Raw genomic sequence first — 111,710 nt, 5'->3', positions numbered from 1 at the left:
AACTCACCGAGTCCGCGGTCATGGGCTCCACCGGGCGGCCCCTGAAGGCGTTGCAGGACCTCAGCGACATGGGCGTACGCATCGCCATCGACGACTTCGGCACCGGCTACTCCAACCTCGCCTACCTCTCCCGGCTGCCCGTCTCGGTGCTGAAGCTGGACGGCGCGTTCGTGCGCGGCTTCGAGGACGGCGCGAGCACGCCGTCGGAACCGGCCGACGCCGTGATCGTCGAGGCGATGGTGCAGCTCGCGCACCGGCTCGGTCTCACCGTCACCGCCGAGTGCGTGGAGACGCTCGACCAGGCGGACCGGCTGCGCCGCATCGGGTGCGACACGGGGCAGGGGTATCTGTACTCGCGGCCGGTGGCGGCGGAGCGGATCTCGGAGCTGCTCGCGGAGCGGCAGCGGGAACGGCAGCGGGAACGCCGGTAGGAACGGCGGCAGGAAGGCGGCAGGAACGGCGACGGCGCGGCTCCGCCGGAGCGGCGCCGCGCCGTCGCGCGAGGTCAGGCCCTGGGCAGCCCGTACGCGTCCGCGATCAGCTCGTAGGAGCGCAGCCGGACCTCGCCGCTGTGGGCGTTGGCCGTGAGCATCAGCTCGTCGGCGCCGGTGCGCTTCTGGAGGTCGTCGAGGCCGGTGCGGACCTCGTCGGCGGTGCCGTGGATGACGTTGGAGTTCCAGGAGCGGATGAAGTCCTGCTCCATCTCGTTGAACGGGTACGCCTCCGCCTCCTCCGGCGTCGGGACGAGCCCGGGGCGGCCGGTGCGCAGGCGGACCATGTTGAGCGCGGCGGCGAGGACCTGGCGGCGGGCCTCGGTGCCGTCGTCGTCGGTGGCGAGCGCGGAGACGCCGATGAGGGCGTACGGCTTGTCCAGGACGGCGGAGGGCTGGAAGGACTCGCGGTACAGGTCGAGCGCCGGGACGGTGTTCTGCGCCGAGAAGTGGTGCGCGAAGGCGAACGGCAGGCCGAGCACACCGGCGAGGCGGGCGCTGAAGCCGGAGGAGCCGAGCAGCCACAGCGGCGGCCGGTGCGGGTCCTGGACGCCGCCGGGCGACGTGGCCTGGACGGGGCCCGGGACCGCGTGGATGCGGGAGTACGGGTGGCCGTCGGGGAAGTCGTCGTCGAGGAACCGGGTCAGCTCGGCGAGCTGCTGCGGGAAGTCGTCGGCGCCCTCGTTGAGCCGGTCGGTGCGGCGCAGGGCGGCGGCGGTGGCCCCGTCGGTGCCGGGGGCGCGGCCGAGGCCGAGGTCGACGCGGCCGGGGGCCATCGCCTCCAGCGTGCCGAACTGCTCCGCGATGACCAGCGGGGCGTGGTTGGGCAGCATGACGCCGCCCGAGCCGAGCCGGATGCGGTCGGTGTGGGCGGCGAGGTGGGCCAGGATCACGGCCGGGGACGACGAGGCCACTCCGGGCATGGAGTGGTGCTCGGCGACCCAGTACCGGTGGTAGCCGCGGCTCTCGGCGAGCCGCGCGATGTCGACACCGGTGCGCAGGGCCTGCGTGGCGGTGCGGCCCGCGCCCACGGTGACCAGGTCCAGGACGGAGAGGGGGGTCGGGGCGGTGCCGTGGGCTGTGCCCCGGATCTCGTCGTGGTTGGCCGGCACGGGGTCCTCCTGGAGACGTGTTTCTGCCTGACCCCCGCCTAACGGAGGCGGGCTCCACTTGTATTCCCGGCCTCCTCCGGACCTGCGTTTCCGGCCCCCTCAGGGCCAGCTACACCTGCACCACCGGCTCCTTCGTGAACAGCGTCCCCAGCTGCGGCGCGTGCACCCGTCGGTCCACCAGGCGCAGCGCCTCCCAGACGGTGACCTGGTTGGCGGTGAGGACCGGCTTGCCCAGCTCGCGCTCCAGGTCACGGACGTACGCCGCCGTGTGCAGGGCCGTGTCCGGCAGGAGTACCGCCTCCGCGTCGGGGTGGTCGCCCGCGCGGGCCATCGCCAGGGTCTCCTCCCAGCCCCACGTGCCGACCTCCGCGGCCGTGATGATGCCGCTGCCGCGCACCGAGACCACGTCGGCCCCGGCCGCCTTGAGGAACGCGGCGAAGTGCTCGGCCACGTCCGCCGGGTACGTCGCCGCGACGGCGACCCGGCGCACGCCCAGCTCGCCCAGGGCGTGCGCGAAGGCGAAGGAGGTGCTGGACGCGGGCAGCCCCGCGGTCACGGCCAGCGTTCTGACCTGCTCCTGCGCGCCGTCCCAGCCGAGGACGAAGCTGCCGGAGGTGCACGCCCAGACCACCGCCTCCGCGCCCGCGAGCCTGAGTTCCTCGATGCCCGCCGCGAGCCGGTCCGGCGCGCCCATCTCCAGAAGCGCGTCGACCCGGTGCGCGTCCTCGCCGATGTCGGTGTGGACGACGGGCAGCCGGATGTCACTGTCGATCAGCATCTCGATGCGCGGGTAGTCGTCCTCGGCCGAGTGTCCTGGGTAGAGAAGTCCGAGCGCTGTCATGTCCTATGCCCACCCTTCCTGGCCCTCCGGGAGTTCCGGAGCGCCGTGTCCGGGCCGGAGGCCGCCCTCCGGCAGGTCCGGCAGGGGCCACTGGCGTCGCGCCGCCGGGTCGAGCAGCGCCTGGTACGGCCCCACCGCTCGCGTACCCAGCCGGCGCAGGGCTGCCCACATCGTGACCTGGTTGGCCGAGATCACCGGGATCCGCAGCTCCGCCTCCAGTTGCGGGATGACGTCGTACGTGGGCAGGTTCGTGCAGCTGATGAAGAGCACGTCCGCCGTGGTGCCCGCCGCGTCGCGCGCCATCCGCGCCACGTCCCGGTAGGGCACCTTCCAGATGTGCCGGGTCAGGCCGAGGAACGCCGTCCCGGTGACGGCCGCGCCCGCCTGTGCCAGGTACTCCGCGAGGGACTCGGTGACGGACCGGGTGTAGGGGGTGACGAGGGCGACGCGGCGGGCGCCGAGTTCGGCCAGTGCTTCGAGGAGCGCGCCCGACGTGGTGACGCACGGCCGTTCGCCGGAGCGGCGCATGGCCTCGCACATCGCGCGTTCGCCCGCGATGCCGCCGACGAAACTGCCCGACGTGCAGGCGTAGGCGAGGACTTCGGGCTCCACCGCGCCGAGCGCCCTGACCGCCTCGTCGAGCGTCTCGTGCTCACTGACGATCCTGGCGAGGTCGAGACTCACCTCCACCGGGACGAACGGGGTGCGGGTGAGATGGAGGGAGATCTCGTCGGGCACCCAGCGCCACAGCTCACGATCGAGGGCGAAGTCGAACGGTGCGACGACGCCGAGACCGCGCTGCGGCTGCGGTCCTCCCAGGAAAGAGACGTCCATAGAGCATGCCCCAAGTTCAGCTGACGGAATGTGCCGTGGTGCTGAGATGCGGAGGTGCCAGATGCCGATGCGGTGTGCCTGAGCCGGCGGTCCGTCGCCGGGACGTCGGGACAGCGGGGAACTGCGGGGAGAGGAGGAACGCGCCGACGCAGGTCCTCCGTTGACGAAGGTAGGTTCAGGTGCCAGCGTGGTCAATCCGCGCATGTCAAGGAAACATGCCAGGAATCCCCAAGCCGTCTGCCAAGGAAAGCGGAGCTGCGTTGCGGAACGATGTCACCGCCGTTTCGGGTCCCGCTGGGCCGGACGACCGCCGGCCCACCGTCCTCGTCCTGGACGCCGCCCCCGGTGAACCCCCGCCCCGGCTCGGCTCGTTGACGGGCCGGGCCCGAGTGGCGCACGCCTCCGACGCGGCCGGGCTCCGCGCCCTGCTCCCCGCGGCCGATGTCCTCCTCGTGTGGGACTTCCAGTCCGACGCGGTGCGCGAGGCGTGGCCGGGCCCGGGGCCGAGGCCGCGCTGGGTGCACACCGCGAGCGCGGGCGTGGACCGGCTGATGTTCCCCGGACTCGCCCGGTCCGACACCGTGCTGACCAACGCGCGCGGCATCTTCGACGTGCCGATCGCCGAGTACGTCGCCGCGCTCGTCCTCGCGATGGGCAAGGATCTGCCCCGCACGCTCGCCCTGCAGGCGGCGGGCGAGTGGCGGCACCGGGAGACGCGGCGGATCGCCGGTACGCGCGCGTGCGTCGTCGGCTCGGGCCCCATCGGGCACGCGATCACCGGGCACCTCAAGGCGCTCGGCATCATCACCGCGCTGGTCGGGCGCCGTGCGCGCGCCGGGGTGCACGGCCCGGCCGACCTCGACCGGCTGCTCGCCCGCGCCGACTGGGTGGTGTCCGCGGCGCCGCTGACCGAGGAGACGCGGGGGATGTTCGACGCCCGCCGGTTCGGGGTGATGCAGCCCGCCGCGCGGTTCATCAACGTAGGCCGTGGGCCGCTGGTCGTGGAGTCCGACCTGGTCGACGCGCTGCACAAGCGGTGGATCGCGGGCGCGGCCCTGGACGTCTTCGAGCACGAGCCGCTGGAGGCGGACAGTCCCCTGTGGTCGGCGCCAGGACTGATCGTCTCGCCGCACATGAGCGGGGACACGGTGGGCTGGCGGGACGAACTGGGGCGGCAGTTCGTCGAGTTGTACGGGCGCTGGGAGTCCGGCCGGCCGCTCGTGAATGTAGTCGACAAGAAACGTGGGTATGTCCCCGGGAACTGAATGACCTGGAGGGGCGGATGACGACCGAGCTCACCCGACTGACGGCGCAGGAACTGCTCGACGGTTATCGCAAGGGGGAGTTCAGCCCCGTCGACGCCACCCGGGCGGTGCTCGCCCGCGTCGAGGAGACGCAGCCCGCGCTCAACGCGTTCGTGCGCGTCGACGCGGAGGGCGCCCTCGCCGAGGCCGAGGCCAGCACGCGGCGCTGGCGGCGCGGCGAGCCGCAGGGCCTGGTCGACGGCGTGCCGGTGACGGTCAAGGACATCCTGTTGCAGCGCGGGGTGCCCAACCTGCGGGGTTCGCGGACCGTGCGCGCCGAGGGCAGGTGGGACGAGGACGCGCCCGCCGTCGCGCGGCTGCGCGAACACGGCGCCGTCTTCGTCGGCCGCACGACGACCCCCGAGTTCGGCTGGAAGGGCGTCACCGACTCCCCGCTCTCCGGCATCACCCGCAACCCGTACGACACCTCGCGCACCGCGGGCGGTTCGAGCGGCGGCGGCGCGGCGGCCGTCGCGGCCGGCGCGGGCCCGCTCTCGCTCGGCACGGACGGCGGCGGCTCGGTCCGTATCCCGGCCGCGTTCTGCGGGATCTTCGCGCTGAAGCCGACGTACGGGCGGGTCCCCGTCTATCCGGCCTCGGCGTTCGGCACGCTCGCGCACGTCGGCCCGATGACGCGGAGCGCGGCCGACGCGGCGCTGATGCTGGACGTGATCTCGGGCCCCGACGTACGGGACTGGTCGGCGTCGGCGCCCGCCCCCGGGAGCTTCCGGGACACGCTGGGCGGCGGGGTGCGCGGCCTGCGGGTGGCGTACTCGCCGACGCTCGGCGGACAGGTGGCGGTGCGGCCCGGGGTCGCCGCGCGCGTACGGGAGGCGGTTTCGCGGCTCGCCGGGCTCGGGGCGTACGTGGAGGAGGTCGACCCGGACTTCACCGATCCCGTCGCCGCGTTCCACGTGCTGTGGTTCAGCGGGGCGGCCCGCAATGTCCAGCATCTGCCGCCCGCGCAGCGGGAGTTGCTGGATCCGGGGCTCCGCGAGATCTGCGCGCTCGGCGCCCGCTACAGCGCGCTCGACTACCTGGCCGCCGTCGACACGCGGATGGCGCTCGGGCGGCGGATGGGCCAGTTCCACTCCACGTACGACGTGCTGCTCACGCCGACGCTGCCGCTGACCGCGTTCGAGGCGGGGGTGGAGGTGCCGCGCGGCAGTGGCCTGCGGCGCTGGACCGGCTGGACTCCGTTCACGTATCCGTTCAACCTGACGCAGCAGCCGGCCGCGACCGTCCCGGTGGGGCTTGATCAGGGGTTGCCGGTGGGGTTGCAGGTGGTGGCGGCTCGGCACCGGGACGATGTGGTGCTGCGGGTCGCTCACGCGCTGTACGAGGCCGGGGTCGCGCGGCCCGATCCGGTCCAGGTCACGGGGCTCCGCCCCGGACCCCGCTCCTCAAACGCCGGAGGGGCTTGATCGGGCCGACCTGGCAAACCCCAGGGTCTCCCCCACCGCGCCGGACCGCCAGAGGTCCTGGCACGCCTCCGCCATCTCCTCCAACCCGTCCACCACCTGCCCCCACACGATCCCCGGGACCCACCCCACGTCCCCGTTCAACAGCAGGTTGTTGCGCTCGTAGAACAGCGCCAGGTCGACGACGGGGGCGCCCGCGGACAGCGAGGCGCCCTCCCCGTACCCGTACGACTGGGACCCCAACTGCGTCCCGTTGAAGGAGAAATAGCACAGGTCGCCAGGGATGGGCGTGACCGTCGGATTCTCCAGGGGTGGCTCCTGTGCCGCGAACGCCGGGAAGAGGGCATAGATCTCGTTCCGGGCGTATTTGGCGTGGTAGACGTCGGAGACGAGGGGCAGGGCGTCCCACACCGCCGCGCAGGTGAGGGGCGCACGGTCGGTGAGGAGTCGCGCCGTGCAGGTGACGCCCCGCGTGGCCAGAGTGACGTCGATGAACCGGTCGGGCGCGCCGCTTGAGTCAGCCATGCGCCCCATGCTCCGCCTCATTCACCCCGCCGGGTCAAGACCGCACCCCCTGTATGCACGCACCACACACCAGTTGAATGCGGCGTGAATTGATCGGCATATTCCGAGTCGGGTCGGGTAGCCGCGCGCCCATGGCTCCACCAACTCACATACGTAGGAACGAGCCTGCCGAGAGACGAACTCTTCGCAGGCGGTCACTGCTCGCGGGGGCGGGTGCGCTCGGCGCACTGGGCGCTCTGGGAGCGGCGGGATGCAGCCAGGTACCGAAGGGCGACACACTCGCGCGGCTGCAGGGGCAGGGGACGGTACGTCTGGGCATCGCGGGGGAGGTGCCGTACGGGTACATCAACGACGACGGGGAGTTCACCGGCGAGGCGGTGGAACTGGCCAAGGTCATTTTCAAACGGCTCGGTGTCGGCCACGTACAGCCGGTGGCCACCGATTTCGCCTCGCTCATACCCGGCCTGAACACGCAGCAGTTCGATGTCGTGTCCGCCGGGATGTACATCAACAAGGAACGCTGCCAGCAGGTCATCTTCGCCGATCCCGAGTACCAGATGCTGGACTCGTTCATCGTGCGCAAGGGCAACCCGAAGAACCTGCACAACTACGCCGACGTGGTGAAGTCCAAGGCCAAGTTCGGCACCGGCACCGGGTACGCGGAGATCGGGTACGCCGTGGACGCCGGGTACAAGGAGTCCGACATCGTGATCCTCCAGGACCAGGTGGCGGGGCTCAACGCCGTGGAGGCGGGCCGGATCGACGTGTTCGCGGGCACCGCGCTCACCACCCGCGAGGTCACCAAGAAGAGCAGCAAGGCGGAGCACACCGAGCCGTTCGCGCCCACGGTCGACGGCAAGAAGCACATCGACGGCGGCGGCTTCACCTTCCGCCCCACCGACACCAAGCTGCGGGACGCCTTCAACGTCGAGATCCACAAGATGAAGAAGAGCGGCGAACTGTTCCGCATCCTCCAGCCGTTCGGCTTCACCAAGGCGGAGATGACGACACTGACCGCCGAGGAGCTGTGCCGATGACCGCCGGACTGTGGGAACACTGGGTACTGCCGGGCATCTGGATCACGATCCAGCTGACCCTCTACAGCGCCGCGCTCGCGACCGTCGTCGCGTTCGGCGTCGGCATGGCCCGTACGCACCGGCTGTGGATCGTCCGGTTCGTCGCCGGTCTCTACACCGAGATATTCCGGGGCACCTCCGCCCTGGTCCTGATGTTCTGGATCTTCTTCGTCCTGCCGCAGCTCGCGGGCTGGTCCCTCGTCCCGATGTGGGCCGCCGTCCTCGCGCTCGGCCTGTCCTACGGCGCGTACGGTGCCGAGATCGTCCGCGGCGCCCTCAACGCGGTGGCGCCCGCACAGCGCGAGGCGGGGGTCGCGCTGAGCTTCACGCCGTGGCAGCGGATGCGGCTGATCATGCTGCCGCAGGCCGTGCCCGAGATGATCCCGCCGTTCTCCAACCTGCTGATCGAGCTGCTCAAGGGCACCGCCCTGGTGTCGCTGCTCGGCATCGGTGACGTGTCCTTCGCCGCCTATCTCGTGCGGCTCGCGACGACCGAGAGCACCGAGATCTACTCGCTCACGCTCGTCATCTACTTCGTCCTCGCCTTCCTCCTCACCCGCGGGATGCGGGCCCTGGAGCGCAAGACCAAGGCGGGCATCGGACAGCGGCCCGAGCGCGGCGTGGGTCTCATGCGCAAGCTCAGCCTTCGCCAGCAGAACGAGACCGCTCAGCTCCCCGTGGGCGGCGCAGGAGGTGGCGTGTGATGACCACTGCCGCAGCGAACTGGGACTGGTCCGCCGTCAGCGACTTCATGCCGCACTTCTGGGACGGCCTCCTCGTCACCCTCCAGATCCTCCTCTACGGCTCGCTGATCTCCTTCAGCGTCGGCCTGATCTGGGCGCTCGCCTTCCGCGCGCCCACCCGCTTCATCCGCTGGCCCGTCGGCGCGATCACGGAGTTCATCCGCAACACACCGCTCCTGGTCCAGCTGTTCTTCCTGTACTTCGTGCTGCCGGAGGCGGGGATCCAGTTCTCCGCGTTCACCACCGGTGTCGTCGCGATCGGCCTGCACTACTCGACGTACACCGCGCAGGTCTACCGCGCGGGCATCGAGGCCGTGCCGGTCGGCCAGTGGGAGGCCGCCCGCGCGCTGAGCCTGCCGTACGGGAAGACGTGGACGGCGGTCATCCTGCCGCAGGCGATCCGCCGCGTCGTGCCCGCGCTCGGCAACTACGTCGTCGCGATGCTGAAGGACACGCCGCTGCTCGCGGGCATCGGCGTCCTGGAGCTGCTCCAGCGCTCGCGCCTGGAGGCGGCCAAGACGTTCCAGTACACGGAGGCCCTGACGGTCGTCGGTGTCGCCTTCATCGTCATCTCCTACCTCGCTTCCCTCCTCCTCCGATCCCTGGAGCGCCGCCTTGTCCACTGACTCCCCCGACGCGAAGCTCTCCAAAGCGCAGCCCAACCCCAAGGTGGACGGCGCCGAACTGATCCGCTTCGAGAAGGTCGTGAAGCGGTTCGGCGACAACACCGTCCTCGACGAGCTGGACTTCTCCGTCGACTCCGGCAAGCACGTCACGCTGATCGGCCCGTCGGGCTCCGGCAAGACGACGATCCTGCGGCTGCTCATGACGCTGCTCAAGCCGGACGAGGGCACGATCAAGGTGGGTGGCGAGTACCTCACCCACGAGGAGAAGAACGGCAAGCTCGTACCCGCCGGCGAGAAGCACATCCGCGAGGTCCGCAAGAACATCGGGATGGTCTTCCAGCAGTTCAACCTCTTCCCGAACATGAAGGTCCTCCGCAACATCATGGAGGCGCCCGTCACCGTCCTCGGCCTCTCCAAGGACGAGGCCGAGCAGCGGGCCCGCGAGCTGCTCGACATGGTCGGCCTCGGCGACCGCGCCGACGCGTACCCGACGCAGCTCTCCGGAGGCCAGCAGCAGCGGGTCGCCATCGCGCGGGCGCTCGCCATGCGGCCGCAGGTGCTGCTCCTCGACGAGGTGACCTCGGCGCTCGACCCGGAGCTGGTCGCGGGCGTGCTCGACGTCCTGCGCGACATCGCGCACACCACCGACATCACGATGCTCTGCGTCACGCACGAGATGAACTTCGCCCGGGACATCTCGGATCAGGTCCTGATGTTCGACTCGGGGCACGTCCTGGAGTCGGGGACCCCGGACAAGATCTTCAACGAGCCGGAGCACCAGCGGACCAGGGAGTTCCTCAGCGCCGTGCTGTAACCGGGGCGTATTCGTTCCGCTTACCCGTGCGGTGCATGACTCTGACATATGCCAGGGTGGCGCGTTCCAGATGAGAGGCACGGAACGCGCCACCAATTCCGGCAACCTCCGCCCCTTACGGGTGCGTTGGCGGCTATCGTGGGAGGGAACCAGCTGTCCGGAACCGGTCCTTGCAGGGGGATGCCGTGGCGCTGAAGCACGAACAAGACGCGTCGGGGCACCGGCCACGGCAGCCACACCGGTCGGTGCAGCACGCGCTGCGCGTCCTGGAGGCCGTCGCCCACCACGCCACCGGCATCACCGACGCCGAGCTGACCCGCACCACCGGCCTCTCCACCGACCAGCTGACCGGACTGCTGCGCATGCTCCGCCGCGAGGGGTACGTCGAGCAGACCGCCGACGGCGCCTACGTCACCGGCGAGGCCCTGAGCCGCATCGGCTCCGCCGACGGGAACGCGGCGGCGCTCACCGCCAAGCTCCAGCGCACCCTCGACGAGCTGCGGGACTCCGTCGGCGCGGCGGTCTACATCAGCCGCTACATCGACGGTGAGGTCCACATCACCCAGTACGCGGCCGGGCCCGAGGCGCCCGCGGTCAACGAGTGGGTCGACTTCCGGGTCTCCGCCCACGCCAGCGCCGTCGGCAAGAGCCTCCTCGGCCAGCTGGACCTGAACGGGCGGCGCGACCACCTCTCCCGCCACAAAATGGCCCGCCTCACCTCGCGCACCATCACCAGCGAGAAGATCCTGCTCTCCAAACTGGCCACCCAGCCGGCGACGGTCCCGGTCCTCGACATCCAGGAGTACGCGGTCGGCACGGTCTGCGCCGCCGTCCCCATCACCGCCGGCTCAGCGGTCGGCTGCCTGGCCCTCTCCCTCCCCCTGGACCGAGCGCACCGCCTGCACGACGCGGCAAGCCGCTTGAACAAGAGCGCGGCACCAGTGCTTCTGTCTTTGACCATCTGACGGCTCCTGCCACGCACCCACCCGACCGGCTCCGCCCTCCCCAGGACCCACGCGACGCCGGGCACGCGAAAGGCCCCCCGCTCTCACGGAGGGCCTCTCACCGTCTGTGCGCCGCCAGGGACTCGAACCCCGGACCCGCTGATGCTGCATCCCCCGGGGGACAACCCCCGAACCCCCGGCCGACAGCCGGGCTACAGCCATGGCCACGCCGGGTACGCGAAAGGCCCCCCGTTCTCACGAGGGGCCTCTCACCGTCTGTGCGCCGCCAGGGACTCGAACCCCGGACCCGCTGATTAAGAGTCAGCTGCTCTAACCAACTGAGCTAGCGGCGCCTGCTGACAGGAAAATAGTACCTGGTCCGGAGGGGTGCCTGTGACCAGTGCGGGTGGGCGGGGGTCAGGGCGGCGTGAGGAGGGGCGCGCGGCCGTGGGTGCGGAAGGTCTCGGCCAGGGTGGCGTACGCGGCGGGGGTGAGGCGGCGGTAGGCCGGCCCGGCCGATGGGCGCCACCAGAGGTCGCCGCCGCTCCAGAAGCCCTCGCGGCGCAGTTCGGCGCGGCGGATCTTGTTGGTCGCCGTCACGGGCATGTGTTCGACCAGCCGTAGGAAGCGTGGGGCCATCTTCGTGCCCAGGTCGGGCTGCGCCGCCAGGAACGCCTCGAACGAGCGCGGGGCGAACCGCTCACGCAGTGCGAGGGTCGCCATCACCTGGTCGCCGGAGACCGGGTCCGGAACCCCGTACACGGCGACGGCCGCCGCGCGCGGCCACCGGGCGAGGATGTTCTCGATCATCGCGGGGGCGAGGTTCTCACCGTCCACGCGGATCTTGTCCTCCCCGCGCCCGGCGAAGTACAGGAATCCGGCCGCGTCCCGGTAGAAGAGGTCACCGGTCCAGTACCAGCCGTCACAGCGCACCCGCTCCGCGTACGCCGCGTCGTTGCGCCAGTACCCCTCGAACGGTGAGCGCCCCCGGTTCACCAGCTCGCCGATGGCCTCGGCCCCGTTCACGAGGCCGCCCCCCGCGTCGAAGACGGCCGGCGGGCACTCGGCCCCGGTCGCCGGGTCGAGCACCACGAGGTCGTCGCCGGGGACGCCGCGTCCGATCGCGCCAGGCGGGGTGTCGGCGGTGCGCTGGACGGCGGCGCCGCCTTCGGAGGACCCGTAGCCCTCGACTAGGCGGACCCCGAACCGTTCCTCGAAGCGGGCCGCGTCGACCGCCCCCGCCTCCGTGCCGAAGCCGGCCCGTAACGGATGGTCGCGGTCGTCCGGCCGCTCCTCGGTGGCCAGGATGTACTGCACGGCCCGGCCGACGTAGGTGAAGTAGGTCGCACGGAAGCGGCGTACGTCGTCCAGGAAGGCGGACGCGGAGAAGCGGCGGCGCAGCGCCACCCCGGCCCCGGCGGCCATGGCGGGGGCCCAGTCGGCGATGACCGCGTTGCCGTGGAAGAGGGGCATGCAGAGGTAGTGGACGTCGTCCGGGCGTACGCCGAAGGTGTCGGCCAGGGACCGCCCGGCCGCGGCGAGCCGCCCCTGCGTGCAGATCGCGGCCTTGGGCGCGCCCGTCGACCCGGAGGTGAAGGAAAGCAGCATGCGGGTGCCGGGCCCGACCCCGGCCGCGATCTCCGGCTTCGCCCCTTCGTACGGGGCGAGCAGCTCGGCGTAGGCGGCGTCGTCCGTGAGCAGGACGCGGACGCCGGGCAGGGCCAGGCCGTCGAGCAACGGCAGCTGGGCCCGCTCGGTGACGAGGACGCGGCACTCGGTGTGGGTGATGTCGCGGGCCAGTTCGGCGCCGCGCCGGGTGGGGTTGATCCCGGCGACGGTCGCCCCGGCGAGGGCGGCCGCGCTCAGCCAGTGCACGAACTCGGGCGTGTTGTCGAGCAGCACCCCGACGTGCGGGGCGGCGCCGCGCGGCAGCAGCTCGGCGAGGAGCGCGGCCCGCGCCGCCGCTCCGGAGGCGAGCTGGTGGTGGGTGAGGGTCCGGTCCTCGTAGGCGAGCCCGGGCCTGTGGTCGCCCCAGCGTTCCTGGACGAACTCCGCGAAGGTGTGCGTCATGGATCCCATGGCGGGGCACCATAATTGACGTCCCGTCAGAAGGGGAGGGCGACGACGTGCGGTCACCGCTCTCCCGCGCGCCGCCCGCCCGCGAGGGACGGGCGGCGCGCGGGGCCCTACAGAAGCCGGGCCAGGCCAAGGCTCAGGCTCAGGCTCAGAACGTGACGTCCGAGCACGCGTAGAACGCGTTGGCCGTGTCCGCGATCGTCCACACCGCGAGGATCACGTGGTGGCCGGACTTGCCGGTGGGCAGCGCGCCGGAGTGCGAGAGCGTGGCCGGCGGCTGTCCGCTGTAGGGCACCGTGAGGAACGGTGTGGTGTTCAGCGCGGCGCGGGTCAGCGGCTTGCTCTCGTCCCAGCCGTTCTTGGTGACGTAGTAGCGGAAGTCCGTGGTGGAGTGCCGCGCGGTGAACTGCCAGCGGAACGTGTAGTTCTGTCCGCCGGTCACCTTGGTGGTCGGCCAGGCCTGCCCGTTGGGCTGCTTGGCCGCGTTGAGCTGCCCGAACTCGCCGTGGTTGCCGGAGCATATCTGGCCGTCGGCGGGCCCCGAGGCCGGGAAGCCCTTGGGCCCCTCGACGCTCTGCGGCTCCCACTGGATGTTGCCGCAGTTGGCGACGGTGCCGTTGGCGCAGAGCTTCTGCCGGCTGATGGGCAGGTCGGTGTAGCCGTGGCCGCTGGCCCCGCCGGCCGAGAGCGCGAACGCGCCCGCGGTGGTGAGGCCGAGCATCGCCGCGTAGAGCTTCTTGTTTCGCATACTGCCGCTCCTGGGGGTGTGGGGAGGGAGTGCCGGAAGCTGCGCGCACAGCGGTGTTCAGTGTCGGAGTTTCAGGTCTAGACCAACCCCCAATGTATGGGCGGCTGTTGGCCGTGTCCATACAAAAGTTGGCTCTCCCTTTGCTTTGCCCTTTACTCCCCGCGCCCGGTGTAGAACGCCACCGTCAGATCCTTCACGAGCGCCTTGCGCTCGTAGTCGTCCAGGTCCACCAGGCCCCGCGTGGTCAGCCGCGCCACCGTGTCCTCCACCGAGTCGACGACGGAGGTGAGCACGGTGTCCCGGTGCTGGGCGTCGAGCGCCGCGATCCGGCGGCGCCGCATCACGGCGGCCAGCTCGGGCGCGTACTCGATCCGGGTCGGCTGCGCCGAGAAGACCTCGATGCCGGCCGCCCCGGCGTCGGCGGCGAGACGCCGGGTGAGCAGTTCGCCGACGGCCTCGGTGTTGCGCAGGGTCGGCGTCGTTCCCTGCGCGTCGCTCGCGGGCGCGTCCGCCGGGAACTGCGAAAGGACCCCCGCCACGGCAGCCTCGACGCACTCGCGTAGATACTCCTCGTGGTCCTCGATGCCGAGCACCGCCCGCGCGGAGTCCCTGACCCGCCACACGACGAGGACGACGACGCGCAGCGCGACCCCGTTCGCGTCGACCGCGGGCATACCCTCGCTGCGCCAGTGCCGCAGCCGCAGGTCGGCCCGGCGCCGCAGCAGCAGCGGGTTCACCCACAACAGCCCTGACCTGCGCACACTCCCCCGGTAGCGGCCGAAGAGGGTGAGCACGAGGGCGCGGCCCGTCCGGCCCCGGGCGAGCCCGCCGAGGCCGAGGAGCGCGAGCGCGCCGGAGCCCGCGAGCGCCGCCCACTGGTACGGGCCGAGGCCCGCCCCCTCGTACCCGGGCAGCCCGGCGACGTTCGTCATGATCCGCGGCAGCATCCCGGCCCAGCCCAGGGACGCCACCGCGCCCGCCGCCCCCGTGAGCCCGCCGAGGACTCCGACGGCGCCGGGGAGCGCGCGGCCCGGCCGCTCCGCGAGCTCCGGGTCGGCGGAGGGCACGGAGCGCGCGGGCGTGCGCGCCTCCGGGTGCGGGTCGGGGGCCGTCTGCGGGAGCGGGGGCGGGGGTGAGGCGGGACGGGCGCGGGTGCCCGTGCCCACGACGGCCGCGCGCACCGGGACCGCGACGGGCTGCGGGTCGTCCCGGAACAGCAGGTGTACGGGGATCTCCATCGTCGATTCGTTGCGGATGACCCGGGCGCCGCGCCCCAGGACCGCGCCGACCCCCAGGTCGGGTCCGGCGCTCTTCTCGGGCACCGGCTCGTCCGTCATGGTGGGGGCCTGCGGCCCCACGGTCCGCTCCGGGCGGTCCGCCGTCGTGCTCATGCTCGTCCTCGTCTCCACGTTGGGTGTGCTGTCGTCCCCGCCGCCTGCCGTCCGCTGTCCGCACGGAGCCGTCACGAGAAGAGCCGCCGCCACGTCTCGGGGCCCGGATATCCGTCGGCGTCCTTGCCGGTCCAGCCCTGGGCCCGCTGGAACGCCTCGACGTTGCGGCGGTCCGCCTCGCTCCAGCGCGGCCCGGGGCCCTCCTCGTAGTGGGCGCCGAAACCTTTCTTCACGAGTTGCTTGCCGAGCTGTGTCACCGAGGCGTTGCTCGCCCCGGGCCGGAACTTCGCCGCCCCCGGGAACGTCGGCACGCCCTTCGTCCCCGGCGAGCCCGAGGCGGGGATGTCCTTGCCCTTGCCGTTGATCAGGTACGCCCACGTCACCGGGCCCGGCAGGCCGTCCGCGTCCTTGCCGGTCCAGCCCTGCGCCCGCTGGAACGCCTGCGTCGCCCTGCGGTCCGCGTCCGTCCAGCGCGTCCCCGGCCCCTCCTTGTAGAACCGCTCACCGCCGCGCTCCACGAGGAGCTGCCCGAGCCGGGTGACGTACGCGTTGTTCGCGCCCGGCCCGAAGGACGCGACGCCCGGGAACCTCGCGCCCGTCGCCGCCTGCGTGCCCGAGCCCACGGGCCCGTCCTCCTGCAGCCCCTTGTAGCGGTAGGGGACGTACCGGCTGGAATTGCTCCAGTACGCGTACGGGGTGGACTGCGCGCGGGTGCCGGGACGGGTCTGCTCGTAGGCGACGTAGCGGGTCCGCGAGTAGTCCGTCCAACCGCCGAAGATCGTGACGTGCGAGCCCTTCTCCGGGTTCGCCGGGTTGTGGAACAGCAGGATGTCGCCGGGCTGCAGCTCCGCCTTGGTGATGCGGGTACCGAAGGAGGCGAGGCTGCCGGTCCACTCGTTGCGGGGCAGGTCCCAGGCCATGGAGACATAGCCGGAGCAGTCCTGGCGGTAGCCGTCCCTCCAGTACTTGTTCATGTCGTACGGGACCTTCGCCGCGACCCACTCCTTCGCGCGGTCGATGATCGCGGCCCGGGAGGTGGCGCGCGGGGCGCTCTGCTGGGCGAGGTGCACGGTCTGCGCGGAGGTGCCCGGGGCGCCCGGGGCCCCGGCCGCCCCGACGACCGCGGGGGTTCCGTTGAGGGGGCTGGTGCCGCCCTGCGGGGTGGTCGCGCCGCTCGCCGGGTCCGGGTCGCCCGGTCTCGCCTCGTGGTGCTCGACGGCGACCGCCGCGGTGGGGAGCGCGCCGATGACGGTGCCGGCCGCCGCCGCGACGGCCAGGGCGTGCCGGGGGCCGACCTTGGTGCGCGGCGGGGAGGTGAGGGTGGAGCGCCACTGGGCACAGCCCGCGCAGTCGCATCCGCTCGGCGGGTCGGTCTCCACGAAGACCGGCGCCTCCATGTGATCCATGCGATTCCCCTCACATTCCGGTGCCGGCTGCTGAACTTCTGAGCCACGTTTTCGCACGCGGAAAGCGTCTCAACTGTCTACGCATAACGCATGTTGACGGTCCGAAAGGTGGAAATCGGTATAAATCGGGCTGCACCCCGGCGCGTCGAGTGGTCAGGAGCACCCCGGAAGGTCGGGTAAAGTTATGCAGGTCAGCAGGCGCCGCTAGCTCAGTTGGTTAGAGCAGCTGACTCTTAATCAGCGGGTCCGGGGTTCGAGTCCCTGGCGGCGCACAGACGGTGAGAGGCCCTCCGTGAGAACGGGGGGCCTTTCGCGTACTCGGCGCGGCCGTGGCTACAGCCCCGCCGTCGGCCGAGCCCCCCGAAACTCGCCTGCGCCGGGGACCGGCGTGCGTTTCTGGTCGTGCGCTGTGGCGTTGCCGTGAGGTGGGGCTCGGGGGCGGGGCTGCCGCTACCGTTGCCCCATGGCGCGTGACCTTCAGGAGCGGATCAAGAGGCTGATCGTCGAGCGGCGGCTGCCGCCGGGGGCCTCGTTGCCCACCGAGCCCGAGCTGATGGAGCTGCTCGGGGTGAGCCGGAATTCGGTGCGGGAGGCGTTGAAGGCGCTGCAGGCGATGGGCATCGTGGAGATCCGGCACGGCTTCGGGACCTATGTGGGGCCGATGTCGATGGCGCCGATGATCGAGGGCCTCGCCTTCCGTACCGTCGCGGGGCACTACCGGGGCGAGGACAGCCTGCTCCAGCTCCTGGAGCTGCGGGAGGCCGTGGAGACCGGGCTCGTGGCGCGGCTCGCGGGCCGGGTCCCCGAGACGGACCTGGCCGAACTCGACACGTTGGTGGTCCGGATGGAGAAGGAGGCCGGGTCCCCGGAGGGCGCGGTCAGCGCCGCCACCGACCGGGCCTTCCACGCCACGCTCTACCGGGGCCTGGGCAACCCGTTGCTCGTCGAGGTGATGGAGGCGTTCTGGGAGGCGTTCCACCGGGTGCGCACGGATCTGGTGGACGTGCCGCAGGATCCGGAGGTGACCTGCCGTCAGCACCGGGAGATCCTGGACGCCGTGCGCTCCGGCGAGGTGATCAGGGCGGAGCGGGCCATACGGGACCACTTCTCCAACATCCGTCTCCGGCTGGCCGCGACTCCACGCCAAGACCGCTGACGCACCGTTTCTTCAGGCGGGACGCCCTTGCGATCAAGTTGCGGGCGCAGCACCCTGAATGAGAGTCGATGACGTAATTGAGCGGCAATAAGGCGCAATAGGTTCCAATATGACCCGGCAACGCCGCACTCGGGCTTCCGGGTCAGGGGAGTTGCAGTCGGCCCATGAGCCGCAGTCGGGGGTGAGGGCCCCGTCCGGTGGGCGACGCCGAGGGGGGCGTCATGCAACCGGAGGGCCGGGCCTCCCAGTCTCGGTGGGAGTGGGGACGGTGGCCTGCCACTGATACGTCCGGGACGGGTCGCGGGAGACCCACCCGGACGCGACCGACGACCACGCGATGACGCGTGTGCTGGGGGATGACTCATGACGTCGACGCCGACGGGCGCCCGGCCGGAATTCGACCCGTCCGAGACGACCCGGCTGCGGATACCGCCGCACCGCACCACCGGCCTCAGACGCCTCAAGAAGTCGCTCCCCCGCTACGACTACGAGCACTACAGCAGGCTCGCCGGCCCCCTCACCCAGCCGGACCCGGACAGGCCGTACAAGGTCCGGTACCGCTCGCTGCTCTCGCAGGAACCGCACCGGTTACGCGCGGCCCTGATGCTCGGGGCCGCCCCGCTCCTCTCCCTCGTCCTGCTGTTCTGGCTGCTCAAGCCCGAGCACTGGACCGAGCGCGACCACGTGGACCACGCCTTCCTGCCCGCGCTCGACCTGGTGATGCTGGTCTCGATCGGCCTCATCGAGCTGTTCCGCTGCATGAACGTGCTGTCGAACGCGCACGCCACGCTCGTCGCCCGCGACCCGATCCCGGTGGTGCCCGAGACCGGGACGCGGGTCGCCTTCCTGACCTCGTTCGTGCCCGGCAAGGAGCCGATCGAGATGGTGACGAGGACTTTGGAGGCGGCGGTCGAACTGCGCCACCGGGGCCCGCTGGACGTCTGGCTGCTCGACGAGGGCGACGACGCGGAGGTGAAGGAGGTCTGCGCGCGCCTGCGCGTGCGCCACTTCACCCGCAAGGGCGTCGAGAAGTGGAACCGGCCGAAGGGCCCGCACCGCGCGAAGACCAAGCACGGCAACTACAACGCCTGGCTGGACGCGCACGGTGACGCGTACGACTTCTTCGCCTCGGTCGACACCGACCATGTGCCGATGCCCAACTACCTGGAGCGGATGCTCGGCTTCTTCCGCGATCCGGACGTCGGCTTCGTCATCGGCCCGCAGGTGTACGGCAACTACGACAACTTCGTCACCAAGGCCGCCGAGTCCCAGCAGTTCCTCTTCCACGCGCTGATCCAGCGCGCCGGGAACCGCTACGGCGCGCCCATGTTCGTCGGCACGTCCAACGCGGTGCGCGTCAAGGCACTGAAACAGATCGGCGGCCTGTACGACTCGATCACCGAGGACATGGCGACCGGGTTCGAGATCCACCGCCACAAGAACCCGGCCACGGGAAGGAAGTGGCGGTCCGTGTACACGCCGGACGTGCTCGCCGTCGGCGAGGGGCCGAGCGCCTGGACGGACTTCTTCACGCAGCAGATGCGCTGGTCGCGCGGTACCTACGAGACGATCCTCAAGCAGTACTGGAAGGGCTTCTTCACACTCCCCCCGAGCAAGCTCTTCAACTACACGATGATGATCATCTTCTATCCGATGGCCGCCCTGAACTGGCTGCTCGCAGCGCTCAGTTGTGCCCTGTTCCTCGGGCTCGGCGCCTCGGGCGTGAACATCGACCCGGCCGTCTGGCTGATGCTGTACGGCAACGCGTCGGCGCTCCAGATCGGCCTCTACATCTGGAACCGCCGGCACAACGTCTCCCCGCACGAACCGGAGGGCTCCGGCGGCGTCGCCGGCATGGTGATGTCCGCGCTCTCCGCGCCGCTCTACGCGAAGGCGCTGATCGACGCCGCGCTGCGCCGCAGGAGCAAGTTCGTGGTCACGCCGAAGGGCGACTCGGCCAGCCCCGACCGCTGGTTCGGCACCTTCCGCTACCACTGGTACTTCATCCTGGTCTTCGCCGGGTCGATCGCCGCCGGCTTCGTCTACGGGCACGCCCACCCGGCGATGATCACCTGGGCGAGCTTCGCCCTGCTGATCACCGCGCTGCCCATGGCCGTCTGGCGGTACATGGTCCGCCAGGAGAGGAAGCGGCCGGGGCCACCGGCGGACCGGCCGCCCGAGCAGGCCGGCCCGCCGCAGATCTTCCTGGGGGGCCGTGACCAGTGAAAGACGGTGCGAGCCGCCGCCGTGCCCGGCGCATCGCCTTCGGCACCGTGGTGGTCCTGGCGCTCGCCGGGATGAACGGGCCCTGGCTGTACCGCTTCGGTTCGGCCGAGTACCACTCCTACAAGATCAACAGACCCGAGTACAAGGCCGCGAACGGCAAGTGGGAAATCGTCGACTTCCCCGCGAACATGCGGCTCAACACGATCCACGCGGCGGTCCTGCACACCGGCAAGATCTTGCTGGTGGCCGGGTCGGGGAACAACCAGAAGAACTTCGACGCCAAGAAGTTCGACACCCGGCTCTACGACCCGGTGAAGAAGACGATCAGGAAGGTCCCCACGCCGACCGATCTGTTCTGCACCGGCCACACGCAGCTGGCGAACGGGAACCTGCTGATCGCCGGCGGCACGAAGAAGTACGAGAAGCTCAAGGGCGACGTCACCAAGGCCGGCGGCCTGATGATCGTCCACAACGAGGACCCGGACGAGCCCAAGACCATCAGGGCGGGCACGAAGTTCACCGGCAAGGAGAACGGCAAGACGTTCGTCTCCGACGTCAACATCACCGTCGAGCGCGCCAAGAAGGTCTTCGACCCGGACACCGGCCGGTTCCTGCGCAACGACCCGGGGATCGCCCGCGTCTACGTCGAGGCGCAGAAGTCCGGCGCGGCGTACGAGACCGGCACCCAGGACAACTACCGGGTGCGGGGCCTGACCGGCTCCGACGCCCGCAACGTGTACGGGATCGCGCAGAAACTCGCCCTCGACAAGAAGGACTTCCAGGGGATCAGGAACGCCTACGAGTTCGACCCGGTCGCCGAGAAGTACATCAAGGTCGACCCGATGAACGAGGCGCGCTGGTACCCCACCCTGACCACGCTCACCGACGGCAAGGTCCTCTCGGTCTCGGGCCTCGACGAGATCGGGCAGCTCGTGCCCGGCAAGAACGAGGTGTACGACCCGAGGACGAGGAAGTGGACCTACCTCAGGCACGTCCGCCAGTTCCCGACCTACCCGGCGCTGTTCCAGCTGGCGAACGGCAAGATCTTCTACTCGGGCGCCAACGCGGGCTACGGCCCTGACGACGTGGGCCGCACACCCGGCGTCTGGGACCTGCGAACGAACAGGTTCCGGAAGATCCCCGGCCTCTCCGACCCCGGCATGATGGAGACCGCCAACACCGTCGAACTGCCGCCCGCGCAGCGCCAGACGTACATGGTCATCGGCGGCGGCGGGGTCGGCGAGTCCCGGCTGGCCAGCAAGAGGACCCGGATCGTCGACCTGACGCGGGCGAGCCCGCGCTTCGTCGACGGCCCCCGCCTGGAGAAGGGCACGCGCTACCCGCAGGCCTCGGTCCTGCCCGACGACTCGGTCCTGGTCTCCGGCGGCTCCGGGGACTACCGCGGGCGCGGCGACTCGAACATCCGCCAGGCACGCCTGTACGACACGCGGCGCAAGACGTTCCAGCGCGTCGCCGACCCGCTGGTGGGCCGCAACTACCACTCCGGTTCGCTGCTCCTGCCCGACGGGCGCGTGCTGTTCTTCGGCTCGGACTCGCTCTACGCGGACGAGGCGAACACCAAGCCGGGCGTCTTCGAGCAGCGCCTGGAGATCTACACGCCGCCGTATCTGTACCGGGACGCGCGGCCGGCCCTGGCGGGCGGGGAGAGGACGATCGCGCGAGGGGGTTCGGCGACGTACCGGACGCGGCACTCCTCGTCGATCAGGACGGCGCGGCTGATCAGGCCGAGCGCGTCGACGCACGTCACGGACGTCGACCAGACGTCGATCGCGCTGGGCCTGAAAAAGAGCGCCGGCTCGGTCACCGTGACCGTGCCGAAGAACCGGTCCCTGGTCGAGTCAGGCTGGTACATGCTCTTCGTCACGGACGACGAGGGCACGCCCAGCAAGGCGCGGTGGGTGCACGTGCCGTAGCCGAGCGGGGCATCGCAGCACTCAGGGGCGCGGGGGTCGATTCCCGCGCCCCTGACACGCGTACTGCCTCATACATTGCCGCGTGTACTGCCGCGTCTACTGCCGTGTGTACTGCCGCAGGCACTGCCGCGCGTACCGCCGCAGGCACTGCCGTGCCTCCCGCCGCAGGCACTGCCGCGCCTCCCGCCGTTACTTGGCGGCCTCGGCGAGCTTCGTCGCATACGCGCCCCACCATGCGCCCGCCTTCGGGCCGCCCTTGCACTCGCCGTCCGACTCGCCGGGCCTCTTGACCCACAGATACGCCTTGACCAGCGGGTCACCGGTCTCGGTGGTCGGGGTCTCGCCGAGCGCGCGGCCGGGCGGGTTGCACCAGCGCTCGTCGGCGGCGCCGCCCGTGTACGGCCCGTTCCCGTTGCGGCTCGTGTCGACGACGAACGGTTTGCCGCCGACCTTCGCCGACAGCTCCTTGCCGTACCGCACGGAGTCGTCGGTGGAGTAGAAGTTCGACACGTTCACCGCGAAGCCGTCGGCCCGGTCGACGCCGGAGCGCTGGAGCGCCTGGTAGATCGCGTCGGGCCGGCCCCAGCCCGCGTTGCCCGCGTCCAGGTACACGGTCGTGTCCGGCAGCGACTTCAGTGTGCCGATCGCGCCTTTGAGCAGGTCGTAGCGCTCCTCGTGGAACTGCTGCGGCGTGCAGTTGTCCACCATGTGCTGGACGGCGTCGGGCTCCAGGACGACGGTCGCGGGCCGGTCGCCGATACCGGCGGCGACCTCGTCGATCCAGGCCCGGTACGCGTTCCCGTCGGCGGCGCCGCCGCCCGAGTACTGGCCGCAGTCCCGGTGCGGGATGTTGTAGAGGACGAGCAGGGCGTCCCGGTCGGCCTTCCGCGCGGCCTCGGTGAAGCCGCGCGCCTGGCTCCGCGCGTTCTCCGGCAGGAGCCACTCGCCGCTGGGCTGCTCGGCGATGGCGCGGACGGCGTCGGCCTCGTCGCTCCTCCCGTCCTTCTCCAGGTCGGCGAGGGCCCGCGCGGCCTTGCTGTCGGGGTTGACCCAGAACGGGTCGGTGCTCTTGGGCCGCTGCGTCACCGGCTGCCGGGCGGAGTTGTCACCGTCCTCGCTGTTCCCGCCGCCCGAGGAGCACGCGGACAGGAGCAGCACCGCCCCCGCGCAAACAGCCCCGACCCTCAGTTTCCGGCACATCCACTCCCCCTTGGGTGCACGCACACTGTTCTGGGTTCCAAGCGTGGCATACCCCCCTCGTCCGCCATCCGGTCGAACGGGGCGGATTGGCGATCGCACAGGCGCATTGCTTCCCTCTCGACACTCTGTCCGGCGCCGCCCTGCTCACTCGCTGTACAACAAAGCGAGTTGGCATATGCCAAAAGCGCGTGCCGGGAGCAGGCGGCTCACGCGGAGGGAAAGCGCGCTCAGCGGAGACCCGCGTACGCACTCCGGACGGCGTCCGTGCGAGGTCGAGGCGGTGCGGGCGGGGACTAGGGCCCCGTCCGACGAGGTCCGGACCGGAGGCGCCGGAGCGCGGGCAGGGCGGCGGGCGACGTGTGGGGCAGGACGGGCCCATGCGCCCGGCAACCCCCTGCCACCTGCGGCGACCACGGAGAGCGACCGGAGTCGCACGTGGCGTCAAACGCCCTCTAGGCTGAACGGCGCATCCGTTCTAAAGTCGGTTCCAGTGGCCCCAGACCTCGGCCTGTACGACTTTCGTGGACCGGACGGATCTTTCCGTACCTCCCGCGCCGACGCCGGGTTACTCCCGCAATCCGCTGCGCGCGCGGTCGAGGACCAGCCCGGTCGGCGGCTCCGGGGGGAGCGGGCCGCCGATCGGGCTCGGTGCCGCATATGTCAGGACGGCTTTCCGGTCGGCTCGTCGACCCCGGTCAGATACGCGGAGACGACCACGTTCGCGGTGTACGTCCGCGACGTTTTGTCGAACGTGCCGCCGCAGGTGATGAGCCGCAGCTCCGCGCGCCCCTCCCGGTGCGGCCCGTACACCTTGTGCGCGTCGAACGTCCTGCGGGAGAAGACCTGCACGTCGTCGACGGTGAACCGGACGACGGAGCCGTCGTCGCGCACCACCCGCACCGTGTCGCCCGGCCGGGCCTGGCTCAGCCGGTAGAAGACGGCGGGCCGCTTCTCGGTGTCGACGTGCCCGACGAAGACGGCCGCGCCGCGCTCGCCCGGCCGCGCCCCGCCGCCGTACCAGCCGACGACGCCCGCCTGATCGTAGGGCGGCGGGTCGACGGCGCCGCCGCCGTCCAGGCCGCGGGTGACGACGGGCGCCTGGATGTGCAGCGACCCGACGTCGACGCGCTGCGGCTTCGCCGCCTTGACGGGAGCGTGCGCGGCGGGCAACTGGACCTGGAAGGGCCGGCCGACGGCGGCCGCGTCCCCGGTGGTCGGCGAGGACAGGTTGAGGTCGGTGATGCCGCGGCCCCACAGCCACAGGCCGAGCAGGACCACCGCCCAGGCCACGCCCGTGACAAGCCGCCCCACGCCGTGCGAACGGTCGCTCATGGGGTGCTCCTAGCGCGGGGACTGCGGGGGGTGCGGCGCCCTGCGCCGACGGACCGTGCGGAAGGCGACGGCGACCGCCGCGATCGCGGTGAGGACGAGCCCGATGACGGCGTGCCGGGTGCCCGGCCCTTCCGAGACGGCCGCGCGCGGGCTGTCGCCCCGGGCGGCGAGCCGCGCGGCGGCGCCTCCTCCCCCGGCGTGCACCAGCGCGGTCGGCGTCGGCGCGGGGGCGGGCGCGCCGCCCTCGGCGACGACCCGGAGGACGCCTTCGACCTGGACGTCCTCGGCGTGCTCGGCGTCCGCGCTGCCGCAGGTCACCTGGATGCGGTAGGTGCCCGGGGCGACGGTCGACCGCACGCGGGCCTCGGCGAAGAGCGTGGGCCCCGCGGAGGTGAGCCCGCTCTCGTCGGGAGCGGGGGCGAGCACGCCCGGCGCGACGAAGGCGTCGGAACGGGCCCGGCCGGTGCTGCCGTCACAGCCGGTGACCCGCAGCTCGACGTCGGAGCCCGCCCGGGCGGCGGCGGGGGCGACGGAGACGGAGCCCCGGGGGGCATCGGGGTCACCGGGGTCGGCGGCCCGCGCGGCGGCGGCCGGCGCGCACCCCAGGACGACGGCCGCGACAGCGGCACTCACAGCGAACGGTCCTGCACGCATCGTGAACCTCCTGACACTGAGAAGGTTCACGCGTCCGGCCGCTTTCCGCATCCTGAGAGCCGCCGGGCGAATCCTGGGGTACCCGGGGGAACCATGCATACGATGGCCGTCCCGTAGATCGCGTTCGACACCGGCAGGAGCCCGCCCTGATGACTGAGCCCAAGCCCATCGAGTCGTGGCTGACCGACATGGACGGCGTCCTCATGCACGAGGGTGTGCCGATCCCGGGCGCGGACGCGTTCATCAAGAAGCTGCGCGACTCCGGCAAGCCGTTCCTCGTCCTCACCAACAACTCCATCTACACGGCGCGCGACCTGCACGCCCGCCTCAACCGCATCGGCCTCGAAGTGCCGATAGCGAACATCTGGACGTCGGCGCTCGCCACCGCCCGCTTCGTCGACAGCCAGCGCCCGAACGGCACCGCGTACGTGATCGGCGAGGCGGGTCTGACCACCGCCCTGCACGAGGCGGGCTACATCCTCAGCGACTCCGACCCCGACTTCGTGATCCTGGGCGAGACGCGCACGTACTCCTTCGAGGCGCTCACCAAGGCGATCCGGCTGATCAACGGCGGCGCCCGGTTCATCGCCACCAACCCGGACAACACCGGCCCGTCCACCGAGGGCGTCCTGCCCGCCACCGGTTCCGTGGCCGCGCTGATCACCAAGGCGACCGGCAAGGAGCCCTACTTCGTCGGCAAGCCGAACCCGCTGATGATGCGCACCGGGCTCAACGCGATCGGGGCGCACTCCGAGTCCAGCGCGATGATCGGCGACCGGATGGACACCGACGTCCTCGCCGGACTCGAGGCGGGGATGACGACGTTCCTCGTCCTGACCGGGCTCACCACCGAGGCGGAGCTGGAGCGGTTCCCGTTCCGGCCGACCGAGGTCGTCGACTCGATCGCGGACCTCGTCGACCGGGTCTAGCCGGAGGGCCGGTCAGCTGCCGGTCGCCGACTTCCAGTCCTCCACGTACGCGCGGAGGTTGGCGTCGATGTCGTTCCAGTCCGGCTCGAAGATCTCGACCCCGTCCATGACGGCGGCCAGCGCGAGGGCGTTCTCGTCGGTCGCCTTGACGTCCTGCCGGGCCGCGAAGCCGCCGCCGATGGAGCTGACCTCCCGCTGCTGCTTCGTGGCCAGCATGAAGTCGAGGAGCTTCTTGCCGTTGGCGGTGTGCGGGGCGTTCTTCACGAGGCCCGCCGCGTAGGGCAGGGCGAAGGAGGTCGGCTTGGAGCCCTCGGCCTTCGGGAACCAGATGCCGAGGTTCGGCATGTCCTTGGACTGGGCGTAGTTCATCTGCACGTCCCCGTTCGCGACGAGCAGCTCGCCCTTGTCGACCTTGGGGGCGAGCTTGCCGGTGGAGGCGGCCGGGCCGACGTTGTTGGCCTGGAGCTTCTTCAGATACTCCATGGCCTGCTCCTTGCCGCCGAAGTCGTGCAGGGCCTTGACGACGACGGCGGTGCCGTCACCGGCGACGCCGGGCGTGGAGTACTGGAGCTTGTTCCTGTACGAGCCGTCGAGCAGCTCCTCCCACGTGGTGGGCGCCTTCTTCAGCTCCTTCTTGTTGTAGACGAAGCCGAAGTAGTTGTTCACCACGGAGGTCCAGGTACCGGCGGCGGCCTTGTCCGCGCCGTCCACGTGCTCCGCGCCCTCGGGCGCGTACTTCAGGAGCAGGCCCTTGCTGTCTGCCTGCTGGATGAACGGCGGAAGGGTGACGAGCACGTCGGCCTGGGTGTGGGACTTCTCGCGGACGGCGCGCTGCACCATCTCGCCCGAGCCGCCCTCCACGTACTTGACCTTGATGCCGGTCTGCGCGGTGAAGTCCTCGAAGACCTGGTCGTACCAGCCGTCCCCGTTCTCGCCCTTGAGGCCGTCGGCGCTGTAGACGGTGACGACCTTGGCGTCCGAGGCGGCGGAGTCGCCGCCGCAGCCGGTGAGGACGGCGGCGAGGGCGAGGCTGCCGGTGAGGGCGGTGAGCGTGGTGAGCGTGGTGCGGGTGCGGGTGCGGGTGCGCGGGTGCGTGGGCATGGCGAGGGGAACTCCTGGCGGTGGCGGGTGACGGGCGTCGGGCGGGGCGGGCGTGGGTTCGGCGCTGTGCGGGTTCAGCGGTACGCGGCCTTGGTGCGCAGCCGCGCCACGGCGAGCAGCACGAGCAGTGACGCGGCCATGAGGACCACGGCGATCGCGGAGCCGGTGAAGAGCGCGCCCCGGTCGGTGGTCGCGTAGATCTGCACGGGGAGCGGCATCCAGTCCGGCGGGTAGAGCATCATCGTGGCGCTCAACTCGCCCATGGACAGGGCGAAACAGAGCCCGGCGGCCGCGTTGAGCGACGGCAGGAGCAGCGGCAGCCGCACCTTCCACAGGACGTACGCGGGCCGGGCGCCGAGCGACGCGGCGGCCTGTTCGTAGGCGGGGTCTAGGCGGGTGACGGCGGCGGAGACCGACTGGTAGGCGAAGGCGGTGACGAGGATCGTGTGCGCGATGATCACGATCCAGCGGGTGCCGTTGAGCAGCACGGGCGGTGTGCTGAACGCGACGAGCACGGCGAGCCCGACGACCACGGACGGTACGGCGACGGGCAGCATGAACAGGGCGTCCATGGCCCGCCGCCCCCGGGTGCGCAGGCCGGCCGCCGCGAGTGCGGCCCAGCCGCCGACGACCAGGGCGAGGACGCTCGCGGTGACGGCGGTGACGAGGCTGGTGGTGAGCGCGGTGAGCGAGTCGCCGCTGGTGGCCGCCTGGTAGTGGCGGCCGGTGAGGCCCGAGGGCAGGGCGCCGGACCAGTGGGTGGCGAGGGACGCGGCGACGACGACGAGGAGCGGCAGGGCGAAGAGCGGCAGGAAGAGGACGAGGAACCCCGTCCACGCCGCCCACCTGCTCTTTTTGCTATGCAACAGCATGCTTGTCCACCCCCTGGGTGCTGCCCCGGCCCGTCCCGGCGCGGCGGCTGACCGTCCGGTAGAGGCCGTAGAGGCCGACGGAGAGCAGGACGTTGACGACGGCGACGACGCAGGCGCCCGGGTAGTCGGACTCCAGGATCGCCTTGCTGTAGACGAGTGTCGGGAGAGTCGTGACGCCCTTGGCGCCGGTGAAGAGGACGATCCCGAACTCGTTGAGGCACATGACGAGGACGAGGCTGCCGCCGGCGGCGAGCGCGGGCAGCGCCTCCGGCAGGATGACCTGCCGCACGACGCGGGCGGGGCGCGCGCCCAGCGACGACGCGACTTCCAGCTGCGCGGTGTCGACCCCGGAGAACGCGGCGAGCAGCGGCCGCATCACGAACGGCGTGAAGTACGTGATCTCGGCGAGCAGGACGCCCCAGGGCGTGGTGAGGAACTGGAAGGGCCCGGTGGCCGCGCCCGTCGCCCCGGTCCACAGGCCGTTGGCCAGGCCGGTCCGCCCGTACACGAAGAGCAGCGCCAGCGTGATGAGGAAGGACGGGAAGGAGAGGAACACGTCGATGAACTTGGCGACGGCCTTGCCGCCCGGGAACGGCACGAACGCGATGACCAGGGCGAGCGCGAACCCGATGACCAGGCAGCCGACGGTCGATCCGACGGCGAGCCACACGGTGGTGCCGAGCGCCTCGCGGAACGCGGCGGAGGCGAACACGTCGGCGTACGGCGCGAAGGACGTGCCGCCGGTGTCGGGCTGGAAGGACTGCTTGACGACGAGGCACAGCGGATAGAGGAAGACGAGGGCGAGGGCGACGACGGGCGGGAGCGCCCACACCCAACCCGGCGTCCGTCTACGGGGTTTGGCGGCGGCCTTCGTCGCGGCGGCGAGGGTGGCGCTAGCCATGCGAGCCCTCCCCCGGAGCGGCGGCGACCCCGGCGCTCAGCAGGACCGCGTCCTCGGGGGCGAAGTGCACGGTGACCCGTTCGCCGAGCGCGGGCGGCTCGCGCAGTTCGCGCAGGTCCGCCTTGACGCGGTGGCCGTCGACGTCGACGTGGAGCCGGTGCGTCGCGCCGCGCCACTGCACCTCCGTGACCTCTCCGGTGAGGGAGTTGGGCCCGTCGCCGAGCCCGACGAGGTGCGGGCGGACGCAGAGGGTGGCGGTGACCCCGGAGGCGAGGTCCTGCGGGGCGACCTTCAGCTCGGCCCGGCCGAAGGAGAGCGAGCCGGGCTCGGCGCCGACGGTGACGGGCAGCAGGTTGGCGTTGCCGACGAACGACGCGGTGAACTCGGTGCGCGGCCTGCGGTACAGGTCCTGCGGGGTGCCCACGTCCCGCAGCCGGGCCCGGTCCATGACGGCGATCCGGTCGGCCAGGGTCAGCGCCTCGATCTGGTCGTGCGTGACGTAGAGGATGGAGACGTCCGGCAGCTCGCGGTGCAGCCGCGCCAGTTCGGCGAGCATCCCGGAGCGGAGCTGCGCGTCGAGCGCGGACAGCGGCTCGTCGAGGAGGAGCACGTCCGGGCGGACGGCGAGCGCGCGGGCGATGGCGACGCGCTGCTGCTGCCCGCCGGAGAGTTCGCGCGGGTAGCGCTTGGCGTAGGCGGCCATGCCCGTCAGGTCGAGCGCCTCGGCGACGCGGTCGGGCAGTTCGCGCCGCGGGACCTTGCGGGCGCGCATCCCGAACGCCACGTTGTCCTCGACCCGCATGTGCGGGAACAGGGCGTACTGCTGCACGACCATGCCGATGCCGCGCCGGTAAGGGGGCAGGTCGGTGACGTCGCGCCCGCCGATGGACACCCGCCCCGCGGTGGGCCGCACGAATCCGGCGACCGCGCGCAGCGCCGTCGTCTTGCCGGACCCGGAAGGGCCGAGGAGGGCCATCACCTCGCCCGGCTCGACGGTCAGGGTGAGGGAGTCGAGGGCGGTGGTCCCGCCGTACCTGACGGAGACCCCGTCGAAACGTATGCCGCTGCTCTGCTGTCTCACGGCGGCCACGCTCCTCGGGGCGGGTGTCCCGGAGGGGTCCGGCCACCTACGGGACGGTGAACTGCCACCCAAGCTTGGCCTAGACCCGTTACGTTTCCGTTATGCGTCCGTCTCGGCCGACGAGGCGCCACACCGGGCGTCGTCTCACCGGGCGGTGCCTCACCAGGCGGTACCTCACCGGGCGGCGCCGCCCAACCGCGTCGTGAACGAGAACCGGTCCCCCCGGTACAGCGTCCGCACACGCTCGGTGGCACGGCCCCCGGTGTCGTACGAGACGCGGTGGATCAGCAGCATCGGCAGCGCGGGCGGCGTCCCGATGAGCAGCGCCTCGCGCGGGGTCGCGAGCACCGTCTCGATCCGTTCGTCGGCCGAGCCGAAGTCGATGCCGAGGCGTTCATGGACGTACGAGTAGAACGACGAGTCGGGGTCGAAGTCGGTGTCGAGCCGCGGCACCCGGGCGACGGCCACGTACGTGGACTCCAAGCCGACGCGCTCGTCGTCGGCGAGCAGGACGCGCTCCATGTGCCACACGGGCTCCCCGCGCTCCAGGCCGATCTCGGCGGCGAGCGCGGGCGGGCACGGGAAGCGGTCGAGGCCGATGAGGTGCCGGCCGGGGCGGCGGCCCTGCCTGCGGACGCCCTCCGTGTACGAGGCCAGGGACAGCGGCTGCTCCAGCTTGGGCCCGGCGACGACCGTGCCCCGGCCCTGCCGCCGCAGCCGTCCTTCGAGCAGCAGCTCGCGCAGCGCCTGCCGGACGGTCTCGCGGGACACCTCGTACCGGACGGCGAGGTCACGTTCGGTCGGGAGCGGGTCGCCGCTTCCCAACTCGGCGATGAGGGCGACGAGTTGGGCCTTCACCGCGTAGTACTTGGGGATGCGGCCGTGTTCGGGGATGCCGTCGCGCACGGGGGCGCCGGGGGCCTGGTCGTTCGGATAGTCCACGCGGGGATGGTCGCAGACCCTGGTGAACGGGGTGTGCTCAGCGCCGGGCCGCCCCGCGCCGCCGGGCACCGAGCATCAGCGCCGCCCCGCCGACGAGGCAGGCCGCGGCGGCGCAGAGGAGCCGCAGGAGCGAGCCGCCGGGGCCGGTCGCGGCGAGCTGCTCGGGGAGCGGCCGGCCGTCGTCGCGGGCGGTGCCGTCGCCGCCGGGCAGGTGGCCGGGGCCGGTGGGGTCCGGGTCGTGGGCGCCGAAGGCGGAGCCGTCGCCCGGCAGGATGTCGAACGGGTAGTCGCGGGACTCCCCCACCCAGTCGCCGTCGTCGGCGGTGCGGCGCCGCACCAGCGCGGCGCTCGCCACGACGTGGTCGGGCCGCGTGTCGGCGGTGAACGCGAGCCGGACCCGTACGGTGACCGTCCTGCCGGGGCCGACGGTGAAACCCGCGCGCCCCTTGTCGAAGACGCCCACGTTCTCCTGGTGCGCGGTCCGCTCGAACGACACGGGACGAGCGCGTTCCCGGCCGTGGGAGACGGCGAGCCGGATCTGCTCGGGGCGCAGCGCCCGTTCCCCGTCGACGAGGACGAGCACCGGGTGGACGTCGCGGCACGTGGCGCCGGTCGCGTTGGTCAGCTCCAGCGACCAGGTCTGCTGCGCGCCCCCGGCGTAGTAGCTGTCGGGCCCGTCGTGAACGGCGGTGCGCAGAGGGAAGGCGTGGCTGCCGGGGGCGCTGTCGCAGGCCGCCTCGCGGGGTGCTGCGGCGGCCGGGACGGGGGCGGCGAGAGCGGCGACCATCAGGAACAGCGGCAGCGGGGCGAGCCCGCGGGCGGCGACAACCATGGCCGGGAATCTGCCACGCACGCGCGAGCCGCCCCCGCGCGCCACACCTCGTACGGCTCAATGGCGGCGCGAGGTCCCTCCGATCAGATGATGTTCACCGGCAGATGATGTTCACCGGCCTGAAGGCCGAGTGCGCTCGGGCTTGGTGGGCGACGCCTCGTTCCCGCGTCCGAACAGCGGGGCGAGGATGAGCTGCGCGGCGCCCTCGACGACGAGGGTGGCCCCGCCGGGCGCCGCCCGCACCGGTATCGCGGGCCCGCACCCCTCGCGCCGGGCCCGGGCGCCGAGGACCTCGGCGACGCCGTGCACGAACTCGTCCCGGGCGGCGGCGACGGCCCGGCCGCCGAGCAGCACGGCGTCGATGTCGAGCAGGCTGACCAGGTTCCCGGCGCCTTCGCCGAGCACGCGCGCCGCCTCCCGGACCCCCGCCGGGGTGCCGTCGGCGAGCGCGGCGAGGCACAGCGCCTCGATGCAGCCCCGGTTGCCGCAGCCGCACGGCGGACCGTCCAGCTGGATGACCTGGTGGCCGAACTCGCCCGCGCCCGTACGCGCCCCGCGGTACAGCGCGCCGTCGAGGACGAGCCCGGCGCCGAGCCCCGTCCCGAGGTGGAGGTAGGCGAAGGACGACGTGAGGGAGCCGAACGTGGGCTCGGCGGCGAGGGCGAGGCCGAGGGCGGCGGCGTTGGTGTCCTTGTCGACGACGACCGGAAGCCCGAGCCGCTCGGCGAGCGCGTCCCGCAACGGGAATCCGTCCCACTGCGGAAATCCGGTGACCCGGTGCAGCACCCCGCCCGCATGGTCGAGCGGCCCCGGCACGGCGACGCCGACACCGAGCGCGGCCCCGCCGCTCCCCCGGGCGGGGCCCGCGTCGAGCAGGGCGTCCACCTCGCAGGCGGTAGCCGCGAGGACGGCGTCGGCGCCCGCGCCCAGGTCGAGCGGCGAGCGGCGGCTGGCGACGACGGTCCCGGCCAGGTCGGTGAGGACGGCCCGCAGTTCGTCGCGGTCCAGGTGCAGGCCGACCGCGTGCCCGGCACCGGCGACCATGCGCAGGACGGTGCGCGGTTTGCCGCCGGTGGAGGCGCGCCGCCCCGCCTCGACGGCGAGCCCGTCCGCGCGAAGGCGAGCCGTGATCTTGCTGACGGCCTGCGGGGTGAGCCCGGTGCGTTCGGCGAGCTCCAGGCGGCTGATCCCGTGCTCGCCCGCCGTGCGCAGGAGGTCGAGGACGAGGGCCGCGTTGTGCCCGCGCAGTGCGGCCAGGTTGGCGCCCGCGGTGGGCCTTGCGTCGCTGTTCACCTCCCCATTGTCCCTCGCGGCGATCCTTTGGCAACAGCGTTGCTTAAGTGGCACCATGGAGCACATGACTGGTACCAGCTCAGGCAACAGCTCCGCGGGCGGCCGCGCCCCGCTCAAGGTGGGCCTCGTCGGCTACGGCCTCGCGGGCTCCGTCTTCCACGCCCCGCTGATCGCCGCGACCGAGGGCCTGACCCTCGACACGGTCGTCACCTCGAACCCGGAGCGGCAGGCCCAGGCCCGCGCCGAGCACGGCGAAGGACTGCGCTTCGCGGCCTCCCCCGACGAGCTGTGGGAGCGGGCCGACGACCTCGACCTGATCGTCATCGCCTCCCCCAACAAGACGCACGTGGCGCTCGCGACGGCCGCCCTCAAGGCGGGCCTGCCCGTCGTCGTCGACAAGCCGGTGGCGGGCACGGCGGCCGAGGCCCGCGACCTCGCGGCGCTCGCCGAGGAGCGCGGCCTGCTCCTCTCCGTCTTCCAGAACCGCCGCTGGGACAACGACTTCCGCACCCTCGACGCGCTGCTGAAGGACGGCGAACTCGGCGACGTCCACCGTTTCGAGTCCCGCTTCGAGCGCTGGCGCCCGCAGCCCAAGGGCGGCTGGCGCGAGTCCGGCGACCCGCAGGAGATCGGCGGACTGCTCTACGACCTCGGCAGCCACGTCGTCGACCAGGCCCTCGTCCTCTTCGGCCCGGCCGTCTCCGTCTACGCGGAGTCCGACGTGCGCCGCGCGGGCGCCGAGGCCGATGACGACACCTTCATCGCGATCACCCACGCGAACGGCGTCCGCTCCCACCTCTACGTCTCCGCGACCACCGCCCAGCTCGGCCCGCGCTTCCGCGTCCTCGGCTCGCGGGCCGGCTACGTCAAGTACGGCCTCGACCCGCAGGAAGCCGCCCTGCGCGACGGCAAGCGCCCCGTCGCCGGGCAGCCCTGGGGCGTGGAGGACGAGTCGATGTGGGGCCGCGTCGGCGCCGGTGAGTCCCCGCTGACCGGCGGCGGACGCCCGCAGCCCACCCTCGACGGCGACTACCCCGCGTTCTACGCCGCCGTGGCCGCCGCCCTCCACGACGGCGCCCCGAACCCGGTCCCCGCCACCCAGGCCGCCGACGCGCTCGACGTCCTGGAAGCGGCCCGCCGCTCCGCCCGCGACGGTGTGACGGTGACGCTGTGAGCGCCGCCGCCGGACAGCCGGCCTCCGCCCCGGACATCGAGACGCTGGAGGAGCAGGAGCGCCGCCTGGTCCTCGGCTCCTTCACCCATGACGACGCCTGGACCCTCGGCACCCTCCTGGTCGAACTGGCCCGCGAGCGCCAGGCACCCGTCGCCATCGACATCACCCGCGGCGGCCAGCAGCTCTTCCACGCGGCGCTGCCCGGCTCCACGCCGGACAACGACGCCTGGATCGCCCGCAAGCGCCGCGTGGTCGAGCGCTATCACGCCGCGTCCTACCTGGTCGGCAGCCGCTTCCGCGCCAAGGGCACGACGTTCGAGGACTCCTCCCGCCTGGACCCCGACACGTACGCGGCCCACGGCGGAGCGTTCCCCATCCGGGTGCGGGACGCGGGCGTGATCGGCGTGGTCGTGGTCTCCGGCCTGCCTCAGGTGGAGGACCACGCACTGGTGGTGGAGGCGCTGGAGCGCTTCAGCGCGAGCTGACGGGCTGCTGGAGGTGTCGCACGAAGTGCGCACCTCCAGGGGCGCGGGGAACTGCGCGACCAGCTACGACGGCGCGCAAGCCGCTACTCGACACCACCCCTACGGCGCTGGAGCGCACGCCCGCACCCCAGCGCCGCCAACCCCCTAGGCCGGCTTCAACACCTGCCGCTGCCGCCCGAGCCCCTCGATCTCCAGCTCCACCACATCCCCGCCCCGGAGATACGGCTTGGGCTCGGGCTGCCCCATGGCCACCCCCGCGGGCGTCCCCGTATTGACGACGTCCCCGGGGTACAGCGTCATGAACTGGCTGACATACCGCACGACTTCCGCCACGGAGAAGATCTGCTCCGCGGTGGTCCCGTCCTGCTTCAGCTCCCCGTTGACCCACAGCTTGAGCGGAAGCGCCTGCGGGTCGGGTACCTCGTCGGCGGTGACGAGCCAGGGCCCGAGCGGGTTGAACGTCTCGCAGTTCTTGCCCTTGTCCCAGGTGCCGCCGCGCTCGATCTGGAACTCCCGCTCCGACACGTCGTGGGCGACCGCGTATCCGGCGACGCAGGCGAGCGCGGCCTCGGGGGATTCGACGTAGCGGGCCGTACGTCCGATGACCACGGCCAGTTCGACCTCCCAGTCCGTCTTGGTCGAGCCGCGCGGCACGAGCACCGTGTCGTTCGGCCCGACGACGGTGTCCGCCGCCTTGAAGAAGACGACGGGCTCGGCGGGCGGCTCCGCGCCGGTCTCGGCGGCGTGGTCGTGATAGTTCAGGCCGATGCACACGACCTTGCCGATCCGGCCGACGGGCGGGCCGATACGCAGCCCCGCGGCGTCGAGGACGGGCAGGTCGCCTGAGGTGGCGGCGGAGCGGACCCGGTCGAGCGCGGCGTCGTCGGCGAGCAGCTCCCCGTCGATGTCCCGCACCAGTGCGGACAGGTCGCGCAGGGTGCCGTCGCCGTCGAGGAGCGCGGGGCGCTCGGCTCCGGCCGGTCCGACTCGCAGCAGCTTCATGCGGTAACTCCCTCGATCTAGGAGGAGCCTCCATGGCGCGGTGCGGCCAGCAGCCATCGGAGGACTGGTCGATCCTCCAAGAGCGGGGTCCAGTCCGCAATACCCCGTTCACGGACTGGACCGCGCGGGCCCGTCGACGGGCGCTCAGACAGCGGGCGCTCAGACAGCGGGCGCTCGGACGGCGGGCGGTCAAACGGCGGGCATCGTCGCCCCGGCCGCCCCGTACGGCATGTCCCGGTACAGGACGGCCCGCTCGACCGCGCTCCACGTCGTGGACGTGACGACGTACAGCGCGGCGGCGAGTGGTACGAACGCCACCGAGAACAGCGTCATGAACGACATCAGCGGCATGTACTTGGTCATGGCCGCCATGCCCGGCACCTGCGGTTGGTCGGAAGCGGGAGCGGCCGCCGCGGAGGCCGCCATCTGCCGCTTGGTCCGCCGGAAGTTGAACGTCGCCACCGCCGCGACGAGCGCGAACAGCGCCACGTACACGAGCCCCTGCGCCCCGAAGATCCCGCCGTGGGCGAGTGCGTCCTTGAAGTTGCCGCTCAGCGGGGCCGCGCCGAGCGTGTGCCCGAGCAGGCTGTTCGGCTCGCCGCCGATCTTGCCGCTGGAGAACAGGTGGTACAGGAGGAAGAACGCCGGCATCTGGAACAGCATCGGCAGGCAGCCGGAGAGCGGGGAGACCTTCTCCGCCTTGTGCAGTTCGAGGATCGCCTTCTGCAGCGCCTCGGGGTTCTTCTTGTGCTTCTTGCGCAGCTCGGCGATGCGCGGCTGCAGCTTGAGCCGCTCGCGCTGGCCCCGGGCGCCGGCCCGCGACAGGGGGTGGACGAGGAGGCGTACGAACGCGGTGAACAGGATGATCGCCGCGGCCGTCGCGGAGGCGTTGAACAGCGGCTGGAGCAGGGTGGCGAAGTGCTCGACCAAGCTCGCGAAAAGGGACATGAACGACGACATGGGTGAGGAGCCCTCCGGGGGTCTCGTCGTGCCTGAACGGAAAGGGAGTTCCGGCGTGACGGACTACGGACCCGGCGCGAAGAAAAGCGAAGTGAAGCGAGTGAAGCGAAGTAAGCGAGGGAGAGGGCGGGGCGCGGGGGTCAGCAGGCCGTCAGGGCGAGACGGCCCGGTGCCCGGGGCCTGGTGCGACCCGAGGCGTCGGGGTCGCGTTGTGGCAGGAAGGCCGTGCGGTGCGCACGGTCGCGCATCGCCGTACGGACCCGGTGCGGCGGGACGACCGGCGCGCTGCGGGCGGCGAGCAGGGCGCACGCGGCGAGCGCGGAGCCCGCGGCGGCGGTCGCGGCGAGCGCGACGGCCCCGGCGAGGGTGCCGGTGTCGACGAGGACGGCCTGCACGAGGGTCTGGACGAGGAGGAAGAGCAGGAGCAGGGCGGGCCGCACGGCAGTGGTCCAGGCACGGGTCGGGGTGCTGGTCCGGGTGCCGGTGCTATTGCGGGCCCGGGTGCTGGTCCGGGTGCTGATCCGGGTGCTAATCCGGGTGCTGGTCCGGTTCATCTGGCGCTCTCCTCCTCTCCTGACGTGTCCTGCCAGTTATACAGGGTGGGCAGGCGGGGCAGGCGGGTCAGACAGTCTCGGTCACGACCGGCTGGAGCAGGCGCCGGGGTGCGAGCAGCGCCCGGCTGACCGGATCGGCGGGGTCCGGGTCGAGCCCCGCGCCGGGCAGCATCTCGACCTCCTCCAGGGGCACGGCGCCCCCGCAGGCCGCACACTCCCCTACGACGCCGAGCGGGGTCCCGCAGGTTGCGTGCCGGAACTCCCGCAGCGGCGCCGCCCCCGGAATGCCCCGACCCCAGGCGCCGAGGGAGCGCAGCACCGGCCACAGTTCGCGCCCGCGCTCGGTGACGACGTACTCGTCGCGCGGCGGGGCGTCCTGGTAGCGCCGCTTGTCGAGGACTCCGGCGGCGGTGAGTGCCTGGAGCCGGGAGGCGAGGACGGCGCGCGGGATGCCGAGGTGGACGAGGAAGTCGTTGTAGCGCCGCACGCCGTAGAGGGCGTCGCGCACGACGAGCAGCGTCCAGCGCTCCCCGACGATCTCCAGCGCGCGGGCGATGGCGCACTCCTGGGTCGCGTAGTCCTTGCCGAGAGCCATGGCCCCACTGTAACCACGTTCCGACCTATGGGTTCAGTGACCGAACCTACTGTGCTACGTTCCCGGTATACGCAAGTTCATTCACTGAACCGACTGCCATCGAGTCGGGACGACGGAACCGGGGCCCCTCATGTCGCAGCCGCCACCACAGCCCGTTCTGACGCAGAGCCCAGCGACGCTTCCGCCGCAGGCTCTCCCGGCCGCCACCCTCGCCGTCACGAGCGCCGCGACCACCGTCGCCCTCATGACGTACACCGCCCCGATGGTCACGCTCGGCGACACGGCCACGTCCCTGCACACGTCCCTCTCCGCCCAGGCCTGGCTGCTCAACGGCACCCCGCTCGGCCTCGCCGCCCTCCTCCTGGTCGCGGGCAGCCTCGCGGACGACTACGGGCGCCGCCGCGCCTTCCTCCTCGGCACCTTCGCCCTCGGCCTCACCACGGTCCTGGCCGCCCTCGCGCCGAACACGCTGCTGTTCACGCTGGCGCGGGTCGCCCAGGGCGCCTCGTCGGCCGCCATCCTGGCGGCGAGCCTCGGCCTGCTGGTCCACGCGTTCCCCACCCCGGCGGGCCGCGTCCGGGCGACCGGGGTATGGGGCGCGTTCGTCAGTGGCGGCATCGCGCTCGGCCCGGTCGTCGCGGGCGGTGTCGCCGGGTTCGCCGACTGGCGCTGGGCCTACGCGGTCCTCGGCGCGGCCGCCCTGGTCGTGGCGGCCCTCGCCCCGAAGGCGCTGACCGAGTCCCGTTCCCCGCGCGGCGGACGCCCCGACCTGCCCGGCGCTCTCGCCCTCGGGCTCGCGCTCGTCGCCCTCCTTGCCGCGCTGACCCTGGGCCGGGACGGCTGGCTGCGTGCCCCCGTCGGCGTTCTGCTCCTGGCCGCCGTCGCGCTCCTCGCCGTCTTCGTGGCCGTCGAGCGCCGCGGCAGGACCCCGATGATCGACCTGTCGCTGCTGCGCCGCCCCCTGTTCCTGGCGTCGACGACGGGCGCGTTCTTCACCGGCCTGTCGGTCATCGCGCTCTTCAGCTACGTGCCCACGCTCGTCCAGCACACGATGGGCGTGACCCCGATGGGTACGGCGGGCCTGTTCGTGGTCTGGTCCGGCCTGTCGTTCCTGGTCGCCCTCCATGCCCGCCGCCTGGCCGGACGCGTCTCCCCGCGCCACCAACTCGCCGTCGGCTTCGTCCTGCACGCGCTCGCCGCCGCCACGATGCTCGGCGCGGCCGGCTCGGGCCACTGGACGCGGCTGCTCCCCGGCCTCGTCGTCTCCGGCGTCGGCAGCGGGCTCCTCAACGCCGCGCTGCCCCTCCTCTCCGTCGAGTCGGTCCCGGCCGGCCGGGCGGCGATGGGCGCGGGCGCGAACAACACGGCCCGCTACATCGGCTCCGCCGCCGGCGTGGCCCTGATGATCGCGGTGTCCACGTCGGCGGGCACCACACGCCACGCCCTGGACCAGGGCATGAACACGGCGCTGACGGTCTCGGCGGTGCTGGCCCTCGCGGCGGCCGGCCTGCTGCTCACTCTGCGGGAACGGCGCCCCGCTCGTCCCGGTGACCCCGCTCGTCCCGGTGACCCCGCTCGTCCCGGTGACCCCACTCGTCGCTGATGGGGTCCCGCGCCAGCACGTCCTCGTCCGCCCGCCCGTCCCGGTCCGCAGGACACACGTACGTGACCACGAGCGTGACGGCGAGGTTGGCGGCGAGCGCGACGATCCCGGCGTTCACCCCGAACACCGGATCGTGCTCGCTGAACACGAGCCCGCAGACGATGCCGACCCCCACCGCGAGCCCGCTGAGCGCGCCCACTAGGCTCAACCGCCGCCACAACAGCCCCACGAGCAGCATCGGCACCAGCTGCGCCATTCCCTCGTAGGAGATGAGGGAGAGCCGTACGAGCGTGTTCGGCGCCGCGTAGGTGAGCACGAGCGCGACACCGCCCGCGACCACGACGACCACCTGCGACCACGTCTTCTGCGCCTGCGATGATCCCCGCCACCGCGGCACGAGCGAGAAGACACTGCTCCCCCACATGGTGCCGATGACCAGCATGAAGACAGCCATGGGAACGATCGACGACAGCGCGGCCGCGACCCCGATGATCCCCACCGCCCACGCCGGCAACGAGTCGACGACGAGCTTCAGCAGCGCCAGGTTCGACTCGGCCCCGGTCAGCCCCGGCACGACGAACAGCGCGGCCATGCCGAGCAGCATCGGTACGAACAGGAGGACGTTGTAGGCGGGCAGCCACATCGCGTTGCGCCGCAGCGCGTCCGCGCTCCGCGCGCCCAGATACCCGGCGACGGTGGTCGGGAAGATGACGACGGTGAGGGCGTTCAGGAAGGTGGTCGTAGCGAACCACCCTCCCCCGTACGGGCTCCCGCCACTGCCCGGCAGCGTCAGCCACGCGCTCTTCTCGTCGACGAGCCGCCCGAGGAAGTCCCCGTAGCCGTCGAAGTAGTGCAACGGCACGTAGATCGCGAGAAACGCGAGCGTGACGATGACGAGCGCGTCCTTCAGGACCGACACCCACGCACTGCCGCGCAACCCGCTCACCACGACGAAGACGGTGGTGACGGCGAAGCCGATGAAGTACGCCCAGTTCAGGCTGATGGCCCCGTAGGAGATCGTCGAGACGACGACGCCCATCCCCGTGATCTGCAACTGGATGTACGGCAGCAGGAACACGGTCACAAGCACCGCGACCCCCGCCCCCAGCCACGGCCGCCCGAACCGGTGCGCCACCATGTCCGTGATGCTGACCAGCCCGTGCCGCCGCGCGTACGCCCAGAGCATCGGCCCGACCACGTAGCCGACCGCGTAACCGCACGACATATACGCGACGACGTAGAGGACCGGGGCGCCGAAGTTGTATCCCCACCCGGCCGCGCCCAGATAACTGAAGCTGGTGTACCCCTCCCCCGCCATCAGCACCCAGATGAACACCGCCCCGAGCGACCGCCCGCCCACCGACCACTCGGCGAGCCCGCCCCCGCCTCGCCCCTTTCCGCGGACGGCGAGCAGCCCGAGAGCGAGCGTCACGACCATGAAGGCGCCGAAGAGACTGCTGGCCACTGCCGCGTCACTCATGGCCCCGTCCCCCCTCGTGATCTCCGCTGTGATCTCTGTTGTGATTTCTGCTGTGATCTCTGCTGTGATCTCCGCGCCAGGTCAGCCATACGGCGACGGGTGTGAGCAGCGTCGCGGCCAGCAGCCACACGAAGAGGAACGGCAACCCGAGCAGCACGGGTTCGACCCGGTTCACGAACGGCAGCGCGCCGATATAGAGGACGAAGGGCACGAGGAGCCAGAGAAGATGCAGCCGTCGGGCGGCTGGGGGCGGTCGCTTGATCACGGACGACGAGCCTATCGGGGCCCCGGGCCTATCGGGGCGTCACGCGGCTGAGCTTCCCCCACACCACGAGCCGGTACCTGGAGGTGAACTCGGGGGTGCAGGTGGTGAGGGTGATGTAGTACCCGGGCTCGTCGTACCCGGCGGACGGCACGACGCGACTGCGCGGCACGGGGTTGATGACGCCGCCGTCCGCCGCCGACGTCCGGGCGAGGGTCTTGTCGACGACGTACGTGTACGTGGCCTCGCGCGTCCGCACGGTGAGGGCGTCACCGCGCCGCAGCCGGTTGACGTACCGGAACGGCTCCCCGTGCGTGTTGCGATGCCCCGCCACGGCGAAGTTCCCGGCGCGGCCCGGCTGGGCGGTGCCGGGATAGTGCCCTACGTAGCCGTGGTTGAGGACGTTGGCCTTGCTGATCCCCTCGGCGACGGGGACGCGGAGGCCGAGGCGCGGAACGGCGAGGACGGCGTAGGCGCGGTCCGGGCGGGCCGAGGTGGGACCGTGCGGGTCGGTGTTCCCGGAGCCGCGCGAGGACGACCCGGACGGATGCCCGTACGCGTCGTCGCCGTCGACGGCCGGGCCCCCGTCAGCGCCGGACGCCTCACCATCGGACCCGGCCCCGACCCCGGAACCGGAACCGGAACCGGGCCCGGGAAGGCCGCTCGCCCCGCCGCCCCCCTTCTCCCACTCCCGCTCCCACTCCCTCTCCAGCGCGTGAACCGTCCGCTGGGCCCCCGCCCGCGCCTGCCGATTGGTCCACCACAGCTGATGCACGACGAGCAGGAGCAGCACGACACCGAGGGTGACGGCGGCCTCGGCGCCGGTCCAGAGGGCGCGACGCAGGGGTGAGGGGCGCGCGGGCACCCCGTGCGCCACGACATGGGGCCGTTTGTGTAGCACGCGCGCAAGATAGGTCGCGGAGCCGAAAGTGACCAGGCCCATGACAGGAGAACGGCCGGCGCCGAGACTCACTCCGAGGCCGACGTCCCCTGATGGGGGCGGTCCCACGCGAGCCATCCGGCAGTACGGTGTCATTCATGCGCCCCGACACGCCTGCCACGCCCGCCGAGAACGAGAACGCCGACCACGTAGCGGAAGCCGAGCGCCTGGAACGCACGGCGGCCATGTACCCCGAGGACGCGGAAGCGCTGCTCCTCCAGGCAGCCGCCCACTACGAACTGGCCGACGCCCGCGAGCGCGCCACGGCCCACTACGACGCCCTGCTGGCCGCGAAGGACGTGCACGACCCGGCCCTGATCCGCGCCCTCAAGGCCGCGAACCTCTGGGAGTACGGTCACGAGGCCGAGGCCCAGGCGATCATCGCGGGTCTGCGCGCGACGGCCCCGCGCGACCCGGCGCCCTGGGTGATCATCGCCGAGTCCCTCGAAGCGCACGACGAGCTGGAACCGGCGCACGAGACGTTCACGGAGGCCCTGGAACTCCTCGTCCCTGCCTCGGAGCGCGACGCGGCCGGCTCCGCCGACCTCGCCTACGCCAAGCACCCCCTCGTCCTCGGCCGCCACCGCGTCCGCCGCCTCCTCGGTGCCGACCACGACGCGTGGGACGCCCTCGCCGACCGCGTCAACCGCACGTCCGTCTCCCTGGACGAGCTGCACGACCCGAAGCGCCTCTGGGCCCTGGGCTCCAACAACCCGGCCGAACTCCGCGCCGAGATCGACCGCCTCCACGCCGAACTCGGCTCGTACCGGGAGGCCCTGTCCCGCCCGTTCCCGGTGGCGGTCCTGCACTGGCCGTCGGACGAATACGCGGAACTCCTGTCGGCGTACCCGACCTTGTCCTCCGAATACCCTTCCTACGAGGCCCACTTGTCCTCAATAGAGGCGTCGCTGCGCGAGCTGTCGGCCTCCGGCACGGGAAACTTGGGCATCGTCACGGGCACGGTCCCGTCCTACGAGGCCTTCGCGGCGTCGGAGGCGTCATCACCGAGCGAGGCGTCGCTGCTCCCGCAGTACGCTACGACGCTGGCGGCGCGGGGTCGGGCGGCGGCTTGGCCGCCTCGGGCGGGGGCGGGGTGTTGGTGCGGCAGCGGCACCGCGTACGAGCAGTGCCACGGCCGCGAGGCCTGACTCCGGCCTCATGAGGATTTCCTCATGTACGGTGACTGTATGAGCGAGGAGACGATCTACCGCCACCTTCGCGAGTTCCGCGACACCTTCCGCGAGGGTTTTGGCAGCGAGTCGGAGGCGGTGCGCTGGCCCGAGATCAGCCAGGGCCAAATTCTGATGATGATGAGCCCGAAGGCACGTCATCAGCGTGTGGCGCACCGCCTGCGCACCCAGCTTGAGCCCCAGCTCGACCCCGGTCTCGCCCTCTACGTCGAAACCGACCTGGAGGATCCGGGGCTGGGCGTGCTGCGAGTACCCGACCTGGCCGTGGTCGACGCTGACTTCGAGCCGACCGCCTCCGACGCCATGCCCCCGCAGGACTGCAGCCTGATTATCGAGATCGTCTCGCGCTCCAACCCGGCGAACGACTACGAGGGCAAGCTCCGTGACTACCCCGCGATGGGTATCCCCCACTACCTGATCGTGGACCCCCGCGACGGCACGGCCGTCCATTATTGGGCTCCCACCACGCGCACTGGCACCCCTGCCTACGACAACCAGCAGCACTACACGTTCGGCGAGACGATCACGGTGCAGGACTGGAAGATCGACACCGCAGGTTTGCCACGCTACGACGAAGACGGCACGCAGTGACGAACACCGCCACTCTTGTCCGCACTTGGCGCCGCGAGCGAGGTCTGTCCCAGGCTCAGCTAGCTGAGTTGATTGGCACGGGCCAGGCTGCCATCTCGCGCATCGAGAGCGGCCGAGATACCCCGACGCTGCCGCTCCTCGTGAGGATCGCGACGGCGTTGCAATGCAAGGTCACTGTGTCCTTCGAAAGCATCGGAAGCTGACGCGACCTGCTGAGGGTAACGGGACATTTAGCCATACCCGACAGAACCAGGAGGATTCTGCGCTACCGCGTCAAATCCTCCCCCATGCCAGGGTCGCGACCGTGGACACCACGGCCAGAACGAGAATGCGCCACTCAGCGGAGACAGACCATGAGCCCTTCACCGGATCACAACTGGGAGCCCCCGGAAGGCTCGTGGGCCTCTTCCGCTGCCCGTCGCAGGAACATGCAGGCGATCCGAAGCCGGGACACGAAGCCAGAGCTCAAGGTCCGACGGCTTCTTCATGCCATGGGGCTCCGATACAGGGTAGCTGCCCGACCGCTCCCCGATATGCGTCGCACCGCAGACCTGGTGTTCCGTCCGATAAAGGTCGCAGTCTTCATCGATGGGTGTTACTGGCATGGTTGTCCGGAGCATTACCAGGCGCCACGTAAGAATTCTGGATACTGGTCAGACAAGGTGACGGGGAACGTAACGCGAGACCGCGATACGGATCAGCGCCTGCGCGACGCCGGCTGGCTCGTGCTCCGGTATTGGGAACACGAGCCGGCTGAGGAGTGCGCGAGATCGGTGTCAGATGCCGTCGCCACACAGCGGCGCATCCTCGCCGAAAAGAAGCTGCGGGGCAACTGCTGACGGGTCGTCCTCCGACTCGAAGTCCGGACTTGGATCCTTAAGCAGTGGCCCCGTACGTTCAAGCGCCACGCGGATACTACGGCCGACCGCTTCGGCGACGCGCGGCGGGAAAGCGTTACCGACTTGCCGGTATCTAGCAGTTTTTCCGCCGGTGAACTCCCAGCTGTCCTTACCCGGGAAGCCCTGGATGAGCGCAGCCTGCTCCACGGTCAGCATCGGCCACTTTGCCCTTCCAGACCCCTTCGGGTCCCCCAAGTCCCGCTTAGCGTCGACCATCTTATCGGGGTCGTTGGCGACCCCCATGGCGTTCACACCGAGCCTCTCCCAAGCGTCCTTCGCGCGCGTAGGGCCAAGATCGGCGCCCCCGTGCTTCTTAGACCCTCCTACAAGCGTGGGAGCCACGGTTCCCTTACCAGCCTGCGCAGGAAGGCGCTGTCATCGGCCGCTGATGTAGTGCTGCGAAACGCCGGGCATCATCGATCCGCACACGAGATTGGCCGGCGAGGAAGTGCGGTGGCTACCACGGCGGCGGGCGTCCGACCTCGTGCTGCCCGGGAACGACTTCTGGGGCTTCGACGACCGGCTCGTCGTGTTCCTGCACTTCAGCGGCGACAGCGAGCTGTCTCCGCAGGGGGACGAGGAGCGTACGACCGATCCGGCTCTGGTCGGCATGTGCTCCTCCGCGTTCAAGGCAGTCTGGCAGCGCGCGGTCCCGCACGGCGACTACGAGCTGTCCTGACAGGAACGGGTGGAGTCATCGGTGCCGCCGTCATCGCCCGTGTCCAGTGTGCAGCAGGCGAAGGTGGCCCTTGGCCTCCGCCTGCGGGAGATCCGTAAGGATCACGGGATCACTGCGTGTGCGCTGGCGGCGGCGGCCGGTTGGCACGAATCGAAGGCGTCGCGGATCGAGAACGGCAGGACGCCGCCGTCCGACGAGGACATTCGGACGTACACGCGCCTCTGCCGAGCGGAGGGCCAGACGCGGGATCTGATCGCCACCGCCCGTGGAATAGACGGCATGTATGTCGAGTGGCGGCGGATCGAGCACGCGGGACTCGGCCGCGTACGGGAACCGGTGCGACCGCTGTTCGAACGCACCCGTCGTTTCCGCATCTATCAGTCGTGGGTGGTCCCCGGGTTGCCGCAAACCCCGGACTACACGCGGGAGATGTTGAGGACCGTGGTGGCGCTGCGAGGCGCCCCGGACGACGTCGAGGATGCTGTCGCTTCGAGGGTGGCACGGCAACACGTGCTACGCACGGGCAGCGGCGGTTCGCCGTGCTGATCGAGGAATGGGTGCTGCGCAGCGTCATCGGTGATGCGCACGTCATGGCCGGCCAACTCGGCCACCTGCTCGTGGTCGCGGCCCTGCCGTCGGTCAGCCTCGGAGTGATCCCGATGGGTTCTGCCCGTGGGGTCGCATGGCCCACGGAATCGTTCTCGATGTATGACGACATTCAGGTGTCGGTCGAGTTGGTCTCGGCGAATCTGACGGTGACGCAGCCACGCGAGATCACCGAGTACGAACGTGCCTTCGTCGAGCTGTCGAAGTTGGCCGTGCACGGGATGCGGCCCGCAAGTTGGTCACTGCCGCGATCGACGCCCTCGGGTGAAGGCGTGCAAGTGCGTAGAAGTTCGTTGAGGGCCTCAGTGCGCTGGGCCGAAGCTCTACGAGACGGCGCTAACGGACCGGCTCGAACCCCTCCTGGCACGGCGCCCGAACTCTCCCGGAAGGAGACGCCGTGAGCCCCCCACCCCAGGCCCCGACCGTCCCGGCAGCCCGCTTCCCCCGCGGAACGACAAGGAGCGATGAGTGAAGCCCGTGAACGTCATCGTCAGCATGTCCGGCAAGCATGGCGGAGCGCCCGACGACAAACCCTGGACTCCGCCGCCGCAGCCGCCCAGTCCCGACGGAAGCCGACCGAAGTAGCGGGGACATGAACGACGACTACCAGGACATCAGTCGCAAGGAGCTTGAAGTCATGGGGGGCCTTTCGGGCCCCCTGGCTTCGGCCGGCCTTCGATGCCGTCGACAGAGAAGCGTTCGCTCCCTCGGTTCTGGGGGTACGACACCGATGCCGAGGGGCTGCACCTCGTCATCGACCGGGACGCCGACGAGGAAGGCTGGCGGCGTGCTGTCTGGGGTACTCATCGGTCGCTCATCATGCAGATCGATGACTCCGTGCTGCCGGAGCACGGGCCCGCGAAGGGGGTCTTCACGTCCTCCATCTCGGCCCTCGACATCGTCTTCGAGAAGCTGAACCGGCTCGACGTCGAATCCGGACAGCGCATGCCCCACATCGGCACCGCATCGGGGTATGACTCGGCTCTGCTGTGCGAGGCCGTCGGCAGTAACAACGTCACGACCATCGAGTACGACCGCGCCATGGCGGCACGCGGTGCCGCCAATCCGGAGGCGGCCGGTTACACGCCCACCGCCAGCCGGGGAGACGGTCTGGGAGGTTGGGTGCACAACGCGCCGTACGACCGGATCATCGCGACGGCGGCTGTGCGAGGGATCCCCGAGGCGTGGCGGGACCAAGCCGCCGAGCGGGCGATCATCCTGGCCCCGCACAACACGCTTTTCCGCACCGGTGGTCTCTTGCAGCTCACCGTGCGAGGGGGTGCAGTAACGGGACGGTTCGTCGGTGGTGCCTGTTACATGTGGGTGCGTAGCCATCGGCCGCACAACCAGCTCAGTCCGCCGGACGACGGTCGTAAGGTCGCCTCGGTCATCGCCCCGTACGAGGTCTTCGCGGACGGGTGGGACCAGCGGTTCGTCCTCGGGCTTCACCTGCCCGACGTCGCGTTCTCCCACCGGGGGCGTGACGAGGAGCGGCAAGTACAGCTCAGGGACGAGGCCGGGACGTCGGTCGCCATTGTCAACTACAGCCAGTGGTGGCGCCCTGGCGCGGTGACGCTCAACGGCGCCAGGGACCTGTGAGCCGAACTGGTCGGCGTGTACGGCTCCTGGCGTCACTCCGGGCAGCCACACTACACGCGGTTCGGCCTGACCTTCGATGACCACGGCGATCACCTGTGGCTCGACGAACCCTCCAAAGTGCGCCGCTCCCATCGGAAGTAGTGCAGCTACGCGGGTGCCCCCGTGCGGGCTCGATGCCGGTCGCGGGGTCGGTGGGGCTTCGGCTCCGGCGCCTGCGCCGGTGGGGCGGTTGCAGGAGTTCAAGTCGGGTGCGGACCGGTGGGTTTCTTTTCTCTTGGATTACGTGGCTGGGGCCGGTAGGGGGTGCTGTGTCCTGCTGCCGTTTCAGTTTCCAGCAGTCGCCGGTAGGGGCTGGGGAAGGTGGGTGGGAGGGGCGCGAGTCAGTGATTGTGGTCAAGCCCCTTCGGGCCGCAGCGCCGCTTTCCGTGGTGGGCGAGTGCGGGTCGTGCGAGGTTCGCCAACTCGACTCCGATCGCTAGGACCGTACGTACAACGGGGCTGCGGGAGCGCGTGTCGGTGCGGGTCTTGCGGGCTTGGATGAGGTTCGCGTGCGGTTCCGCGTCGCCACCCCTGCCCCTTAATGCGTCGCCGCCCCTGCCCCCTGGCGCAGCGGAGAATTTGCGGTTGTGAGCGATTCGTGGAGGCGGGGTGTGCGCGGGAGGTGGATTGTCCAGCCCCCCGGAGCGGCCTTCGCCTCGGGCCCTAGCCTTGGTCCGTCCGTCAGTGGCCAGGTGAGTGTGAGTGCAGGGAGACAGGCGCCATGTCGACGAGCGGGGACGGCCTGCACATCGATCCGCACGACGCGCAGCGCATCGCGCGCAGCCTCGCCGAATTCGAGCACCGCATCGGATCTTTGCGCTCGCGTCTGGAGAAGTACGGCCGCAACACGCTGGGCACCGAGGGGCTGGACGACGCCTGTGACGATTTCCAGGATCGGTGGGACGACGGGCTCAAGCGGTTGAAGAAGGCCGCGAGCGCCATCAGCGGGAACTTCGACAAGGCGATGAGCGAGTACGTCAGTACGGACGTCGACGTACGCCACCACGTGAACAGCGTGAAGACCGACAAGCTGGCATAGCCGGCGCGGCGGGCGTAGTCGGAACAACAGGCAGACGAAGAGATCACGGGAGTACGGCTGTGTCCTGGCGCGGCATCTTCATCGCGGATGATTCCTCCTGGCCCGGTCTGGGCTTCAATCCGGCGCGTGGCGAGGTCGCCGCCATCGACCATCTCGCCACTGACCTGAAGGCCGTGGGGCGGGGCCTTGACGAACTGCACGGGCTCGTCACGGGCGTCGGCAAGGACCACGGGTTCTGGCGGGGCGAGGGTGCCGACGCCTTCCGCAAGAAGCTCGGGAAGCTGCCCCACTATCTGCAACAGGGCAACGACTCGATGAGCGCGGCGGGCCGTGCGCTGCTGCACTGGCACGACACGCTGGACTCCCTGCAGCGTCAGGCCGACCCGCTGGAGTCGGACGCGGTGACGGCCCGCCGCGACTGGGAGCGCCTCGCGGGTGCGGCGGACACGGCCATGGCGCACGCCACGACTCCGTCAGGTGACCCGCAGACCGACAAGCAGCACTCCGAGCGGGCCAAGACGGCATCGCAGGAGGCGCACGCGGCGAAGGAGAAGCTTGACGGCCTGGTCCGGCAGGGCGAGGAGCTGCACAAGAAGTGGCGGGAGGCGGCCGCCCGCGCCGAGCACGCCATCCGTGAGGCCACGGATCTCGCGCCCGAGTCCATCGGTCTGTGGGAGCGCGTCACCGATGGCCTCAAAGGTGCGCTGCACGACTTCACCGACTGGCTTGTGGAGCACGCGGACACGTTGTCCACGATCTCCAGCGGTCTCGCGCTCGCCGCGGTGGCCGTCCAGGCGATTCCCGTGGTCGGCCAGGCGGCCGGTGCGGTGCTTGGCACGGGCGCGGTTCTCTGCTCGGCCGGGGCGTTGGTCGGGCACGTGGTGGGGATGCGGCGCGGGAACGGGTCGGGGTGGCTGGATCTGGCGGGGGATGCGTTGGGGGTGGTGCCGGGCTGGGGGCTCGTGAAGGGCGGGGCGCAGGCCGGTAAGGCCGTAGTGGTCGGTGGAAGGCTGGCCGCGGTGGGACGGTTCGCTGACGGTGCCGAAGTCGCGAGGGGAGCCAAGGGCTTCCTGAAAGAGGGGGCCGTAGCAGCCGGCACCAAGCTGCGCGCGGGTCTTGCGCAGCAGGGGATCGACAAGGCGGCTGTTCCGCTCGCCAAGCGATTCGGTGTCGAACTCACCGGCAAGAAACTGCACTCTTTCCAGGTCGGATCGCAGACCTTGCTCAGGGCCAACTCGTTCGTTCATAAACTGGCAGGCGGAGAATGATCCCACCCGGCCCGGACCGTATCGCAAGTCAATCAGGCAACTAGGTGCGTTCGATGAGAAATGAACCCAACACCCTTCTCACTACCTTGCAAACGGCGTGCCCGGGGCAGGACGTGCGCGGCTACTACGTCACGGAAAGCGGGGCCGCAGCATTCCCCAAGGAGCTGGGGCTGGCGTTCAACGAACGCCCCTGGGTTTTCTACGACCGAGTGAATCCCCTCTACTACATCTGGCGCAACTTCGTCGTGTTCGATTGGGTGACTTCGGGTACGCCCCGCTGGAAGACGAGCGCCGAACTGCCGCACCGCGCGGAGCAGCGCGCCCGCTACCTCGCCCAGCCAAAAGAGGAGCGCAGGCACTTCGGGGACTGGAACAGTCTGGCCGGACGCATGCTGACCGGGCTTCAGGCACGCGCGCGGTGCCTGTTCGAAACACGCGTCGTTGTCACGGACCAGGAGTTGCTGGTGGTCGCCGTCTCCGACAACCGAAAGCACGCGCACGTCACCTTCCACACTTCCCTGGCCGATGTCGCATGGACACGTCGTCCGCATCACCAGAAAGACAGGATCCAGTTCGGCTTCAGCGACGGCTCCTGGCATATCGCGAAGGTGGACCGGACCGATCACCGGTCTCCGGAGTTCCTGGAAGTCTTCCCGGACACCCTGCCGCACACCGCGGAGCTTCCCGATGTCTTCGCAGGACCACCAGGATCGCAAGGAGCCCCATCGTGATCGAGGACATCGGCGTGGATGCCGAGGCCGATGCCGGCAGGGGCGTCGACGAGGGCGGTGAGGGTGAGGGGCGGGTCGTCGACAGTTCGTTGTATGTGGGCTGGCAGGTGCCGGACTTCTTCCACCACCTTCCCGTACGGGCTGCGGATCACGATGAACTCGCCGATGAGATCGCCGACTTGGTTAGTGAGCTTTTCCCGGGTCGCAGCCGGGAAGAGCAGTTCGACATCGCCCTGGTGTTCCTCGCGCAGACCGTGGAGCTGATCGACGCCGGTGCGCAGTACGCCGGTATGTGTTTCGTCGACTTCGACGGCCGGACGTCGATGGCGACGCTCACCGCCCAGCGCGTGGAGCGCGAGCCGGGTGACGTGCGCGGGGTCGCCGAGGCCCTCGCGGGCAGGCTGGCGCGTCATGCGCCGGAGGACGACGTGGAGGTCGCCGAGCCGGCCTGCGGGCCGGTCGTCCTGCGCAGCGGAGTGGCCCCCTTGATGGTGCCGCCCGAGGTGTCACCGGACTCCGTGGTGCATACCGTGCCTCGCCGGTTCGCCCAGGCGCACATTCCGCTCCCCGACAACCTGAGCGTTCAGATGCTCGAGCTCAGCACCCTCAGCGTCGAGGACTGGGACGCGTACGCGCAGATGTTCGCTCAGATTCTCGACACGGTCGAGTGGGCGACCGACGACGAGCTGCGCGCCGCGCGCGAACAGAGCGCGACCGAGATGGAGTTGGACGACGAGACGCGCCGCACCCTGGCGGCCGCCTCCTCGCGCCTGTGGGACCTCATCAGCGCCCAGGAGTCGGGGATCGGGATGAGTCCGGACCTCGATCACATGCGCATGGGCGTCTGCCCGGCCTGCCGGGCCGCCGGCCGTCCGGAGCCGTGTGAGCCCGAACACCGCTGGGCCCTCGCACCGGTCGGCACGGCGGAGGCCGATCAGCTCGTGGCGCGGGTACGCGGCCCGCTGACCGCGGAAGGCTGGTCCTGGGCCTCGGACACCTTCTCCACGCCCGGCCACTGGCACGCCGCGCGCGCCCTCCCCCAGCCGGTCCACCTGGCCCTGCGCCACTCCGCGCACAGCAACGCCGTCCACGTCACCGTCACGCTCGCCTGTCGTCGCCGTACACCCCACCCTCGACGCGCGACGTGATCCACATCACATTCAGAACCTCGTCACACATCTCCGAGCCGCTCCGTCAGAGGGGTGTAACCAACGGAACGCACGACGGAACAGCTCAGGGAGAGATCACCATGGAAGCTCGTCTCAACCTCTTCGGGAACGCGCTCGCCGGGAAGTTCATGCGGCACATCAACAGCGCCGGGAAGGTCGTTGCCGATGCCGGGGTGGCGCATGCGACGCAGGAGCTCGTGAAGATCCGGGCCAGCCAGATCAACGGGTGCGGGTTCTGCACCGACATGCACACCAAGGACGCCGCCCACGCCGGGGAGACCGCGCAGCGCCTGCACCTCGTCGCCGCCTGGCGCGAGGCCACCGTGTTCACCGACGCCGAGCGGGCGGCGCTCGAGCTGGCCGAGGAGGGGACGCGGCTGGCCGACGCGGCCGGTGGGGTCAGTGACGAGGTGTGGGCGAACGCCGCCAAGTACTACGACGAGGACCAGCTCGTCGCCCTCGTCGGGCTGATCGCCGTCATCAACGCCTACAACCGGCTCAACGTCATCGTTCAGCAGCCCGCCGGTGACTACCAGCCGGGCATGTTCGGCTGAGCCCCGATCAAGTAGGCCGAGGTCAGGGTGAGGCTCGCGTCCCAGAGGCCGGCCGCTGTCTCCGGGTCCGTCATGTGGGGTTTCGGCTGCTCCAGGGCCGGTGCCCCGCGCAATCCGAACGTGCGCGGGCCCCACATCTGGCCGCCCTCCGCCGCCGGGTCCAGGGTCGCGCGGACGATCGGCCACGCGCCGTGGTCCTTGCCCTGGACCATCGCCGCCGCGGGGAGCGCTCGTAGGCGGGCGGCCGGTGACGTGATGTGGAGCGGCGGGCGGGGCGGGGTCAGCGCGTCCAGCGCGCCGCCCGGGTGCGCGACCAGGCTGCTTACGGTGCTGGACGCCGCGCGCAGGCGGCGGTCCAGCTCGAAGGCGAACAGCATCTGGGCCAGTTTGGAACGGCCGTACGTGCGCTTCGGCCGGTAGTCGCGCGTCGACTGGAGGTCGGTCAGGTCGAGCCGTTCCGAGCGGGCGGCGAAGCTTCCTACCGTCACGACGCGCGCGGCCGGGGCCGCCGTCAGGAGCGGGGCCAGCCAGTGGGTGAGGGCGAAGTGGCCCAGGTGGTTGGTGGCCAGCATCAACTCGTAGCCGTCGTTCGTCTCGCGGCGGGGCGGGTCGTCCAGGGCCACGCCCGCGTTCGCGATCAGCGCGTCGAGATGGTCGAGGCCGAGGTCGGCCAGGTGCTGCGGTGCCGATGCGAGGGAGGAGAGGTCGGCGAGGTCCAGGGGGACGTGGCGCAGCCTCGCCTCCGGTACGCGGGCCCGTATCGCGGTCATCGCCGTCTCTGCCTTGCTCGCGGTCCGGCTGCCCAGGATGACGAGCGCGCCCGTCGCCGCCAGTTGCTCCGCGACGAAGTAGCCGATGCCCGCGTTGCCGCCCGTGACGAGGATGGAGTGGTCCGGCCGCGTAGGGGGCAGGTCGTCGACGTCCCAGCCCCTGTCATGGGTATGGGGTGCGGTCGCGGGGGTGGAAGGGCGTCGTGGCATCGGGGCTCCTTGGGTGCGGGGCGCGCGGTCGGCCGACCGGGGCGTGGTGATGCCGTCACCCTCGCTCACGTCACCGACATATCGGCGACAGTTCGGTTCCGGGTGCCGACAGATCTCCTACAGCAGCGGCGTAGCCTCACGAACGAGAACGCCCGCCGCCCGGCTCGGTCCCGCCCCGCCCGGCCCCACACAGCGCAGAGCGCAGAGCGCAGGAGAACCTCATGGCCCGCACCCTCCCCACCGCCCCCATCGCCGCCGCCGGGCTCGTCGGCGGGTACGCCACCGCCCGGTTCACCAAGAAGCGGCCGCTGGGCGGCGTCGTGCTCGCGGCCGCCGGGGCAGCCGCCGCCACGCAGTGGAAGCGGACCGCGGGCGGGCCGGTCGCGGGGGCGCTGACCGGGGCGTACGTCGCCGCGTTCGCCGGGTCGCACCCGCTGGCGAAGAAGGTCGGCGCCTGGCCGGCCGTCTTCGGGGTGGCCGGGGTCGTCGCCGCCGCGTCGTACGTGCTCGTGGACCGCCGGGCCGCCTGAGCCGCGGCACCCGGCGCTCCCGCCGGGCCGCCCGGAGCCTGTCCGCGTCCCCCTTGCCGCCGGTCGGCGCGCCGTCAGCCGCCCACCGGCGCGTGCGCGACCACGTTCACCACCTTGCCCTGCGGGTCGCGCACGAAGAAGCGGCGGACGCCCCACCGCTCGTTCTGCAGCTCGCGGACGATGTCCGCGCCCGCCGCGACCATGGCCGCGTACGCCGCGTCGACGTCGCTGACCTCCACGCTCATGTCGGGGACGACGAGCGCCGGGCCGCCCTGTTCGACGAAGTTGATCTGGGCCGTCGGCTGGGCGGGGGACGCCATCGTCATGACCCAGCCGAGGTCCATGACCTCCTCGAAGCCGAGCGCGCCGTAGAAGGCGCGGTTCGCCGCGAGGGACTCCTCGCCGTCCACGGCCACGTTCGGAACGGCCCTGCGCGCTTCGTTCATGGGCGCCTCACCCACCGGTTGCGTCGGGTCCGTCGGGGTCACCGGTTGCGTCGGATCCGTCGGGGTCACCGGCTGCGTCGGGTCCGTCGGCGTCTCGTTCATGTCAGTCATGCGGTTCATCGTCCCCGGAACGTCGCCCGGTACGCCCCCGGCGACACACCCAGCACCGTCTGGAAATGCTGGCGCAGCGACGTACCCGTGCCGAAGCCGGTCTCGGCGGCCACGCGGTCCACCGTGTGATCGGTGCGCTCCAGCAATTCGCGGGCGCGGTCGACGCGTTGGCGCGCCAGCCATGTCATCGGGGTCAGGCCGGTCTCCTCGCGGAAGCGCCGGTTGTACGTACGGACCGACATCGCGTCCCGCGCCGCCAGCTCCGCGAGGGTCAGCGGTTCGCCCAGCCGCTCCAGGGCCCAGGCGCGCGAACCCGACGTCGAGGAGAGGCCCGGCTCCTCCACCGGGCGGCGGATGTACTGGGCCTGGCCGCCCTCCCGGTGCGGCGGGACCACCGTGCAGCGCGCCACCTCCGCGGCGACCCCCGCGCCGTGGTCCGAGCGGATCATGTGCAGGCACAGGTCGATTCCGGCGGCCTCGCCCGCGGAGGTCAGCACGGTGCCCTCGTCGACGTAGAGGACGTCCGCGTCGACCGTCACCTTGGGGAACGTACGGGCGAACCGGTCCGACGACAGCCAGTGCGTCGTCGCCCTGCGCCCGTCGAGCAGGCCCGCCGCCGCGAGCACGAACGCACCCGTGCAGATGGAGGCGACGCGGCCCCGTACCGCCCTCAGGACTTCCGCCAACTCGGCGTCGAGGGCGCCCGGTTCAAGGCTCTCGTCCGTCTCGTGCGAGGCCGGGATCAGGACCGTGTCCGCCCGTTCCACCGCGTCCAGGCCGTGCTCGGCGTAGATCGGGAAGTCGGCGTCCGTGCGGATGCGGCCGGGGCGCGGGGCGCAGGTGCGGACCTCGTAGAGGGGGGCGCCGGTCGCGGGGGCGCGGGCCGTGCCGAAGAGCTGGTGGACGAGGCCCAGCTCCATGGGCAGGACGCCGTCCCTGACCAGGACCGCCACCGATTTCGTTCCTTTACGGGCGGCACTTCTCATGGCCAGATTCTTTCACAGCCTGGCCATCTGGCCAGTCGTCCCGGCGTCCCCGCGCACGGATCGTCATATCCATGAACAGCAACGCCATGAACGGCAACGCCACGGACCGCAACGCCGCAAACAGCAACGCCACGGACACCAGCGTCATGAACGGCCGTCAGCGGAAATGGATCGTCGCCGCGGGCGCCGCCCTCGCCATCGTCGTAGCCGGTGCGTTCAGCACTCTCGCGGGGCTCCTCGTCGGCCCTCTTCACGACGAACTGGGCTGGTCGCGGGCGGCCGTCGGGGCCGGGTCCCTGGTGAACATGGTGGTGTACGGGGTGACGGCACCGTTCGCTGCGGCGCTCATGGACCGGGTCGGGATGCGGAAGGTCGCCGCCGGTGCGCTGGGGCTGGTCGGCGGCGGGGCGCTGCTCGCGACGACCATGACCGCGCCCTGGCAGTTCGTCCTGTACTGGGGAGTGCTGGTCGGGCTCGGCACGGGGGCGACGGCGACGACGTTCGCGGCGACCGTGACGGAGCGGTGGTTCGTGGCGCGGCGCGGGCTCGTCGCCGGGCTGCTGACGGCGGCCGGCGTGGTGGGGCAGTTCGTGTTCCTGCCGCTGCTGTCATGGGTGATCGACGGGTGGGGGTGGCGGGCCGCCGCGTACGGCCTGGCGGGCGCGGCGGCGATGGCGCTGCCGCTCGTGTACGCGGCTGTACGGGACCCGGGTCCGCGAGTACATCCGCCTGCCCACGCGGCCGAGCGCGACCCCGACCCGCAGGTACCGCCGTCCGCCCACACGCCCGTACGCGACCTCGACCCGCAGATGCCGCCGTCCGCCCACACGCCCGTACACGACCCCGACCCGCAGATACCGCCGCCCGCCCACACGCCCGTACACGACCCCGACCCGCAGATACCGCCGCCCGCCCACACGCCCGTGCGCCACGCCCCCGGCCGCTTCCTCCGCTCCGGCCCCTTCTGGCTTCTGGCCTGCACCTTCGCCGTCTGCGGGGCCTCCACCAACGGGGTGATGTGGACCCACTTCGCGCCCGCCGCGCACGATCACGGGATGCCGACGACCGTCGCCGCCTCGCTGCTCTCACTCGTCGGGATCTTCAACGTCGCCGGGACCGTCGGGTCCGGCTGGGCGACCGACCGGCTCGATCCGCGGCGGCTGCTCGCCGCGTACTACGCGGTGCGCGGGGCGAGCCTGCTCGCGCTGCCGTTGCTGCTGACCGCGCGCGTGGACGCGCCGCTCGTCGCGTTCACCGTCGTCTTCGGGCTGCTCGATGTCGCGACCGTGCCGCCGACCATCGCGCTGTGCCGCGCGCACTACGGGGGCGGCGCGCCCGTCGTCTTCGGGTGGGTCAGCGCCGCGCACCAGGTGGGCGCGGGGTCGGTGGCGTACGGGGGCGGCGCCGTACGGGACGCCTTCGGCTCGTACGACCTGATGTGGGTGGGGGCGGGGGCGCTGTGCGCGGTGGCCGCGCCGCTCGCGCTGGTCGTCTCCGTACCGGGCCCGAACCGGCGCCCCGGACCCCACCTCACCTCACACCGCCGACAGGGGGCGCGCCACGTCCTCCAGGGAGCGGTTCTCCGCCCGCACGGCGAAGGCGACGGCCACCAGGCCCGCCAGGCACATGAGCGCCGCGCCGATCTGGAAGGCGAGGACGGTGTCGCCGACCTTCCCGCTCTCGGTGAGGTCGGCGAAGATCAGCGGGCCGCTGATGCCGCCGGCCGCGGTGCCGATGGCGTAGAAGAAGGCGATGGCCATGGCCCGGGTCTCCATGGGGAAGATCTCCGAGACCGTCAGATAGGCGCTGGAGGCGCCCGCGGAGGCGAAGAAGAGGACCACGCACCAGCAGGCGGTCAGCGTCGTCGCGGTGAGCGAGCCACGGTCGAACAGCCAGGCCGTGCCGAACAGCAGCACCCCTGACAACAGATACGTCGACGAGATCATGATGCGGCGGCCGACCGTGTCGAAGAGCTTGCCGAGGAGCAGCGGGCCCATGAAGTTGCCGGCGGCGATGACGGCGAAGTAGTAGCCGGTCGAGCCGGTCGGCACGTCGAAGAACGTGGTGAGGATGGCGCCGAAGCCGAAGGTCACCGCGTTGTAGAGGAACGCCTGTCCGATGAAGAGGGCGAGGCCGAGCGTGGCGCGGCGCGGGTACTTGGTGAAGACGGTACGGGCGATCTCGCCGAAGCCGATGCTCTTGCGCTGGCGGATGGTGATCTCGCCCTCGGGCGGCGGGAGCGCGTCCCCGCCGTGCTGTTCCCGCACCTTCCCCTCGACGTCGGAGACGAGTGATTCGGCCTCCTCTCCCCTGCCGTGGATGAACAGCCAGCGGGGGGACTCGGGGACGTTGCGCCGTACGAGGAGGATGACCAGGCCGAGGACGACGCCGAGGCCGAAGGTGAGGCGCCAGCCGACGTTCGCGGGGAACAGGTCCGTGTCGAGCGCGACGATCGACAGGAGCGAGCCGCCGATCGCGCCGAGCCAGAAGCTGCCGTTGATGATCAGGTCGACGCGGCCCCGGAAACGGGAGGGGATCAGCTCGTCGATGGCGGAGTTGATGGCCGCGTACTCGCCGCCGATACCGAAGCCCGTGAAGAACCGGAAGAGGAAGAACCACCAGGTGGAGAAGGAGATGGCGGTGAGGGCCGTCGCCGCGAGGTAGACCGCGAGGGTGAGGAGGAAGAGCTTTTTGCGGCCGAAGCGGTCGGTGAGCCAGCCGAAGAAGAGGGCGCCGGTGCAGGCGCCCGCCACGTACAAGGCGGCGGCGACGCCGGTGACCTGCGCGGACGAGATGGGCAGACCGCTGCCGGACTCGGAGAGCCGGCCCGCGATGTTGCCGACGACGGTGACTTCGAGGCCGTCCAGGATCCAGACGGTGCCGAGGCCGATGACGATCGTCCAGTGCCAGCGGGACCAGGGCAGGCGGTCGAGGCGGGCGGGGACGTCGGTGCGGGTCGTGCCGGGCGCGAGCGGGCTGTTCTTCTGGTGCTCCACGGACATGTGCACCCTCCTCGTTGAGGGCGTGGGGGACACGGACTTCGTACGTGTGCCCCGCCAGGGGCGCGGGGAACTGCGCGAACGGCCACGACGCACCCGCACCCGGCCACGTTCCCCCGCATGGCAGACGCGGGCCCCGGTCGCGGCGACACACCGGCCCGCCGAGACCGGCCCCGGTCGCGGCGACACACCGGCCCGCCGAGACCCGGAGGACTTACGCCCCGAACGCCCTCGACACCGTGTAGATCAGCAGCCCCGCCAAAGACCCCACGACCGTGCCGTTGATCCGGATGAACTGCAGGTCGCGGCCGATGTGGGCCTCGATCTTGCGGGAGGTGTGCTCGGCGTCCCAGCCGGCGACGGTGTCCGTGATCAGGGAGGTGATCTCGGCGCGGTACGTCGTCACGACGTACACCGCGGCGCCCTCCACCCAGCCGTCGACCTTCGCCTGCACCTTCGGGTCGGTCGCCATGCGCTGTCCGAGGGAGAGCAGCGACGCCCGGACCCGCATCCGCAGCTCGCTGCGCTCGTCCTCCGCCGCGGCCACGATCATCGAGCGGACCGCGGACCAGGTGGAGGCGATCAGGTCCTGCACCTCGGAGCGGCCGATGACCTCGGACTTCAGGCGCTCGACGCGGGCCCGGGTGTCGGTGTCGGACTGGAGGTCGCCCGCGAAGTCCTCAAGGAAACGGTCGACGGCGCCGCGCGCCGGGTGTTCGGGCATGTCCCGCATCTCGGTGACGAAGCGGAGGAGTTCCTTATAGACGCGCTCGCCGACGCGCTTGTCGACGAAGCGGGGCGTCCAGCCGGGGGCGCCGCCCTGCACGGCGTCCATGACGGAGTCGGAGTGCAGGACCAGCCAGTCGTGGGCGCGGGCGCACACGAGGTCGACGACGCGCTTGTGGCCGCCGTCGGCGACGACCTTCTCCAGCATCTTGCCGATGCGGGGCGCGATCTCGGCGTTGTCGGCGCGGCGCGTGATGGCCTCCCCGACGACCGCCTGGACGTCGGAGTCGCGCAGGACGGTGAGCGCGCCGCGCAGCGCCGTCGCCAGTTCGGCCGTCACCCGGTCGGCGTGGGCGGGTTCGGCCAACCAGGTGCCGAGCCGGGAGCCGATGCCGACGGCGCGCAGGCGGTCGCGTACGACGTCGCCCGAGAGGAAGTTCTCGCCGACGAACTCGCCCAGGGAGACGCCGAGCTGGTCCTTCTTGGTGGGGATGATCGCGGTGTGCGGGATGGGCAGGCCGAGGGGGTGGCGGAAGAGGGCAGTCACGGCGAACCAGTCCGCGAGGGCGCCGACCATGCCGGCCTCGGCGGCCGCCGCGACGTATCCGGCCCAGGCGCCCGCGCCCGAGTGCTCCGCCCATGTCGCCAGTACGTAGACGAGCGCGACCAGGACGAGGAGGCCGGTCGCCGTCAGCTTCATACGGCGCACGCCGCGCTGCTTCTCCTCGTCGGCGGGGCTGAACTCACCCGTGAAGCGGCGGGGGCCGGGTTGGTCCGGGGCGGATGGGTCCGGGGCGGATTGGCCGGAGGCCCGGCGGGCATACATCCCGGTGACCTTTTCACCCGACTTACCCGTTTTCTCCACAGCGGCTCCGTCCCGACCGGCCTGCTCGCCCGGGTCCGCGCCCGCGCCCGTCCCGTTCATCCTCGACTCCACATCCTCTGTCATTCCCCTCACACATTGTCCCTTTCCGACCTACTCCCGGAACAAAGCAGGAGTTCCCGGCGTCTGAGGGATCGGAGGGGGGCAGTGTCGGCCTCAGCCCGCCCCATGACGCATCATGGGTTCATCACACCGGAGCCCGGCGGCTCCCCCTGCTCGAGGAGACACGCACCGCATGACCAGGCGTCACGGTTATGCCTTGTTGGCCGCGCTCGTAGCGGTCGTCATCGTGATCTCGTCCGCCATATACGTCGGTTTCTCCGACGTGTTGCGCGGCGAGGACGGTTCCGTCCAGGCGGGTGACGCCCGCCCGCACGGCTCCGCCGCACCCGCCTCCACCGGCGCGTGGGTCGGCACCTGGTCCGCGTCCCCGGCGGGCGGCGAGCCCGGCACGGAGACCACCGGATACTTCGGGCGTTCCCTGCGCAACATCGTGCACACCAGCGTCGGCGGCACCGGCGCCCGCATCACCCTCTCCAACCTGTACGGGCAGCAGCCCCTCAGCATCACGCACGCCTCCCTCGCCGTCGCCTCCGCGCCCAACAGCCCGACGGCGCTGGCCGGGACGGTGCGCCGGCTGACGTTCGCCGGGAGCGCCTCGGTGGTCATCCCGGCGGGCCAGCAGGTCGTCAGCGACACCGCGCGCCTGCGCGTGCCGCGCGACGCCGACATGCTCGTCACCACGTACTCGCCGACGGCCTCCGGACCCGTCACCTACCACCCGCAGGCCCGGCAGATCTCCTACATGGCGCAGGGCGACCGCACCGAGGACCCGGACGGCGCGCGATACACCGAGCAGAGCCCGTTCTGGCGTTACGTGACCGCGCTCGACGTGCTCAGCAATGACGCCGAGGGCACCGTCGTCGTCCTCGGCGACTCGCTCACCGACGGCATCACCTCCACGATGGGCGCCAACCTGCGGTGGCCGGACGTCCTCGCCGACCGGCTGCGCTCCGAGTCGGGTGCCCCGCGCTACGGCGTCGTGAACCAGGGCATCAGCGGCAACCGCATCCTGGCCGACGGGCTCGGCCGCCCCGCCGCCAACCCGAGCGGGCTCTCCCGCTTCGGCCGTGACGCGCTCGGCCGCGCCGGGGTGCGCGCCGTCGTCATCGACCTCGGGATCAACGACATCCTGCGCGCCCCGCAGGTCACCGACCCCGACGAGATCGTGACCGGGCTCCGTGAACTCGCCCGGCAGGCGCACGCGCGCGGGCTGCGCGTCATCGGCGCGACCCTCATGCCGTTCCAGGGCCACCGCGGTTACAAGCCGCACCTCGAAGCGGTCCGCCAGGGCGTGAACACGTCGATCCGTGCCGGCGAGGTCTTCGACAGCTACGTCGACTTCGACAAGGCGCTGCGCGACCCCTACAACCCGCGCAAGCTCCTGCCCCACTACGACTCGGGCGACCACCTGCACCCCAGCGACGCGGGGTACGCCCGGATGGCGGAGACGGTGGACCTGTCGGCGCTGAAGGGGTCGACGGGCGCCGAACTGTAGCCCGGGGCCGCCCGGCCGTCAGCCGTCCCGCCGTCCAGCCGTCCAGCCGTCAGTCGCCAGTCGTCAGTCGTCAGTCGTCAGTCCCGGCGGCGGTCCCGGCGCTCGTCGGTCCGGTCCCGCCGCTCGTCGTTCCGGTCCCGGCGCTCGTCCGTCCGGTCCCGCCGCTCGTCCATCCGGTCCATCCGGTCCTCGATGCGTCGGCGGTGCCGGTCCATCCGGTCGGCGTGCAGGTCGTGACGGCGGTCGAGATGGTGGTCGCGGCGGGCCTCCAGCTCCTCGCGGCGCTCCGCCTTGCGCTCCAGCTTCTCGCGGCGCCGCTCCTCCTTGCGGCGCTGCTGCTCCGCCTTGGTCTGCTTGCGGTCCACGCCGACGCCGCCCCAGAACGCGAACCCGCTCAGCACGACGCGCGGGGCGCCGGGGTCGCCGGGCACGCCTTCCTGGCCGTGGTCGAAGCCGCCCATGATGCCGATGCCGCGGACGACGACCTCGACGCCGGGCGGCACGATCACGTTCACCCCGCCCATGATCGCGACGCAGTTGACGACGATCTCGCCGGCCTCGAAGTGCGCCTCGCGCAGGTCGATCTCGCCGCCGCCCCAGAACGCGACGCAGGTGAAGCGGCGCGGCGCCGTCCAGCGCCCCTTGCGCTGGAAGCCGGACATGACGCCGACGCCCCAGGTGGAGGTCGCCTGGCCGCCGATCCGCGCGGGCCAGTCCACGGCGCCCGCGGGCAGCGGCTGCTTGACGAGGCTGACGGGGGCGGCGACCCCGGCGCCGGGCAGGTCGCGGGTGATCGGTTCGAGCTCGCGGTACGTACGCGCCTTGTACGTCGCCTCCAGCCGCTCCCCGAACTCCTCCATGTCGAGCCGGCCCTCGGCGAGCGCGTCCCGCAACCGCTCCGCGACCTGCTCGCGGTCGGCGTCGGAGGCCCGCAGATCGGGCGCGGCGGGCGTGTTCGCACGCTCGGGCAGCGATTCGTCCGTCATACGTCTCAGCCTACGGGCGCGGGCCCGTGACGGAAGCGTCCCTGGCATACATCCGTGCGATCACGGCCTCGATGTCGGGCTCCCGCACCGAGAGGTCGACGAGCGGGCACCGCTGTGCGATCGCGGCGACGAGCGGCGCCGCCGACCGGTCCGCGGGGAACGCGAGCCACTGCCGGGCCCCCTCCACTTTGACGACCCGCGCGAACTCGACGTCCAGGGGCGGCAGTTCGCGTTCCAGATCGACGATGAGGGTCCGCTCGACCGCGCCGCCGCCGACCGCCTGGTGCAGCCCCTCCAGTTCACCGTCGTACATGAGCCGGCCGTGGTCGATGACCATGACACGGCGGCACAACTGCTCGATGTCGGTGAGGTCGTGTGTGGTGAGGAGCACCGTGGTGCCGTTCTCCGCGTTCAAGTCCCGCAGGAAGCCGCGCACTTTGACCTTCGAGACGACGTCGAGGCCGATCGTCGGCTCGTCCAGGTACAGCACCTCGGGATCGTGCAGCAGGGCCGCCGCGATGTCGCCGCGCATCCGCTGCCCGAGCGACAACTGCCGTACGGGAACCTCCAACAGGTCGCCCAGCTCCAGGAGTTCGACGCACCGGGCCAGGTTCTCCTCGTACCGCCGGTCCGGGATGCGGTACATGCGGCGCATCAGCCGGTAGGAGTCGATCAGTGGCAGGTCCCACCACAGGGTCGTGCGCTGCCCGAACACGACGCCGATGCGGTGCGCGAGGCGGGAGCGTTCGCGCGAGGGGTCGATCCCGGCCACCCGCAGCCGTCCGGCGCTCGGCGTCAGGATGCCGGTCAGCATCTTGATCGTGGTCGATTTCCCGGCCCCGTTCGGCCCGATGTAGCCGACCATCTCGCCGCGCGGCACGGTGAAGCTCAGCGAGTCGACGGCCCGGACCGTGCGCCGCTCGCGCCGCATGAAGCCCGTCTTGCGCCGTACGTCGAAGACCTTCTCCACGCCGTCGACCTCGATGAACGCGTCGTCGTCCGTCACCCCTGGCACCCTTCGAGTTCAGCTTCCGGTACTGCGGTACGCGCGCAGCGCCCCCCGCCACGCGAGCCCCGCCGCGCCCAGGCAGAGGGCGGCGACGAGCGGCGGCGCGAAGGCGAGCCCCTGCGGCAGGTCGAGCGGGTAGGGGCGGCCGAGGATGTAGAGCGCGGGCAGCCAGTTCACGAAGGCCAGCGGCAGGATGAAGGTGACGCCGCGCAGCAGGTTGTCGCCGAAGACGGTCGGCGGGTAGGCCAGCATGGCATTGCCGCCGAACGTCGCCGCGTTCTGCACCTCGGCCGCGTCCTGCGCCACGATCTGGAAGGCCGCGCCCGCCATGAACACGGCGGTGAAGATCCCGGCGCCGCTGATCACGAGGACGGGTACGAGGAGCGCCTTCAACGGGGTCCAGTCGACGTCCAGGGCGACCAGCGCCCCCACCATGACGACGAGGCTCTGGGTGATCCGGCCGAGGCGGCGCAGCGCGAACCGGTCGGCGCCGAGTTGCGCGAGGACCGGCGCGGGCCGGACCAGGAACGCGTCGAGGGTGCCGTCGCGGACGCGGTCGCCGATCCGGCCGAGGGACCCGGCGAGCAGGTCCGCGAGCCCGAAGGCGGCGCCCGCGGTTCCGTACAGGAAGGCGATCTCGGGCAGGGTGTAGCCGCCGAGCCGGTCCACCTGCGAGAACATCAGCAGGATGCCGACGAACTCCAGGCCGGTCAGCGCGAAGTTGCCGAAGGCCGTCATGAGGAAGGAGGCGCGGTAGGCCATCGTGGAGCGGATCCACATGGCGCTGATCATGCGGAAGGCGCGGATGCCGCTGCGCACCTGGCCGAGCCGCGTGTCGGCGGCCGCCGTGCCGACCGCCCCGGGGTCAGCCGTCTTGACGTCAGCCACCTTGCACCACCACCCGTCGCGTCGCCGTCGCCTGGAGGAGCCGCCCCACGGCCAGCAGCGCGGCGGCCCACGCCGCCTGGAAGAGCCAGCTGCCGAGGACCCCGCGCCCGCCGTGCGTGCCCATCAGGACGTCGGCGGGCACCTGGAGCAGCGCCGACCAGGGCAGGAGGCGGGCGATGTCGCCGATGGCGCCGGGGAAGACGTTGAGCGGGAGCAGCATGCCGCAGAAGAACGTCGCGGTGATGCCGTACATCTGGGCGACGCCGCTCACGTCCATCAGCCAGAACGCCGACATCGCGACGAGGTAGCGCAGGGCGAAGCTGACGAGCATCCCGAGCAGGACGGCGACGAGGAAGGCGAGCCAGGTCAACACGTCGGCGGGCAGCGCCAGTTCGAAGACGAGCGCACCGATCGCCATGGGGACGACGCCGCGCCCGAGCAGCTGGAACACCGCCCGCCCGAGGTCCTGCGCCAACCACCAGCACTGCAGGTCGGCGGGGCGGTAGAGGTCGACGGCGATGTCTCCGGTGCGGATGCGCTGCGCCAGCTCGGCCTCGAACCCGGAGGGCACGCCGAGCATCATCACGGAGAACATGGCCTGCCCGACCCAGACGAAGGTGAGCGCCTGCGCCTGGTCGTAGCCGCCGAGGTGGGGGCGCTCGTCCCACAGCGCGATGTAGGTGCAGGCGATGATCAGCCCGAAGACGGTGTTGGTGAAGACCCCGGCGAAGGTCGCCCCGCGATAGGTGGCGTACCGCCGGAAGGCCCCGGCGGCGACGGCGGCGTACAGCCGTACTGCGTGCACCTCGCCCCCTCTGGATTCGGCCGAAGCGCAGGAGCTTAGTCCAGCGCGGGCTCCGCCTGCCACGCATTTTCGATGGGATGTAGGAGTCTTATGTGTCATACGAGGCGAACGTGACGTACGACGCGAATCAGGAGTTCCCCAGGGCATGAGCAGCGACGCGTCCCCGCCGGAGGGCACATCGACAGAGGAGACCCCCGAGAACCCGGAGAACCCGGAGAACCCGGAGAACCCGGAGAACCCGGGGAACCCCGAGAACCCCGAGAACCCCGAGAACCCCGAGAACCCGGGGAACAAGAAGGCGAAGGGCAGGCGGCCCAAGCGTACGGGCTGGCGCCGCCTCGTCCCGACCTGGCGGATGCTGCTCGGCACGATCATCGCGGCCGCCCTGCTGTGCGTCGGCCTGTTCGCCCTCGGCTACAGCCTCGTGCACATCCCGGCCGCCAACACGACCGCGACCGCCCAGTCGAACGTGTACCTGTACGCCGACGGCACCCAGATCGCCCGCGACGGCAAGATCAACCGGGAGAACGTGCAGCTCGCCCAGGTCCCGAAGCGGACCCAGCGCGCGGCGCTCGCCGCCGAGGACCGCGACTTCTACAGCGAGTCCGCCGTCGACCCGCAGGCAATGCTGCGCGCGGCCTGGAACACGGTCACCGGCAAGGGCAAGCAGTCCGGCTCGACGATCACACAGCAGTACGTGAAGAACTACTACCTGGCGCAGGAGCAGACGGTCACCCGGAAGGTGAAGGAGTTCTTCATCTCCATCAAGCTCGACCGCGAGCAGTCCAAGGACGACATCCTGGAGGGCTACCTCAACACGAGCTACTTCGGACGCAACGCGTACGGCATCCAGGCCGCGGCCCAGGCGTACTACGGCGTCGACGTGGAGAAGCTGACCGTCGCCCAGAGCGCCTATCTGGCGGCGCTGCTGAACGCCCCCAGCTCGTACGACGTGGTCACGCACCCGGAGAACAGGGCGCGCGCGGAGGCCCGCTGGAACTACGTCCTGGACGGCATGGTCAAGGAGCGGTGGCTGAGCGCCACCGAGCGCGCCGGGCTGAGGTTCCCGGTCCCGGACGAGGCGAGGGGCGCCGCGGGCCTGTCCGGGCAGCGCGGCTACGTCGTCCAGGCCGTGAAGGACGCGATCACCAGCCAGGACATCCTCGACGAGGACACGCTCGCGCTGGGCGGCTACCGCATCACGACCACCCTGCAACGCAAGAAGCAGGACGCGTTCGTGGACGCCGTCGACAAGCAGCTGATGTCCAAGGTGAACAAGAAGTCCCGCAAGGCCGACCGCAACGTGCGCGCGGGCGGCGCCGCCATCGACCCGACCACCGGCAAGGTCCTCGCGATGTACGGCGGCATCGACTACACGAAGCAGTACGTGAACAACGCGACACGCCGCGACTACCAGGTCGGTTCCAGCTTCAAGCCGTTCGTCTTCACGTCCGCCGCGCAGAACGGCGCGACCACCCAGGACGGCCGCGCCATCACCCCGGACACCGAGTACGACGGCACGAACAAACGGCCCGTGCAGGGCTGGAAGGGCGGTCCGTACGCGCCCGAGAACGAGGACGGCCGCAGCTACGGCCAGATCACCGTCGGCACCGCCACCGACAAGTCCGTCAACGCGGTGTACGCGCAGATGGCCGTCGACGTCGGCCCCGCGTCGGTCAAGCGGACGGCGGTCTCGCTCGGCCTGCCGCGGGACACGCCCGACCTGAACCCGTACCCCTCCATCGCGCTCGGCACGGCCACCGCCAGCGTCCTCGACATGACCAAGGCGTACGCCACGCTCGCCAACCACGGCCGGCGGACCACGTACACGCTGCTCGACTCCATCAGCAAGAACGGCGCCGCCGTCGAGCTGCCCGAGCAGTCCACCCGGCAGGTCGTCGACCGGGAGGCCGCCGACGCCACCACCGCCGTCCTGCGCTCCGTCGTCGAGGGCGGCACCGGCACCGCCGCCCGCGCCGCCGGACGGCCCGCCGCCGGAAAGACCGGCACCGCGGAGGAGGACCAGGCGGCCTGGTTCGCGGGGTACACCCCGGACCTGGCGGCCGTCGTCTCGGTCATGGGCCAGGACCCGAAGACCGGCGCGCACACCTCGCTCTACGGGGTCGGCGGCCAGCCCCGCGTCAACGGCGGCGGCTTCCCCGCGCAGATCTGGGCCCAGTTCACCAAGAAGGCCCTGGCCGGCAGCGCACCGGCCGACTTCGACCTGGAAGGCGTCGACGAGGACGCGGGCCGCACCAGCGCCCCGTCCACGACCGCCCCCTCGGCCACCGGCTCCGCGCCGGCCACCTCCCCCGGCGAGACCGACACCGGCACCTCGGACCCGAGCGGCACGGACAGCGCCGACGAGGGCGAGGACCAGGGCGCGTCGCAAGGGGAGACCGGCAGCCCGACGCAGGGCCGCACGGACGGCACGGCGGACGGCGGCGGCCCCGACGGCGGGGCGACGGACGGGGGCGGCGACGCCTTCGACGGCGGTCCCGACCCCGAGGGCGGCGGCTTCGGCGAAGGCGGCGCCCCCGACGGCGGGGCCGGGCCGCTCAGTGACCTGACGTCGCCTTCAGACCCACGATGGCCACAATGAGCAGGGCGATGAAGAAGACGCGGGCGGCGGTCGCCGGTTCACCGAGGATCAACATGCCGACGATCGCCGCGCCCGCGGCGCCGATGCCGACCCAGACGCCGTAGGCGGTACCGATGGGCAGGGTCTTCGCCGCGTAGGACAGCAGCATCATGCTGGCGACGATCCCGGCGCCGGTGAACACGCTCGGCCACAGGCGGGTGAACCCGTCCGTGTACTTCATGCCGATCGACCAGGCGACCTCGAGGAGTCCGGCGATCACGATCAGAATCCAGGCCATGACTGGCACCTCCGTCAGTGTTTCTCAACAGGGGTGCGTCGTCTTTGCGTAGCCCGGTACGGCGCGTCTCGTCGGGTGTGATCCACGATAGCAAAGCGCGCGCGGGAACGGACAAACCACCCGAAAGCGGAGGCTTGCCCAGGGCCGGGCTATTGCAGGTGCGGGGACGGGCTGTCAGAGATACAGCCCCGTCGAGTCCTCCGAGCCCTCGAAGCGGTCGGCGGCCACCGCGTGCAGGTCCCGCTCGCGCATCAGCACGTACGCGGTCCCCCGCACCTCGACCTCCGCCCGGTCCTCCGGGTCGTACAGAACCCGGTCGCCGGGCTCCACGGTCCGCACGTTCTGCCCGACCGCGACCACCTCGGCCCAGGCCAGACGCTTGCCGACCGCCGCCGTGGCGGGGATCAGGATGCCGCCGCCGCTGCGCCGCTCGCCCTCCGAGGTGTCCTGGCGGACGAGCACGCGGTCGTGCAGCATCCGGATGGGCAGCTTGTCGTCGTGATGGGTGCTGGGCAAATCCTTCTGGGGGCTCACGGCGACGAACCTACCTGCCCCGCGGCCCCGTGTACGCCTCCGGGTCGGCCCCGGCCGGCCCCGCTCAACCCTTGCGGCGCTTCGTGGTCACCGTGAGGAGGCCGACGACGCCGACGACGACGAGCGCGGCGGGCACGATCCGGCCCAGGCGCGGCGCCCCGTCCTCGGCCACGAACTGGCTCTTCACATCGGAGACGAGCCGGTTGGCACCGACGTACGCCCGTCCGAGGGTGTGATCGACGTTCGCCGCCAGCTTCGCCTTCGCGTCGCCGACGATCGTCTTCGGGTGCACCCGCACCCCGATCTCGTCGAGCGTCTCGGCCAGGGTCTCGCGGCGGCGCTTGATGTCCGCCTCGATCTGCGCCGACGTCCGCGTGTCCGGCGTATCCGACGTCCTTGACGTGTCCGACACCGCGCTGCCTCCGTGGTCGCTGTGCATCCGCTTGCTGTCCTCTGTTACGGCTGGGGGACAGTCTGTCAGCTAAGCGCCGACACCACCCCACGGCACCCCTATTACCCTCGTGCGAAGTCACCCTGGAGCCATTCGGGGCCACCCGGGGCCTGCCCCGGCCACCGGAGTACCCATCCGTGAGGAGATCACGAGCGACATGAGCGAGCGACTGCAGCCCGGCGACACCGCCCCCGCCTTCACCCTGCCCGACGCCGACGGCAACGAGGTCTCCCTCGCCGACCACAAGGGCCGCAAGACCATCGTCTACTTCTACCCGGCCGCGCTCACCCCCGGCTGCACCAAGCAGGCCTGCGACTTCACCGACAACCTCGACCTCCTCGCCGAGGCGGGCTACGACGTCATCGGCGTCTCCCCCGACAAGCCGGAGAAGCTCGCCAAGTTCCGCGAGCAGGAGAACCTCAAGGTCACGCTCGTCGGCGACCCGGAGAAGAAGGTCCTGGAGGCGTACGGGGCCTTCGGCGAGAAGAAGCTGTACGGGAAGGTCGTCACCGGGGTCATCCGCTCGACCGTCGTCGTCGACGAGGAGGGCAAGGTCGCGCACGCCTTCTACAACGTGAAGGCGACCGGCCACGTGGCGAAGATCATCAAGGACCTGGGCATCTGATGAGCCTCTGACGGATTCCGGGCCGCCCACCGGGGGTACCCGGGCCGCACTCGCGCTGTGACGAAAGTCCCCTCCACCGGGGACTTCCGTTTGCGATCGTCACCATTGAGCAAGTGATCCCTTCGGAAGTGTTTCAAGTCCAGAGAAGGGAACAACCGCCATGTCCAGCGACACCGAGGAAGGGCAGACACTGCCCGACCCGGAGGCGGTCAAGCGTCACCGGGCGCTGTTCCGCGCTGTGAAAAGGCGCAAGAACCCGCCCCTGCGCCGCACCGACATCACCGTCACCGACGACGCGGCGGTGAAGCGGGCGGTCAAGGCGGCCTCGCTCGGCAACGCCATGGAGTGGTTCGACTTCGGGATCTACTCCTACCTCGCGGTCACCATCGGCCACGTCTTCTTCCCTTCCGGGAACGACACGGTCCAGCTGATCTCGTCCTTCGCGACCTTCGCGGTGTCGTTCCTCGTCCGCCCGATCGGCGGCATGGTGTTCGGCCCGATGGGTGACAAGATCGGCCGCAAGAAGGTCCTGGCGATGACCATGATCCTGATGGCGATCGGTACCTTCGCCATCGGCCTCATCCCGTCCTACGCCACGATCGGCTTCTGGGCCCCGGTCCTCCTCATCCTCTTCCGCCTCGTCCAGGGCTTCTCCACCGGCGGCGAGTACGGCGGCGCGTCCACCTTCATCGCCGAGTACGCGCCCGACAAGCGGCGCGGCTACTTCGGCAGCTTCCTGGAGTTCGGCACCCTCGCCGGATACGTCGGCGCCGCCGGCCTCGTCACCATCCTGACCTCGGTCCTCGGCAGCGACGGCATGGAGTCCTGGGGCTGGCGCGTCCCGTTCCTCGTCGCGGGCCCGATCGGCCTCGTCGGCCTCTACCTGCGACTGAAGCTGGACGAGACCCCCGCCTTCCAGAAGCTGGAGGACGAGTCGTCCCACAAGGCCACGGAAGCCGCCTCCACCGTCGAGACCACCGCCAAGGGCGACCTCGCCAAGATCTTCCGCGACTACTGGCCGACGCTCATCCTCTGCATCTGCCTGGTCGGCGCCTACAACATCACCGACTACATGCTCCTCTCCTACATGCCGACCTACCTGTCGGACGAGATGGGCTACTCCGAGGCGCACGGCCTCCTCATCCTCATCGCGACGATGATCGTCCTGATGTGCATCATCAGCCAGGTCGGCAAGCTCTCCGACCGCTTCGGCCGCAAGCCGCTCCTCATGACCGGCATGCTCGGCTTCCTCATCACCTCGATCCCGGCGTTCCTCCTCGTCAAGAACGGCGCCCTGTGGGCCGTCTCGATCGGCATGCTGCTCCTCGGCCTCTCCCTGGTCTGCATGCTCGGCACCATGTCGGCGGCGCTCCCCGCGCTCTTCCCGACCCAGGTCCGCTACGGCTCCCTCTCGGTCGGCTACAACCTCTCCGCCTCGATCTTCGGCGGCACGACCCCGCTGGTGATCACCGCGCTCATCTCGTGGGCGGGGACCGACATGATGCCCGCGTACTACGCGATGGCCGCGGCCCTCGTCGGCGTCATCGCGGTCGCCTGCATGAAGGAAACGGCCCAGAAGCCGCTCGCGGGTTCCCCGCCGTCGGTGGAGACGCACGAGGAGGCAGCGGAAATGGTGGAGAACCAGGCCCCGGCACCTAGGTTCTGACCCTCTCCCCCGTCCCCGTCCCTTTCTCCTTCCGGATCGGACCGTTCCGCATTTCGTGCGTGACGGTCCGATTTTCGGTTCGTTAGGCCGTACGAGAAGGGGAACGGGCGGTCGATCAGGGGGTTCGCGGTGGCGGGGTTGCGGTACACGCGGGAGCTGTTGGAGGAGGCGGCGCGCGAGACGTCCTCGTGGGACGAGGCGGTGCGGTTCTGCGGGGGTGAACCGACCCGGCACAGCAAGCGGTACCTGCACCAGAAGATGGCCGACGCCGGGATCGACACCTCCCACTTCCGGCACGGAGCAGTGCGGCACACGGACGAGGCGCTGCGCGCGGCCGTCGCGGAGTCGTACAGCGTCCGGGACGTCGTGCGGTACCTGGGCATCAACAACGTCGGCGGCAACCAGGCGCACATCGGGCGGCGGATCGCGGCGCTCGGCGTCGACACCTCACACTTCGCGGCCCCCGAACGACCGCGGGCTGCACCCCGCAAGGAACGGGCGGACATCCTGGTCCTCCGCTCCCCCGACGAGGGACGCGTCCACGGCGTCCGCATCCGGCGGGAGCTGGTGCGCCTCGGCATCGCGGAGCAGTGCGCGTCCTGCTCCCGGTCGCAGTGGCGCGGGCGCCCCATCGCACTCGAGGTCGATCACCTCAGCGGGGAGTGGTGGGACAACCGCGTGGAGAACCTGCGCCTGCTGTGCCCCAACTGCCACGCGGTCACCGACACCTACCGGGGCCGGAAGCGGAGGACGGCATGAGCGGCAAGTACCCTCGCGCAACCCTGACCACGGCCGCCAAGGAGTCGACCAGCCTGGTCGACCTGATGCGCCGGGTCGGTGCGCCCATCGGCAGCGGCCCCGCCGACTACCTCCGCAAACGCCTCGCGCACTACGAGATCGACACCTCCCACTTCGTGGCGGAACCGCTCCCGGAACGCCCGCGGCGGTCGTACTCCGCAGAGGTGCTGGCCGACGCCGCGGCCCGGTCCACGAGCATCCGCGAGATGTTCCTCCACATGGGCATCCCTCCGGAGGACGGGCCGTACTGGCTCATCAAGCAGAAGCTGGCCACGTTCGGCATCGACACGAGTCACTTCGGTCCCGGTCGAGGGAGCGTGGCCTCGGCCCTCTTCCCGGAGGAGGAGTTCACCCGGGCCGTCGCCGCCTCGCGCAGCCTGGCCGGGCTGATGCGCGAGCTGGGCAGGCCCCCGTACGACAGCAGCTCGCGAGCAAGAGCCAGGCGGAGCATCGACGCGTACGGGCTTTCGACGGAGCACTTCGCCGGACAGGGCCATCGGGCCGGAGTCTCGTCGCCGAAGCGCAGGAGCGCAGCCGACATCCTGGTCCATCGCCCGCAGGGCTCGCGCCGCACGCGTACGCACCTCCTGCGTCGGGCACTCGAGGACATCGGGGTGCCGTGTGCCTGCGCCGAGTGCGGTCAGGGGCAGGTGTGGGAGGGGAAACGGCTGGTTCTGGAGATCGACCACATCAATGGCGAGCCGCTCGACGACCGTCGGGAGAACCTGCGTTACCTGTGCCCCAACTGCCATGCCCACACCACAACCTGGTGTCGTGGCGGGAGCCCAGCCCGGTAGCATGTGCGCCGAGCGGCGGTGGCGCAATGGCGACGCAGCAGACTTAGGATCTGTGGCCCTTGATCGGGCTTGAGGGTTCGAATCCCTTCCGCCGCACGAGCGATGGCCTGCGTTTCCGAGATGCGAAGCGCAGGCCATTCTTGTGTCTCAGCCCACCAGCTCCCGCACCACCGGCACCAGCGCCCGGAACGCCTTCCCCCGGTGGGAGATCGCGTTCTTTTCGGCCGGGGTCAGTTCCGCGCAAGTGCGGGTGTCACCCTCGACCTGGAGGATCGGGTCGTAGCCGAAGCCGTTCGTGCCCGAGGGGGCGTGGCGGAGGGTGCCGCGGAGTTGGCCCTCGACGACGTGTTCGGTGCCGTCGGGGAGGGCGAGGGCGGCGGCGCAGGCGAAGTGGGCCGTGCGGTGGTGGTCGTCGTCGATGTCGCCGAGCTGGGCGAGGAGCAGGTCGAGGTTGGCCTGGTCGTCGCCGTGGCGGCCGGCCCAGCGGGCGGAGAAGATGCCGGGCGCGCCGTTGAGGACGTCGACGCAGAGGCCCGAGTCGTCGGCGACGGCGGGCAGGCCGGTGGCCTTGGCGAGGGCGTGCGCCTTGAGCAGGGCGTTCTCGGCGAAGGTGACGCCGGTCTCGCGGACGTCGGGGATGTCGGGGTAGGCGTCCGCGCCGACGAGTTCGTGGGGCAGGCCTGCGTCGGCGAGGATGGAGCGGAGTTCGACGATCTTGCCGTTGTTGCGGGTGGCGAGGATGAGGCGGGTCATGGACCCAGTATCCAGTTCCGGCCACCCGCGGGGTTCGCCGGTGACGTGCCGGCTACGGCGGGCGAACCTTGGTCAGTCCGCCGGCCGCGTCCGTGACCGGAGTGACCTCCGCGGCTACGGCGGGCGGACCCTGGTCAGTTCGCCCGCCGCGTCCGTGACCGGAGTGACCCCCGCGGCTACGGCGTGCAGACCTTGGTCAGTTCGCCCGCCGCGTCCGTGACGGGGGTGACGTCCGGGGTCTCGTCGCCGTTCCTGATGGCCGTGCGGACGTTGTCCACGGCCTTGTTGAGGTCGCCGACCGCCTTCGACACATCCGCGTTGTCGGTCTTGTCGCCGATTCTGTCGAGGTTGGTGTCGATGGAGGCGAGGGCCTCGTCCGCCTGGCCGGGGTCGTTCGCCGCGTTCTCGACGGCCTGCTGGAGGTCGGTGACGCTGTCGGCGATGGCGTCGGCGGTCTGGACGCAGTCGAGGGCCTTGTCGACGGCGGAGCAGCCGACGGCGGCCGGGACGGCGATCAGTGCCATCGCGGCGACGGTGACGGCGATACGGCGGTGGCGGCGCGCGGCCATGGAACGGTCCTCCCCTGAAGTACGGACGGGTGGACGGCGGTCGCTGTCGCGGCGCCGGCCGCTGTCGCGTGCCGTCCACCCGTACGTAGTGACGCGGTTGGCGGTGCGGTGGTTGCCGCCACGCTTGGAGGTCTCTTTACCTGGGCCCGGTCGGCCGCCCCGCCAAGGGGTCCGCTTACAGGCCGAGCGCCTTGACCTGTGCCGCCGCCAGTTCGTCGCAGCCCGCGACCGCCAGGTCCAGGAGGGAGTTGAGCTCGGTGCGGTCGAACGGCTCGGCCTCGGCGGTGCCCTGGATCTCGACGAAGCGGCCGTCGCCGGTGCAGACGACGTTCATGTCGGTGTCGGCCCGCACGTCCTCCTCGTAGGCGAGGTCGAGGAGCGGTACGCCGCCGACGATGCCGACGGAGACGGCGCTGACGGTGCCGGTGAGCGGCTTGCGCCCGGCCTTGATCAGCTTCTTGGACTGGGCCCAGGAGACGGCGTCGGCCAGGGCGACGTAGGCGCCGGTGATGGCGGCGGTGCGGGTGCCGCCGTCGGCCTGGAGGACGTCGCAGTCGAGGACGACGGTGTTCTCGCCGAGCGCCTTGTAGTCGATGACGGCGCGCAGGGAGCGGCCGATGAGGCGGCTGATCTCGTGGGTGCGGCCGCCGATCTTGCCGCGGACGGACTCGCGGTCGCCGCGGGTGTTGGTGGCGCGGGGCAGCATCGAGTACTCGGCGGTGACCCAGCCTTCGCCGCTGCCCTTGCGCCAGCGCGGGACGCCCTCGGTGAAGGAGGCGGTGCACAGGACTCTGGTGTCGCCGAAGGAGACGAGGACGGAGCCCTCGGCGTGCTTGCTCCAGCCGCGTTCGATGGTGATCGGGCGGAGCTGTTCGGGCGTGCGGCCGTCGATGCGAGACATGGGGCGAGCCTATCGGGCCCGCCGGGCCCGAACGCGCGGAAGGCCGCCTGCCCCTGGTGCGCCGGGGCGGCGGCCTTCGCGGTGACCTGTGCGCGGGCCCTTCGGACGAGGTGACCCGTGCTCGGCTTCCTCAGAGGGAGGAGGCGCGTCGGGTCACATCATGTCTTCGATGTCGGCGGCGATCGGGTCCGCGTCCGTGCCGATGACGACCTGGATGGCGGTGCCCATCCGCACGACGCCGTGGGCGCCGGCGGCCTTCAGCGCGGCGTCGTCGACCAGGTCCGCGTCCTTGACCTCGGTGCGCAGGCGGGTGATGCAGCCCTCGACCTCTTCGATGTTGTCGATGCCGCCGAGCCCCGCAACGATCTTCTCAGCCTTGCTGGCCATTTCGTTCTCCCTGTTGTTCCCAGACCTGTTCCCAGGCCCGCCGTGTGGGCCGCTATGTCACGGTAACCCACGGTTGGCCCATCTTCGCGGGCGATGGCCGTGCTCGTGCCGAAAGATGACGAGCGACGACCAGCCTGTGGAGCGAACCGTTCCGCGACTGGTCTACACCAGTTTCCAACGGCCGCCAAACGTGGCTTGTTCCGGGAGGACGCCCATGAGAGGACGCCCATGAGTGCGAACGCTGCCACCGCGTCCGGACCGAGCCTCTGGCAGAACTTCTTCCAGGGGCTCCAGAAGATGGGGCGCAGTCTGCAGCTGCCCATCGCCGTGCTGCCGGCCGCCGGCATCGTCAACCGGCTCGGCCAGCCCGACGTCTTCGGCGACGACGGGCTCGGCTGGACGAACGTGGCGAAGGTCTTCGCGGGTGCGGGCGGCGCGCTGCTCGACGCGGATCTGGGTCTGCCGCTGCTGTTCTGCATCGGTGTCGCCATCGGCATGGCGAGGAAGGCGGACGGCTCGACGGCGCTGGCGGCGGTGGCGGGGTTCCTCGTCTACCGGGGCGTGCTGCACCAGTTCCCGCAGGACTGCCCGGGCGGGGCGAAGTCGGTGGCGACGGGGTGTCAGGGCGCGGACGGCGTCGTCGCCGCGTTCACCTATCAGAACCCCGGGGTGTTCGGCGGCATCATCATGGGGTTCCTGGCCTCGTTCTTCTGGGTCCGCTACCACCGCACCAAGCTGGTGTCCTGGCTCGGCTTCTTCAACGGGCGCCGGCTCGTCCCGATCATCATGGCGTTCGTCGGCATCGTCTTCGCGGTGCTCTGCCTGTGGATCTGGCCGCCGATCGGTGACGGTCTGGAGAGCTTCTCCAACTGGCTGCAGGATCTGGGCGCCATCGGCTCCGGCATCTTCGGCGTCGCGAACCGCTCGCTGCTCGTGATCGGTCTGCACCAGTTCCTGAACGTGCCGCTGTGGTTCCAGTTCGGCTCGTACACGAAGCCCGACGGCACGCAGGTGCACGGTGACATCAACATGTTCCTGCAGGGCGATCCGTCCGCGGGCATCTACCAGACGGGCTTCTTCCCGATCATGATGTTCGCGCTGCCCGCGGCGTGTCTGGCGATGTATCACTGCGCGCGGCCCGAGCGGCGCAAGGCGGTCGGCGGCATGATGCTGTCGCTGGCGCTGACCTCGTTCGTCACGGGCATCACCGAGCCGATCGAGTACTCCTTCGTCTTCATCGCGCCGGTGCTCTACGCGATCCACGCGGTGCTCACCGGAGTCTCGATGGCGGTGACGTGGGGGCTCGGGGTGAAGGACGGGTTCAGCTTCTCGGCCGGGCTCATCGACTACCTGATCAACTGGAGTCTCGCGACGAAGCCCTGGCTGATCATCGTGATCGGGCTGTGTTTCGCCGTCGTCTACTACGTGGTCTTCCGGTTCGCGATCACGAAGTTCGATCTGAAGACGCCGGGGCGTGAGCCCGAGGAGGAGGTCGAGGACGTCACGAAGTAGGCGTCCCCGTACGGCTCGAAGGGCCCCCGGACCGATTGGTCCGGGGGCCCTTTCTTCACGTCCGCGTCACGTGCGAATCACGCCGGAATCACGTCTGAGCCGAAGCGGACGCATATGTTCCATTCCACAGAAAGCGCGGGTTCCTTATCTCGCCTTCACCGTGTTACAACAGGTCTACACCACTGAGTGGTGTAGACCACGCGCGCCTGAGCGCCGGGTTCCCGAGACGCCGCCGTCCCCCCTTTCCCCCAGGCGGCGCCTGCCTACTGGAGGAAGTTGTGTCCACGGCTAGTGCCGCGCCCGCGGCCGACAAGAAGAAGAAGGGCGCAGGCGCGATGGCTGTCATGCAGCGCATCGGCCGCAGCCTCATGCTGCCGGTCGCCGTGCTGCCCGCAGGCGCCCTGCTCGTCCGCCTCGGCAACGATGACATGCTCGGCCGCGACTCGTTCCCCGCGTTCGTGACGAAGATCGCGGGCTTCATGGCGGCCGGCGGCAACGCCATTCTCGACAACATGGCGCTGCTGTTCGCCGTGGGCATCGCGATCGGCTTCGCCAAGAAGTCGGACGGCTCCACCGCCCTCGCGGCCGTCACCGGCTACCTGGTCTTCCAGAAGGTCCTGGCCACGTTCACCGACAAGAACCTGCCGAAGGTGGCCACCGCCGTCGACGGCAAGGTCGTCATGGTCGACGCCCCCGTGGACGCGAAGGTCCTCGGCGGTGTCGTGATGGGCATAGTCGTGGCCCTGCTGTACCAGCGCTTCTACCGGACCAAGCTGCCTGCCTGGGCGGGCTTCTTCGGCGGCCGTCGCCTCGTGCCGATCCTGTCCGCCTTCGCGGGCCTGCTCCTCGCCATCGTCTTCGGCTACATCTGGCCGGTCCTCGGCACGGGTCTGCACAACTTCGGTGAGTGGCTGGTCGGTTCGGGCGCCGTGGGCGCGGGCATCTTCGGTGTCGCCAACCGTGCGCTGATCCCGATCGGCATGCACCACCTGCTGAACTCCTTCCCGTGGTTCCAGGCGGGCTCGTACGAGGGCAAGAGCGGCGACATCAACCGGTTCCTCGCCGGTGACCCGACCGCCGGACAGTTCATGACCGGCTTCTTCCCGATCATGATGTTCGCGCTCCCCGCGGCCTGCCTCGCGATCGTGCACTGCGCCCGCCCCGAGCGCCGCAAGGTCGTCGGCGGCATGATGTTCTCGCTCGCCCTGACCTCGTTCGTCACGGGTGTCACCGAGCCGATCGAGTTCACGTTCATGTTCATCGCGCCGGTCCTGTACGCGATCCACGCGGTGCTCACCGGTGTCTCCATGGCCCTGACCTGGGCGCTCGGCATGAAGGACGGGTTCGGCTTCTCGGCAGGCCTGGTCGACTTCCTGCTGAACCTGGGCATCGCGTCCAAGCCGTGGATGCTGGTCCTGGTCGGCCTGTGCTTCGCCGCCCTGTACTACGTGATCTTCCGGTTCGCGATCATCAAGTTCAACCTGCCGACGCCGGGCCGCGAGTCCGACGAGGAGCTGGCCGAGCTGCAGAAGGCCGAGGCCAAGTAGGTCCTGCCACCCCGGGCATCACGAAGGCCCCGACGACCGCACCGGTCGTCGGGGCCTTCGCCAGTTCCGGAGCAGTCCCGGATCCGGCGGGCTCAGAGCTCGTACGTCGCCCCCGCCACCGCCAGCTCGACGGGACCGTCGTACACGCCGCGCGCGTCCGCCAGGTTCACCTGGGGGTCCGTCCACGGCGGGATGTGGGTGAGGACCAGCTTGCGCGCGCCGGAGCGCTGCGCGGACTCGCCCGCCTCGCGCCCGTTGAGGTGCAGCTCGGGGATGTTCTCCTTGCCGTGCGTGAACGCGGCCTCGCACAGGAACAGGTCGCTGTCGGCGGCCAGTTCGTCGAGCGCGGCGCACGGCCCGGTGTCACCGGAGTACGTCAGGGAGCGCCCGCCGTGCTCGATGCGGATCGCGTACGACTCGACCGGGTGGCAGACCTTCTCCATCCGTACGGAGAAGGGCCCGATCTCGTACGAGCCCGGCTTCACGGTGTGGAAGTCGAAGACCTCGCTGAACGCGGAGGCCGAGGGCGTGTCGGCGTGCGCGGTGGTCAGCCGGTGCTCGGTGCCCTCCGGCCCGTAGACCGGGATCGGGTCGCAACGGCCGCCCTCGTGGCGGTAGTAGCGGACGACGAAGTACGCGCACATGTCGATGCAGTGGTCCGCGTGCAGATGACTGAGGAAGATGGCGTCGAGGTCGTAGAGACCACAGTGGCGCTGCAGCTCGCCAAGGGCGCCGTTGCCCATGTCGAGAAGCAGCCGGTAGCCGTCGGCCTCGACGAGGTAGCTCGAGCAGGCCGAATCCGCGGACGGGAACGACCCCGAGCAGCCGACGACGGTGAGCTTCATAAGAGCCGGAACCTCCGCGCTGGCGGTCGGAAAGCGGGTGGGGATCGGGACTGAGGGTCCGTCGAGCGTAAGGCGCAAAACGGTGGGTCGCTCCTCCGTCGCGGGCCGTTGTGGGCGAACTCACCTGCGCTGTCACCGGTTCGGGCGGCGCTCGCCCGGTGGGCGGGCCCGCGCGCCCCACCGGTACCGTCGTCCGCATGGACACGTCCTGGTGGCTCGCGCTGGCGGCCGTGGTACTGCTCGCGCTGATCGCGGCGCTCGTCGACGGATGGGGCCGGGGTTCGCGACGGCGACGCCTGCGCGCCCCGTCCGCGGGGGTGCCCGGAGGGCCCCGGCCCGGCGAGATCTGGTGGGCGCTCGTGCCCTACGAGGACGGGCCCGGCTCCAAGGACCGCCCCTGCCTCGTCCTGTCCCTGCGCGGTGACACGGCACGGGTCGCGAAGATCACCAGCCGGCATCACGAGGAGCGGCCCGGGGTGATCGCGCTGCCGCCCGGCGCGGTCGCCGACGCGCGGCAGCGACGCAGCTATCTGGAGACGGATGAGCTGCGCAGTGTTCCTGTGGGGGATTTTCGGCGGCGGGCCGGGGTGGTGGACTCGGCGCTGTGGCGCCGGGTGCGGCATCTGGGATAGCTCCCTCGGCCCGGTTGGGGGCGAGGTCACGGGGCTCCGCCCCGGACCCCGCTCCTCAATCGCCGGAGGGGCCGGATCTCGCCGGACCCGGGCGAGGACTCAGGCCCACAACTGTCCGTGCAGGACCTCGATCGCCTCTTCCGTCGACGCCGCCGTGTAGACGCCCGTCGACAGGTACTTCCAGCCGCCGTCGGCGACGACGAACACGATGTCGGCCGACTCGCCCGCCTTGATCGCCTTCTTGCCGACGCCGATCGCGGCGTGGAGCGCCGCGCCCGTGGAGACGCCCGCGAAGATGCCCTCCTGCTGGAGGAGTTCGCGGGTGCGGGTCACCGCGTCGGCCGAGCCGACGGAGAAGCGGGTGGTGAGGACGGAGGCGTCGTACAGCTCGGGGACGAAGCCCTCGTCGAGGTTGCGCAGGCCGTAGACCAGGTCGTCGTAGCGCGGCTCGGCCGCGACGATCTTGATGTCGGGCTTCTGCTCGCGCAGGTACCGGCCGACGCCCATGAGGGTGCCGGTGGTGCCGAGGCCCGCCACGAAGTGGGTGACCGAGGGGAGGTCCGCGAGGATCTCGGGGCCGGTCGTGGCGTAGTGCGCGCCCGCGTTGTCCGGGTTGCCGTACTGGTAGAGCATCACCCAGTCGGGGTGCGTCCCGGCCAGTTCCTTGGCGATGCGGACGGCGGTGTTGGAGCCGCCCGCGGCGGGCGAGGGGATGATCTCGGCGCCCCACATGGCGAGCAGGTCGCGCCGCTCCTGCGAGGTGTTCTCGGGCATGACGCAGACGATGCGGTAGCCCTTGAGGCGGGCGGCCATGGCGAGGGAGATGCCGGTGTTGCCCGAGGTGGGTTCGAGGATGGTGCAGCCGGGCGTGAGGCGCCCGTCCTTCTCGGCCTGCTCGATCATGTGGAGCGCGGGGCGGTCCTTGACCGAGCCGGTGGGGTTGCGGTCTTCCAGCTTCGCCCAGATCCGTACGTCCTCGGAGGGCGAGAGCCGCGGCAGGCGCACCAGGGGGGTGTTGCCGACCGCGGCCAGCGGACTGTCGTAACGCATACGTCGCTACGTCCGGCTCAGCGTGCGCCGCCGGCCACGGCCGGCAGGATCGTGACGTTGTCGCCGTCGGTGAGCTTGGTGTCGATGCCGTCGAGGAAGCGGACGTCCTCGTCGTTCAGGTAGACGTTCACGAAGCGGCGCAGCTGGCCCCCGTCCACGATGCGGGCGGCGATCCCGGAGTGCCGGGTGTCCAGGTCGGCGAACAGCTCGGCGAGGTTGTCCCCGCTGCCCTCGACGGCCTTGGCGCCGTCGGTGTAGGTGCGGAGGATGGTCGGGATGCGGACCTCGATGGCCATGCTGGTGCTCCTGTCAGGAGTCGGGAGTCGTGTGGGTGGACGCGCGGGGGCGCCCGGTACCGGCGGGCCGGCCGTGCGTGGGGATCGCGGGGGTCGCGGTTTCAGCGCGGACAGATGGCGCTGGCGAGGCGGCACAGGTCGACGTGCAGCCGCGCCACGAGCAACATGCCCGGCGTCTTTTCGCTCACGTCGTGGGAAACCATGCGTTCATCGTAACGATTCCCGGTCCGGTTCCCCGAGTGTGATCTCACCATGCGGTCGGATTCCGTCCGGTGGCCGGGACGGGCCGTGCTTTACGCCGTGACCTCGACGTCTTCCTCGGTCACTTCGCCCTCGACGATGCGGAAGGAGCGGAACTGGAAGGGGCCCGCGTCGTCGGTGTCGGCGGTGGAGACGAGGACGTAGTGGGCGCCGGGTTCGTTGGCGTAGCTGATGTCGGTGCGCGACGGGTAGGCCTCGGTGGCCGTGTGCGAGTGGTAGATGATCACCGGTTCCTCGTCGCGGTCGTCCATCTCGCGGTAGAGCTTGAGGAGGTCGCCGGAGTCGAACTCGTAGAACGTGGGCGAGCGGGCCGCGTTCAGCATGGGGATGAAGCGCTCGGGGCGGCCTTCGCCGACCGGGCCCGCGACGACGCCGCACGCCTCGTCGGGGTGGTCGGCGCGGGCGTGCTCCACGATCCGGTCGTACAGGTCCTTCGAAAGCGTCAGCATGCGGCCAGGATAAGCAGGTGGGCCGTCGCGTACCGGAGTCCGGTACGCGACGGCCCACCTGGTGAGACCGGGGCGCTCAGGCGCGCTTGGCGAACGCGGCGCCCTGCGGGTTGCGCTTGCGCAGGACGAAGTAGGAGACGCCGAGGATGACGCCCCAGACCGGTGCCGCGTAGAGGGAGACCCGGGCGTCCTTGTCGATGCCCATCATGACGATGACCATCGCGATGAAGGCCAGCGAGAAGATGCTCGCCCAGATGCCGCCGGGGGCGCGGAACTCGGACTTCGGCAGCTCACCGCGGTCGGACTTCAGGCGGTAGCGGACCTGGCAGATCAGGATGACGATCCAGGCCCACATGCCGGAGATGGTGGCGAAGGAGACGACGTAGTTGAACGCCTCGCCGGGCCACTGGTAGTTGATCCAGACGCCGACCAGCATCATCGCGGCGGAGACGGACGTGCCGATGAGCGGCAGGCCGTTCTTGGTCAGCTTGGTGAAGAAGCCCGGGCCCTGGCCGTTGAGCGCGAGGTCGCGCAGCATGCGGCCGGTGGAGTACATGCCCGAGTTGCAGGAGGAAAGGGCGGCGGTCAGCACGACGAAGTTGACGATGCCGGCGCCCGCGGCCAGGCCCATCTTCTCGAAGGCGGCGACGAAGGGGCTGACGCCGGGCTGGAAGTTGGTCCACGGCACGACCGAGAGGATCATGATGAGGGCGCCGACGTAGAAGACGGCGATGCGCCACGGCACGGTGTTGATGGCCTTGGGCAGGACCTTCTTCGGGTCCTTGGACTCACCGGCGGTGACGCCGACCAGCTCGACGGCGAGGAAGGCGAACATGACCATCTGGAGGGTCATGAGGGTGTTGCCGATGCCGTGCGGGAAGAAGCCGCCCTGGTCCCACAGGTGGGTGACGGAGGCGGTGTCACCGGCGTCGGAGAAGCCGAGGGTGAGGATGCCGGCGCAGATCAGGATCATGCCGACGATGGCGGTGACCTTGACCATGGAGAACCAGAACTCCAGCTCGCCGAAGAGCTTCACGGAGATCAGGTTGGCGCCGTAGAGGATGACGGTGAAGACGAGGGCGGACACCCATTGGGGGATGTCCCACCAGTACGTCATGTAGGTGGCGGCCGCGGTCACCTCGGTCATGCCGGTGATGACCCAGAACAGCCAGTAGGTCCAGCCGGTGACGAAGCCCGCGAAGGGGCCGATGAACTCGCGCGCGTACTCCGAGAAGGAGCCGGAGACGGGCCGGTACATGAGGAGCTCGCCGAGCGCCCGCATGATGAAGAAGATGACGAGGCCCGCGATGGCGTACGCGAGGATCAGGCTGGGGCCCGCCTTGGAGATGCCCTTGCCCGCGCCGAGGAAGAGGCCGGTCCCGATGGCGCCGCCGATGGCGATCATCTGGATCTGCCGGGAGCCGAGACCCCGCTGGTAGCCCTCGCCGCCCTCACCGGTGTCGCTCACGGCCTCATTGCCGGCGTTGTGCTTGTCGACCTGCACTGAGGTCATGATGGTGCGCCTTTCTCCATGCCGATCCGTGCCGTGCGCGGCTCGGATCGACTGTGACGATCCTTGGGGCCAGAGGCCCTGGATGGATGGAGCTGTGCCTACCGGCGGTCGGCCGGTAAGGGCGCCCCCGGCGGACAGGGGTGGCGTCCGTCGGGCGGTCGTGAAGATTTATCACGCCGTTCACGGTGCGCGGACGAGGCGCGTGTGACGCGGACCACTGGAAAAAGGGGACAAAGGGGGTTCGCAACCGCAATGGGGGTCGCCTCGGTGACGCGATCGTTATGCGGATTTGAGTCACCGCTGAGCGAACACCTGGAGTTTCACGGCAGGAGCGTGTCGACCAGGGTCTCCTGCAGCCCGCCGAGCCACAGGTAGGCCATCACCATCGGCTTGCGCGCGTCCTCGTCGGGGAGCCGGTAGAGGATGTCCGTGTCCTCCTCGTCGGTGATGTCGAGGCGGGTGCCGATGGCGAGACGCAGGTCGTTCAGGGCGCGCATCCACGGGATCGACTCGTCGGGGGACAGCTTGAGGACCGCGCCGCCGCCGTCCGCCGAGGAGGCGAGCGAGTCGAGGGAGCGGACCACGGCGAGGGCGTCCTCGCGCTTGCCGGCCCGCAGGTCGTTCTCGGTGAAGCGGCGGAACTCGGAGGAGTAGGCGCGCAGCTCGTCCGCGTCGGCGGTGGACATGGCACCCTCGGCGGCCGGGCCGCCGTACGCGTCCGGGAGGAGGCGGCGCAGGACCGCGTCGGTGGGCGGCTCCGTGGGGCCGTCGGCGAAGAGTTCGGCGAGCGGGTCGTCGGAGAGCTCGCCGCCGGGCCCGGGGCCGATCAGCTCCAGGAGCTGGACGGCGAGCGAGCGGATGATGGAGATCTCGACGTCGTCGAGGGCGACGGCGGCGCCGCCGCCCGGGATCGGCTCGAAGTGGCCGGGCATTTACTTCCGATCCTGTTGCAGCGTGGCCCACAGGCCGTATCCGTGCATGGCCTGGACGTCCCGCTCCATCTCCTCGCGGCTGCCGGTGGAGACCACCGCGCGCCCCTTGTGGTGCACGTCCATCATCAGCTTCGTCGCCTTCTCCTTGGAGTAGCCGAAGTAGCTCTGGAAGACGTACGTCACGTAGCTCATGAGGTTGACCGGGTCGTTGTGGACGAGCGTGATCCAGGGGACGTCCGGCTCGGGGACCACGGAGAGATCCTCCGTCGTCTCGGGGCTTTCGATCTCAAGGGGTGCTGGAGCCGTCACACGGCCCATGCTGCCACCACCGGGCCCCAACCGCACAAACGAGCCGCTGGGGCCTGTCGTAGGCCGTTCGCACAAACGGACGCCAGAAATCGTCACCTTGACGCTAAGAGGGGGTAGCATCCAGCCTATGAACACAGCGGACCTTGGCCTGCCGGTGGACGTTCCGTCGACAGCCCTCTTCACCGATCACTACGAGCTGACGATGCTCCAGGCCGCCCTGCACGGGGGTGCGGCCGACCGCCACTCGGTCTTCGAGGTCTTCACCCGCCGCCTTCCCGAGGGCCGCCGCTACGGCGTCGTCGCGGGCACCGGGCGCGTCCTGGACGCCGTGGAGAACTTCCGCTTCGACGCGGGCGTCCTCGGCTTCCTGCGCGAGCGGGGCGTCGTGGACGAGCCGACGCTCGAATGGCTCGCGCAGTACCGTTTCTCCGGCGACATCTGGGGCTACCCCGAGGGCGAGGTTTACTTCCCCGGCTCGCCGGTCCTGCGCGTCGAGGGCTCGTTCGCCGAGTGCGTGCTCCTGGAGACGGTGATCCTCTCCATCCTCAACCACGACTCCGCCATCGCCGCCGCGGCCTCGCGCATGTCCTCGGCCGCCGGGGACCGCCCGCTCATCGAGATGGGCGCCCGGCGCACGCACGAGCTGGCCGCCGTCGCCGCCTCCCGCGCCGCGTACGTCGGCGGCTTCGCCACCACCTCCGACCTCGCGGCCGGGTTCCGGTACGGCATCCCGACCGTCGGCACCTCCGCGCACGCCTTCACCCTCCTCCACGACACCGAGCGGGACGCCTTCCGCACCCAGGTCGACTCGCTCGGCGAGGGGACGACCCTGCTAGTCGACACCTACGACGTGGCCGAGGCGGTCCGCACGGCCGTCGAGATCGCGGGGCCGAAGCTCGGCGCCGTCCGCATCGACTCCGGCGACCTGCTGCTCGTCGCGCACCGGGTCCGCAAGGAGCTCGACGAGCTGGGCGCCAAGGACACCAAGATCGTGGTCACCTCCGACCTCGACGAGTACGCCATCGCCTCGCTGCGGGCCGCGCCCGTGGACGCGTACGGCGTCGGGACGCAGCTGGTGACCGGCTCGGGGCACCCGACCTGCTCCATGGTCTACAAGCTCGTCGCGCGCGCCGAGTCCGCCGATCCGAAGGCGCCGCTGACGCCCGTCGCGAAGAAGTCCGCGGGCGGCAAGACGTCCATCGGCGGCCGCAAGTGGGCCGCGCGCCGCCTCGACCGGGACGGCGTCGCCGAGGCCGAGGTCGTCGGCACCGGCGAGGTGCCGGCCGACCTCGTCGAGCGGCAGCTCCTCGTCCAGCTGGTCAAGGGCGGCGAGGTGCTGTCCCGGGAGCCGCTGGACGCCGTGCGCGAGCGGCACATCGCCGCCCGCGACGGCCTTCCGCTGTCGGCGACGCAGCTGTCGCGCGGCGAGGCCGTCCTCCCCACCGAGTACATGTGAGCCGGGCGAGCGGCGGAGCGCCCCTGGTGCCCCCTCCCGCTCCGTACCGGAAACTTCTACGCTCGTAGTCTCCAAAGCGAAGGACACCGACCATGCGCCGCGCCCTGATCGTCGTCGATGTGCAGAACGACTTCTGCGAGGGCGGCAGCCTCGCGGTGGCGGGGGGTGCAGACGTCGCTGCCGCGGTCACCGATCTCATCGGTCAGACGGGCGGTGGCGTCGGGTACCAGCACGTCGTCGCCACCCGGGACCACCACATCGACCCCGGCGACCACTTCTCCGACGCCCCGGACTACGCGCACTCGTGGCCCGTGCACTGCGTCGCCGGGACCGAGGGGACGGGGTTCCACCCGAACTTCGCGCCCGCGGTCGCCTCGGGGGCCGTCGACGCGGTCTTCGACAAGGGGGCGTACGCGGCCGCCTACAGCGGGTTCGAGGGGGCCGACGAGAACGGGGTGTCCCTCTCGGTGTGGTTGCGCGCCCGGGGGATCACCGAAGTGGACGTCGTCGGGATCGCCACGGATCACTGTGTGCGGGCGACCGCGCTGGACGCGGTCGGGGCGGGGTTCCGTACGCAGGTCTTGCTCGACCTGACGGCGGGGGTGGCCGCCGATTCGACCGAGGCGGCTATCGAGGAGATGCGCTTGAACGGGATCGAGATGACGGGAAAGCCTGCCGTCGCTTAGGTCACGGGGCTCTGTCTGCCCCGGATCCCGCTGCCTCTCGTACAAAGGCGGGGCTGATTTTGGCGGGGCTCATTTTGACGGAGTTGAGCGCACCAGGTCTCAACAAAGACCGTATGGGGTGCCACAGCTCGCCCGTCGAGGCCAGCGGCGCCTCGCGCCAGACCAGGCCGTCCGGGTGGTGCAGGACCGCGGTGATCTCGTCCGGGGTCGGCGGGTGCGCGTTGCCGCGGAGGTAGACGGCGCGCAGGCCGAGGTTGCGCAGGCGGGTCAGGGCCCGGGGGCGGTTCACGGCGTGCACGAGGACGCGGACGGCGCGCTCGCCGGGGCCCGGCGCGGGCAGGGTCAGCGCGACCACGACGCTTCCTCCGGGCAGCTTGCAGAACCCACCTGCGGACACGTCGGTCACACCCCTCTGATACATGGTGTCAATAAGGAACTCACAGGACGCACTCAAACACGATCGGCCGCGACCCGCCAGGGGGTCGCGGCCGATACGTTTGTGACCTGCGGCTTTGTCCGCTACTTGGTCGAGGGGCCGACCTGGACCGTGATCGACGAGCCGGTGAGCGGCTGGCTCACGATCGCGATCCGGGTGTTGGTGTCAGTTGTCTGCACGCTGCCGGTCGGGTTCTCCTTGTACCAGTAGGTGCCCTTGTGGTCGTCGAAGACCGGGTTGCCCAGCTGCGCCGGGATCTTCGTCTCGACGCCCAGCTTGTGGAGCTTCATGCCCGGCACCGGGTACCAGCCGAAGGCGGCGTCGTACGGCGTGATCTTGTTGGTGATCAGCTTGCCGTCCGCCCACTTCAGCGGCTTCGCGTGCGCGTCGACGGGAAGGATCAGACCCTTGCCGGGGTGCTGGCCGACGTTGTTGTTGCGCTGCGAGGTGTCCCACTGCCAGATCATCAGGCCCGGACGGTACTGGTAGTGCTCGACCCAGTTGTTCTTCGCGCCGCCGTCGCGCCAGCCGAAGTTGTACGGGCCGACCTTGAGGGTCTTGTCGTACGACACGTACTGGCGGTTCTCGGCGATGTAGAACTGCGGGAAGTCGCCGCTGATGGAGGCGCCGACGCGGGAGAAGCCGCGCGCGGTCCAGCCGTTGTCGTCGCCCTCGGCGTTGTCGGTGAAGACGGCCGAACCGTCCGCGACGACCTTGAGGTTGTCGGAGGTGAAGCCCATGCCGCCCGCGCCGCCGTCGGTCTTGTAGCGGAAGCGGATGTCGATCTTCTTGCCCGCGAACTCGTCGAGCGGGAAGACCAGGTGCTTGAACGTGGTGGAGTCACCGGTCAGCGCGGGCTTGTCGCCGCCGTCGCGCGGGATGGTGACGCCGTCGGCGGTGCCGTCGATCGTCTTCCAGCTCGCGCCGTCGTCGGTGGAGACCTGCGTGTACAGGTAGTCGTAGTCCTTCTCGATGTTCCACCAGCCGTCGAGCTCGAGCGACGCCTTCGCCTTGCCGCTCAGGTCGACGGTGCGCGACAGGGTGTTGTCGAGGTCGTCGCCGTAATCCGACCACCACTGCTTCGAGCCCTCGGCGGGCTTCACGATGTCCGTGGTGACGTTCTTCTTCGGCAGTTCGACGACGAGCGCCTGCTTCAGCTTGGTGTTGTACTCGGCCACGCCCAGCTTGTGCGTCGACTTCGTCGCCGCCTTCGCCGTGTCGTAGTTGAGCCAGCCCAGCTGGAGCTTGTCCCAGGCGGTCATGTCGCCCGGCATGTCGCCGATCGACTCCTCGCCGGTGCCGAGCCAGGAACCGGCCGACATCAGCGACCAGAAGCCGACCGAGTTCTCGCCCGCGTACGAGGTGTCGTACAGGTCGGGCAGGCCCAGGTCGTGGGCGTACTCGTGGGCGAAGACGCCGAGGCCGCCGTTCTCCGGCTGCATCGTGTAGTCGCCGACCCAGATGCCGGTGTCGCCGACCGGGGTGCCGCCCGCCTTGAAGCCCTCGGGGCCGGTGTCGCCGTCGTCGCGGCTGTAGGCGTAGCCGCGGTGCGCCCACAGGGAGTCGCCGCCCTGCGCGCCGCCGCCGGCCGACCCGTCCTCGCCCGCGTGGACGATCTGGAAGTGGTCGATGTAGCCGTCGGGCTCGTTGAAGTTGCCGTCGTTGTCGTGGTCCGTGCGGTCCCACTGGTCGTACTGCGCGAGGTCGGCCTTGATGTCGGCGTCGGACTTGCCGGCCGCCTTCTGCTGCTCGACCCAGGCGGTGACGCCGTCGCGGACCAGGTCCTCGACGTTCGGGCAGTTGTCGGCGCCGCAGTAGTTGGAGCCGTAACGGGCCTCGTTCCACGGGACCTTGACCCAGTCCGAGACCTCGCCGTCGACCGAGTACCGGCCCGACGACGTCTTCTCGTAGTAGGTCTTGAGCGAGTCGACGCCCTTGCCGGAACCGAAGTACAGGTCCTGGAAGTGCTTCGCGTTGTAGTCCTTCTGCCAGGCCGTGCTGTTGTCCTTGGAACGGTCCGGCTCGGCTATCTGGTTGTGCAGCGGGCCGGGAGTGCCGCCGTACTTCGGCTTCAGCTCGTCGGTGTCGTCGTCCGCGCGGTCCACCAGAGTGGTGTTGTCGACCTTGTCGCCGAACTCGGTCAGGATCGTGAAGATCTTGTCCGTGCGCTCGCGGCCCAGCTCGACGTACTTGCCCTTGCCGAGGTCGACGACCCTGGAGCCGTGCCGCTCCTGGACCTTCGACTTGCCCTGCAGCACGTTCTGCAGCGCGGTCTGGCGCTGCTGCTCCTGCTGCTTGCTGAACGGGCCGTCCATGACGTGGCCCTTGCCCCCGTACGTCTTGCCGGAGGTGGTGCTCGTCGCGGCCGGCGTGTCGGCCTGGGCCGTCGTCGCCGCGACCGCGCCCGTGGCGGCGGTGGCGGCCAGGGTCACGAGCACCGCGGCGGCTCTCAACGCCCGTCTCTTGGTGGTCACTTGAGTGATCTCCTCCTCCGTGGCCCGCTGGCCACGTGTCACAAGTGACGCCATTTGACCGGAGGTAGAGGAGAAATAACAGACCTTGACGATGACGTTTGCGTTGCACTATGCGCGGGGGCGGATCCGTTATCCGGACAAGCCCCTAGATACTTGCGATGCACCGTGCCGCCCTGCGCGGCCCCCTGGCGGACCCGGTGATTCCGTGCGCCCCCCATGCCCCGACACCGTGGGTTAGCTCATGCTTACTGCAGGTTCCGTTCGGGCACACGTCGCATTAGAGTTTGGACCTTACGGTGTGACCCACCGGACGGTCCCGCTCGCGCTCCCCCGACGTCACGAGGACGGATACCGCCATGCCTCGCCCGACTGTCCCACAGCTCCTCTACGGTTCGGCCGCCGTCATCTGTTCGACCCTTGCCATGCTGCTGCTGTCCCGGACGACTTCGGGCCCCGGCGTCGCGGTCATCGCCGTGTCGGCGCTCGCCCTCGGGCTGCTTGTGGCGCTCTCCGTGCCGGCGCGCAAACCTTCCGCCGGGCCCGCGGAGGCCGAGGGCCGGGCAGCCGAGCGGGTGCCCGCGCAGCGCGTGGCCCGGCCGGTCCGCGCGCACTCCTCGTCACGGTCGGTACGGGAGCGCGAACCGGCGGGCCCGTGAACCACGAGCCCGCCGGAGACCGATGGCCGTCCCGCCGCGTCAGGCGGTGCTGACCACCACCGTCTTCGCGGCCTTGTCGTGCAGGCCCTGCTTGTAGGGCTTGTCGAAGAAGCTCCAGCCGCCGCAGATCGCGGTCCAGATGCAGGCGCAGCAGAAGACGGCCGGAATCCAGAGCACGACGGCGCGGATCAGATTCGTCTGCACGCTCGGCGTCGCCCCGTTGTCCAGGGTGGCCACGCGCAGCTTCATCAGCTTCTTGCCCAGGGTCTGACCGGTCTTCGCCATCATGAACGTGTCGTAGCCGATGTACAGCACGGCCGCGAGCAGCGACTGCCCGAACTGCCTGCCGTACTGGATCTTGTCCGGGTCCGTCTCGTACTCGGACGTGCCGAACGCCCACGACAGCAGACCCACGACGATCCCGACGAGGATCAGGTCGATGATGCGGGCCAGGACGCGTTTGCCGCTGTCGGCGAGCGGCGGCATCCCGGCGAGCGGGTCCTGGGCGCCGTACCCGCCCCCTGAACCGTACGGGTCACCGCCGTACGGAGGAGGGGTGCCGCCGCCTCCGTACGGGGGCGGGGTGCCGCCGCCCGGCGGGGGCGTACCGCCGTACGGAGGCTGGACCCCGTCACCCGGCGGGGGCGCCGAACCGTAGGGATTCTGCGGGGAGTCGTACGGGGAGCCGCCGCCCGGGGAGGCCGGGGGCGGCTTGCGGAACGGGTCGTCGTCCGGCGGCTGGCCGGATCCGTTGGGCGGCGGTTCGCTACTCATGGCCCGAGTGGACCGCGAACGCCGGGTGCACGCACCCGGCGGGCCGCCGTCCGGATGACCCGGACAGCGCTATCCGGCCAAGGTCGGCCCGCTACCGGGCGACGAACGTACGGGCCGCCTTGTCGTGCAGGCACTGGCGCCACGGGCGGTCGACCGTGCCCCACAGCACGCCGAGGACGCCGATGCCGAGCAGGCACGGCACCACATAGACGAACCAGCGCAGCAGCGCCCTCCCGAACGGCGGGGAGTCGCCGCCCTCGATCTCCCGCACGGCCAGGCCCATGAGCTTCTTGCCCAGGGTGCGGCCCCACTTCGCCGTCGGCAGCGCCTCGTAGAGGACGCCGACGAGCAGCAGCACGGCGAGGACGATGCCCAGGTAGGTCGAGGTCGTCCCGTCCAGGAGCCAGACGGTCACCTGGCGGCCCGAGGCCTTCGCCGCGTCGATCTTGCCGTTGATGTGGTCCGCGGCGCGCATCCCGAGCGGGACGGCGGCCGCCGCGGTGATCGCGCCCAGGACCAGGGTGTCGATCAGCCGGGCCACGAACCGCTTGCCCAGGCCCGCCGGGCGCGCCGACGCCTGGGCCTGCGCGGCCGCGAGGAACGGGTCGTTGTTCACCGGCTTGAACGGCGTCACCGGCCCGTCCGGCTCCGCCAGCTGATGCACCTGCTGCGCCCACGACGCGGAGCCGCCACCGGGGCCCTGGGTGACGGGCGACTCCGACGGGGGGTAGCCGTAGCCCTGCCGGGCGCTCTGTGCGGGCTGGGACTGTGGGGGGTAGCCGTAGCCCTGCCGGGCGCTCTGTGCGGGCTGGGGGTAGCCGTAGCCCGGACCGTTCTGCGCGGGCGCGGCGGGCTGGGCCTGCGGGGGGTAGCCGTAGCCCGGGGCCGCCGAGGGGGCGGCCGCGCGTGGGTCGGCGGGGGCCGCACCCTCGGCGGCCTGGCCTCCCCTGGCTGCCGGCGCCTGGACCGGGCCCTGCTGATGCGGCGGCGCGCTCTGCTGGGGCACCGGGCGGATCGTCATGGTCCCGTCGGTACGCGGCGCCGCCGCGCCACCCGGCCGCACGGCACGGATCGTGACGGTGCCGTCGGAGCGGGTGGGGGTGTTGGGGGTGCCGGGGGTGCCGGGGGTGCCGGGGGTGGCCGGGCCGGTCGAGGGGGCGGAGGTGCCGGGGGTGCCTGGGCCGTCAGGGGCGGCGGGAGTGGTCGGGGGGCCGGGGGCAGCCGGGGCGCCCGAGGCGGCCGGGGTGCCGGAGACAGCGGGGGTGCTGGGGGCAGCCGACCCGCCCGGACGGGCCGGGATGCCGGAGACGGCCGGGGTGCCAGACGCGGCCGAGCCGCCAGACGGGCCCGGGTTGCCAGACGGGCCCGGGTTGCCAGATACGGCTGACCCGCCGAACGCAGCCGGGCTGCCAGACGCGTCCTGGCTTCCAGATGCCGCCGAGTCGCCAGCCGGGGCACCGGGACCAGCCGGGGCGCCCGAGGCACCCGGACCACCCGAGGCGCCCGGCGCGCCGGAACCCGCCGGAGCGCCATAACCGACCGGATCCCCGAAGCCAGCCGGAGCACCCGAGCCGACCGGTCCACCCTGGCCACCCTGGCCACCCTGGCCACCCGCCCCATGCTGCGCACCGGCGTCGAACGTGCCGGGCGATGCCCCGAAGCCCGCCGGAGCGGCCGGGGCACCCGAACCCGCCTGGCCGCCCGCGCCCGGGTCCGCCGGAGCAGCCTGGGCCGCCTCGCGCTCCGTACCGCCGGGCGCGTCCGGTGATCCCCAGGAGACCCGGCGGTCCTGGTCGCCGCCGAAGCCGGACTGGTGCGTCCTGTCGGCGGCCCACGCGGACGCCGGCTCGGGGGACGCGTCGTCGGGGCCCGTCTCCACGCGGACGGAGGGCTCCTCGTCGAGGAAGACGGGGCCGGTCTCCTCCACGGAGGCGGGCGGGGGCGGGGCGCCCGCCGGGGTCGGCAGGGTCTCCCCTTCGGACGGGGCGGGGCGGCTGGTGCCGGGGACCCAGGCGGCTCCGTTCCAGTACCGGACATATCCGGGAATGGACGGGTCGGGGTAGTAGCCTTCGCGGGGCCTGTCGTCGCCGGGGGCCGGGGTTGGGGCGCTCATGTCCGTCGTCCCGTATCTGCTCGGGGGTTTTGTTGTGGCCTCCACATCTATCAGACGGCCGCCCCCGCCCGCGCCGGTCCGCCGGTATGCCCCCCTTTCCGGGCAAGAAGCGGTAAGGAAGGTGCGGTGCGGAAGGCGCGGCGAGGGAGGTACGAAAAAAACCGCGCCGAACTCGCGTAATGGCAGGGGCACATCGCGCTCTCTCCTTGCACGGGCCCGCCCTGGGCCTCGTACAGGAGGAAAGGAAGCGCACGACATGCACACCGTGGTGGAACGCGAACTAGAGCTGAAACTGGTGTTGTCGCCCGAGCGGAGCATCCCCGTACCGGCCCGCCTCACCTACCGAACAGACGACCCGTACGCCGTCCACATCACGTTCCATCTCGGTTCGGAACACCCCGTGAACTGGACGTTCGCCCGTGAGTTGCTCGTGGAGGGGGTGTTCAGGCCGTGCGGCCACGGGGACGTGCGGGTCTGGCCGACGAAGGTGGACGGGCGCAGCGTCGTCCTGATGGCGCTGAGTTCCCCGGAGGGCGACGCGCTGCTCGAGGCGCCGACCGTGCCGGTGTCGGCGTGGCTGGAGCGGACGTTGCGGGTGGTCCCTCCGGGCTCTGAGGCCGAGCAGCTCGGGATCGACGACGGCCTCGCCGAGCTGCTGGCCACGACCTTGGCCGACGACCTGTATCTGCGTGACCCGTGGCCGTCGGACGAGTCGTCCCCGTCCGACGAGCGGTGATCCCCGGAAAGGGGGCGGGTTCTCAGAAGAGTTTGCCGGGGTTGAGGAGGCCGAGCGGGTCGAAGGTCGCTTTGACGGCCCGCTGGACGTCGACGCCGACGGGGCCGAGTTCGCGGGCCAGCCACTCCTTCTTGAGGACGCCGACGCCGTGTTCGCCGGTGATGGTGCCGCCGAGGGCGAGGCCGAGCGCCATGATCTCGTCGAAGGACTCGCGGGCGCGTCGCCCCTCGTCGGCGTCCTGTGCGTCGAAGCAGACGGTGGGGTGGGTGTTGCCGTCACCGGCGTGGGCGCAGACCCCGATCGTCAGGGCGTACTTCTCGGCGATGCGCTCGACGCCTTCGAGGAGTTCGCCGAGCTTGGAGCGCGGCACGCAGACGTCGTCGATCATCGTCGTGCCCTTGACCGCTTCGAGGGCGGTGAGCGACAACCGCCGCGCCTGGAGCAGCAGTTCGGACTCGGCGGCGTCCTCGGCGGGCACGACCTGGGTGGCGCCCGCGGCTTCGCACAGCGCCCCGACCGCCGCGAGGTCGCGTGCCGGGTCCGGGGTGTCGAAGGCGGCGAGGAGGAGCGCCTCGGTGGTCTCGGGGAGCCCCATCCGCGCCATGGCGTTGACGGCCTGGATGGTCGTACGGTCCATGAGTTCGAGGAGCGACGGGACGTGGCCGCCCTCCATGATCTTGCACACGGCGTCGCAGGCGGCGGTGGCCGACGCGAACTCGGCCGCGAGGACGAGCTGTTGGGGTGGCTGCGGCTTGAGCGCGAGGGTCGCCCGGACGACGATACCGAGACTGCCCTCGGAGCCGACGAAGAGGCGGGTGAGGTCGTAGCCCGCGACGCCCTTCGCGGTGCGCCGCCCGGTCGAGAGCAGGCGGCCGTCGGCGAGGACGACGTCGAGGCCGAGCACGTACTCGGCGGTGACCCCGTACTTCACACAGCACAGGCCGCCGGAGGCGGTGCCGATGTTGCCGCCGATGGTGCACATCTCCCAGCTGGAGGGGTCCGGCGGGTAGGAGAGGCCGTGGGCGGCGACCTCGCGGGAGAGGGTCGCGTTGATGACGCCCGGTTCGACGACAGCGACCCGGTCGACCGCGTTGATCTCCAGGATGCGGTCCATCTTGACGAGCGAGAGGACGATGCAGCCGTCGGAGGCGTTGGCCGCGCCCGACAATCCGGTGCGGGCGCCCTGCGGGACGACGGGGACGCGCAGTTCGGTGGCGGTGCGCATGACGTGCTGGACCTGTTCGACGGTCCGGGGCAGGACGACGACGGCAGGGGTGCCCGCGGCGCAGAAGCTCGCCATGTCGTGGGCGTACGTGGCGGTGATGTCGGGGTCGGTGACCAGTGCCTCGGCGGGCAGCCCTTCGCCGAGCAGTTCGATGAGGGTGCGGCTCATGATCACAGCCTGGCACTCGGGGCCATCGGTGTGAACCCGTCTGCGGGGCGGGTCGTGTGCCGGGATGGCGGCCGGGTGTGCTCGTCGTATTGACGCACAGTGTGCGTCATGGAGAACCGCACGGCTGTGGTGGAAGCGGCCGCCGTGACAGCGGCTTCCGTGGACCCGCGGGACCGGGCCCGTACGTGGCCCGATCGGCGGCGTGTGCTCCGCGTGTGCGGTGTCGCCGCGTGTCTGGTGGTCGGCGGGGTGCTCCTCGTGTCGCCGCACCACGAGGGCGCGGCGCATCGGGCCGCGCTGCCGGGGCCGGCCGGACGTGCGGTGATCGCCGCATCGGCGGGGGCGCCCGCGGCCCTGCCGGACCTCACCGCGCTGATCGGCGCGGACGAGGCGCGGCTCCGCGAGAACCCCCGGGACGACCGGACGTGGGCGGCGCTCGGGGCCGCCTACGTCGAGCGCGGGACGCGCACGGCCGACTCGGCGTTCTACCCCAGGGCCGAACGGGCGCTGCGCACGTCGCTCTCCGTCCGGCCGCGCGGCAACGCGGACGCCCTCGACGGCCTCGCCGCGCTCGCCGCCGCCCGCGGCGACTGGCGCGACGCCCGCGCGTGGGGCGAGGCCTCGGTGAAACTGGCGCCGAACCGCTGGCGCGCGCACGCCGTCCTGGTCGACGCGTACCGGGGCCTCGGCGACCCCAAGGCCGCGGGGAAGAGCCTCGACAAACTGTCCGGGCTCGCCAAGGGCACCGCCGTGACCCTGCGCACCGCCGCCGTCTACCGCGACCGCGGCTGGCGCGAGGACGCCGCCGTGGTCCTCAGCGACGCGACCGCCCGCGCCGCCACCCCCACCGAACAGGCCGCACTGCACACCAGCGGCGGTGAACTCGCCTGGGAGCGCGGCGAACCGCAGGACGCCCTGCGCCGCTTCCGCGCGGCCGTCGCGGCGGACCCGCACTCCCCCGCCGCGTTCGCCGGGCAGGGCCGTGCGCTCGCGTCCCTCGGCCGCGTGGACGAGGCGGTACGGGCGTACCGGCGGGCGCTGACGGAGCGGCCCTGCCCCGAGTACGCGCTCGAACTCGGCGAGTTGTACGAGGCCCAAGGGCTGCCCGGCCCGGCCCGCGCCCAGTACGACACGCTGCGCCGGTGGGCGGCGGCCCGGGATGCCGACGGGGTGGACGACGCGCTCGTCCTCGGCCGCTTCGAGGCCGACCACGGCGACGCGCCCGCCGCGATCGCGCGGCTGCGGGCGGAATGGCTCCGGGCGCCCGGCCTCCGTACGGCCGACGCGCTCGGCTGGGCGTTGCACCGCGGCGGGCGCGACAAGGAGGCGATCGGACTGCTCCGGCGCGCCACGGACCGGCAGAACGACGGCACTGTGCGGGACGCGTCCTACTCCTACCACCGCGGTGCTGTGGAGCGGTCCCTGGGCCTGACGGGCCCGGCACAGCGCCACATCGAGGAGGCGCTGCGGATCAACCCGTGGTTCTCACCACTGCTCGGACCGCTGGCGCGGTCGGAGGTGTGATGATCGGCCGCGGCTCCCAGCGGCTCCAGGCAGCTCCAGGCGGCTCCAGGCGGTTCCAGGCGGCTCCAGGCGGCTCCAGGCGGCTCCAGGCGCCTTTTACAGGTTGCCGCGCTTCTCCTGCTCGCGCTCGATCGCCTCGAAGAGGGCCTTGAAGTTGCCCTTGCCGAAGCCCATGGAGCCGTGGCGTTCGATCATCTCGAAGAAGACGGTCGGCTTGTCCTGGACCGGCTTGGTGAAGATCTGCAGCAGGTAGCCGTCCTCGTCACGGTCGACGAGGATCTTCAGCTCGCGCAGGATCTCGACGGGGACGCGCGTCTCGCCCGCCCATTCGCCGAGCGTGTCGTAGTAGGAGTCGGGGGTGTCGAGGAACTGGACGCCGGCCGCGCGCATGGCCCGTACGGAGGCGACGATGTCGTTCGTGGCGAGCGCGATGTGCTGGACGCCGGCCTCGCCGTAGAACTCCAGGTACTCGTCGATCTGGGACTTCTTCTTGGCGACGGCGGGCTCGTTGATCGGGAACTTGACCTTGAGCGTGCCGTCCGCGACGACCTTCGACATCAGGGCGCTGTACTCGGTCGCGATGTCGTCGCCCACGAACTCCTTCATGTTCGTGAAGCCCATGACCTTGTTGTAGAACTCCACCCACTCGTTCATCCGGCCGAGCTCGACGTTGCCGACGCAGTGGTCGATGGCCTGGAAGTAGCGGTGGGCGGGCGGCTCGACGATCGGCTCGGCGGTCACGAACCCGGGCAGGTAGGGGCCGCTGTAGCCGGAGCGTTCGACGAGCGTGTGGCGGGTCTTGCCGTACGTGGCGATGGCGGCGAGCACGACGGTGCCGTGCTCGTCCTTCAGCTCGTACGGCTCCTGGATGCCACGGGCGCCGTGCTCGACGGCGTAGGCGTACGCGGCGCGCGCGTCCGGCACCTCGATGGCGAGGTCGACGACGCCGTCGCCATGGGCGGCGACGTGCTCCTCCAGGAAGTGGCCCCGCTCGGTGGAGGCCTTGATGACGGAGGTGAACACGAAACGGGCGGAGCCGTTCTTCAGCACGTACGAAGCGGTCTCGCGGCTGCCGTTCTCCGGTCCGGAGTAGGCGACGAGCCGCATGCCGAAGGCGGTGGAGTAGTAGTGCGCGGCCTGCTTGGCGTTGCCCACGGCGAAGACGACCGCGTCCATGCCCTTCACCGGGAAGGGATCGGCCTTCCGGGCGGTGTCAGGAGCGTCTGCGGAGGACGAGTGTGTGGTCTGCGTCATGTGTGGGAGGCTCCCGCTGTTCCGCAGAGTGCGCAATAGTTCGCGCATCGGCTGGGCATCCTGTCCAGTGGAAGGCGGGGTTCTACGGTCCTTCTGTACAGGATGACCACCGGTGACGGCCCCTCGCCCACACTTCGGAGGTGCGCATGGCGATCGACGAACTGGACGGGCGGCTGATCGTGCTGCTCGCGCGGGAACCACGGATCGGCGTCCTGGAGATGTCCCGCCGGCTCGGGGTCGCGCGCGGCACCGTGCAGGCCCGCCTCGACCGGCTCACCTCGAACGGGGTCGTGCGCGGATTCGGCCCCCAGGTCGACCCGGCGGCGCTCGGCTATCCGGTCACCGCGTTCGCCACGCTGCAGATCCGGCAGGGCCAGGGGGCCGACATCCGGGAGCACCTGGCAGGCGTCCCCGAGGTCCTGGAGCTGCACACGACGACGGGCAGCGGGGACATGCTGTGCCGGCTCGTGGCGCGTTCGAACGCCGATCTGCAACGGGTGATCGACCTGGTCGTCGGGTTCGACGGGATCGTGCGGGCGTCCACGGCGATCGTGATGGAGAACCCGGTGCCGTTGCGGATCATCCCGCTGGTGGAGCAGGCGTCGGCGGACTGACGTCACGGGGGTGCGGGGTTACGGGGTTACCCGGTCACGGGATTACGGGCTTATGGCGTTACGGGGATGAGGGCGCTCAGCACTTGGGGACGTCCCCGGAACCCTTCCGGAGGTTCGTCAGCGCGGTGACCGTGCCCTTGAGGGTGGACACCGGGATCAGCCGCATCGAGTCGGGCGCGGACGCCTTCGCGTCCCCGCACTCCGCCTTCGGTACGAGGAAGACGGTGGCGCCGTCCCGGTCGGCGGCCTGCACCTTGAGCGAGACCCCGCCGACCGCGCCGACCTTGCCGTCGTCGTCGATGGTGCCGGTGCCCGCGATCGACTTGCCGCCGGTCAGATCTGCGCCGCTGCCGTCGCCGTCGAGGAGGTCGATGATGCCGAGCGAGAAGAGCAGCCCGGCGCTGGGCCCGCCGACGTCCCCGAGCTGCAGGCTGACGTCGATCCCGGACGTGGTCCCGCCCTCGGCCTCCAGGTAGGTGAAGGCGGCCTCGGTGGCGGCGTCCTGCGAGCCCTTCATCTCCCTCTTGTTGTGCTGCTCGATCTCCTCGGTCGAGTTCCCCTCCGGGTAGACGGAGTCGCGCGGCATGATCGCCCGGTCCTCGGCGAACCAGCCGTCGAGCACGTCACCGAGGTGCACCGTGGCATCGGGGCCGGTCGCCACGATGGTCACCGCGCGGAGCGCTCCGCTGGTCTTCCGGGTCGGGGCGCCGGTGATCTCGATGACGGGCTTGCCGTCGTCCTTGCCGAGCACGTTCGTCGTCGGCCCCGGCTGCGCCACCGAGAACGGCAACGGCGCGAACACCGCCACCGCGAGCAACGCGATCACGGGCAGCGCGCAGAGGATGAGGGCAGCGGAACGACTGAGGCGGTTGAGCACGGGGCCAATCTAACGCGGCGGGGGTTCGGTACGCGGGCCCGCCCACCCACGGGGCGGCGCCGGCCGCGCGGGTCGGGGTGTTCGCCGGGGCGCTGGCTCGCCGGGGGCGGGTATGTCGGGGCGGGGCACACGGGTCCGGCTGGGCGCCGGGGGCGGGGAATTCGGGCGGGCGGCTTTGGTTGTGCGCGGGGCGACGCGGTTCTTCTGGTGCGCGTACGTCGTGGCTGGTCGCGCAGTTCCCCGCGCCCCTGAAATGCGCACTGCGTGCGCCATTTCGGGGCCGCCCACCCGGGCGTGCGCCAGGAGGAGGCGCGGCAAAGCCGCAAGCCCCCAGGGGCGCGGGGAACGGCGCGAGCAACCACGACGCACCCGACACCCCGCCACGGCGGCGGAAGGAGGCGCGGCGCAGCCGCAAGCCTCCCAGGGGCGCGGGGAACGGCGCGACCAGCCACAACCCACCCGACACCCCGCCACGGCGGCGGAAGGAGGCGCGGCGCAGCCGCAAGCCTCCCAGGGGCGCGGGGAACTGCGCGACCAGCCACAACCCACCCGACACCCGCCAACGGCGCCACCCCACAACGGCGAAGCCGCGCCCCCGGCCCACAACAACCCAACGCCCGCGCTCAGCGCAACGCATCCGCCACTTCGCGAGCCGCGTCCATCACCCGAGGCCCCACCCGCTCGGGCACCGCATCCGCAAGCATGACAACCCCGACGGACCCTTCGAGCCCGGTCACACCGAGCAGCGGCGCAGCCGCCCCGCTCGCCCCGGCCTCAAGCTCCCCGTGCGTGAGCGTGTACCCGGGCTCAGGCAGCACCCCGCGCCGTGAGGCGAGGATGGCCCGGCCGGCGGCCCCCTTGTCGAGCGGGTGCCGGAACCCGGTCCGGTAGGCGACGTGGTAGTCCGTCCAGGTCGGTTCGACGACGGCGACGGCCAGCGCCTCCGACCCGTCGACGAGCGTCAGATGCGCCGTCGCCCCGATGTCCTCGGCGAGCGACCGCAGCGCGGGCAGCGCTGCTTCGCGTACCAGTGGATGGACCTGCCGTCCGAGCCGCAGCACCCCGAGCCCGACCCGGGCGCGGCCGCCCAGGTCACGGCGTACGAGGGCGTGCTGCTCTAGCGTGGCGAGCAGGCGGTAGACGACGGTGCGGTTGACGCCGAGCTTGTTGGACAGCTCGGTGACGGTCAGCCCGTGGTCGGTGTCGGCGAGCAGTTTGAGGACGCGCAGTCCTCTGTCGAGCGTCTGGGAGGTCTCCGCGGTCACGACGCCCACTCCTTATTGGTGAGGGCCGACGGTCTCCTACGCGGCGGTTGCGCCACCTGTCCCTTGGGCGACGCGCGTGAGAGCCGCCGGTCGGTGATCAGGCGCTGGGCTGCATGCTGCATACGGCTCTACGGCTGCAGACGACTGTCTTCGAGCTACCGGCTGCGCTCCGCGGCGGCGCTGCCACGGGGCGTGTGCGTTGCCGGGAATGTAGCGAGGTCGTCCCGCTGAGCGGAAGACTCCGTCCAGAATCCGGTCAGTCCGGGGCCTGAGTTATGGGCGATTGCCCGCACTTGGGCCCCGTGTCATTTCCGGCGTGTGTCACTTCATGCGGGTGGCCCACTCCTGCACCTTGGCGATGCGCTGCCGCAGTTGTCCCGCGGTGGCTTCGGCGCTGGGCGGTCCGCCGCAGACGCGCCGCAGTTCGGTGTGGAGGACGCCGTGCGGTTTGCCGCTCTGATGCACGTAAGCACCGACAAGGGTATTGAGCTGCTTGCGTAGTTCCATCATCTCTTTGTGGGAGACGACGGGCCGTCGCTCGGCGGGCAGTTCGAGCAGGTCGGCCTCGGTGTCGGGCTTTTTGCGGCTGTGGGCGATCTGCCGGGCCTGCCGCTTTTGCAGAAGGAGCTGCACCTGATCGGGTTCGAGGAGTCCGGGAATCCCGAGGTAGTCCTGTTCTTCCTCGCTCCCGGGATGGGCCTGCATCCCGAACTCGGCCCCGTCGTAGAGAACCCGGTCGAAGACGGCCTCGGACTCAAGAGCCTCGAACGAGAACTGCTCCTGCTCGCCCGTGTCCTCGTCCTGCTCCTTGTTGGCCTCCTCCATCTCTTTCTCGGATTCGGCGTAGGGGTCTTCTTCCCCGTCCTTCTTCGGCTTGTCGAGTACGTGGTCGCGCTCGACCTCCATCTCGTTGGCGAAGCCGAGCAGATCGGGAACGGTGGGAAGGAATACGGAGGCGGTCTCCCCACGTCGCCGGGACCGCACGAAACGCCCGACGGCCTGCGCGAAGAACAGGGGCGTGGAAATAGTGGTCGCATAAACGCCGACGGCGAGCCGGGGAACGTCGACCCCTTCGGACACCATGCGTACGGCAACCATCCACCGGTCCTCACTGGCGGAGAAGTCGTCAATGCGCTTGGAGGCCCCGGTGTCGTCGGAAAGGACGAGGGTGGCTTTGCTGCCGGTGATGTCCCGGATGAGCTTCGCGTACGCCCGCGCGGACTCCTGGTCGGAGGCGATGACGAGGGCGCCGGCGTCCGGAATCCCCTTCCTGACCTCGGTGAGCCGGGCATCGGCGGCGCGCAGCACGCTGGGCATCCACTCGCCGCGCGGGTCGAGGGCGGTGCGCCACGCCTGGCTGACGGCGTCCTTGGTCATGGGCTCACCGAGCCGGGCGGCGATCTCGTCACCGGCTTTGGTCCGCCACCGCATATTGCCGCTGTAGGAAAGGAAGATAACGGGCCGGACGACACCGTCCCCCAGAGCGCTCCCATATCCATACGTGTAGTCGGCGGAGGACCGCCGAATACCGTCATTCCCTTCCTCGTACTGCACAAAGGGAATGGGATTGGTGTCGGAGCGGAACGGTGTACCGGTGAGCGCGAGCCGTCGCGTGGCCGGCTCGAACGCCTCCAGGCAGGCCTCGCCCCACGATTTGCTGTCACCGGCGTGGTGGATCTCGTCGAGAATGACGAGCGTCTTGCGCTGTTCGCTGCGATTGCGGTGCAGCATGGGCCGCACGCCGACACCGGCGTATGTGACGGCGACGCCCTGATACTCCTTGCTGAGCGGCCCCGCGCTGTACTCCGGGTCCAGCTTGATCCCTATGCGGGCGGCCGCCTCCGCCCACTGCTTCTTCAGGTGCTCGGTCGGCGCGACGACGGTCACCTGCTGCACGACGTGGTGGTGCAGCAGCCACGACGCGAGCGTCAGCGCGAAGGTCGTCTTGCCGGCCCCCGGGGTGGCGACGGCGAGGAAGTCGCGCGGCTGCTCCTGGATGTACCGGTCCATTGCCGCCTGCTGCCAGGCGCGCAGCTTGTTGGCGGTGCCCCAGGGGGCGCGGCCGGGAAAGGCGGGCGACAGGTGGTGGGACGCGGAGTTGGTGGCGGCGGTGGTAGTCACGGTCTCCGATTACTCGACATTCGACGGCACGGACGGCACGGCTGGCGTGGATACACGGCGGCTACGTATGACAACCGGGCCACCCTACCGGTGCCCGAGCAACCCCAACCTCCGGACAAGGCCGGTCGGCCCCCGGGTGGGACACGCCTCACACCGTGCACGCCGCCCACCCGAACCCGGCCCCTGACAACCCCCACACCACAAACCCCAGACGCAGGCCCCTTCGCCCCGGCCCCCCACTACGAGCCCTCCACCCCCACCCCCACCTCCCGCTCCTGCTCCCGCAACCGCGTCCCCACCCAGGCCCCTACCAGCGCGACCGCCGCCATCGGCAGGAAGACGGCGACGAAGGCCCCCGGATGGGAGCCGCTCGCGCCCTGCGCCACCTCGTGCCCCTGGCCCACCGCTCCCCCGCCCAGCGCCGCGAACGCGGCCCCGCCCGCCGCCAGCAGCACCACGTTGGCCAGGCCGTCCGAGATCTGCAGCGCGGCGGAGTTCGCCCCGGCCTCCTCGGGTGCGGAGAGCTGGAGCAGCAGCACGCTGGTGGAGGAGATGACAAGCCCCATCCCCAGGCACCCGAACCCCCACGCAACGGCGACGACCCACACCGGCACGGCCGCGATCAGCACGCTCGGCGCGGCGGCGATCGCCGCGGCGACGAGCACCATGCCCCCGGCGACGAGCCGTTCCCGGTACGGCTCGAACCGGGACCGCGCCTGGACCCACGACCCCAGCGCCCACGTCGCCCCGCCCGCGGCGAGCGAGAACCCGGCGAGCGTCGGCGAGAGCCCCCGCTGCGTCACGAGCATCAGCGGCACGAACGACTCCGCCGCGATGAACGCCCCCGCCGCGACCCCGCGCAACAGCACCACGGACGGCAGCCCGCGCCGGGCCCGATACGTTCCGCGCGGCAGCAGCCCGAGCACGGACGGCACGAGCAGCGCGGCCCCGACCACGCCGGGCACCAGCGCAAGGGGCCGCAGGTCCTGAGCGGCGTACTGCAACAGCCCGGCCCCGAGCGAGATCCCGAACGCGAGCCGGATCCGCCGCCGGTCGAACGCCCCGCCCCCGGCGCCGGGAGCCGCCCCGCCGGCCCGCCGCCGGATCTGCGGCAGCGCGAGCGCGAGCGGCAGCACCACAAGGACCGGGATCCCCAGGAACACCCACCGCCACCCGAGGTGCTCGGTGACGGCCCCGGCGGCCAACGGCCCGACGATCGACGGCACGACCCACCCGGCGGCGAACGCGGCCATGATCGCGGGCCGCAACCGCTCCGGATAGGCCCTGCTGACCACCACGTACAAGGCGACGATGACGAGCCCGCCCCCGAGCCCTTGCACGGCCCGCCCGCCGACGAACATCCACATGCTCCCCGCGGTCCCCGCGACGACGAGCCCCGCCGCGAACGCCCCGATCCCCACCGCCAACGGCCCGAGCGGCCCCCGCCGGTCGGCCCACTGCCCGGCGAGCACCATCCCGAAGAGGCTGGTGGTGAAGTACCCGGAGAACGCGAAGGCGTACAGGGACACCCCGTCCAACTCCCGCGCGGCCACGGGCATGGCGGTCCCGACCGCGGTCGCCTCGAAGGCGATGAGCAGCACGACGGTGACGATCCCGATGCTCAGCGCGCGATAGGTACGCCCGAGCACCCCTTCCACCCGAGCAAGGTCAGCAAGATCCGGTGCGACGACGGCGACGTCGTCCTCAAGAGCGCCCATAAGCCTCAGAGTAAGGTCCGTACTCCGCCCTGACCCCTGTCCGGGGACGGCACCTCCCTGGTCCCATGGTCGTACGACCATGCCCCCGGCCCCACCCGTTTCATGAACGCCACATGGCAGTCCCGTTGCAGGCCGCCCAGCCCCCTTGAGCGCTCCCGCCGGCCGCCCTACCGTCAATGTCAGCCAGGCAACACCAAGCAGTGCCCACCTGGCCGTGTGCCCGAGTGGTTTAGGGATTCGCCTGCAAAGCGAAGCACACCGGTTCGATTCCGGTCACGGCCTCCGGCAGCCCAACGGCGCTGGGCTGCAGAACCAAGAAGGGGCGCCCCGTCACAACGGGGCGCCCCATCTTCGTAGCGTGCGCAAACCGCATCACCGTGTGTGAAGTGGATCCACGACACAGCAGAGTTCCTGAGGGACGAACCAACAGTCTCTGCGTCCGTCACGGAAGGGCTTCATTACCTCCACTCGGCACGGGCGCAGTGGGCGGGACCGCCCACTGCGCCATCCCGGACCACGCGGGCCGTGTGCTGTTCACCGCGATCCAGGCGTACGCGGACGGCCACGACGACTGTGATGCGATGAGGAAGCTCATCGCGGCCTGCACGAAGGCATAGAGGAGTCGGACACCTGCAGATGACGGAGCGGCCCCCCGCAGTCAGAATCCGGGCCAGTTTGCTTCGCTCACCGCGGGCACCGAGTCCGGGAGGTTGGTGTCGTTCTTGCAGCCCGCCTTCTCCGCGACATCCCTGGCCATCTGCAGCATGGCGTCCAATCCGACCTTGCGCGCCTCCAGCGCTGACAGCCCACTGCCCTTCATCGGCCGTGCCAGCACATCCACCTTGATGTATTTATCCCGTTTCATATAGGCGGGCGCATCCGCGGGGACGTCGGGAACGCACTCGAAGAACACCACCTGGGACGCCCGCAGGTAGTACGCCAGCACGCCGATGTCCAAGCGCGTCCGGGGCTCATCCCCTTGCGCGTCGGACGTGGGCAACTCGCTCGTCGGAAGAGCGTCGTCGTTCCACACCACATCGACGTCCAGAACCGTGTCCACCGAGCCGTCGCTCCTGGCCTCGTACTGGCAGTGACTCGGATAGTGGTCCTTCACCACCCGGAACTCATCCTGCTCGTGCACGAGCTTGTCCCCGGGACCAAGGAGCTTCTGCAGCGTGGCTCTGTCCGGCGCACCGTCCCAGCACGGTTCGGCCGGGGCTTTCAGCGCCTCGTCCACACCACCGTCGGAGCGGGACAGCCAGACATAGAGGCCCGCTCCGACGAGCGCCGCCACCACCACAACGCAAAGCGCTTTCGCTCTGCCGGACATTCTTCCGACGCTCATGTCTTCCCTGTTCGGTGTCTTGTGTGCGCTACAGCGCCTCGGGTGTCACAACGGGGACTTGATCACTTTGGCGGATTCCGCTGGTAACGGTCCTTCGCTTCGCGCTGAAGCTCCTTGCCGTGGTCGAATCCTTCGCCGGTCTGCTGATGTACGTCCCGGCGCATGTCCGTCGGATCAACTCCAGCCGGAGTTCCTGCCACCATCAGACCGTTCGCGGCCTGGTCGAGGGCGTTCTGGCGAGCGTTGAAGGATGACACACCCGCCTCGTGAGCCGTTTCGTTCGACGTGTTCCGTTCCGCCCCCTCCACCATTTCACCCACGACGACCTCGGTTACGCCGCTGATTACTTCCCCGGCGATCGGGACACGCTCGGTCGCCAGTCCGACGGTCGACCCGAACGCGGTGTTGAACATGTCGGCACGCTTCTGCAGTGCTTCGTTGTAGTCCTTGTCACTCTGCTGTCCGCCGGTGACGATCTCGTCGTGGCGTGCGCCGGTGAGAAGACCCTCCACTGTGCCCGTGTTGTAGGCGATGTGCTTCAAATTCTCGGCCGGTGTTCCCGCGTACTTCTCCGGATGTGCGTTGGCATCCTGCATCAGACCGGCCGAGTAGTTCTCGGCGCCCAAAGTGGCCTCCGCATAACCGTCCGGGTTCCTGGCCACCGTGTCGAGGAACTCGGCAGTGGCGAGCGGATCGGTGAACTTGGTCGGGTTTCCGTAGAGGTCGTCATAGTCATTGGACTGACTTAGTGTCGAGTTGACCTCGGGCATGTACTCGCCGGCCATCCGGCCGAGGCTGTCACCCATGGTGTCATCGGCCAGCTTGGGATCCTTGGCCACAGCGTTGACGACCTGGTTCATGAGGTCATGCTGTTGCTCCGTATGGGCGGGATGTTTGCCCACGTCACCGTGGTCGTACGGGAGTCCGGTCGTCGCCGCCTCGAGCGCGTGCCCGAGCGCATCCTTCCCGAAGATCGTTGGGTCCTTGGCGGCCATGGGAGAGGTCATGTCCGGGATCCACTGCCGGGCGCCCTCGCCCTTGCCGTCCGCCCCCATGCCCATCAGGTAATCGAGATTGGACATCTCCTTACCAGGGCCTGGCACGTTGGCGTGGAAGAAGCTCGTGGCCGCATCCGGGTTGTGCCCGTAGGCCTCCAGCAGACCCGTGATCGGGTCCCAGCCTCGGCCGCCTCCCTTGTCGGCGTTCAGTCCGAATTCCTTCATGCCGGCGTACGAACCGTCGGGGCGTCCCCAGGACCCGCCTTCCCGTTCGTACGCAAGCATGTCGTTGCCGACCTTGTTCAGGAATTCCTTCTGGTACTCGCCGTGGCGCAGCAACGTACCCAGCACCTGATAACCCTTGGGGACCACCTGGTTGCCCTGCATCTGCAGGTCAAGGTCGCTACGTCCGACGCGCATGAGTTCTTCGGTCCACTTGTCCCCGAGACCAGGGGTCGCGGTGGCGAGCGCCGTGCCCATGCTGTCCTGGATGCTCCTGGCCAGCCGTAGTTGCTCACCGCCCTCGGCCGTGCCGTCGAGCGACAGTTGAGCCTGGAAGCGCAACGATCCCTCCGGCCCCAAACCGCGATAAAGATCGGTCGCGAACTCTTTGTCGTCGGCGTTGTACTTCATGAGCGTCTGCAGTTCCCGGAGTTCATCCGTAGAGAGTTCCTTGCCCTCCTTATAGGCTTGCAAGCTCTTCTTGGCCAGTTCCTCGGCCCGCTGTTCCTGGGCATCGTCGAGCGACTTGTAACTTTCGTGGCCAAAATTGAACTGGTCATTTCCATGGCTCTTGCCGAGCGCCCGGCTCACCGAGTCGTCGATCTCCCGGGCGTGCCCAATGATCTCGGCGATGCGATCGGCGAGCTCCTGCGCGGTCCCAAGTTCAGCCTGAGTGTGCTTGTCGTCGGTTGTCCGGTCATGCGGATAGAAGACATGCACTTTCCCGTCCCCTACATCACTGACGCGCAGACCGAGCTCCGCCGCTTCGGAGTGAATCGCCGTGTGCAGCTTCTTCTGCAGATCCAACAGCTCTGTACAAGCATCGTCCAAGACCTGATAGATACTCGATGCCTCTGCGTGGGCGTCGGCGAACTCCTTGGCCGTCTTCTGGATGAACTGCCGAGAAATGTCGGAATTTACACCGGCCCATTGGGCGCCCTCGGCCTTTGCTAGCAGACCATCCTTGGCGCGACCCGAGAGCGCCTTGAGGTCATCGACGATCTTCTTCCAGTCTGCAACAGATGTTTTCAACTTGCCGAGGTTGACTTCCGACAAGTTCGTCAAAGTGATGCCGGACACAGGAGCCCCCGCTATTTAAAGTACTTGTCGATCTCCGAGACCGTCCTGCCCGCACCGGCTCGGTTTCGAATTTGCGCCTGGATCTCGGCATCATCGTTCGCGTGGGTCTTTCTGGAGTAGTCCAGATGGTTGGAGATCAGAGCGCATGCGTCCAGCAGCGTCTTCACCTGACTCGTCCACATCTCGACAGTTGTGGAAAGCCCGCTGCCCATCGCGAAGTTCGAGCTGGTGAGCTCGGTCGCAGCCTGCATGGTGGACCCGGAACCGTGCGCGTCCATTCCCATACCAGCCACATCTGCCTGCTTGCGCAAGTCTCCATGCAGCTCAAAAGCCTCATGTCCGATGGCACCCAGTTCGTCGTCGTACACGACCAAATCGCCCCCGTTGCCACCTCCGGCATCGGGTGCGGAGTTCAACCGCGTCACGGCTGGGGCACGGTCAGCCGCCTGGCTCTTGAGCTGCTCCCACTCGTCCCACGTCATGTGGTCCTCCCCCGTGTATGAATGCGAAACCAGTCACACTCCTCGGGAACATAGTTCTTGCGTCCGGCCGACCGCAAGTGGATCGAATGGTTCAGCGATTGCGAGCGAATCCACGGTCTCGCTACGCTCGTACGAATTCCCCCTGAATTCCGCGAAGGGCCGGCTCTGAACCGAATCGAACGGCACGACTGTCCTTCCAGCGGGGAAGCGGAACTCAGTCCTACATTCCGGTGTCAGGAACCGCAGGAAGGATCGTCGGCGTTGTCGTCCGGTGGCCTGCCGTACGTCTGTTGCCCGGGAGCCTGTTGATTGCCGTAGGACTGCGGCGCACCGTACGGGACGCCCGGTCCGACTCCGGAGTGAGTGCCCGGCGGTGACGCCTGCTGGTCGTCGCGGCGTCGGCGTCGACGCGTCAGGCCGAACGCAGCGACGCTCACGATCACCACGACGACTGCTCCCACGCCGACCCACAGCCCGTCATCGCTGCTCTCGGGCTGCGCGACTCTATTCACGTCCTGACCACCAGTTGGGGTTCGGTCGCTTGCGCCCTTCGACGCTTCGGCGGTCGGTTCCGCGCCCGCCACCGGATAGTCGGCCATCGGGAACCTGTCCGCCGGGCCGGGGTCGCCCGGGTCGGTCAGGGCGATGCGGGGGCGGACGATTCCGTAGCCGATGCCGTCATTGCGCTCAGCGCCGTCCGTGGGGCCGCCGATCGTGTTGAGCATGACTCGGAGGACCTGGTTGTTCGTCCAGTCCGGGTGCTTGGACCAGATCAGTGCCGCGCTCGCCGACGCCAAGGCGGTGGCGTCACTGCTGCCGTGCGTCTCGCAGAGCCCGGTACCGCCACCACAGGCGTGCAGCATCTTGTCGCCCGGCGCTGCCATGTCCACCTGCGCGCCATGCTGGGATTCCGAGGTCTTGCGCAGGTCCTTGCCCACGGCGCCGACCCCCACCGCGCCCGGGGTTCCGGCGGGGTACTGGACCACGTTGTCCTTGTCACCGGTGTTGCCGACGGCGGCGAAGACGAGTGAGCCCTTGCCGAGGGCGTACGCGACCGCGTCCGTCAGCAGCGGTGACGCGTCCTCGACACCTTGTGAGACGTTGATGACCTTGGCCCCGTGGTCCGCCGCGTATCGAATGCCGGTCGACGCGGCTTTGATGAACTCGGCGTCCGCGGTGGCACCGTTGTTCGCCTTGGACCCGTCGGGGAGCCGGATCGGGAGGATCTTCGCTCCGGGGGCCAGCCCGTAGGCCCCTTTTCCACCGCCGTAGGCACCGGTTCCGGCGATCAGGCCCGCCATGCCGGTTCCGTGGCTGTCGTAGTCGGTGTGCTCGTCGCCCGACAGGCCTTCGGCGAGGTCCTCCCCCGGCAGGACGCGGCCCTTGAGATCCGGGTTCTGCGCGTCAACGCCGGTGTCGATGACGGCTACGGTGATCCCCTCACCGGTGCTCGTCCTCCACATGCTCTCGGCACGCATGACGTCCAGGAACCACTGTTCGGAGCGGGTCGACGCAGCCAGGGCCGGTGTCGCAGCGCTGCCCGCCAACAACAGGCCAAGGAACGCCGAGACGGCTGCGCCGCGACGTGCACGACGGGTGCTGGTGGCGGGCATGCGCTACCTCTCGCTGTTCTTTTCGGCATCGCTCTTTTCCAGGTCGAGGGCGGCCGCGGACGCCCACGCCTCTTGTCCCGGCGCCTGGTGTGCTGCGCGGGTCAGCGTCCCGGCTCCCCGGGTTGATGCGGGTACGCCGACCCTCCGCCGCGTGGTGCGTTCGGATGCGGTCCAGGCTGCGGGTCGACGTACGGCTGCTGCTGCCGGCCGGGGTATGCCTGCGGCCCGGCATACGGTTGCGGCCCGGGGTACGGCTGGATGCCCGTCGGTTGCAGGGGAGGCAGACTGGCACGTCGTCTACGCCTGGACGCGGCGACGGCGATCACCGAGGCGACCACTACGACCGCGCCGGCGCCGATGCCGACCCAGAGGAGCGTGCTGCTGCTGTCGTCATCCCGCTCAGCCGTCTGCACGGCCGGGCTCGGGTCGGCGCCCGGCTCGGAGGCTCCGCCCTTCGATGCCGCAGGCTCAGGCGACGTAGCCGGCGCCGGATAGTCCGCCATCGGGAACTTGTCCGCCGGGCCGGGGTCGCCCGGGTCGGTCAGGGCGATGCGGGGGCGGACGGCACCGTAGCCGATGTAGTCGCTGCGTTTGTCGTTGTCGTCCTTGACGCCGCCGATGGTGTTGAGGATGACGCGGAGGACCTGGTTGTTCGTCCAGCCCGGGTGCTTGGACCAGATCAGGGCGGCGCTTGCCGAGGCCAGGGCGGTGGCGTCGCTGGTGCCGTGGCTCTTGCAGTATCCGGTTCTGCCGCCGCAGGCATGGACGATGTCTTTGCCGGGGGCCGCGATGTCGACCTGCGGGCCGTACTCGGATTCGCTCGTGCGGCGTCCGTTCTTGTCGACGGCCGCGACGCCTACGACGCCGGGGGTCGCCGCGGGGTACTGGACGAGGTTGGTCGTGTTGCCGTCGTTGCCCACACCGGCGAAGATCAGCGACCCCTTCTCCAGTGCGTGGCGCACGGCGGTCGCCAGCTCCGGTGTTCCTTCCGGCGCCGCCTGGGAGATGTTGATGACCTTCGCACCGTGGTCGGCGG

The 111,710-nt window shown here is 70.7% G+C and carries 106 protein-coding genes, 4 tRNA genes, 4 pseudogenes and 1 riboswitch (2 of these 115 cut by a window edge); of the genes and pseudogenes, 48 read left to right on the top strand and 66 right to left on the bottom strand.

What is annotated here, in order from left to right; translation table 11 throughout:
• A protein-coding gene (locus tag C1N81_RS28565; protein WP_394433796.1) for a putative bifunctional diguanylate cyclase/phosphodiesterase crosses the window boundary here: on the top strand, nt 1–431 show its 3' portion. The gene continues 1,408 nt to the left of window position 1, outside the view; the window shows 431 of its 1,839 coding nt (coding positions 1,409–1,839); its start codon lies off the left edge, out of view; its stop codon occupies nt 429–431.
• A 74-nt stretch (nt 432–505) separates the two neighbouring features.
• On the opposite strand, the gene C1N81_RS28560 is transcribed toward C1N81_RS28565, so the two are convergent.
• The 3 genes from C1N81_RS28560 to C1N81_RS28550 form a co-directional block, all read right to left on the bottom strand.
• The gene (locus C1N81_RS28560; protein ID WP_394433794.1) at nt 506–1,603 is read right to left on the bottom strand and encodes an LLM class flavin-dependent oxidoreductase; all 1,098 of its coding nucleotides are present in this window, start codon (nt 1,601–1,603) and stop codon (nt 506–508) included.
• A gap of 109 nt (nt 1,604–1,712) precedes the next feature.
• Nucleotides 1,713–2,444 (bottom strand): maleate cis-trans isomerase family protein, encoded by a 732-nt coding sequence (locus C1N81_RS28555; protein WP_394433792.1) that lies wholly within the window; start codon nt 2,442–2,444, stop codon nt 1,713–1,715.
• A gap of 3 nt (nt 2,445–2,447) precedes the next feature.
• Complete coding sequence (locus C1N81_RS28550; protein ID WP_394433790.1) at nt 2,448–3,278, bottom strand: maleate cis-trans isomerase family protein; 831 nt, start codon at nt 3,276–3,278, stop codon at nt 2,448–2,450.
• A gap of 260 nt (nt 3,279–3,538) precedes the next feature.
• Here C1N81_RS28550 and C1N81_RS28545 point away from each other — a divergent pair, with 260 nt between their 5' ends.
• Together C1N81_RS28545 and C1N81_RS28540 are read left to right on the top strand one after the other, a co-directional pair.
• Nucleotides 3,539–4,543 (top strand): D-2-hydroxyacid dehydrogenase, encoded by a 1,005-nt coding sequence (locus C1N81_RS28545; protein WP_394433788.1) that lies wholly within the window; start codon nt 3,539–3,541, stop codon nt 4,541–4,543.
• 17 nt (nt 4,544–4,560) lie between these two features.
• Nucleotides 4,561–6,006, top strand: a complete 1,446-nt coding sequence (locus tag C1N81_RS28540) for an amidase (protein WP_394433786.1) — start codon at nt 4,561–4,563, stop codon at nt 6,004–6,006.
• Here C1N81_RS28540 and C1N81_RS28535 read toward each other — a convergent pair.
• A complete protein-coding gene (locus C1N81_RS28535; RefSeq protein ID WP_394433784.1) occupies nt 5,986–6,528 on the bottom strand; it encodes a DUF3830 family protein in 543 nt (180 codons plus the stop codon). The genes C1N81_RS28540 and C1N81_RS28535 overlap by 21 nt on opposite strands.
• Nucleotides 6,529–6,659: 131 nt before the next feature.
• Here C1N81_RS28535 and ehuB point away from each other — a divergent pair, with 131 nt between their 5' ends.
• From ehuB to C1N81_RS28510, 5 genes are all read left to right on the top strand, one after another.
• Nucleotides 6,660–7,565 carry an ectoine/hydroxyectoine ABC transporter substrate-binding protein EhuB gene (gene ehuB, locus C1N81_RS28530; protein WP_394433783.1) on the top strand — a complete coding sequence of 302 codons (906 nt, stop codon included), beginning with the start codon at nt 6,660–6,662 and terminating at the stop codon, nt 7,563–7,565.
• Nucleotides 7,562–8,308, top strand: a complete 747-nt coding sequence (ehuC, locus tag C1N81_RS28525) for an ectoine/hydroxyectoine ABC transporter permease subunit EhuC (RefSeq protein WP_394433781.1) — start codon at nt 7,562–7,564, stop codon at nt 8,306–8,308. The genes ehuB and ehuC overlap by 4 nt, the downstream gene beginning before the upstream one ends.
• Nucleotides 8,308–8,973, top strand: a complete 666-nt coding sequence (ehuD, locus tag C1N81_RS28520) for an ectoine/hydroxyectoine ABC transporter permease subunit EhuD (protein ID WP_394433779.1) — start codon at nt 8,308–8,310, stop codon at nt 8,971–8,973. Before ehuC ends, ehuD begins: the two co-directional genes overlap by 1 nt.
• Before the next feature lie 43 nt (nt 8,974–9,016).
• Nucleotides 9,017–9,787, top strand: coding sequence for an ectoine/hydroxyectoine ABC transporter ATP-binding protein EhuA (gene ehuA, locus C1N81_RS28515; protein ID WP_394438298.1), 771 nt, complete (start codon nt 9,017–9,019; stop codon nt 9,785–9,787).
• 185 nt (nt 9,788–9,972) lie between these two features.
• On the top strand, nt 9,973–10,752 hold the full coding sequence (locus C1N81_RS28510) for an IclR family transcriptional regulator (protein WP_394433777.1): 780 nt from the start codon (nt 9,973–9,975) through the stop codon (nt 10,750–10,752).
• 258 nt (nt 10,753–11,010) lie between these two features.
• Here the strand turns inward: C1N81_RS28510 and C1N81_RS28505 are convergent.
• From C1N81_RS28505 to C1N81_RS28485, 5 genes are all read right to left on the bottom strand, one after another.
• A tRNA-Lys gene (locus C1N81_RS28505) sits at nt 11,011–11,084 on the bottom strand.
• Between the two features lie 64 nt (nt 11,085–11,148).
• Nucleotides 11,149–12,810: an AMP-binding protein gene (locus C1N81_RS28500; protein ID WP_394433775.1), complete on the bottom strand. Its 1,662-nt coding sequence runs from the start codon at nt 12,808–12,810 to the stop codon at nt 11,149–11,151.
• A 145-nt stretch (nt 12,811–12,955) separates the two neighbouring features.
• Entirely contained in the window at nt 12,956–13,555 is a 600-nt protein-coding gene (locus C1N81_RS28495; protein ID WP_394433773.1) for a lytic polysaccharide monooxygenase auxiliary activity family 9 protein, read from the bottom strand.
• Between the two features lie 152 nt (nt 13,556–13,707).
• Nucleotides 13,708–14,946 (bottom strand): SPFH domain-containing protein, encoded by a 1,239-nt coding sequence (locus C1N81_RS28490; protein WP_394433772.1) that lies wholly within the window; start codon nt 14,944–14,946, stop codon nt 13,708–13,710.
• 71 nt (nt 14,947–15,017) lie between these two features.
• Complete coding sequence (locus tag C1N81_RS28485; RefSeq protein WP_394438296.1) at nt 15,018–16,343, bottom strand: peptidoglycan-binding protein; 1,326 nt, start codon at nt 16,341–16,343, stop codon at nt 15,018–15,020.
• A 207-nt stretch (nt 16,344–16,550) separates the two neighbouring features.
• Between C1N81_RS28485 and C1N81_RS28480 the strand changes: the two genes are divergently transcribed.
• The 4 genes from C1N81_RS28480 to C1N81_RS28465 all read left to right on the top strand — a co-directional run bounded on the left by C1N81_RS28480 (nt 16,551) and on the right by C1N81_RS28465 (nt 21,668).
• A tRNA-Lys gene (locus C1N81_RS28480) sits at nt 16,551–16,624 on the top strand.
• Between the two features lie 191 nt (nt 16,625–16,815).
• Nucleotides 16,816–17,508 (top strand): FadR/GntR family transcriptional regulator, encoded by a 693-nt coding sequence (locus C1N81_RS28475; protein ID WP_394433770.1) that lies wholly within the window; start codon nt 16,816–16,818, stop codon nt 17,506–17,508.
• 363 nt (nt 17,509–17,871) lie between these two features.
• Nucleotides 17,872–19,734, top strand: coding sequence for a glycosyltransferase family 2 protein (locus C1N81_RS28470; RefSeq protein WP_394433768.1), 1,863 nt, complete (start codon nt 17,872–17,874; stop codon nt 19,732–19,734).
• Nucleotides 19,731–21,668 carry a radical copper oxidase GlxA gene (locus tag C1N81_RS28465; RefSeq protein ID WP_394433766.1) on the top strand — a complete coding sequence of 646 codons (1,938 nt, stop codon included), beginning with the start codon at nt 19,731–19,733 and terminating at the stop codon, nt 21,666–21,668. Before C1N81_RS28470 ends, C1N81_RS28465 begins: the two co-directional genes overlap by 4 nt.
• Before the next feature lie 189 nt (nt 21,669–21,857).
• Here the strand turns inward: C1N81_RS28465 and C1N81_RS28460 are convergent, their stop codons facing one another.
• The 3 genes from C1N81_RS28460 to C1N81_RS28450 all read right to left on the bottom strand — a co-directional run bounded on the left by C1N81_RS28460 (nt 21,858) and on the right by C1N81_RS28450 (nt 24,833).
• Nucleotides 21,858–22,868: a glycoside hydrolase family 6 protein gene (locus C1N81_RS28460; protein WP_394433764.1), complete on the bottom strand. Its 1,011-nt coding sequence runs from the start codon at nt 22,866–22,868 to the stop codon at nt 21,858–21,860.
• Nucleotides 22,869–23,528: 660 nt separating this feature from the next.
• On the bottom strand, nt 23,529–24,200 hold the full coding sequence (locus C1N81_RS28455; RefSeq protein WP_394433762.1) for a class F sortase: 672 nt from the start codon (nt 24,198–24,200) through the stop codon (nt 23,529–23,531).
• 9 nt (nt 24,201–24,209) lie between these two features.
• Nucleotides 24,210–24,833 carry a hypothetical protein gene (locus C1N81_RS28450; RefSeq protein ID WP_394433760.1) on the bottom strand — a complete coding sequence of 208 codons (624 nt, stop codon included), beginning with the start codon at nt 24,831–24,833 and terminating at the stop codon, nt 24,210–24,212.
• Between the two features lie 170 nt (nt 24,834–25,003).
• Here C1N81_RS28450 and C1N81_RS28445 point away from each other — a divergent pair, with 170 nt between their 5' ends.
• Nucleotides 25,004–25,783, top strand: coding sequence for an HAD-IIA family hydrolase (locus C1N81_RS28445; RefSeq protein ID WP_394433758.1), 780 nt, complete (start codon nt 25,004–25,006; stop codon nt 25,781–25,783).
• Nucleotides 25,784–25,795: 12 nt separating this feature from the next.
• Here C1N81_RS28445 and C1N81_RS28440 read toward each other — a convergent pair whose 3' ends face one another.
• The 7 genes from C1N81_RS28440 to C1N81_RS28410 all read right to left on the bottom strand — a co-directional run bounded on the left by C1N81_RS28440 (nt 25,796) and on the right by C1N81_RS28410 (nt 32,805).
• Nucleotides 25,796–26,884, bottom strand: coding sequence for a 2-aminoethylphosphonate ABC transporter substrate-binding protein (locus C1N81_RS28440; RefSeq protein WP_394433755.1), 1,089 nt, complete (start codon nt 26,882–26,884; stop codon nt 25,796–25,798).
• Between the two features lie 74 nt (nt 26,885–26,958).
• On the bottom strand, nt 26,959–27,756 hold the full coding sequence (locus tag C1N81_RS28435; protein WP_394433753.1) for an ABC transporter permease: 798 nt from the start codon (nt 27,754–27,756) through the stop codon (nt 26,959–26,961).
• Nucleotides 27,743–28,657 carry a 2-aminoethylphosphonate ABC transporter permease subunit gene (locus C1N81_RS28430; protein WP_394433751.1) on the bottom strand — a complete coding sequence of 305 codons (915 nt, stop codon included), beginning with the start codon at nt 28,655–28,657 and terminating at the stop codon, nt 27,743–27,745. The genes C1N81_RS28435 and C1N81_RS28430 overlap by 14 nt, the downstream gene beginning before the upstream one ends.
• Complete coding sequence (locus C1N81_RS28425) at nt 28,650–29,738, bottom strand: ABC transporter ATP-binding protein (RefSeq protein WP_394433749.1); 1,089 nt, start codon at nt 29,736–29,738, stop codon at nt 28,650–28,652. Before C1N81_RS28425 ends, C1N81_RS28430 begins: the two co-directional genes overlap by 8 nt.
• Nucleotides 29,739–29,912: 174 nt before the next feature.
• Entirely contained in the window at nt 29,913–30,680 is a 768-nt protein-coding gene (locus tag C1N81_RS28420; RefSeq protein ID WP_394433747.1) for a GntR family transcriptional regulator, read from the bottom strand.
• Nucleotides 30,681–30,717: 37 nt separating this feature from the next.
• Nucleotides 30,718–31,512, bottom strand: a complete 795-nt coding sequence (locus tag C1N81_RS28415; RefSeq protein WP_394433745.1) for a hypothetical protein — start codon at nt 31,510–31,512, stop codon at nt 30,718–30,720.
• A gap of 111 nt (nt 31,513–31,623) precedes the next feature.
• Entirely contained in the window at nt 31,624–32,805 is a 1,182-nt protein-coding gene (locus C1N81_RS28410) for an ROK family transcriptional regulator (RefSeq protein ID WP_394433744.1), read from the bottom strand.
• Between the two features lie 64 nt (nt 32,806–32,869).
• Between C1N81_RS28410 and C1N81_RS28405 the strand changes: the two genes are divergently transcribed.
• Both C1N81_RS28405 and C1N81_RS28400 read left to right on the top strand, forming a co-directional pair.
• Entirely contained in the window at nt 32,870–33,979 is a 1,110-nt protein-coding gene (locus C1N81_RS28405) for a Gfo/Idh/MocA family oxidoreductase (RefSeq protein WP_394433742.1), read from the top strand.
• On the top strand, nt 33,976–34,464 hold the full coding sequence (locus C1N81_RS28400) for a heme-degrading domain-containing protein (protein WP_394433741.1): 489 nt from the start codon (nt 33,976–33,978) through the stop codon (nt 34,462–34,464). The genes C1N81_RS28405 and C1N81_RS28400 overlap by 4 nt, the downstream gene beginning before the upstream one ends.
• Before the next feature lie 144 nt (nt 34,465–34,608).
• On the opposite strand, the gene C1N81_RS28395 is transcribed toward C1N81_RS28400, so the two are convergent.
• From C1N81_RS28395 to C1N81_RS28380, 4 genes are all read right to left on the bottom strand, one after another.
• Nucleotides 34,609–35,466 carry a fumarylacetoacetate hydrolase family protein gene (locus tag C1N81_RS28395; protein ID WP_394433739.1) on the bottom strand — a complete coding sequence of 286 codons (858 nt, stop codon included), beginning with the start codon at nt 35,464–35,466 and terminating at the stop codon, nt 34,609–34,611.
• 189 nt (nt 35,467–35,655) lie between these two features.
• Nucleotides 35,656–36,426, bottom strand: coding sequence for a YidC/Oxa1 family membrane protein insertase (locus C1N81_RS28390; RefSeq protein WP_394433737.1), 771 nt, complete (start codon nt 36,424–36,426; stop codon nt 35,656–35,658).
• Nucleotides 36,427–36,566: 140 nt separating this feature from the next.
• On the bottom strand, nt 36,567–36,980 hold the full coding sequence (locus C1N81_RS28385; protein WP_394433735.1) for a DUF6412 domain-containing protein: 414 nt from the start codon (nt 36,978–36,980) through the stop codon (nt 36,567–36,569).
• 67 nt (nt 36,981–37,047) lie between these two features.
• The gene (locus tag C1N81_RS28380) at nt 37,048–37,575 is read right to left on the bottom strand and encodes a winged helix-turn-helix transcriptional regulator (protein ID WP_394433733.1); all 528 of its coding nucleotides are present in this window, start codon (nt 37,573–37,575) and stop codon (nt 37,048–37,050) included.
• Between the two features lie 130 nt (nt 37,576–37,705).
• Here C1N81_RS28380 and C1N81_RS28375 point away from each other — a divergent pair, with 130 nt between their 5' ends.
• Nucleotides 37,706–39,178: an MFS transporter gene (locus tag C1N81_RS28375; protein WP_394433731.1), complete on the top strand. Its 1,473-nt coding sequence runs from the start codon at nt 37,706–37,708 to the stop codon at nt 39,176–39,178.
• Here the strand turns inward: C1N81_RS28375 and C1N81_RS28370 are convergent.
• Genes C1N81_RS28370 through C1N81_RS28360 form a run of 3 tightly spaced genes read right to left on the bottom strand, consistent with a single transcriptional unit; the run spans nt 39,090 to nt 41,863 of the window.
• Entirely contained in the window at nt 39,090–40,658 is a 1,569-nt protein-coding gene (locus C1N81_RS28370) for a sodium:solute symporter family protein (RefSeq protein WP_394433729.1), read from the bottom strand. The two genes, C1N81_RS28375 and C1N81_RS28370, sit on opposite strands and share 89 nt — an antisense overlap.
• Complete coding sequence (locus C1N81_RS28365; RefSeq protein WP_394438294.1) at nt 40,651–40,920, bottom strand: DUF3311 domain-containing protein; 270 nt, start codon at nt 40,918–40,920, stop codon at nt 40,651–40,653. Before C1N81_RS28365 ends, C1N81_RS28370 begins: the two co-directional genes overlap by 8 nt.
• 31 nt (nt 40,921–40,951) lie before the next feature.
• Nucleotides 40,952–41,863, bottom strand: a complete 912-nt coding sequence (locus tag C1N81_RS28360; protein WP_394433727.1) for a class E sortase — start codon at nt 41,861–41,863, stop codon at nt 40,952–40,954.
• Nucleotides 41,864–41,958: 95 nt separating this feature from the next.
• Between C1N81_RS28360 and C1N81_RS28355 the strand changes: the two genes are divergently transcribed.
• From C1N81_RS28355 to C1N81_RS28340, 4 genes are all read left to right on the top strand, one after another.
• On the top strand, nt 41,959–43,008 hold the full coding sequence (locus C1N81_RS28355; protein WP_394433725.1) for an SEC-C domain-containing protein: 1,050 nt from the start codon (nt 41,959–41,961) through the stop codon (nt 43,006–43,008).
• A gap of 39 nt (nt 43,009–43,047) precedes the next feature.
• Nucleotides 43,048–43,641, top strand: coding sequence for a Uma2 family endonuclease (locus C1N81_RS28350; protein WP_394433723.1), 594 nt, complete (start codon nt 43,048–43,050; stop codon nt 43,639–43,641).
• Entirely contained in the window at nt 43,638–43,844 is a 207-nt protein-coding gene (locus C1N81_RS28345; RefSeq protein WP_394433721.1) for a helix-turn-helix domain-containing protein, read from the top strand. Before C1N81_RS28350 ends, C1N81_RS28345 begins: the two co-directional genes overlap by 4 nt.
• Before the next feature lie 150 nt (nt 43,845–43,994).
• Nucleotides 43,995–44,480, top strand: coding sequence for a very short patch repair endonuclease (locus C1N81_RS28340; protein WP_394433719.1), 486 nt, complete (start codon nt 43,995–43,997; stop codon nt 44,478–44,480).
• On the opposite strand, the pseudogene C1N81_RS28335 reads toward C1N81_RS28340, so the two are convergent.
• Nucleotides 44,418–44,888, bottom strand: a pseudogene (locus C1N81_RS28335) (DNA cytosine methyltransferase); the annotation flags it as partial. The gene C1N81_RS28340 and the pseudogene C1N81_RS28335 sit on opposite strands and share 63 nt — an antisense overlap.
• 85 nt (nt 44,889–44,973) lie before the next feature.
• On the opposite strand from C1N81_RS28335, the gene C1N81_RS28330 reads away from it, so the two are divergent.
• The 8 genes and pseudogenes from C1N81_RS28330 (at nt 44,974) to C1N81_RS28295 (ending at nt 52,224) form a co-directional block, all read left to right on the top strand.
• Nucleotides 44,974–45,219: a DUF6879 family protein gene (locus C1N81_RS28330; RefSeq protein WP_394433717.1), complete on the top strand. Its 246-nt coding sequence runs from the start codon at nt 44,974–44,976 to the stop codon at nt 45,217–45,219.
• Between the two features lie 9 nt (nt 45,220–45,228).
• Nucleotides 45,229–46,226 (top strand): annotated as a pseudogene (locus tag C1N81_RS28325) (helix-turn-helix domain-containing protein).
• Nucleotides 46,227–46,503: 277 nt separating this feature from the next.
• Entirely contained in the window at nt 46,504–47,424 is a 921-nt protein-coding gene (locus C1N81_RS28320) for a protein-L-isoaspartate O-methyltransferase family protein (RefSeq protein WP_394433715.1), read from the top strand.
• Nucleotides 47,425–48,184: 760 nt separating this feature from the next.
• The gene (locus tag C1N81_RS28315) at nt 48,185–48,502 is read left to right on the top strand and encodes a hypothetical protein (protein ID WP_394433713.1); all 318 of its coding nucleotides are present in this window, start codon (nt 48,185–48,187) and stop codon (nt 48,500–48,502) included.
• A 59-nt stretch (nt 48,503–48,561) separates the two neighbouring features.
• Entirely contained in the window at nt 48,562–49,770 is a 1,209-nt protein-coding gene (locus tag C1N81_RS28310) for a putative T7SS-secreted protein (RefSeq protein WP_394433711.1), read from the top strand.
• Nucleotides 49,771–49,823: 53 nt separating this feature from the next.
• Complete coding sequence (locus C1N81_RS28305; RefSeq protein ID WP_394433709.1) at nt 49,824–50,501, top strand: hypothetical protein; 678 nt, start codon at nt 49,824–49,826, stop codon at nt 50,499–50,501.
• The gene (locus C1N81_RS28300; RefSeq protein ID WP_394433707.1) at nt 50,498–51,649 is read left to right on the top strand and encodes a hypothetical protein; all 1,152 of its coding nucleotides are present in this window, start codon (nt 50,498–50,500) and stop codon (nt 51,647–51,649) included. The genes C1N81_RS28305 and C1N81_RS28300 overlap by 4 nt, the downstream gene beginning before the upstream one ends.
• Before the next feature lie 101 nt (nt 51,650–51,750).
• Entirely contained in the window at nt 51,751–52,224 is a 474-nt protein-coding gene (locus C1N81_RS28295) for a carboxymuconolactone decarboxylase family protein (protein WP_394433705.1), read from the top strand.
• Here C1N81_RS28295 and C1N81_RS28290 read toward each other — a convergent pair.
• The gene (locus C1N81_RS28290; protein ID WP_394433704.1) at nt 52,200–53,204 is read right to left on the bottom strand and encodes an SDR family NAD(P)-dependent oxidoreductase; all 1,005 of its coding nucleotides are present in this window, start codon (nt 53,202–53,204) and stop codon (nt 52,200–52,202) included. The genes C1N81_RS28295 and C1N81_RS28290 overlap by 25 nt on opposite strands.
• A 221-nt stretch (nt 53,205–53,425) precedes the next feature.
• Between C1N81_RS28290 and C1N81_RS28285 the strand changes: the two genes are divergently transcribed.
• Entirely contained in the window at nt 53,426–53,734 is a 309-nt protein-coding gene (locus C1N81_RS28285) for a hypothetical protein (RefSeq protein WP_394433703.1), read from the top strand.
• Between the two features lie 74 nt (nt 53,735–53,808).
• On the opposite strand, the gene C1N81_RS28280 is transcribed toward C1N81_RS28285, so the two are convergent.
• Entirely contained in the window at nt 53,809–54,180 is a 372-nt protein-coding gene (locus C1N81_RS28280) for a VOC family protein (RefSeq protein WP_394438292.1), read from the bottom strand.
• A gap of 116 nt (nt 54,181–54,296) precedes the next feature.
• Nucleotides 54,297–55,277 (bottom strand): GlxA family transcriptional regulator, encoded by a 981-nt coding sequence (locus C1N81_RS28275; RefSeq protein WP_394433701.1) that lies wholly within the window; start codon nt 55,275–55,277, stop codon nt 54,297–54,299.
• A 146-nt stretch (nt 55,278–55,423) separates the two neighbouring features.
• On the opposite strand from C1N81_RS28275, the pseudogene C1N81_RS28270 reads away from it, so the two are divergent.
• Nucleotides 55,424–56,770: pseudogene (locus C1N81_RS28270) on the top strand (MFS transporter); the annotation flags it as partial.
• Between the two features lie 42 nt (nt 56,771–56,812).
• Here C1N81_RS28270 and C1N81_RS28265 read toward each other — a convergent pair.
• Together C1N81_RS28265 and C1N81_RS28260 are read right to left on the bottom strand one after the other, a co-directional pair.
• Complete coding sequence (locus tag C1N81_RS28265; protein ID WP_394433700.1) at nt 56,813–58,279, bottom strand: MFS transporter; 1,467 nt, start codon at nt 58,277–58,279, stop codon at nt 56,813–56,815.
• Nucleotides 58,280–58,490: 211 nt separating this feature from the next.
• Nucleotides 58,491–59,702 (bottom strand): DUF445 domain-containing protein, encoded by a 1,212-nt coding sequence (locus C1N81_RS28260; protein ID WP_394438289.1) that lies wholly within the window; start codon nt 59,700–59,702, stop codon nt 58,491–58,493.
• Nucleotides 59,703–60,120: 418 nt separating this feature from the next.
• Here C1N81_RS28260 and C1N81_RS28255 point away from each other — a divergent pair, with 418 nt between their 5' ends.
• Complete coding sequence (locus C1N81_RS28255; RefSeq protein ID WP_394433699.1) at nt 60,121–61,443, top strand: SGNH/GDSL hydrolase family protein; 1,323 nt, start codon at nt 60,121–60,123, stop codon at nt 61,441–61,443.
• 77 nt (nt 61,444–61,520) lie between these two features.
• Here the strand turns inward: C1N81_RS28255 and C1N81_RS28250 are convergent, their stop codons facing one another.
• The 4 genes from C1N81_RS28250 to C1N81_RS28235 form a co-directional block, all read right to left on the bottom strand.
• Nucleotides 61,521–62,429 carry a DUF1707 SHOCT-like domain-containing protein gene (locus tag C1N81_RS28250; RefSeq protein WP_394433698.1) on the bottom strand — a complete coding sequence of 303 codons (909 nt, stop codon included), beginning with the start codon at nt 62,427–62,429 and terminating at the stop codon, nt 61,521–61,523.
• 10 nt (nt 62,430–62,439) lie between these two features.
• The gene (locus C1N81_RS28245; protein ID WP_394433696.1) at nt 62,440–63,435 is read right to left on the bottom strand and encodes an ABC transporter ATP-binding protein; all 996 of its coding nucleotides are present in this window, start codon (nt 63,433–63,435) and stop codon (nt 62,440–62,442) included.
• 18 nt (nt 63,436–63,453) lie between these two features.
• Nucleotides 63,454–64,230 (bottom strand): ABC transporter permease, encoded by a 777-nt coding sequence (locus C1N81_RS28240; RefSeq protein WP_394438287.1) that lies wholly within the window; start codon nt 64,228–64,230, stop codon nt 63,454–63,456.
• 88 nt (nt 64,231–64,318) lie between these two features.
• Entirely contained in the window at nt 64,319–65,131 is an 813-nt protein-coding gene (locus C1N81_RS28235; protein ID WP_394433695.1) for an ABC transporter permease, read from the bottom strand.
• Between the two features lie 145 nt (nt 65,132–65,276).
• On the opposite strand from C1N81_RS28235, the gene C1N81_RS28230 reads away from it, so the two are divergent.
• Nucleotides 65,277–67,733 (top strand): transglycosylase domain-containing protein, encoded by a 2,457-nt coding sequence (locus C1N81_RS28230; protein ID WP_394433693.1) that lies wholly within the window; start codon nt 65,277–65,279, stop codon nt 67,731–67,733.
• Here C1N81_RS28230 and sugE read toward each other — a convergent pair.
• From sugE to C1N81_RS28215, 3 genes are all read right to left on the bottom strand, one after another.
• On the bottom strand, nt 67,690–68,010 hold the full coding sequence (gene sugE, locus C1N81_RS28225) for a quaternary ammonium compound efflux SMR transporter SugE (RefSeq protein WP_394433691.1): 321 nt from the start codon (nt 68,008–68,010) through the stop codon (nt 67,690–67,692). The genes C1N81_RS28230 and sugE overlap by 44 nt on opposite strands.
• A 32-nt stretch (nt 68,011–68,042) precedes the next feature.
• Nucleotides 68,043–68,107: riboswitch (guanidine-III (ykkC-III) riboswitch) on the bottom strand.
• A gap of 77 nt (nt 68,108–68,184) precedes the next feature.
• Complete coding sequence (locus tag C1N81_RS28220) at nt 68,185–68,487, bottom strand: GroES family chaperonin (protein WP_202437592.1); 303 nt, start codon at nt 68,485–68,487, stop codon at nt 68,185–68,187.
• 121 nt (nt 68,488–68,608) lie between these two features.
• Nucleotides 68,609–68,983: a DUF3618 domain-containing protein gene (locus C1N81_RS28215; protein ID WP_394433689.1), complete on the bottom strand. Its 375-nt coding sequence runs from the start codon at nt 68,981–68,983 to the stop codon at nt 68,609–68,611.
• 169 nt (nt 68,984–69,152) lie between these two features.
• Between C1N81_RS28215 and bcp the strand changes: the two genes are divergently transcribed.
• From bcp to C1N81_RS28190, 5 genes are all read left to right on the top strand, one after another.
• Nucleotides 69,153–69,620 (top strand): thioredoxin-dependent thiol peroxidase, encoded by a 468-nt coding sequence (bcp, locus tag C1N81_RS28210; protein WP_394433687.1) that lies wholly within the window; start codon nt 69,153–69,155, stop codon nt 69,618–69,620.
• A 160-nt stretch (nt 69,621–69,780) separates the two neighbouring features.
• Nucleotides 69,781–71,286: a glycine betaine/L-proline transporter ProP gene (proP, locus tag C1N81_RS28205; protein ID WP_394433685.1), complete on the top strand. Its 1,506-nt coding sequence runs from the start codon at nt 69,781–69,783 to the stop codon at nt 71,284–71,286.
• A 129-nt stretch (nt 71,287–71,415) separates the two neighbouring features.
• Complete coding sequence (locus tag C1N81_RS28200) at nt 71,416–72,045, top strand: HNH endonuclease (protein ID WP_394433683.1); 630 nt, start codon at nt 71,416–71,418, stop codon at nt 72,043–72,045.
• Nucleotides 72,042–72,881, top strand: a complete 840-nt coding sequence (locus tag C1N81_RS28195) for an HNH endonuclease (protein ID WP_394433681.1) — start codon at nt 72,042–72,044, stop codon at nt 72,879–72,881. Before C1N81_RS28200 ends, C1N81_RS28195 begins: the two co-directional genes overlap by 4 nt.
• Before the next feature lie 12 nt (nt 72,882–72,893).
• A tRNA-Leu gene (locus tag C1N81_RS28190) sits at nt 72,894–72,977 on the top strand.
• Between the two features lie 51 nt (nt 72,978–73,028).
• Here the strand turns inward: C1N81_RS28190 and rdgB are convergent.
• From rdgB to C1N81_RS28170, 4 genes are all read right to left on the bottom strand, one after another.
• Nucleotides 73,029–73,634 (bottom strand): RdgB/HAM1 family non-canonical purine NTP pyrophosphatase, encoded by a 606-nt coding sequence (gene rdgB, locus C1N81_RS28185; protein ID WP_394433679.1) that lies wholly within the window; start codon nt 73,632–73,634, stop codon nt 73,029–73,031.
• 176 nt (nt 73,635–73,810) lie between these two features.
• Nucleotides 73,811–74,203: a hypothetical protein gene (locus C1N81_RS28180; protein ID WP_394433677.1), complete on the bottom strand. Its 393-nt coding sequence runs from the start codon at nt 74,201–74,203 to the stop codon at nt 73,811–73,813.
• A gap of 175 nt (nt 74,204–74,378) precedes the next feature.
• Nucleotides 74,379–75,104: a ribonuclease PH gene (gene rph / locus C1N81_RS28175; RefSeq protein ID WP_394433675.1), complete on the bottom strand. Its 726-nt coding sequence runs from the start codon at nt 75,102–75,104 to the stop codon at nt 74,379–74,381.
• A 153-nt stretch (nt 75,105–75,257) separates the two neighbouring features.
• Complete coding sequence (locus C1N81_RS28170; RefSeq protein ID WP_394433673.1) at nt 75,258–75,491, bottom strand: glucose PTS transporter subunit EIIB; 234 nt, start codon at nt 75,489–75,491, stop codon at nt 75,258–75,260.
• A gap of 228 nt (nt 75,492–75,719) precedes the next feature.
• Between C1N81_RS28170 and C1N81_RS28165 the strand changes: the two genes are divergently transcribed.
• Nucleotides 75,720–77,003: a PTS transporter subunit EIIC gene (locus C1N81_RS28165; RefSeq protein ID WP_394433671.1), complete on the top strand. Its 1,284-nt coding sequence runs from the start codon at nt 75,720–75,722 to the stop codon at nt 77,001–77,003.
• Nucleotides 77,004–77,281: 278 nt separating this feature from the next.
• Nucleotides 77,282–78,550: a PTS transporter subunit EIIC gene (locus C1N81_RS28160; RefSeq protein WP_394433669.1), complete on the top strand. Its 1,269-nt coding sequence runs from the start codon at nt 77,282–77,284 to the stop codon at nt 78,548–78,550.
• Between the two features lie 92 nt (nt 78,551–78,642).
• On the opposite strand, the gene C1N81_RS28155 is transcribed toward C1N81_RS28160, so the two are convergent.
• Complete coding sequence (locus tag C1N81_RS28155; protein WP_394433668.1) at nt 78,643–79,395, bottom strand: MBL fold metallo-hydrolase; 753 nt, start codon at nt 79,393–79,395, stop codon at nt 78,643–78,645.
• Nucleotides 79,396–79,592: 197 nt separating this feature from the next.
• Between C1N81_RS28155 and C1N81_RS28150 the strand changes: the two genes are divergently transcribed.
• On the top strand, nt 79,593–80,027 hold the full coding sequence (locus C1N81_RS28150) for a type II toxin-antitoxin system PemK/MazF family toxin (protein ID WP_394433666.1): 435 nt from the start codon (nt 79,593–79,595) through the stop codon (nt 80,025–80,027).
• Between the two features lie 99 nt (nt 80,028–80,126).
• Here C1N81_RS28150 and C1N81_RS28145 read toward each other — a convergent pair whose 3' ends face one another.
• The 7 genes from C1N81_RS28145 to clpS all read right to left on the bottom strand — a co-directional run bounded on the left by C1N81_RS28145 (nt 80,127) and on the right by clpS (nt 84,846).
• Nucleotides 80,127–81,077: a PLP-dependent cysteine synthase family protein gene (locus C1N81_RS28145; protein ID WP_394433664.1), complete on the bottom strand. Its 951-nt coding sequence runs from the start codon at nt 81,075–81,077 to the stop codon at nt 80,127–80,129.
• 17 nt (nt 81,078–81,094) lie between these two features.
• Nucleotides 81,095–81,373, bottom strand: coding sequence for a MoaD/ThiS family protein (locus C1N81_RS28140; RefSeq protein ID WP_394433662.1), 279 nt, complete (start codon nt 81,371–81,373; stop codon nt 81,095–81,097).
• A gap of 101 nt (nt 81,374–81,474) precedes the next feature.
• On the bottom strand, nt 81,475–81,576 hold the full coding sequence (locus C1N81_RS28135; RefSeq protein ID WP_323179532.1) for a putative leader peptide: 102 nt from the start codon (nt 81,574–81,576) through the stop codon (nt 81,475–81,477).
• 90 nt (nt 81,577–81,666) lie between these two features.
• The gene (locus C1N81_RS28130) at nt 81,667–82,083 is read right to left on the bottom strand and encodes a Mov34/MPN/PAD-1 family protein (protein ID WP_394433659.1); all 417 of its coding nucleotides are present in this window, start codon (nt 82,081–82,083) and stop codon (nt 81,667–81,669) included.
• Between the two features lie 76 nt (nt 82,084–82,159).
• Entirely contained in the window at nt 82,160–83,596 is a 1,437-nt protein-coding gene (locus tag C1N81_RS28125) for an amino acid permease (RefSeq protein ID WP_394433657.1), read from the bottom strand.
• Nucleotides 83,597–83,916: 320 nt separating this feature from the next.
• Nucleotides 83,917–84,528, bottom strand: coding sequence for a DUF2017 domain-containing protein (locus C1N81_RS28120; protein ID WP_394433655.1), 612 nt, complete (start codon nt 84,526–84,528; stop codon nt 83,917–83,919).
• On the bottom strand, nt 84,529–84,846 hold the full coding sequence (gene clpS, locus C1N81_RS28115) for an ATP-dependent Clp protease adapter ClpS (protein ID WP_394433653.1): 318 nt from the start codon (nt 84,844–84,846) through the stop codon (nt 84,529–84,531). It abuts the gene before it with no gap.
• Nucleotides 84,847–84,964: 118 nt separating this feature from the next.
• Here clpS and C1N81_RS28110 point away from each other — a divergent pair, with 118 nt between their 5' ends.
• Complete coding sequence (locus tag C1N81_RS28110) at nt 84,965–86,293, top strand: nicotinate phosphoribosyltransferase (RefSeq protein WP_394433651.1); 1,329 nt, start codon at nt 84,965–84,967, stop codon at nt 86,291–86,293.
• 92 nt (nt 86,294–86,385) lie between these two features.
• Nucleotides 86,386–86,979 (top strand): isochorismatase family protein, encoded by a 594-nt coding sequence (locus C1N81_RS28105; RefSeq protein ID WP_394433649.1) that lies wholly within the window; start codon nt 86,386–86,388, stop codon nt 86,977–86,979.
• Nucleotides 86,980–87,067: 88 nt separating this feature from the next.
• Here C1N81_RS28105 and C1N81_RS28100 read toward each other — a convergent pair.
• Nucleotides 87,068–87,376 (bottom strand): annotated as a pseudogene (locus tag C1N81_RS28100) (hypothetical protein); the annotation flags it as partial.
• A gap of 122 nt (nt 87,377–87,498) precedes the next feature.
• A complete protein-coding gene (locus C1N81_RS28095) occupies nt 87,499–89,889 on the bottom strand; it encodes an immune inhibitor A domain-containing protein (RefSeq protein WP_394433647.1) in 2,391 nt (796 codons plus the stop codon).
• Between the two features lie 356 nt (nt 89,890–90,245).
• Here C1N81_RS28095 and C1N81_RS28090 point away from each other — a divergent pair, with 356 nt between their 5' ends.
• On the top strand, nt 90,246–90,545 hold the full coding sequence (locus C1N81_RS28090) for a hypothetical protein (RefSeq protein WP_394433645.1): 300 nt from the start codon (nt 90,246–90,248) through the stop codon (nt 90,543–90,545).
• 39 nt (nt 90,546–90,584) lie between these two features.
• On the opposite strand, the gene C1N81_RS28085 is transcribed toward C1N81_RS28090, so the two are convergent.
• Entirely contained in the window at nt 90,585–91,319 is a 735-nt protein-coding gene (locus C1N81_RS28085; RefSeq protein WP_394433643.1) for an RDD family protein, read from the bottom strand.
• Nucleotides 91,320–91,410: 91 nt separating this feature from the next.
• Entirely contained in the window at nt 91,411–93,432 is a 2,022-nt protein-coding gene (locus C1N81_RS28080; protein WP_394433641.1) for an RDD family protein, read from the bottom strand.
• A gap of 256 nt (nt 93,433–93,688) precedes the next feature.
• Here C1N81_RS28080 and C1N81_RS28075 point away from each other — a divergent pair, with 256 nt between their 5' ends.
• A complete protein-coding gene (locus tag C1N81_RS28075) occupies nt 93,689–94,168 on the top strand; it encodes an SsgA family sporulation/cell division regulator (protein ID WP_394433639.1) in 480 nt (159 codons plus the stop codon).
• Nucleotides 94,169–94,190: 22 nt separating this feature from the next.
• Here C1N81_RS28075 and C1N81_RS28070 read toward each other — a convergent pair whose 3' ends face one another.
• Complete coding sequence (locus C1N81_RS28070; RefSeq protein WP_394433638.1) at nt 94,191–95,561, bottom strand: FAD-binding oxidoreductase; 1,371 nt, start codon at nt 95,559–95,561, stop codon at nt 94,191–94,193.
• Nucleotides 95,562–95,669: 108 nt separating this feature from the next.
• Here C1N81_RS28070 and C1N81_RS28065 point away from each other — a divergent pair, with 108 nt between their 5' ends.
• Nucleotides 95,670–97,085, top strand: a complete 1,416-nt coding sequence (locus C1N81_RS28065; RefSeq protein WP_394433636.1) for a tetratricopeptide repeat protein — start codon at nt 95,670–95,672, stop codon at nt 97,083–97,085.
• Between the two features lie 96 nt (nt 97,086–97,181).
• Here the strand turns inward: C1N81_RS28065 and hppD are convergent, their stop codons facing one another.
• Complete coding sequence (hppD, locus tag C1N81_RS28060; RefSeq protein ID WP_394433634.1) at nt 97,182–98,339, bottom strand: 4-hydroxyphenylpyruvate dioxygenase; 1,158 nt, start codon at nt 98,337–98,339, stop codon at nt 97,182–97,184.
• A gap of 146 nt (nt 98,340–98,485) precedes the next feature.
• On the opposite strand from hppD, the gene C1N81_RS28055 reads away from it, so the two are divergent.
• The gene (locus tag C1N81_RS28055) at nt 98,486–98,953 is read left to right on the top strand and encodes an Lrp/AsnC family transcriptional regulator (RefSeq protein ID WP_394433632.1); all 468 of its coding nucleotides are present in this window, start codon (nt 98,486–98,488) and stop codon (nt 98,951–98,953) included.
• 76 nt (nt 98,954–99,029) lie between these two features.
• Here C1N81_RS28055 and C1N81_RS28050 read toward each other — a convergent pair whose 3' ends face one another.
• From C1N81_RS28050 to C1N81_RS28035, 4 genes are all read right to left on the bottom strand, one after another.
• A complete protein-coding gene (locus C1N81_RS28050; protein WP_394433630.1) occupies nt 99,030–99,830 on the bottom strand; it encodes a YlbL family protein in 801 nt (266 codons plus the stop codon).
• Between the two features lie 623 nt (nt 99,831–100,453).
• On the bottom strand, nt 100,454–101,095 hold the full coding sequence (locus C1N81_RS28045) for an IclR family transcriptional regulator (RefSeq protein WP_394433628.1): 642 nt from the start codon (nt 101,093–101,095) through the stop codon (nt 100,454–100,456).
• A gap of 321 nt (nt 101,096–101,416) precedes the next feature.
• Nucleotides 101,417–103,216 carry a DEAD/DEAH box helicase gene (locus C1N81_RS28040; protein ID WP_394433626.1) on the bottom strand — a complete coding sequence of 600 codons (1,800 nt, stop codon included), beginning with the start codon at nt 103,214–103,216 and terminating at the stop codon, nt 101,417–101,419.
• 239 nt (nt 103,217–103,455) lie between these two features.
• Entirely contained in the window at nt 103,456–104,934 is a 1,479-nt protein-coding gene (locus tag C1N81_RS28035) for an MFS transporter (RefSeq protein ID WP_394433624.1), read from the bottom strand.
• Nucleotides 104,935–105,144: 210 nt separating this feature from the next.
• Here C1N81_RS28035 and C1N81_RS28030 point away from each other — a divergent pair.
• Nucleotides 105,145–105,216 (top strand) — tRNA-Cys (locus C1N81_RS28030).
• 200 nt (nt 105,217–105,416) lie between these two features.
• Nucleotides 105,417–105,551, top strand: coding sequence for a hypothetical protein (locus tag C1N81_RS28025; protein WP_394433622.1), 135 nt, complete (start codon nt 105,417–105,419; stop codon nt 105,549–105,551).
• Between the two features lie 41 nt (nt 105,552–105,592).
• Here the strand turns inward: C1N81_RS28025 and C1N81_RS28020 are convergent, their stop codons facing one another.
• The 5 genes from C1N81_RS28020 to mycP (C1N81_RS28000) all read right to left on the bottom strand — a co-directional run.
• Complete coding sequence (locus tag C1N81_RS28020) at nt 105,593–106,264, bottom strand: hypothetical protein (protein ID WP_394433620.1); 672 nt, start codon at nt 106,262–106,264, stop codon at nt 105,593–105,595.
• 77 nt (nt 106,265–106,341) lie between these two features.
• Nucleotides 106,342–108,555: a hypothetical protein gene (locus C1N81_RS28015; protein ID WP_394433618.1), complete on the bottom strand. Its 2,214-nt coding sequence runs from the start codon at nt 108,553–108,555 to the stop codon at nt 106,342–106,344.
• A 35-nt stretch (nt 108,556–108,590) separates the two neighbouring features.
• Nucleotides 108,591–109,061 (bottom strand): hypothetical protein, encoded by a 471-nt coding sequence (locus C1N81_RS28010; RefSeq protein WP_394433616.1) that lies wholly within the window; start codon nt 109,059–109,061, stop codon nt 108,591–108,593.
• Between the two features lie 233 nt (nt 109,062–109,294).
• The gene (gene mycP, locus C1N81_RS28005; protein ID WP_394433614.1) at nt 109,295–110,674 is read right to left on the bottom strand and encodes a type VII secretion-associated serine protease mycosin; all 1,380 of its coding nucleotides are present in this window, start codon (nt 110,672–110,674) and stop codon (nt 109,295–109,297) included.
• Between the two features lie 101 nt (nt 110,675–110,775).
• A protein-coding gene (mycP, locus tag C1N81_RS28000) for a type VII secretion-associated serine protease mycosin (protein WP_394433612.1) crosses the window boundary here: on the bottom strand, nt 110,776–111,710 show its 3' portion. 487 nt of this gene lie beyond the right edge of the window; the window shows 935 of its 1,422 coding nt (coding positions 488–1,422); its start codon lies off the right edge, out of view; the stop codon is at nt 110,776–110,778.

The organism is Streptomyces sp. SGAir0957 (assembly GCF_043523415.1).
This window is presented reverse-complemented; position numbering and strand designations above follow the sequence as displayed.

What these genes read in the sequence shown, in the direction of transcription:
- C1N81_RS28260 (WP_394438289.1), bottom strand. Translation starts at nt 59,702, where the DNA reads ATGAAGCTGACGGCGACCGGCCTCCTCGTCCTGGTCGCGCTCGTCTAC.
- C1N81_RS28215 (WP_394433689.1), bottom strand. Translation starts at nt 68,983, where the DNA reads ATGCACAGCGACCACGGAGGCAGCGCGGTGTCGGACACGTCAAGGACG.
- C1N81_RS28155 (WP_394433668.1), bottom strand. Translation starts at nt 79,395, where the DNA reads ATGAAGCTCACCGTCGTCGGCTGCTCGGGGTCGTTCCCGTCCGCGGAT.
- C1N81_RS28140 (WP_394433662.1), bottom strand. Translation starts at nt 81,373, where the DNA reads ATGGCCATCGAGGTCCGCATCCCGACCATCCTCCGCACCTACACCGAC.
- C1N81_RS28110 (WP_394433651.1), top strand. Translation starts at nt 84,965, where the DNA reads ATGAACACAGCGGACCTTGGCCTGCCGGTGGACGTTCCGTCGACAGCC.
- C1N81_RS28555 (WP_394433792.1), bottom strand. Translation starts at nt 2,444, where the DNA reads ATGACAGCGCTCGGACTTCTCTACCCAGGACACTCGGCCGAGGACGAC.
- C1N81_RS28470 (WP_394433768.1), top strand. Translation starts at nt 17,872, where the DNA reads ATGACGTCGACGCCGACGGGCGCCCGGCCGGAATTCGACCCGTCCGAG.
- C1N81_RS28340 (WP_394433719.1), top strand. Translation starts at nt 43,995, where the DNA reads ATGAGCCCTTCACCGGATCACAACTGGGAGCCCCCGGAAGGCTCGTGG.
- C1N81_RS28390 (WP_394433737.1), bottom strand. Translation starts at nt 36,426, where the DNA reads ATGTCGTCGTTCATGTCCCTTTTCGCGAGCTTGGTCGAGCACTTCGCC.
- C1N81_RS28180 (WP_394433677.1), bottom strand. Translation starts at nt 74,203, where the DNA reads ATGGCCGCGCGCCGCCACCGCCGTATCGCCGTCACCGTCGCCGCGATG.
- C1N81_RS28315 (WP_394433713.1), top strand. Translation starts at nt 48,185, where the DNA reads ATGTCGACGAGCGGGGACGGCCTGCACATCGATCCGCACGACGCGCAG.
- C1N81_RS28485 (WP_394438296.1), bottom strand. Translation starts at nt 16,343, where the DNA reads ATGGAGGCGCCGGTCTTCGTGGAGACCGACCCGCCGAGCGGATGCGAC.
- C1N81_RS28395 (WP_394433739.1), bottom strand. Translation starts at nt 35,466, where the DNA reads ATGAAGCTGCTGCGAGTCGGACCGGCCGGAGCCGAGCGCCCCGCGCTC.
- C1N81_RS28035 (WP_394433624.1), bottom strand. Translation starts at nt 104,934, where the DNA reads ATGGGCGCTCTTGAGGACGACGTCGCCGTCGTCGCACCGGATCTTGCT.
- C1N81_RS28385 (WP_394433735.1), bottom strand. Translation starts at nt 36,980, where the DNA reads ATGAACCGGACCAGCACCCGGATTAGCACCCGGATCAGCACCCGGACC.
- C1N81_RS28065 (WP_394433636.1), top strand. Translation starts at nt 95,670, where the DNA reads ATGGAGAACCGCACGGCTGTGGTGGAAGCGGCCGCCGTGACAGCGGCT.
- C1N81_RS28495 (WP_394433773.1), bottom strand. Translation starts at nt 13,555, where the DNA reads ATGCGAAACAAGAAGCTCTACGCGGCGATGCTCGGCCTCACCACCGCG.
- C1N81_RS28120 (WP_394433655.1), bottom strand. Translation starts at nt 84,528, where the DNA reads ATGCCCGGCCACTTCGAGCCGATCCCGGGCGGCGGCGCCGCCGTCGCC.
- C1N81_RS28295 (WP_394433705.1), top strand. Translation starts at nt 51,751, where the DNA reads ATGGAAGCTCGTCTCAACCTCTTCGGGAACGCGCTCGCCGGGAAGTTC.
- C1N81_RS28290 (WP_394433704.1), bottom strand. Translation starts at nt 53,204, where the DNA reads ATGCCACGACGCCCTTCCACCCCCGCGACCGCACCCCATACCCATGAC.
- C1N81_RS28150 (WP_394433666.1), top strand. Translation starts at nt 79,593, where the DNA reads ATGGACACGTCCTGGTGGCTCGCGCTGGCGGCCGTGGTACTGCTCGCG.
- C1N81_RS28475 (WP_394433770.1), top strand. Translation starts at nt 16,816, where the DNA reads ATGGCGCGTGACCTTCAGGAGCGGATCAAGAGGCTGATCGTCGAGCGG.
- C1N81_RS28430 (WP_394433751.1), bottom strand. Translation starts at nt 28,657, where the DNA reads ATGGCTAGCGCCACCCTCGCCGCCGCGACGAAGGCCGCCGCCAAACCC.
- C1N81_RS28080 (WP_394433641.1), bottom strand. Translation starts at nt 93,432, where the DNA reads ATGAGCGCCCCAACCCCGGCCCCCGGCGACGACAGGCCCCGCGAAGGC.
- bcp (WP_394433687.1), top strand. Translation starts at nt 69,153, where the DNA reads ATGAGCGAGCGACTGCAGCCCGGCGACACCGCCCCCGCCTTCACCCTG.
- C1N81_RS28435 (WP_394433753.1), bottom strand. Translation starts at nt 27,756, where the DNA reads ATGCTGTTGCATAGCAAAAAGAGCAGGTGGGCGGCGTGGACGGGGTTC.
- C1N81_RS28550 (WP_394433790.1), bottom strand. Translation starts at nt 3,278, where the DNA reads ATGGACGTCTCTTTCCTGGGAGGACCGCAGCCGCAGCGCGGTCTCGGC.
- C1N81_RS28055 (WP_394433632.1), top strand. Translation starts at nt 98,486, where the DNA reads ATGGCGATCGACGAACTGGACGGGCGGCTGATCGTGCTGCTCGCGCGG.
- ehuD (WP_394433779.1), top strand. Translation starts at nt 8,308, where the DNA reads ATGACCACTGCCGCAGCGAACTGGGACTGGTCCGCCGTCAGCGACTTC.
- C1N81_RS28360 (WP_394433727.1), bottom strand. Translation starts at nt 41,863, where the DNA reads ATGGGCCTGGTCACTTTCGGCTCCGCGACCTATCTTGCGCGCGTGCTA.
- C1N81_RS28010 (WP_394433616.1), bottom strand. Translation starts at nt 109,061, where the DNA reads ATGACGTGGGACGAGTGGGAGCAGCTCAAGAGCCAGGCGGCTGACCGT.
- C1N81_RS28320 (WP_394433715.1), top strand. Translation starts at nt 46,504, where the DNA reads ATGCCGTCGACAGAGAAGCGTTCGCTCCCTCGGTTCTGGGGGTACGAC.
- C1N81_RS28350 (WP_394433723.1), top strand. Translation starts at nt 43,048, where the DNA reads ATGAGCGAGGAGACGATCTACCGCCACCTTCGCGAGTTCCGCGACACC.
- hppD (WP_394433634.1), bottom strand. Translation starts at nt 98,339, where the DNA reads ATGACGCAGACCACACACTCGTCCTCCGCAGACGCTCCTGACACCGCC.
- C1N81_RS28535 (WP_394433784.1), bottom strand. Translation starts at nt 6,528, where the DNA reads ATGGCTGACTCAAGCGGCGCGCCCGACCGGTTCATCGACGTCACTCTG.
- C1N81_RS28490 (WP_394433772.1), bottom strand. Translation starts at nt 14,946, where the DNA reads ATGAGCACGACGGCGGACCGCCCGGAGCGGACCGTGGGGCCGCAGGCC.
- C1N81_RS28455 (WP_394433762.1), bottom strand. Translation starts at nt 24,200, where the DNA reads ATGAGCGACCGTTCGCACGGCGTGGGGCGGCTTGTCACGGGCGTGGCC.
- C1N81_RS28440 (WP_394433755.1), bottom strand. Translation starts at nt 26,884, where the DNA reads ATGCCCACGCACCCGCGCACCCGCACCCGCACCCGCACCACGCTCACC.
- C1N81_RS28130 (WP_394433659.1), bottom strand. Translation starts at nt 82,083, where the DNA reads ATGCTGACGCTTTCGAAGGACCTGTACGACCGGATCGTGGAGCACGCC.
- mycP (WP_394433614.1), bottom strand. Translation starts at nt 110,674, where the DNA reads ATGCCCGCCACCAGCACCCGTCGTGCACGTCGCGGCGCAGCCGTCTCG.
- C1N81_RS28145 (WP_394433664.1), bottom strand. Translation starts at nt 81,077, where the DNA reads ATGCGTTACGACAGTCCGCTGGCCGCGGTCGGCAACACCCCCCTGGTG.
- sugE (WP_394433691.1), bottom strand. Translation starts at nt 68,010, where the DNA reads ATGGCCTGGATTCTGATCGTGATCGCCGGACTCCTCGAGGTCGCCTGG.
- C1N81_RS28240 (WP_394438287.1), bottom strand. Translation starts at nt 64,230, where the DNA reads ATGATCAGCGCCATGTGGATCCGCTCCACGATGGCCTACCGCGCCTCC.
- C1N81_RS28305 (WP_394433709.1), top strand. Translation starts at nt 49,824, where the DNA reads ATGAGAAATGAACCCAACACCCTTCTCACTACCTTGCAAACGGCGTGC.
- C1N81_RS28370 (WP_394433729.1), bottom strand. Translation starts at nt 40,658, where the DNA reads ATGAGTGACGCGGCAGTGGCCAGCAGTCTCTTCGGCGCCTTCATGGTC.
- clpS (WP_394433653.1), bottom strand. Translation starts at nt 84,846, where the DNA reads ATGGGCCGTGTGACGGCTCCAGCACCCCTTGAGATCGAAAGCCCCGAG.
- C1N81_RS28255 (WP_394433699.1), top strand. Translation starts at nt 60,121, where the DNA reads ATGACCAGGCGTCACGGTTATGCCTTGTTGGCCGCGCTCGTAGCGGTC.
- C1N81_RS28355 (WP_394433725.1), top strand. Translation starts at nt 41,959, where the DNA reads ATGCGCCCCGACACGCCTGCCACGCCCGCCGAGAACGAGAACGCCGAC.
- C1N81_RS28125 (WP_394433657.1), bottom strand. Translation starts at nt 83,596, where the DNA reads ATGACCTCAGTGCAGGTCGACAAGCACAACGCCGGCAATGAGGCCGTG.
- C1N81_RS28375 (WP_394433731.1), top strand. Translation starts at nt 37,706, where the DNA reads ATGTCGCAGCCGCCACCACAGCCCGTTCTGACGCAGAGCCCAGCGACG.
- C1N81_RS28135 (WP_323179532.1), bottom strand. Translation starts at nt 81,576, where the DNA reads ATGGTTTCCCACGACGTGAGCGAAAAGACGCCGGGCATGTTGCTCGTG.
- proP (WP_394433685.1), top strand. Translation starts at nt 69,781, where the DNA reads ATGTCCAGCGACACCGAGGAAGGGCAGACACTGCCCGACCCGGAGGCG.
- C1N81_RS28170 (WP_394433673.1), bottom strand. Translation starts at nt 75,491, where the DNA reads ATGGCCAGCAAGGCTGAGAAGATCGTTGCGGGGCTCGGCGGCATCGAC.
- C1N81_RS28165 (WP_394433671.1), top strand. Translation starts at nt 75,720, where the DNA reads ATGAGTGCGAACGCTGCCACCGCGTCCGGACCGAGCCTCTGGCAGAAC.
- C1N81_RS28415 (WP_394433745.1), bottom strand. Translation starts at nt 31,512, where the DNA reads ATGGTTGTCGCCGCCCGCGGGCTCGCCCCGCTGCCGCTGTTCCTGATG.
- rph (WP_394433675.1), bottom strand. Translation starts at nt 75,104, where the DNA reads ATGTCTCGCATCGACGGCCGCACGCCCGAACAGCTCCGCCCGATCACC.
- C1N81_RS28085 (WP_394433643.1), bottom strand. Translation starts at nt 91,319, where the DNA reads ATGAGTAGCGAACCGCCGCCCAACGGATCCGGCCAGCCGCCGGACGAC.
- C1N81_RS28220 (WP_202437592.1), bottom strand. Translation starts at nt 68,487, where the DNA reads ATGCTGCACGACCGCGTGCTCGTCCGCCAGGACACCTCGGAGGGCGAG.
- C1N81_RS28090 (WP_394433645.1), top strand. Translation starts at nt 90,246, where the DNA reads ATGCCTCGCCCGACTGTCCCACAGCTCCTCTACGGTTCGGCCGCCGTC.
- C1N81_RS28500 (WP_394433775.1), bottom strand. Translation starts at nt 12,810, where the DNA reads ATGGGATCCATGACGCACACCTTCGCGGAGTTCGTCCAGGAACGCTGG.
- C1N81_RS28460 (WP_394433764.1), bottom strand. Translation starts at nt 22,868, where the DNA reads ATGTGCCGGAAACTGAGGGTCGGGGCTGTTTGCGCGGGGGCGGTGCTG.
- C1N81_RS28070 (WP_394433638.1), bottom strand. Translation starts at nt 95,561, where the DNA reads ATGAGCCGCACCCTCATCGAACTGCTCGGCGAAGGGCTGCCCGCCGAG.
- rdgB (WP_394433679.1), bottom strand. Translation starts at nt 73,634, where the DNA reads ATGACCCGCCTCATCCTCGCCACCCGCAACAACGGCAAGATCGTCGAA.
- ehuB (WP_394433783.1), top strand. Translation starts at nt 6,660, where the DNA reads ATGGCTCCACCAACTCACATACGTAGGAACGAGCCTGCCGAGAGACGA.
- C1N81_RS28105 (WP_394433649.1), top strand. Translation starts at nt 86,386, where the DNA reads ATGCGCCGCGCCCTGATCGTCGTCGATGTGCAGAACGACTTCTGCGAG.
- C1N81_RS28020 (WP_394433620.1), bottom strand. Translation starts at nt 106,264, where the DNA reads ATGTCCGGCAGAGCGAAAGCGCTTTGCGTTGTGGTGGTGGCGGCGCTC.
- C1N81_RS28280 (WP_394438292.1), bottom strand. Translation starts at nt 54,180, where the DNA reads ATGAACGAAGCGCGCAGGGCCGTTCCGAACGTGGCCGTGGACGGCGAG.
- C1N81_RS28195 (WP_394433681.1), top strand. Translation starts at nt 72,042, where the DNA reads ATGAGCGGCAAGTACCCTCGCGCAACCCTGACCACGGCCGCCAAGGAG.
- C1N81_RS28405 (WP_394433742.1), top strand. Translation starts at nt 32,870, where the DNA reads ATGACTGGTACCAGCTCAGGCAACAGCTCCGCGGGCGGCCGCGCCCCG.
- C1N81_RS28250 (WP_394433698.1), bottom strand. Translation starts at nt 62,429, where the DNA reads ATGACGGACGAATCGCTGCCCGAGCGTGCGAACACGCCCGCCGCGCCC.
- C1N81_RS28265 (WP_394433700.1), bottom strand. Translation starts at nt 58,279, where the DNA reads ATGTCCGTGGAGCACCAGAAGAACAGCCCGCTCGCGCCCGGCACGACC.
- C1N81_RS28540 (WP_394433786.1), top strand. Translation starts at nt 4,561, where the DNA reads ATGACGACCGAGCTCACCCGACTGACGGCGCAGGAACTGCTCGACGGT.
- C1N81_RS28075 (WP_394433639.1), top strand. Translation starts at nt 93,689, where the DNA reads ATGCACACCGTGGTGGAACGCGAACTAGAGCTGAAACTGGTGTTGTCG.
- C1N81_RS28230 (WP_394433693.1), top strand. Translation starts at nt 65,277, where the DNA reads ATGAGCAGCGACGCGTCCCCGCCGGAGGGCACATCGACAGAGGAGACC.
- C1N81_RS28275 (WP_394433701.1), bottom strand. Translation starts at nt 55,277, where the DNA reads ATGAGAAGTGCCGCCCGTAAAGGAACGAAATCGGTGGCGGTCCTGGTC.
- C1N81_RS28380 (WP_394433733.1), bottom strand. Translation starts at nt 37,575, where the DNA reads ATGGCTCTCGGCAAGGACTACGCGACCCAGGAGTGCGCCATCGCCCGC.
- ehuC (WP_394433781.1), top strand. Translation starts at nt 7,562, where the DNA reads ATGACCGCCGGACTGTGGGAACACTGGGTACTGCCGGGCATCTGGATC.
- C1N81_RS28445 (WP_394433758.1), top strand. Translation starts at nt 25,004, where the DNA reads ATGACTGAGCCCAAGCCCATCGAGTCGTGGCTGACCGACATGGACGGC.
- C1N81_RS28285 (WP_394433703.1), top strand. Translation starts at nt 53,426, where the DNA reads ATGGCCCGCACCCTCCCCACCGCCCCCATCGCCGCCGCCGGGCTCGTC.